We start from the raw sequence: 115,343 nt of genomic DNA, 5'->3' as shown, positions 1-115,343 counted from the left end.
CCATCAGCCTGAATGGCAGTGTCAGTAACCTGGCGAACGACGACAATGTGTCCGGCGCAACCTGGGCCAGTCCGGCCTGGACCGGCAGTGTCGAGGGAATGCAGGCGACCTCTCCCGTGCTTTCTGCCCCGGGCGAATTTGTCGTCACGCTGGATGTCACCACGACGAATGGCGAGGCCGCACAGGATACGTTTACCCTGACAGTCACCGCCGCCCCGGAACCCCCGCCGCCAGGCAGCAGCACAGATATCTGCTTCGATAATCCACAGGGCTTCGCCAATCCCCATATGTATTTCTGGAATCCGCAGCCAGCGGCTTCATTGGCAGACCTGCCTGGTTGGCCAGGCCAGCCGATGCGTGAGAGTGGAGATTATGTCTGTTACGACCTGGCTCCGCACCTGACCGCTGGGATGCCGGATACCCTCAATGTGATTTTCAGTGATGCCGGCGCGGGGCAAACCGCTGACCTGCTCTACGAGGGCCTACCGTGTTATGTGGCTGGTCAGTGGCAGGGCGGCGCTACCTGTGGTTTGCCGGATGCGGGATTGTATGAGCGTCCGTTACTGGCACAGCCGCTGAATTTCCCCATCAGTGGTAACGTCTCGACCGGCAACTACCGCTTTGAAGTGGCTTACCCGAATTTGCTGGGTATGTTTATGAGTCCGGTACTGGTGCTGGCGGACGGCATCAATGACCTGATCTACGTGGTCGACAAGCCCGGCAGCATTTTTGTTTTCCCGAACCGGGAAGATGTTGCGCCGGCCGAGGTCAATGTTCTGCTGGATATCAGCCCGCAGGTACGCAATTTCCACGAGCAGGGCCTGCTAAGCATGGCCTTTGATCCGGACTACGCCAACAACGGGTTTATCTACATATACTACATCGAGGGTGCGGACGATAACGAAGTCGCGGCCGATGGTGGATATGGTGATGCCGTACTCGAGCGCTGGACCGTAGATAACCCGGTTGCGCCGGGCAGTGTGGTGGGCAGCTCCCGTACGGAGGTGTTGCGTGTGCCCCAGCGTGGTCCCGACCACAAAGGCGGCATGATGCAGTTTCATCCCGAGGAAAACTATCTGTATCTCGCCATTGGTGACGGTGCCTACGGGCACAGTGCCACCATGTCATACCCGGAAGACCCGCGCACCAATAACGGTGCACAGGAAACCGACAATCTGCTCGGCACCATGATCCGCATTAAGCCGCTTGCCGACCCGGTGAATGGCCGCTATTACGAGATTCCCGCAGACAATCCCTTCGTGGGCGTGCCCGGTTTCCGCGAGGAAATCTGGTCCTATGGACACCGCAATCCGTGGCGCTGGAGCTTTGATACCGAAGCGCCCTATACGCTCTGGGAGACGGAAGTGGGGCAGGCCGGTTACGAAGAGGTCAACCTGATTGAGAAAGGCAAAAATTACGGTTGGCCAGTTTGTGAAGGCACCAACAACCGTGGTGACCTCGGTGGTGACCCGAGTAAAAACTGCAGCACTGACTTTGAACCGCCGCGGGATGGCTATGCGCACCCCACTGGTTTCTCGATTATCGGTGGCGTTGTTTACCGCGGTCAGGGGCTACCGGAACTGAGTGGCAGCTTTATTTTCGGTGACTATGTTACCAAGCGTATTTGGTCCATCGTCGACGGCGAGGCCAAGCAATTGGTGAGCGATGCCTTCCCGGAAAATATCGTCTCTTTCGGCACCGACCTTAGCGGTGAGGACCTGCTGGTTTCAACCTACGGCGTGGAGTATGGCGGCCAGTCGACCATCTACCGGATGGTGGACGATGCAGCCAACAGTGCGACCATCCCTGCGCTGCTGTCTGAAACCGGCCTGTTCGGCGACCTGCAAACCCTCGAGCCGGTCAGCGGCGTTATCGAGTACGCGGTGAATACGCAGGGCTGGTTCGATGGCGCCAACACTCGGCATTTTATTTCGGTACCCAATGACGAACAAATCCCGTTTGATCCGACGGCTGACTGGCTGATGCCGGTTGGTACGGTGCTGGTGAAGCACCTGAGTATCGAGAAGTCAGACAATGGAGCAGCACCATTTACCACTTCAGTGCTGTTCAAGCAGGACACGGGCAAATGGCAGGCAGCGAACTACCACTGGAACGCGTCCGGTACCGACGCTGACCTGATTACAGAATCATTCACAGTGATGGACGGCGGTGTGGTTGACCGCCAGCGCGCGGTGCAGTCTGCCGCCGACTGCGGGTCTTGCCACGTGGGTAGTGGCAGCCGCGAGCCGCTGGCGGTCCATACGCGACAGTTCAACCGTGACTTTGATTATGGTGGCGTACTCGCCAATCAGATTGATGTCTTCAGCAATATCCAACTGTTCAGCAGTGATGCCGGCGGCAGTGAAAACCTCGACCGCTTTGCACCGGTAAACGATGCCAGCGTGTCGCTGGGTGAGCGCGCCAAGTCGTACCTCGACACCAACTGCTCCCACTGCCATGCGAGCAGCTTTATGGATCTGCGTTACGACACGCCGCTGGCACAGATGAGTTTGCTGGGCGATGAAAACCCGGACGGGCTCGCGCGATTGAAACCCTTCGATCATGCCAGCAGCCTGATTTATATCTACCAGACCGGCGATAACAACCGCATGCCCAAGGGCACCCGATATACCAATCCGGATGCGGAAGTGTTGTTCCGTGAGTGGATTACCGCTGCGGGCGCCCAACAGAGTGGTATCAGTGTTACTGCCGCAGCGAATGAGCTGAATCCCGGCCAGCAACTGACAGTGTCGGTGCGTGCGCTTTATGACAATGGCTTTACCGCAACGCCATCGACGCAGCCCAGTGTCAGTAGTAGCAACCCTGCGGTTGTCACCATTGATGCGGTATCCAACGCTTCGGTAACGGTCAGTGCAGTGGGCGTCGGTGAATCTACCCTCACTGTACAACTGGATGGTTATACCGAGACGTTCGGCATTACCGTCAGCCAGATCGATACCAGCATCACCGGTATCGAGATTGCGCCCGACAATGTACCGCTCGGCGCCAGCCAGCAGTTGGTGGCCTATGCGGTGCGCGCCGATGGTAACCGCATCAATCTCTATGGTCAGGTCAGCTGGGCCGTCACCAGTGGGAGCGCCAGCGTCGACCAGAACGGCCTGGTGACCCGCGCAGCCGATGGCAATGTCGTCGTGCAGGCCACCATGGGTGAATTCTCCGCATCTATCACATTGGGCAATGCCTTCGACGGTATCGCACTGCGCTACGACAACCCGAACAACTGGGGTACCGTCAATGCGTATCTGTGGGTGACCATCGATGGTGTCGACCAGCCGCGTATGGACTGGCCTGGCGAGCTGATGTCCGGTCCGGATGCCGAGGGCTGGTGGCGCTACGATGTGCCGGAATCCATGCTGCACAACGGCCAGATCAATGTCATTTTCAATGACGGCAATGGCGGGCAGACCGGAGACCAGCGCGATATCGCCGAGTCTTCCAGTTTTACCGCCGGTGTGTGGGAGCCGTGGACACCGGAAGGGCAGCTCGGTGGCGATACCTCGCGCTTGTCCGTCATTGGTGGCAGCACCGCCAGCGGCGAACGGGATTTCGCGATTGGCAGTGTGGTGACTGTTACCGCAGATACGCCGCCGCTGGGGACCATCTTTGGTGGCTGGAGTGGTGATGCAGCCCCATATATTGTCGGTGATCCCACGCTGGCACAGGTTCAGCTGCTGATTCCGCGTCACGACCTCACCCTGACCGCGCTGTTCCCCGGAGAGGAAAACTCTTATCAGTCGGGGCTCGACTTCTACGCCGCGCAATGTGCCAGCTGTCACGGCGACCAGGGGCAGGGCGATGTCGGCCCGGCGCTGGCGGGTACCGGGGCTGGCTGGCAGCTGCCAGACCTGACCCAGTACATCGAGGACTTTATGCCGGTGGGCAACACTCAGAGCTGTGTCGGCAGTGAAGAGGGTGCCTGCGCGTTTGAGATCGCCCGCCTGATTGTCGATGAAGCCTGGCAAACCGGCATCTGTACCGATAGCAGTTGCGATGGCAGCACTCTGGATCAGCGCAACCTGCGCTTGCTCACGCGCGAGGAATACCTCAATACCGTGCGCGATGTGTTTGGTATCGCTTTTGACGAAACGCTCATGAATCCGGTTCCGGCAGATGGCCGCTTCCGTAACTTCGACAGTGCATCGTTCCTGACTGCCGGCAATGACCGGACCCTCGGTTATGAGTTGGTGGCAGAGGAAGTCGCGGATACGGCCGTCACGACACAGGGCTTCCTGTCACTGGGTGACAGCTGTGCCGATGTGGATTGCGTGGTCGATACGCTCGGCTTCCGCCTGTTCCGCCGTCCGCTATCGCTGAGCGAAATTGCCAATTACACACAGTTGTACAGCAATGACGACGACGGGCGCCTGTTGGTGCAGGCCATGCTGTTGTCGCCGCACTTTATGTATCGCTCGGAGCTCGGTGTACTCGACAGCGCAACCGGGGTGTACAAACTCGACAACTTCGAAATCGCGACGCTGCTCGCCTATACGTTCTGGGTCACTACGCCCGATGATGCACTGTTGCTGGCAGCAGGGGATGTGAATTTTGATATTGCCACACAGGTCGATCGGTTACTGGCAGACCCGCGTTCCGAGCGTGGCCTGCGACGCTTTATCGGCGGCTGGCTGATCAACAATCAGTATCCGTTCCCGGCCATCAGTGATCCAAACCTGATTGGCGCTTTCAAGGAAGAGAGTGTGCGTTTCGTGTTGGAAAACATTCGCACGAACTCTGCCTATAGCGAACTGCTCACCGCCAACTACACCTGGGCCGATGGCGATCTCGCCGCGCATTACGGTTTGGATACCAGTAGTGGCAGCAGCTGGCAGCAGCGCACGTTTGATGCCGAAGATCCCCGTGCCGGTACAGGCTTGCTCGGGCATGGCAGCTTCCTTGCGTCGCGCACCAGTACCGTCAACCCGGCGCCCATCAAGCGCGGTGTCTATGTGCGCGAAGTGCTGATGTGCCAGGAGTTCCCACCACCGGCCGCTGCGGATTTCAACGTGGTTTTCGAAGAAACCGACAGCAACCGTGAGGCGACGGCACGGCATACCAGTGATCCAGCCTGTGCCTCCTGTCACCAGTTTATCGACGGTGTGGGTTTCGGCTTCGAGCGCTTCGGCAGTGACGCCCTGTATCGAACCATCGAAACCATTGGCACCGGCGAGCAGCAAGCCATTGATGACAGTGGCAGCATCAAGAGCCTGTACACACCGGCCACGGTGCTGGATCCACTGAGTCCGTCTTATGACTTCTTCTCGGTTACCGAACTGTCGGGCCTGATCGCCGGCAGTGACCAGGGTGAAGCCTGCTTCGCCCGCCAGTTCTATCGTTATGTGGTAGGGCGTGAAGAAATCGCGAATGACGAGCTGATCATCCACGCAGTCAGCGAAGACTTACGCAGTGGAGGTGGCATGCGCGACATGCTGCGCACGCTCGCACTGTCTGACGCATTCACCACTCGGCGCTAACGGAGGAATAACAATGAAAAAGTTTCTGTTGCCGGAAGTGAAGGGGAGTACAAACCGCTCCCGCAGGAAGTTCCTGATCAATATGGCGCGTGCCGGACTATTACTGCCGGTTGCCGGCCAGATGTTGGGGCAGCAATTGCTGGCCCAGCCCGGAAGCGCGCAGCGCGTACTGTTCCTCTATTATCCTAACGGTGTCGTGCCCTATAACTGGTATCCAGAGCAGGGTGCAGGCAGCATCGGTGGCAGCCAGGAGTTGAGCTTCGGCCTCGGCCCCCTCAAAGACTGGCATAACAATCTCATTGTGCTGCAAAACCTCACACTGGATATCGGCCCGGGCGCCGGTGCGCACTACAACGATATGCGCGGCATCCTCACCGGCAATAATGAAATCAGCCGCGAGAGCGCCAGCATCGATCATTTGATTGCGGAGCAGCTCGGTAACGAGGGGGTGTTGAGTCTGGGCGTGCGCACCGGCAGTCGCTCGGACATCATGATCTCCAAACCCCGCGGTTACGATAGCAATGCGCGGCCGATCCCCAATAACGACCCGGCTGATGCTGCGCAAAAGCTGGCGGTGGGTATTGCCGGCGGCGGCAGTAGCGGTTCCCCGGAAAAGCAGGCCATGTACGATGCCATTCTGAATGACTTCGACAGCCTGGCCGATATCACGCTGGAAAGTGCGAAGCGTGACAAGCTTGTCCTGCACGAGAACGCCTTGCGTCGTTTGCGTGACTTGTCGGGTAATCAGGTGGGGGAATGCAGTTTCAACACCAATGTGATGAGCGATCCCTACTATGCCTCCAGCGGTCAGCTAACCCCAACGGAATGGCAAATGTTCCCGGATCTTGCGCGTGCCCAAATCGACAATGTCATCGGTGCCTTCTCCTGCGGGTTGCATCGGGTCGCGACGTTGCAGCTCTCCAAGGGGGATGAGAATGGCAACCTGGTGAACTACAGCTTCGACGAGTGCTGGGCCATGGCACAGGACGCGATCAACCAGGGTATCCAGCACGACCCGAACAGCGGTACGGTCGGTAGCATTACCCGCTGGTATAACGAGTTCGCCAGCCACAGTGCCTCGCATCGTCCTGGCGATGTACCGCACACCGCGCAGGTGCGCTGGTACCACTCGCTACTGGCCTACACCCTGCAGCAGCTAAACAGCAAAGGGCTTCTCGACGATACCCTGGTGGTGATGTTCTCCGAGGTGGGCGACGGCTCCAAACACGGCGGTGCTGCGGGTGCAGTAACGCTGGCGGGTGGCGCCGCCGGTAACCTGCAAATGGGTCGGGTGATCAACTGTGGCGACGGCGCGAACAATGGCAATCGTATTTATGGCACCCATAACCTGTTTGGCGATGTGGCGCGATATCTGGGGGTGACCAGCCTGCCGGAGAGCCACTGGAGTGGAGGGGTCGTGTGAGGCGTAACGACCATACCGGAGCATGCGGTAAGGGCGGTCGATTAGCCCTTTCCGCGTGGTCTCCCCAATAGCAATCGCAAAGGAACATGCATGTGGCAAAAACCCATGTGCCAAAAACCGTAGTCATTCAAACCGCTCTGTATCTTGTCGTTTTGCTTGCCCCCTTCCGGGCAATTGCCATGGATACGATTCGGATCGAAGTCTCACCACCACCCGGTTTTACCGAGGCCGATACGGTGAATGTGGTCGGCAGTTTCAATAACTGGTCTCTGGATGGTGACGAAGCCATTGTGCTCGAGCGACAGGGCGGTCGGCTCGTTGCCGATCTGCCCTTGCTCGATCACGTCATCTTCTATAGCTTTGTCAAAAATAGAGACTGGCGCCTGACGCCCGCTTCGAAGGATGGCAAGCGCCAGTGTTCTTATTTGGCGACGGCAGATCAATCCAGCAAAATAGAGCACCAGGTGCCCGGGTGGCTCACCGAAAAAGCGCAGGCCCCCGCCAAACCGAGTATCACAGGTACCGTCGAAGAGATTGCCGGGTTCCACTCCCCTCAGCTGAGTCGGGACATGAACATTTCGATCTATCTCCCGCCTTCATATGGGGAAGACCCTGCTCGGTCGTATCCCGTTCTGTATATGCTGGACGGGCAGAACCTCTTCGATCGAGCAGCATCCTATAGCGATGAGTGGCGTATTGATGAAACCCTTGAGGCCCGCGCAAATGCCGGTACTGGAGCAGAGGTGATCGTGGTTGCCGTGCCCAACAGTGAGAAGCGCTGGCAAGAATACAATCCCTGGGACTTTGTCGATCGCGAAGGAAACACACAAACGGGGCTAGGTGATCAGTACCTGCAATTTATTGTGACTTCACTCAAGCCCCATATCGACGCGAACTATCGGACGCGCCCCAACGACACCGCTTTGGCGGGTGCCTCACTGGGCGGCCTGATGGCCCTGTACGCCGCACTTAGTTATGACGAGACATTCAGCTACATTGCCGCGTTCTCGCCCGCCATGGCTATCGAGGACGAGAATCAACGCAACGTCCTTTTTGAGGCTGTGAAGCATGCCGACAAGTCGCACACCAAGATCTATGTCGACATTGGCAAGGTTGAGTACGATGGCTACGAGCGGATCGACCAGCTCAAAGCCCTTTTGCTGAGCTCTGTATCGTCTCCAGATGCCTTGTGGGTTCTTCGCGATGATCTTGGGCGCCATTGCGAGCTGGACTGGTCCCGACGATTCCCCGCCGCCCTGGCATGGTGGTTAGATAACGAAGCGAGCCAGTGAATTCCTGTTCTTCCGTGTCGTGAGAAAAGCAGTGCGCGCAGCGGACGTTTGTTCTCTGGCGTTTTCTTCGAGGAGTTAGTCGATTGATTGGGTTTGAAGCGATCAGCCACCTGGCTGTATTCGATCGACAAGAAGGAAAATAAAATCCTAATGAATAGATAAAATTTGAAACTTTGTTATATTGGGGTTCGCGCATTTTTCGATGATGCAATGTCATTAAATCAAATTAGATTGGCGCGAGTTTATCCAGGTGTTCATATAAACGCTAAGTGTGTCAGTTGCATATCCTGGCTCACATCTACTGTTCTGACATGGCGTATCTCAATAAGGAAAAATAATGAAGTTGAATAAAAAATTTCTAACGGCTTCTCTTGTCTCAAGTATTGTTTCGCTTTCGGTTGCTACATCTGCTTCTGCCAAGGCATCAGAGGCCGTTATGCTGGAAGGCAAAGGATGTGAGCTGGAGCAGGGGCTGAAATCAACCGCGAATGACCAGCCAACCAGTATTGAGATTAAAAACGAGTCAGATAGCTCAATCATTATCCGCTGGATTGACTATGAAGGTGTCCGTAGCGAGATGCCCTCTCTCATTATCCGCCTGGATCCGCAGGAGTCGACTTTTCATAATACGTTCGTTACTCACCCACATTTGATCACGGACGAAAATGGCAACTGTCTCACCATCTTCTTCCCGGCAGCAGAGCACGGCCTGGCACTGCTGAAGTAGCAGGTGCTTAAATTCGACGTTTCATAACGCTAATGTCTTGGACTTATTGTCTTAGGATCAATTGAGCGGGCCCGTTTTCAAGGAAAAGCGGGGTGCTCAAAAATATCACCACATTCCGTAAGCGCCCAGTTTAAAGCAGAAAGATTCCGCTTCGCTTGACTAAATTGCGCGGTATGTCGTGCCCAGGTCAGGCGTTGCCGTTTGACGTATTTCGGTTTTTCGAAAAGATAAGTATTGGGGGTGTTGGTGAGAGTAATAAAGCTACTGGTAGTTTACTTAGCGTTTTCTGCGGGGCCACTGCAGGCTTCATCCGAAGCAGCGTTCTTACCTGTTATTCAATTGTTCACTGCGATGTCGGAAATCGATCACCCAGGTATGCGGGCATCAGTGAGTGACAACTTTGAACTGTTGGAGCATGGAGAAGTCTGGGATATTGAGAAGCTGGTCTCGGTTGTCCAGTCGAGTCAGTATTCCGCTGAGAATTACTACAGCGTGATTTCGTCAGATATCCGCGGCGATGTGGCGCTTTTCAGTTTCTGGAACAAGGCAACTTTTTCATCTCCAGACCATACCTTGGGCGTGGCTTGGCTCGAGAGTGCCGTGGCCGTGCGGATCGACGGCGTTTGGCGTCTCCAACAACTGCATTCTACGCGGGTTGACCCGAAGAAGGTCCCGGACGACCTGCAGTTCATCAAAATTCAAAAGTCTTAACCTTAAACGATAGAAGCGTGGTATTTCATTGGTTGTGGCAGCGTTAAAGGATATGCATATGTGAGTGCATTGGTGAAGCGCACAAGCTTTAGCTGATTTTCGATCTGTCTGACAGGCGTGAATGTGGACATTTCTATTGTATGGAGTCTGAGTTAAACCCGATTTAGCAAGGATATCTGGTCATATTGATCGCTATCTGGGAGGGATGCTCAACATCGAAATTTATTGGATGATAATTATAGAGTTAGCGATATTTCGGATCCCTACTAGAAGTTGGGATGACGGAAAGATCGCGTTATTTCCCCGTTCGCGACGATTGATCGAATCTCATCAGGCCTTGACGCTACAGGGATTGCTGATCATTCCGATGCTAAAACGATCATTGGGATAGTGTGGCCGGAGGCATCAACTCGCTGCCGAGCAATTCACCTTTGAGAGTCAAAAGGAAAACACATGGAAAAATTGATCTTAGATGAAACAGTAAGGCTGGTTTCAATAAGTGGTGGGCGGTAATTTCTCTTGTGCCGCTAATTAATATTGTCTTTGTATGGATTTTTGCTTTTCAAAATGGCCTGGTTAGGAATCAGTGGCGTAAAAAGTTTGGCAGGCGGGGATCCTAAGAGCGTGGCTTCGCCACACAGAAACCTTTTTCAAAGGCGTTAGGATAAGAAAAAATAAATGCGCAGGCAGCTAATTCCACTAATTTTTTTGAGTTTTTCTACTTTCGCGGGCGCAGAAATATCTGCTCCATTTTTTTGGGGTGGCTATGAGGATGGAGCGGTAAAGTTTGAAAAGACGAGCATTCTTCTTTCTGTCAAGGGAGAGAATGAGGGTTATGTCCAGTTAGACACTGGTTCGGCTCTATCCTATGCGTACGGTGAAAATAAAGACAAATCACTTACGATTTTCTCAAGCGGTGGTGAGGGGTTTACTCATATTTTCAATCCTAAACCTGAGTTGTTGGCAGGAGAAATTGTTGGGACTTTGGGGGCCGATTTTTTTTCTAGTAAATGTCTATCAATAGATTTTCCTCGTGAGAAAGTTCTCATCACAGATTGTGAGAAAGAGCGCGTAGATCCAGATGTTGTTTGGATAGATGGGCGTCGTAGTAGATTTGGACACTTACTTATCGATGTAGAAGTGGGTGATCATGTGATCAATAACGTAATGTTTGATACGGGTGCGTCGATTTTTTCGCTCGTTGTCACAGAAAATGAATGGAAGAAAATTGTGATTGATGGGGCTATTGAAAACCCTACTCATAAAATCGTAGTTCCCTCCTGGGGAAAACTTTTAACAATGAGTGGTGCGAATCCAAAATTTCCGGTTTGCGTTGAGAGTATATGTGCGAGCAAGCCTGTATATATCCTGCCGAAAGAATTTGGGTTAGAAGATTATGGTATCTCAGGTACTATAGGTAACGCTTTGTTCTACGATAAGTACATGCTAGTAATGGACTTTAGGGAAAATAAAATTGGCCTGACCTCTTCGGGAAGTTTTCAGGCCCGCTAGCCTGGCAGGCGCTTGCGTGTGGCAAGCTGATCTGCGGCCACTTTTACGGACTGAAAGTTCCGTATAAAAAGTGATGCGCCGGTAAACGGTTTGTATGGGTCAATATATCACTCTGGCGACACACTCAGTGTTGGTATGTCCGATATTGCCTCTAGTATGCTATAAAGAATTCGATGTTTGTTTACCTTTCGGGGCTAATCGCAGCGGTGCATCTATGAAGAATGTCTACATCAAGATACTTGCTATCGTAGTTATTCCGGTGGCAGCGAACCTGTATGCCTTAACAAAGCTAGAGCCTATCCTTGCAGCAGTTGAAGATCAGGATGTCGCGCAAAGCTATCGCGTTTTCGCGGAACAAGTGGAGGCTGGAGCTCTGGACCATGCTGAAATCGGTCAGCGAATCTTGCGTATCGCGGATGGGGAGCAAAAGGTCGCTGAAGGGTTAGGGTTACTCCGTACCGGGGGGTATCTCTGGCTTTTGGGTGTGCTGCTCATGGCTGTCGCACAATCGGTACTCATTCTTTTGCTCATTAGAACGCAGAAGAGATTACAGCAGCGGGGTTCCGAATTTCATGCTGCGCCCGCTGAACATTCGTAGACACAATCGTCAGTTTCGTGATCGCGCCGGGATACCTCAAAAAGATTGCAGGTCCGTTTTCTCGTTATGCGCACCGACTGCTACTCACCCAAAGAAGTGCTAGCTTGCCGTAGTTATGCTTAATGCATCGCGCTGTGGACACGGGCTATGTCGAGAAAGGTTGCTAGGATAAGGCTGTCAACGCGGTATTTTATAAACATAGCCCGGCCAATCATTTCAAAAAGCATTCATATCTTCTTGTTTTTTCAAAACAATAATGTCGACTTTTCATTGAGTCAATTAAACTATTCGTCATATTTTTATTCTAAAGCCTATTGGATAAAATAAGTCATGAATAAATGTCCAGCATGTAATGAAATTCCAATTTCGCTGGCAAACTGGTGCAGGAGCGTCAATTCGATAAAGTGTACTTGCGCCAACTGTGGTGCATCATTGTCGGCAAATATAGCTACCTGGGCGGTGCTTGTACTGATTGTAATTGGTATGGTTGCGACGGTGCTGGTGTCGATTACGCAGTTTGGTCTGCATATCAAGTACGATCGCCTGATATTAATGGGGCTCGTGATTGTCCCCGTTATTATTGGTTCTGGTGCCGGCTACTTCTTGGGTGGGTACAACCAAAAGGCCTGATACGTTCTCGCTATCTGCTTTTGGATTTTCCAGAGGGTCATCGGTTTGCCAGCGTATCCCTCTGTCCGAGTTGCTGGCGGCAGGTATTGTGGAGCAATGTCTAGCATGGGTTTATTGGTACACAGGAGATATTTTGAGCAAGTTAATCAGTGTCATATTGGTGATGGCTGTACTGCAGGGCTGTACGAGCTCCACCCGGGCTGCACAGGACCGTTTTGATGCGGGGCAAGACGCGCAGCGCGCCCAAATAGAGCGGGAGCGTGGAAATGAGCCCATGGCGGGTGTCTACGAAGACAGTGCGGAAAGGAAGAAAGATAGCAAGTCTCTTTGGGTAACCTTGTTGGCCAAGATCTTTAATTGAAGTTGACGCTTGGTTGCCTGCTTTGGTGAATCCCACAAGGCTTGTACGGGTTCTGCGGTAACCTCGACCCGCTTTCGCTCTCACATGACGCGTTTTCCTCGGGCACCCCGGGGCTGTAGCAGCCATTGCACTATCATGCAGATGCCCTGGTGGGCGTGAGTCATTCGAGGTCTAGATCATCCAACTACGCGGGAGCCGGGCTATGCAGCTTGAGGGTTCATGTCACTGTGGTAGCGTAACGTTCAGCGTTTACTCCTCCTGTCCTGTTCCATTTAACCGATGCTACTGCTCAATCTGTCGGAAGACCGCGGGTGGTGGAGGCAATGCGATTAACCTGGGGGCTGACTTTCAGTCTCTGGAGGTTTGCGGGCAGGAAAACATCAGCGTTTACCAGGCAATGGTGCCCGGCGAGGGTTCTGGTAGCACGCATGAGAGCCCGGCGCGACGGCACTTCTGTCGCCATTGCGGCAGTGCGCTGTGGCTCTGGGATCCGCGTTGGCCGGAACTGGTGCACCCCTTCGCCTCGGCCATTGATAGTGACTTGCCCAAGGCACCGCAGCATACCCATATGATGCTGGGTTCAAAAGCGCCGTGGGTGGATGTGCATGCTGAACCGCATGATCAATGTTTCGAGAGGTACCCACAGGAGTCTCTCGCGGAATGGCACCGCCGGTTGGGTCTGGAGGACTTGGCGCCATAGGGTGGGCTTCCCTCCTCACACATCGGCGAACGCTACGATAGATCTGTTACTTAGCGAGCCCTCGAAACACGACATAGCCAGGGTCACTGAATGATGAAAGCGCTGCCCGAGACCGTCATTTCCTACAAATGCACACCAGAGTTTACCGAGGTAAATGTCCCCGCCGGGTTACTGAAGGATCACCATACCAAAGAAGGGGTCTGGGGAAGGATCGTGGTTCTGTCCGGAACGCTGATGTACACCATCCAGCAACCCGAGCCCGAAGTGGTTGAGTTGACGTCAGAAAGGTTTGGTGTCGTAGAGCCCCTGATAAAACATCACATCTCTCCTGTGGGGCCGGTGAAATTCTACGTTGAGTTCTACCGTTAACGCTTGACGGGTTCAGACGGCGGCGATGAGAGAGTAATCACGTCGCAGGTTCGGCGCGAGGCAATCGCGAGGACTAGCTAGGCTATAGTTGGTCGAGCCCATCGAAGTTCCACAGCTTCATTAATTTCCACTGTCCGCCGATAGCGCCGGGGAGATCCGCCATGGCTGATAGCCAGTGCCCTTTTAGTCACGCCGCCGGTGGTGGCACCAACAACCAGGACTGGTGGCCGAACCAGTTGCGGCTGGACATTCTGCGCCAGCATAGCGCCGAGTCGGATCCGATGGATCCGGACTTTCATTATGCCGAGGCATTCACCAGCCTCGACTACGAGGGACTGAAAAAAGATCTGCATGCCCTGATGACCGATTCGCAGGAATGGTGGCCGGCAGACTTCGGTCACTATGGACCGTTATTTATTCGTATGGCCTGGCACAGTGCGGGGACCTATCGAGTCCGCGACGGACGCGGTGGTAGCGCTACCGGAAGCCAGCGCTTCGCACCTCTGAACAGCTGGCCGGATAACGTCAACCTGGATAAAGCCCGGCGTCTGTTATGGCCCATCAAGCAAAAGTATGGGCGCAGTATTTCCTGGGCCGATCTGATGATCCTCGCGGGTAATGTGGCGCTGGAATCAATGGGGTTCAAAACCTTTGGGTTTGGCGGCGGTCGCGAGGATATCTGGGAGTCGGAGAAGGATGTCTATTGGGGCGATGAAAAAGCCTGGCTGACAGACAAGCGTTATACCGGCGACCGGGACCTGGAGAACCCGCTCGCGGCAGTGGAAATGGGGCTCATTTACGTCAATCCGGAGGGCCCTGATGGCAATCCGGATCCGGTTGCCGCGGCACGTGATATCCGTGAAACCTTTGGCCGGATGGCGATGGATGATGAGGAAACGGTCGCATTGATCGCCGGAGGTCATACGTTTGGGAAAACCCATGGTGCAGGTGACGCCGCGCTGGTGGGCCCTGAGCCGGAGGCGGCCGGGCTGGAAGAGCAGGGTCTCGGTTGGCGCAGTGGTTTTGGCACTGGCAAAGGAGATGACACCATCACCAGCGGTCTCGAGGTGATCTGGACCAGTACTCCAACCAAATGGAGTTCCAACTATTTCTGGAACCTGTTTGGCTATGAATGGGAATTGACCAAGAGTCCGGCCGGCGCCCACCAGTGGCAGCCGAAACATGGCGCCGGTGCCGAGTCAGTCCCGGATGCCCACGACCCCGACAAGCGTCATGCTCCGATGATGTTGACGACTGATATCGCCTTGCGGGCCGATGAAAATTACGAGCGAATCTCCCGTCGATTCTACGAAAACCCGGATGAGTTTGCCGATGCGTTTGCCCGCGCCTGGTTCAAACTGACCCATCGGGATATGGGGCCGCGCGCGCGCTATCTTGGGCCAGAAGTCCCGGCTGAGGTGCTGATCTGGCAGGATCCGGTGCCGCCGGTCGAGCATGCGTTGGTCGATGACAAAGATGTCGCCCTGTTGAAGGAAAAGATCCTTGAATCCGGTTTAACCACTGGGGAATTGGTGGGCGTTGCATGGGGCTCTGCATCTACCTTCCGCGGCTCTGACAAGCGAGGCGGTGCGAATGGTGCGCGCATCCGGCTGGCGCCGCAAAAAGACTGGGAGGTAAACCAGCCGCAGACGCTCGCCAAGGTGCTGACTGCGCTGGAAAGTATCCAGGCCGATTTTAATGGCAGTGAGACCGGCAGTAAGACGATATCGTTGGCGGATCTCATTGTACTGGGCGGCGCGGCGGCAATTGAAAAGGCCGCAAGCGATGCCGGACATCAGGTTAGTGTGCCATTTTCCCCGGGCCGCACCGACGCCGCCCCGGAAGAAACCGACGTGCGTTCGTTTGCGGATCTGGAGCCACTGGCGGATGGCTTCCGCAACTACCTGCTCGCCGGCGTGCAGGTGCCAGCCGAGCAATTACTGGTGGATAGGGCGCAACTGCTCACGCTCACCCCACCCGAACTGACCGTGTTGATCGGGGGTATGCGTATGCTCGATACCAATGTCGGCCAAACAGCCTTTGGGGTATTAACCGACCGCTCTGGTTGTCTCAGTAATGACTTCTTTGTGAATTTGCTGGACATGTCGACGGTCTGGCGTCAGGACGATTCCGCCAATGGTCTGTTCCAGGGTGTTGCGCGGGAAGGCGGCGAGCCGCGCTGGTCGGCAACCCGGGTTGATCTGGTTTTTGGGTCCAACGCTGAATTGCGCGCACTGGCCGAGGTGTATGCGAGCGCGGATGGCGAAGACAAGTTCCTGAGGGACTTTGTTGCGGCCTGGGTGAAAGTGATGGAGCTCGACCGGTTTGACTTGCACCGGTGAGGCGACATCTGGGTATGCAAAGCGGGGTTCAGGCCCCGCTTTTTTTGCGTCCAATTTCTGGTGGCGGCTGGTTCAGCGGAAAGCCGCTGTCCCTGATCTAGGCTGTGTGAACCACTGTGATTCGGCTTGGCAGGGAAGCAAGACAGGATATGAAAACTCTACTCGGCATGTTGTTGGTGGCACTGGCCGGCCTGGGCCAGGCCGCGGAAAGACCCAATATCCTCGCCATTATGGTGGATGATGTGGCGTCCCTTTCCCTCAGCGCCTATACACACGGGATGACCTACCGCACGCCGAATATTGATCGGATCGCCAAAGAGGGAGTGCTTTTCACGGATCATTATGCGCAGCCGAGCTGCACTGCCGGACGCGCTGCCTTCCTGATGGGTCAGTTACCTGTGCGTACCGGGCTGACGACCGTGGGGCAGCCCGGTAATCCACTGGGTATCAAGGAAGAAGACCCGACGCTGGCAGAATTCCTGAAAGAGCATGGCTATATGACGGCCCAGTTTGGAAAAAACCACCTGGGCGATCTGGATGAACATCTGCCAACCCGTCATGGCTTCGACGAATTCTATGGCAACCTGTATCACCTGAATGTATCGGAAGAGCCGGAGCAGGCGGACTATCCGAAGAGCCCGGAGTTCAGGAAAAGCTTTGCCCCGCGCGGTGTCATCGAATCATTCGCGGATGGACGTATTCGTGACACGGGGCCGTTAACCCGCAAGCGCATGGAGACATTTGATGAAGAAATTCTCGAGCGCAGCCTCAATTTTATGGACCGTGCCAAAAAAGCACAGAAGCCCTTCTTTATCTGGCATGCCACCAGTCGCATGCATGTCTATACCCACCTGAAACCCGAGAGCCGTCATCTGGCGACTGGAATCAGCTCGGAAGAAGACGTCTTTGGCAGCGGCCTGCTCGAACATGATGGCCACGTAGGTGCCTTGCTGGACAAGCTGGACCAGCTCGGCATTGCCGACAACACCATTGTGATTTACACCACGGACAATGGCCCGGAGCAGAGCTCATGGCCGGACGCGGGTACCACTGCCTTTCGTGGAGAAAAGATGACGACCTGGGAGGGCGGCCTGCGGGTACCTTTCCTGGTGCGCTGGACGTCACAGATACCACCGGGGCAGGTACGCAATGGCATCTCTTCCCATGAAGATGTCTTTCCCTCGATCGCGGCCGCCCTGGGGGAGGGCAACCTGCGGGAAAAGTACAAGAAGCGTTTCAAGGTATACATCGATGGGGAAAACAACTGGGACTACTGGACCGGCGAGAAGCAAGAATCGGCGCGCAAGCACCTTTTTTATTACTACGAAGACAAGTTGACTGCCCTGCGAGTAGGGCCGTGGAAAATGCACTTTGCCACCAAACCCTGCAATTGTTATTACGGGGATATGGTTTTCCATACCATGCCCAAGTTGTTCAACCTGCGCAAAGACCCGAAAGAGCACTATGACGGTATTACCGGGTTTCACCAGATCATGCGCAAGAGCTGGGTGATTCAGCCGGCCATCAAGATCCTTACGGAGCACGTAGCCACCTTCAAGGATTTCCCTCCGCGCCAGGAGTCTGCGTCATTGAATATTAACGAAGCGATTGAAAAGGCAAAGGCAGTCAGTAATGCGCGCTAGCCGCGTATCTTTTCGGCGTGGGTAGCGGCAAAACGGAGACCAGAGGTCTCCGTTTTTGTTGGGCCGGCAGTGCAGCGCTCAACAGCATCGCGCCTTCGGCGCACAGCAGCTACTGCGTGTAGTTGTAGGCGCCAGCTGAGCACTGGCACCGGCCGCCTCGACCTGCTTCTTCAAAGCTGCGGTGGCTTCGGCGGAGTGCGCCATTTTGTTCTCGCTGAAGCGTTCGGTGAGATAATCGCTCTGGCCGCGCAGCAGCATGGTGGTCTTTACCAGTTCCTCCAGCACATCGATCACCCGGTCGCGGAATGACGAATCCTTCAGCTTGCCGTGTTCATCAAATTCCTGCCACGCCTTGGCGATGGAGGATTGGTTGGGGATGGTAAACATACGCATCCAGCGTCCCAGAATCCGCATGTTGTTGACCGCATTAAACGACTGGGAGCCGCCGGAGATTTGCATGACGGCGAGGGTCTTGCCCTGGGTTGCGCGCACCGCGGACTGGTCCAGTGGTAACCAGTCGATCTGGTTTTTGAATACCGCGGACATATTCCCGTGTATTTCCGGGCTGATCCACACCTGACCGTCGCACCAGTCGGACCACTCACGCAGTTGGTGTACCTTGGGGTGGTCGGTACTTTCACCATCGAAGATCGGTAGCTCCGCCGGATCGAACAGGCGCACCTCTGCGCCAAAGTGGCCGAGTATTTCCGTGACCTCCTGGGCCAGCAGGCGGGTGTAGGAGTTTGCTCGCAGCGAGCCAAATAGCACCAGAATTTTGGGTGCGGCCTGTTCCGGGCGGACCTGGGCCAGGCGCAGCTGGATATGTTCGGGATGGTGGTTGGGTAACATCATTTTGGGCACCTGCCTGTTAGTGGACGAATCTGGCAACAAACTAAATTTCCAGAAAAGTCGAAATATAATGTCAAAAAAATACCGCGCAATGTTTGCGTCGTGCGGTTTAGCGGCAGCAGTCCTGCTCAACGCAGCATTCTTCCATCAGGTAGTTCACCAGCTGCGACAGCGCGGGGAAGCAGGCTTCACAGCGCAGTACCCGGCCCTCGCGCTCCTGCACCATCAGGCCGGCATTGACCAGACGGCTGATATGGTGCGACAGGGTCGAGCCGGGGATATCCAGCGCCTGCTGAATATCGCTGACCGCCAGCCCGTCGGGGCCGGCCTTGACCAGCTGGCGGTAGATGGCCAGCCGGGTGGTGTGACCCAGCTCGGCCAGTTTTTTCGCGGCATCTTGGTGTTCCATGAAGGCACCTTAGCCCAGCCTGCACATTCTGTAAACGATATTTCTAGATATTTCGAAATAAAGAGTGAATGACTGGTTTTGCGACCGGCGAATTCAAGGAGGGGATGTGGCGTGGGGGGGTGACGGCTATAGCTATAGACGACAGGGCACCAATAAAAACGGGGGCTATTGCCCCCGTTTTCGCGATACTCGGTAACTGTCTCAGTCCGCCTGGGTGTTGGTGAACTCGTTACACACCATCACGTCAACTTCCAGGTCACCAATCACGCGCTCTGCAGTGTTACCGCGCAGCAGGGAACCCGTAACACCCATCTGGTTGAGGGTACCCATTACCACCAGGTCTGCGTCCAGTTCTTTGGCGACCGCCGCCACTACATCGTTGGTGTAGCCCTGCTTTACGTGGATCTGGTGCGTCGGTACACCGGTTTTGTCGGCCAGCTTGGCCAGCGCACCGCGGTCCGGGTACAGCATGGAGTCCAGGTAGGCGTTGACCAGATGCAGCTCGGCATCGTAGTGGCCGGCAATGTAGCGCGCGCGCTCACTGATCTGGCGATTCAGCTGGCGATGTGCCTTGGTCTGGGCCTGGTAGTTGACGGTTGCCAGTACCACTTTGCGCCGCGCCTTGGCGCCCGGGCGAATCAGAACCACCGGACACTTGGCCTGCTTCAGTACCTGCCACTTGGATTCGGCGAAGGTAAAGCGGCGGCTGGTTTTGGCGTGCACCGGCAGGTAGATCATTTCTGCGTTGCAGCGCTTGGACTCCTGGATAATTGCATCCTGCCAGTCACTGGACCAGCACACGGTAATTTCACATTCGAGGCCGGCAGCAGCGATGGGTTCGCGGATCTGCTCGCGGAACCAGGATTCGTCGCGGAACAGGTGATCGTTCACCGCACGGGTATCCACGGCCTCGCCGTCTACGGCCACGAAGACCGCCAGGCGGGGTTTCGGGTCGCGCAGTTGTGAAGTGGCCAGGGCGCGCTCGAGCGCGACGTGCTGCTCGTCGTTAGGGTCGACGACGACGAAAATCGTGGTTTGCTGCTGCATGGGTTCTCCTCCGGTGCCAACGCTGATAGGACCGATTCTAAGGGGCCGTGTCTCGAAAGTTATGAATGAATGCCTCACGACCCGATGGTCGATTCTACCGCACTTTGTGTGCATTTCGCACGGGCGACAGGCATTGGGATGGTAAAAATGTGACGACGAAAGAGCGTATCGGAAAGGTGTGGCAGGGGGATGTCAGCGGCCCCGAAAAATGGGGCCGCTGGAAATGGGCGTATTACCGGTTGCCCAGCTTGAGGATGTGACCGCTCATGGGGGCGAGCTCCAGTTCTGCGCTGGCAGATCCGTCGCGCACCTTGAGGGTTGCGGTTACCGCACTGTCGAGTAGGTCAGACAGCGGGTAGTCGCCCTCGGACAGCTGCCAGTGCTCCACCAGCTCTGCGGGCAACAGCAGAGTGGTGTTGGCGTCGCCGCGGGAGAAGTTCGCCAGTACCAGCAGTTTTTCCGCGTCGTCCCAGCGAGCGAAGGCAAACTGGCTACCTGTGTAGGCGGGGCTGTTGGCCCGGTTGTACTCGTGCAGGTCACCGTAGTTGCCGCGCAGGGCGGGGCTGCTGGTGCTGATCTGGTTCAGGGTCTTGTAGAACGCACGCAACTCGCGCTGCGCATCGGTCAGCTGGCCGCCGTCGAATGCCGGCTTGCCATCGGCGCCTTTGTTGATCCACTGACGCACACTGGGTACGGACCAGTAATCAAAAATCGTGGTGCGACTGGCCTTACCAAAACCGGCATCTTTCGCACCGGGCTCGCCCAGCTCCTGTCCGAAGTACACCAGTGTTGGTGCCGCGGAGATCGCCGCAGAAACGATCATCGCGGGGCGGCCCATTGCGGCATTGCCGGCAAACTCAGGGCTGGCGATACGCTGCTCATCGTGGTTTTCCATAAAGCGCAGCATGTTCGGCGCGATGCCCTCCAGGCTCTCCTGGATTTCTACCAGGGCGTCCGCGCTGGCCTTGCCTTCCATCACCGCACGAATTGCGTCGTAGGTACCGACCTTGTCGTACAGGTAGTCCATCTTGCCCTTGAAGATGTAATCGCGGTAACGCTCGGGGGTGTAGATCTCGGCGAGCAGCAAGGTCTCCGGAGCGCGCATCTTGATCGCGGAATTCAGGTAGCTCCAGAACTCCACCGGTACCATGCCGGACATGTCATAGCGGAAACCGTCCACGCCCTGATCGAGCCAGTAGTAGGCGATATCGCGGAACTTGATCCAGGAATCCGGCACGTCCTTGTCTGACCAGAAGGCCGCGTGTGCACGATAGTCTTTCTGCGCGTAGTCATCGGGCAGTGCCGGGAAATCATGGCTGCCGTCCGGACGGACGCCGAAATTGATTTTGACGGTTTCATACCAGTCGTTGACATCCGGCTGCGCGGCGCGGGCACCGTTGCCGGTCCACTTGGCCGGGCTCTCGGCGAACTGTCCGTCAACCAGCGGGTGGGCTTCGCCATTTAATGGCTGATAGTCACCGCCCTCGGGCACCTTGAAGTCTTCGCCAATTACGTAATAGAAATTGTTGTCACGCGCATAAGTCACGGACGTATCGTCGTCAGCGCCAAAGTCGCGTACGCCCTCCGGCTTGTGTACCGACTGGTAAGCGCGGGCCACGTGGTTGGGAACAATATCGATCACCACTTTCAGACCGGCATCATGGCTGCGTTGGATCAGGTCACGAAACTCGTCCAGGCGCGCAGCCGGGTCATCGGCCAGGTCTGGGTTGACGCTGTAGTAGTCCTTGATGGCATAAGGGGAGCCGGCGCGTCCCTTGACCACATCCGGGTCGTCATCGCTGATACCGAATTCCTTATAGTCACGCACTACCGCGTGGTGCAGCGCACCGGTGTACCAGATATGGGTCGCGCCGAAGTCGCGAATCGCGGCAAGGGCTTCCGGGGTAAAGTCGCTGAACTTACCCACGCCATTTTCTTCGAGGGTGCCCCACGGCTTGTTGGTGTCGTTAGTGTTGCCGAACAGGCGGGTCATCACCTGGTAAATCACCGGCTTGTCGGTAATGGGCTGGGGTGCGACGGTGGCCATGGTTTCGACCGTGGCATCGGCCGCCGGTGTCACCGCCGGGTTATTGTTGGCTTCGGTATCGGTGGTATCACTGCCACAGCCGGCCATTGTGGCGAAGACAGTGGTGGCGATCAGTTTTTTCAAATGCTTCATAATTCCAGATTCTAATTGCGTTTGAATTTGGGTTTTGTGCGTAGTCGGTTTCAGTTGTTGACGGCAATCTTCAGAGGCGCCTGGCCCCAGTTCAATTTCACATGCAGCTGCTGGCTACGCTTGTCGAACCAGGCACCTGTAGCGGCCTGTTCGAACGCGCGCTCTTTGCTGATCAGTGCCAGTGGCTGTCCGTCGATCAGCACCTGCGCCGGTGCCTGGGTCCAGTTGTGGATGTTCAACTGCAAGGCGCGCTCGGTGGGCTCACCATCGTAGCCACCACCCTGCTGGCTCAGATCAAAGGTAATGCCTTTGTCACTGCGTTTTGCGTTGAAATGCAGGGTCCGATAGCGGTCGCGACCAAAGGCGTCGACGGTTTTACCATCGTCTTCGTAGACGTAGCCACTAGACGCCGGTGCGCTCTCGTGTGCGTAGTAATCGAGGGTCAGGTTCGCACTGGTGTAGTCGCGCGTCGCGGCAATGTCGTCGATGCTCGGGATGAAGGCGCCTGCGCGGACCAGTACCGGAATGGTTTCCAGGTCCACTTTCACCGTGGTCTGCTCGCCAGAGTGTTGCTCCTCGTTCCAGTAGTCGAACCAGACACCACCGGGCAGTTTCATCTCGACACTTCTGATGCCGGCACTGGTCACCGGTGCCACCAGGAAGTCGTTACCCCACAGGTAGGCGTCCTTGTAATCCATCAGTGCCGGGTTGCTTTCATCTTCGAAAAACAGGGGGCGCATCAGCGGCTGGCCGCGCTGGCTGTTTTCGAACGCGAGTGTGTAGTTATACGGCAGCAGGCGATAGCGCAGCTTGACGTACTCACGGGTGATGTCGCGGGTCTTGCGATCGTGGAACACCGGCTCGGAAGCAATGTGGTCCTGCGCGTGCGGACGGTATACGGGCTGGAAAACACCATACTGCAACCAGCGGATGTACAGCTCGCGGTCAAACTCTTCACCACCGGCAAAGCCGCCCAGGTCGGAGTGGATGTAGCCAAAGCCCAGCAGGCCCATCGACAGCGCCAGTTCCACCTGGGGTTGCAGGCCGCCCCACTCGCGGGACACATCACCGGTCCAGGGGATCATGCCGTAGCGTTGTGAACCGGGGAATCCGGCGCGCATCATGATAAACGGGCGGCGCTCGGGGTACTGTGCGGTTTGCTTCTCAAACAAAAGCTGTGCCCAGCGATGGCCATAGGCATTGTGGATTTCATCGGCCATGCCCACCGCGTGAACGGTATCGGACGGATGAACTTCCGGCTCACCCAGGTCACCCCACCAGCCGCCAACACCCTGCTGCAGCAGTTCGTCGTAAATACCCCAGAACCAGTCGCCAGCAGGTTTGGAAAAGACGTCGACCAGACCGGTATTGCCGAAATAAAAATCGAAACGCTTGGGGTCACCGGCGAGGTTTTTGGCCAGTGCGTTATTGGCAACGGCCTCATCCCAGCGCTCGGAGCTCGAGAGGATAAAGGGCTCGGTAATCAGGATGGTCTGAATGCCGCGCTCTTTCAGGTCCGCCATCATTTTGACCGGTTCGGGGAAGGTATTGCGGTCCCAGTCGAGGTTGCCCATGTGGCCCTTGATATCCGGGCCAAACCAGTAGAGGTCGAGCACGACTGCGTCGAGAGGGAAATCCTCCTCGGCAAACTTGTCGACCGTGGAACGTACTTCGGCTTCGCTGCGATAGCCGAAGCGCGAGGCAAAATTGCCCAGCGCCCAGCGCGGTGGCAATGGCTGGGTGCCGGTGACGGCGGTGTAATTTTCGATGAGCTGCGGATAGTTGTCGCCAGCGACGACAATATAGGAGGTGCGCCCGGCGACGGCCTCGAATTGCAGGATATCTTCATTGGTGGCACCGAGATCCAGCGTGCCTGTGGCGCTGTTATCGAACAGCAGGATGTATTTGTTGCTCGACATGACTGCCGGCAGGCTGAAATACATTTGCTCAGATTCAGTGGTGTAACCGTAGTGCGCGCGGTTATACAGCGGCAGGCGCTTGCCGCGGCGGTCCATGCCCAGTACACGCTCGCCACCACCCAGCAGTTTTTCTTCCGGGGCCAGATTAAAGCGGAAACCGCGCATGGTTTCGGTGGCAAAGAAGCCGGCCTCTTCCTGCAGCAGTGGTTTGCCGTCATGCAGGTAGGCAATGGAGAAGGGCGATTTATTGATGACGGCCGTCAGGTCGCCACTGGAGTAACGCAGCTCGTCGCTGGACTCCTGCAGCTGTCCTTCGGACTTCGCGTCGCTGGCAATGGCATAAGAGGGCAGCTGCTTGAGGTTGGGTCTCTGGTAGTGCACTTCGAGCGCCGCGTCGCCGCGCGGTGTGAGTGTCACTTCGGCATCACTCAGCTGCACGACGAGCGCATTGTCCTGCAGCTGGTGGCCGACGTAGTCGCGGGCGATCGCATCGGACATGCACAGCGCAGCGGTCAGCGCGGCGGTGACGGTGCGGGTAATGGCTCCGGCGGTTTTTCTGGCGCTGGTACGTTTGCGCAACAAATTACTCTGGGTCATCACTTACTCATTTTTCTGCGCCCCACTGTCGGGGGCGTTGGGTCTGTGTTCTTGCGGGCTTTTGGCCCTGGCCTCCACCGCGCACCGATGTATGGAGCGCAGCGGATTGCTGTTGGGTTTCGTTCAGTCGCTGAGTTCCAGCACCAGCACGCCGCGCGCCGGTATTTGCAGGTCGTCGAGCTGGTAGCGTTCGCCGGTCACGATATCGGTGCCGTGGGTGAAATCGCCGGTGGCCTCGGCAAAGTGCGCGGGCGGCAGCGCAAATGCTTCTTCGGCCTTGTTCATTGCGACCATCACGGATTTTTCGTCGTTATAGCGGAAGTACACATAGGTGTTTTCCAGTGGGGCGAAGTGCTTGACTTTGCCGGTGTGCAATGCCGGGTTGTCGCGGCGATAGTTGAACAGGGCTTTGACAAACTCCTGTGCCTGACGCTGTGCTGCGGGCAGGTTCTTGCCGTTGAAGGCGTTGACCTTGTCGCCGTTCCAGCCACCGGGGAAATCACTGCGCACAATACCATCGTCCCGGTGTCGCGGGCTTTCCATCAGGACTTCGTCGCCATAGAAAAACTGCGGGATACCGCGCATGGTCGCCACGTAGGCAATCGCCATGCGATACAGGTCGAGGTCGTCGTTCAGCTGGCTGAACAAGCGGCTGGTGTCGTGGTTGCCACCAAAAATCACCAGGCGCTGTGGGGTCGGGTACTGGAAGTCGTTGGCGAGGCCTTCATAGAGCGTGATCAGGCCACTGTCCCAGCTGTCGGCCCCGGTCAGACCTTCGCGCAGTGCGTAATGCAGTGGGAAATCCATCATGCTTTTCACACGGCCGCCGGTAGCGATGGCGTTTTCGTCACGCTGCCAGTGGGCGACCAGCGCGGCATTGCGGGTCCATTCTTCGCCGACGATGCTGAAGTTCGGATATTCCTTTTGGATGCGTGCAGCCCACTGCTGCAGGAAATCCTCGTCGGAGTATGCATAGGTGTCTGCACGAATGCCGCTGAGGCCTGCGTACTCAATCCACCACAGGGTGTTCTGGATCAGGTAGTTGGCCAGCAGTGGCTGCTCCTGATTCAGGTCGGGCATGGTGTCGACAAACCAGCCCTGCACGAAGCTCTGTTTGTCGATGTCGCTGGCGTTGGGGTCAACCGGCGTAAAACGGCTGTGGTTGGTGAGCATGTACTCACCGCGTTCGATGCCGTCGCCATTGAGCCAGTCCGCATCGGGCAGATCCTGCATCCACCAGTGGCCGCTGCCGATGTGATTGAGGACGACATCCTGGATTACACCGATACCTTTCTGGTCGGCCGCTTTCACAAACAGGCGGAAGTCTTCGTTGCTGCCGAAGCGCGCATCAATCGCGTAGTGGTCGGTCGCGGAATAGCCATGGTACGAGTAGGCCGGCTGGTTGTTTTCCAGCAGGGGGTTAGGCCATACCGCGGTGAAACCCATGTCGGCGATGTAGTCGAGGTGTTGCTGCATGCCGGCGATATCGCCCCCGTGTCGGCCGCCAGGTGCGCTGCGATCGGGGCCCTCCGCCAGTCCGTTCACCTGATCGTTACTGGTGTCGCCGTTGGCGAAGCGATCCGGGGTAATCAGGTAGATGGCATCGCTGCTATCGAAACCGGCGCGTTCGGCGGAGCCGGGCTGGCGCGCCTTGAGGGTGTAGGAGAATTCTGCCCTGGTGACTTCGCCATCGCGGAGGCTGACAAGCAGGTCGCCCGGGCGGGTATCGGCGGAGATCTTGAGGTTGACGAACAGGTAGTTGGGATTGTCCGTGGTCTCGGTGCCCAGCACGGTCACGCCGGGATAGCGCACGGACGGGGTGAGTCCGGCCAGGTTGTCTCCGTGCAGCATCAGCTGCAGATCCGGTTCCTGCATGCCAACCCACCAGAACGGGGGCTCTACCCGTTGCGGCTGCTCGGGTGTTGTTTCCATGCTCTGGGCGGCGAGTGCCCCCGGACAGGCCAGTGCGGCCAGTAATATCCACAGCGGTTTCATTCGTTATTGTCCTTTCTCTCATCAACGTCAGGCGCGGAGCGGGGTCTTTGCCTGTTACTCCTCATCACCCGACATTTTGCGCAATGGCAACACATTTTGACTCCCCCTCCGAGCGGGGGGAGGTTTGGCGTCAAATTCCTCCACCACCCCCCGGGGGAGGATGTGGGCCGGGCTGCCCATCCATACCGTTGCAGTATGCCGGAGCGAGTGGTCTGTGGTCCGGCGGCAATACCAAGGGAGCGGCGTTCTCCCGGGTCATGCAGTGCGGTATCGCTGACCCCGCGGGGGTGCCAAAAAAATAATGAAGCGATGAGAACCAACATGAACAGACTCATACTATTTGCGGGGCTGATGATCGTCAGCCTCGCTGCGCAGGCCGAATGGTTCCTGCGCGGAACCCACAACAACTGGCAGGCCGATCAAATGCAGGATGTCGGCAGCAATACCATGCTGGCGTCCGGCGTGGTGTTCACTTCTGCCGGCCAATTCAAGTTTGACCGCTGGGGTGACTGGAGTGAGAACTACGGTACCAACCAGCAGCAGAACGGCCCGGATATCAGCGTTGCAGCCGGTACCTGGGATATCGAGTTCTACACCGATACCAAGGATTACAGCATCCAGCCCGCCGGTGCTCCGGATGCGGATAACGATGGTGTGCCCGACAGCCAGGATCAGTGCCCCAATACCGCCGCCGGCGTGCAGGTTGATGCTAACGGCTGTGAGGTGATCGTGAGCCTGCAGCTGCATCTGCGCGGCACCCACAACGGCTGGGTTGCGGGCGATCTGCTGGGTGACATTGGTGGTGGCCTCTACAGCGCCTGTCGCAACTTTGCCAATGGCGATGGAAGCGGCGGTCCGCGCTTCAAGATTGACCCGAATGGTGGTTGGGGCGGCGACGAATTCCCGGCTGCCGACGTGTCCGCCAGTGGCTGGACCGAGGTTGTGGTCAACGGCACTAGCCTGAGCATTGTCAGTGTGACTTCGGATATGGCCGCCGATTGTGGCAGCACGCCACTGGATACGGACGGTGACGGTGTGCCGGATTCCTCGGACCAGTGCCCGAACACCCCGGCCGGTGCTGAGGTGGATGCAAACGGTTGTGAAGTCATTGCGGATAGCGATGGCGATGGCGTAGCCGATACTGTCGATCAGTGCCCGAACACGCCGGCCGGAGCGGAAGTGGACGCGAATGGCTGTGAAGTCGTGGTGGACACCGATGGCGATGGCGTGCCCGATGCGGACGACTTGTGCCCGAATACCCCTGCGGGCGCCACGGTAGACAGCAATGGCTGTGAAGTGGTGCCGGGCCTCGAGCTGCACCTGCGCGGCACCCATAACGGCTGGGTCGCTGGTGACCTGCTGACCCGGGTTGCGGGTACGAACAATTACGAAGCCTGCCGCAACTTTGACAGCGGCGATGGCAACGGCGGGCCGCGCTTCAAGGTGGACCCGGACGGTGCCTGGGGTGGTGATGAGTTCCCGACTGCTGACCAGGCGGCCAGTGGCTGGACCCATATCCTGGTAGACGGTGACAGCAGCGCGCTGATCAGTGTCACGACCGACCTGGGTGCAAACTGTGGTGCGGCGCCGGTCGACAGCGATGGCGATGGTGTGGCGGATGGCAGTGACCTCTGCCCGAACACGCCGGCCGGTGCCACTGTGGATGCCGATGGCTGTGAGGTGGTTACGCCACCGCTGAGCGATTTCCGTAACCGCAGCATGTACTTTGTGTTTGTGGACCGCTTCCACAATGGTGATACCAGCAATGACGGTGGCAACAACCCCGCCGGCACTTCCGCCAGCAAACAGGCCGGCGGCCTGTCCGAGTGGAAAAAGTACTGGGGTGGTGATATCCAGGGCCTGATCGACAAGCTGGATTACCTGCAGAACCTCGGCATTACTGCCATCTGGGTAACCCCGCTAAACGACAATATCGACAACACCGGCAGCGATGGTGCTTACCACGGTTACTGGGGTCGCGACTTCTACGAAGTGGATGAGCACCTGGGTGACTGGGCGCTGGTCGATCAGCTGGATGCCGAGATGGAAGCCCGCGGCATGAAGCTGGTGCTGGATATTGCCCTGAACCATTCCAACCAAGACGACCAGTATGAGTTCGGTTCCCTCTATAAAGAAGGCACCTTCATCACCGACTTCCTGCAGGACGACGGTACCTGGTACCACCGCAATGGCGCCATCGCCGACTGTGGCGACAGTGACCCGAGCACCCAGTGCTTCGGCGAGTGGGACGACCCCTGGGCCTACACCAACAAGACGTTGTTCAACCTCACCGACTTTAATCACGGTGTCAGCAGCAACAGCGTTGCCGACCAGTACCTGATCGATGCCGCCATCAAGTGGATGCAGCACGGTGTAGATGCCTTCCGTATCGACGCGATCAAGCATATCGAGCCGAGCTTTATCAAGCGCTTCAATGATGCGGTGCGTGCGGTTGATCCGGATGTGTACATCTTCGGTGAATGGTACGGTGCGGGCGCTAACGACCCGGTATCCATGGCGTTCCTGAACTCTGACAACGGCAAATCTGAGTTGTTGGACTTCAATCTGCGCGATGAGATTGAAGCGGCGATCGCCGGTGACAGCACCATGACCGAACTCAATACCCATATTGAGTCCCGTTCTGCCGCGATGGGCGGCAATGGGCGCGAAAGCTGGCAGCCGATCTTCCTCGACAACCACGACGCTACCCGTACCAGTGTGTTCCTGCAGACCTCCGGTGCTGTGGATAACGGCCGCACCGGTAAGGGCTTTAGCAAGGCGCTGGCGGATGCCCGCCAGAACCTGGGTATGGCACTGGTGATGACCCTGCCGGGTATCCCCACTATCTATTACGGTAGTGAGCAGAACTCCACCTGGTTCGATCCAAATGGTGACGGCCAGATCGGTCACGATCCGTATAACCGTGAAGCCATGCCGTCGTTCGGTGAAACCAGCGATGCGTTCCTGATGATCAAGGCACTGGCGGAACTGCGTGCGCAGAGCCCGGCTCTGGCGTCGGGCAGCTATAACGAGCGCTGGGTAAATGGCGACATTCTGGTGTTCGAGCGTACCTCGGGCTCGGATAGCGTGATGGTCGCGGTGAATCGCGGTGGCAGCACCTCGATCAATGTCAGTAACCTGGGACTGGCTGACGGCCAATACAGCAGCCTGACCAGTGGTGACGTGGTGAATGTGAGCGACGGTTCCGCAGTGCTGAACCTGGACGCTAACGAAGTCATCGTGCTGCACTGACAGTACCTTCGATAGGGTGACCGGTTAGATTCTTGCCGGTTGCCCGCCCTGGCTGCGCGTTCGCGCGGCCTTTAGCCCTCTCACCCCCCTACGGGGAGGAGGGCTCCCCCCACTGCCCCTGTCACAATCGGACCATAACCACAATTCCGACGAACAGATTCAGCGGTGACAGACATGTCCAATTCCGTTTCGCCGACAGCGGCGCAACCCAAACTCCCCTTCTGGCAGGTGTGGAATGTCAGCCTCGGTTTCCTCGGGGTGCAGTTTGGCTTTGCCCTGCAGAATGCCAATGCCAGCCGTATCCTCTCGGACCTGGGTGCCGACCTGCACGCGCTTTCCCTGTTCTGGATTGTTGCCCCGTTGATGGGCCTGATTGTGCAGCCTATTGTTGGCTCCGCGTCTGACCGGACCTGGAGCCGCTTTGGTCGTCGCAATCCCTATATCCTGTTCGGTGCCATTGCGGCGGCCCTCGGTATGGCATTTATGCCGAATGCGGGCCTGGTGGTCGCCTTTATCGCACCGATGATTTTCGGCGGCATCATGCTGGCGATGATGGATGCGGCATTCAATGTGACCATGCAGCCGTTCCGTGCACTGGTGTCCGACATGGTGCCCTCCGAGCAGCGCACGCTGGGCTATTCCATCCAGTCTCTGCTGATCAACATTGGCGCCGTGTTCGGTTCCATGCTGCCGTTTATCCTGACCAATGTGATTGGCCTGGAAAATACCGCCGACAAGGGCGAGGTGGCTCCGTCAGTCATCTGGGCTTTCTATATTGGTGCCACCGTACTGTTGGGTACGGTGCTGTGGACCGTATTCCGCACCAAGGAGTATGCGCCGGAGCAGTACAACGCCTACAAGGGTATCGACAGTGAAGAGCTGGCGCGCGAGCAGGCTGAGCGCAAGTCTCTGGGGCAGCGCCTGAAGGGCTTCTTCCAGCTGCTGTTCAGCATGCCGAAGACCATGCGCCAGCTGGCACTGGTGCAGTTTTTCTCCTGGTTTGCCCTGTTCATCATGTGGGTGTATACCACCCCGGCGATTACCCAGCACGTGTGGGGTGTCGAAGCCAAATGGTTTGACCCGCACTATCTCGAGTCAGTCGGTGAGATCCCGGCGCATATCGCCGCGGCCAAAGGTGCTGCCGGTGACTGGGTGGGCATTATCTTCGCCGCCTATTCCCTGTTTGCTGCGCTGTTCTCCATCGCGCTGACCCGTATCGCTTCCACCATCGGCCGCAAGGCAACCTATAGCCTGTCGCTGCTGCTGGGTGGCCTGGGCTATATGAGCTTCCTGCTGTTCCAGGGCGGCGAGGCGACTCAGGTCAATCTGCTGATTACCGAAGTGACCGTGCCCAGTGGTGCGCTCGGCCTGTTGATCCCGATGATCGGTGTGGGCATTGCCTGGGCTGCGATTCTGGCGATGCCTTACGCGATTCTGTCCGACACTTTGCCGGCCAGTAAGACCGGCGTCTATATGGGTATCTTCAACTTCACTATCGCGGCGCCGCAGATTGTCTCTGCGCTGGTAGCGGGCCAGATCCTCAGCAAGGTATTCGACAATCAGGCGATCTACATCATCGTACTGGCGGGTGTTTGCATGGTGCTGGGGGCGATTTCAGTGTTCTTTGTGCGCGAGCAGGCCGCAGAGCAGGATGAACTGGCTCCGGCAACCTGCTAATTGCCCGATACTGTAACGTTTGAGTGCAGTCGCTGAGTACAAACGGCTGCGCTCACGCAGGCCCGAGGCTGCCCCGGCTTTTGACAAGCCGGGGCAGCACTTTCTAGACTGGCCGATCGACGTAGTTCCCTGTCTTTCGAGCACAAGATTCCCATGCCTTTCTCTGAACTCCTGAATTCCATCGATGCCGGCCTGGCCGCGTTTGCCAATTTTGTCTGGGGTACCCCGCTGCTGGTACTGCTGGTGGGCGGCGGCCTGTTCCTGCTGGTGTCTTCCCGCGGGCGGCCCTATCTGCATCTGGGGCACAGCATCGCGCTGTTGCGCGGTAAGTACGACGATCCCAATGATCCGGGGCAGGTGCCGCATCGGCAGGCGCTGTCCACGGCCCTGTCCGGTACGCTTGGGCTGGGCAATGTGGCCGGGGTCGCGATCGCCATTAGTGTGGGCGGGCCCGGCGCGATTTTCTGGATGTGGGTCACTGCGCTGGTGGGGGTGGCCACCAAGTTTTACACCGCCACGCTGGCGGTGATGTACCGCGGGCGCGATGCGGAGGGGGAGCTGCAGGGCGGTCCCATGTACGTGATTCGCGAGGCGCTTGGCCGTCGCTGGATGCCACTGGCCTATCTGTTCGCGGTGGCGGGATTGTGCGGCATGTTGCCGGTATTCCAGTCCAACCAGACCGTGCAGTTGCTGCGGGACTCCTTCGCGGTGCCGATGGGCGTTGTGGGTGAGGGCGGTTCGCTGTGGTTCGATTTCGCCGTGGGCCTGGTGCTGGCGGTCGCTGCCACCGTGGTGATAGCCGGGCGTATCCAGCGTATCGGCCGTTTCGCCGAGCGCGTGGTGCCGGGCATGGTGTTGTTCTACCTGGCGTTGACCCTGTTTGTGATCGCGAGCCAGTGGCAACAGGTGCCGGCGGCTCTCGGACTTATTATTACGGATGCTTTCTCCGGCCAGGCGGTTGCGGGCGGAGCGCTGGGGGCGGTGATCGCTACCGGGATCAGCCGCGGGGCATTTTCCAATGAGGCGGGTATTGGTACCGAGTCGCTTGCCCACGGTGCTGCCAAAACCCAGGAGCCGGTCCGTGAGGGTGTGGTGGCGATGCTGGGTCCGGTAATCGATACGCTGGTCGTGTGTACCTGTACCGCATTGGTGATTCTGCTCACCGGGGTTTGGCAGGACGCCGGGGGTATCGAGGGCATTACCATGACCGCCAATGCGTTCTCGCAGGTGTTCGGGGTGTGGGGCCCGGTATTGCTGTTGCTGATGGTACTGCCGCTGGCATTCTCAACCATGGTGACCTTCTGGTATTACGGCTCCAAGTGCTTTGTGTTCCTGTTTGGGAGCCGTTTCCAGAACTGGTATACCGCGGCCTACATCGCGCTGATCGTGATTGGCGCGGTGGCGTCGCTGAATGCTGTTAACAGCATCATCATTGGCATGTACGCGGTAATGGCGATTCCCACTATGACCTCGACCCTGCTGCTGGCAGGAAAAGTGAATCGTGCTGCCCGGACGTATTTCTCCGCCCTGCAGCGGCAGAAGGCGGAAGCGGCAGACAAATTGGCCGGGGGCGAGCGCGCCTGATCCGGCAGATAGGCAACTGAAAGGATGATGTATGCAACGGGTTAAGTCTGCACTCGACAACCAATTCTCCCTGTCGCGCCTGGCCTGGGGCCTGTGGCGCCTGGACAGCTGGGATATGACCCCGCAGGAATGCCTGACACTCTCCGAGCAGGTGTTGGAGCTGGGGATTACCACGTTTGATCACGCGGATATCTACGGTGACTATCAGTGTGAGGCGCTGTTTGGTGAGGCGCTGGCCCTGGATCCCGGGTTCCGCGACAAAATCGAGCTGGTGTCCAAGTGTGGTATCAAACTGACCGGTAGTGGTAATGACTTTGCCATCAATCACTACGACAGCAGTGCCGCCCATGTGCGCAAGTCGGTGGAGTCGAGCCTGCAGAAGCTGCGCACTGACTACCTGGATTTGCTGTTGCTGCACCGTCCGGATCCGTTGATGGATGCGGATGAAATGGCGGCGACGCTGCAGGGATTGGTTGATGCGGGCAAGGTGCGGGCCGTAGGGGTCTCCAATTTCCTGCCGCACCAATACGCATTGCTGCAGTCGCGCCTGTCCGTACCTTTGGTCGTCAACCAGATTGAAGTGTCGCCATTGCACAATGCACCGCTGTTTGATGGCCAGCTGGACTTCTGCCAGCGCGAGCGGGTCGTGCCGATGGCATGGTCACCATTTGGTGGCGGCAGCCTGTTTACCGGTGGCGGCGAGACAGCATTGCGTGTGCGTGGCTGTCTCGAAACACTGGGGCAAAAGTATGATGCTGAGGCAGACCAGTTGGTGCTGGCCTGGCTGTTGCGCCATCCGAGCCAGATCGTCCCGGTGCTGGGGAGCGGTAATATTTCCCGGCTCGCTTCCGCCGCTGGCGCGCTGCAATTAGAGCTGGAGCTGGAAGACTGGTTTGTGCTGTTGAGGGCGGCGCGAGGGCGGGACGTCGACTGATGTTCTGTCGGCGCAGGCGGTGCTTTCAGGGTGCGGCGGCTAAAGATTAGCCTCCGCACGCATTCTCCGGAACCAGCTGGTAGTCTTGCTGCTCCAGATCAAACTCCTCAAGCGGTGCCAACTTGGCTGGAACGCGGTAGTTGCGCAATGCGCTGCCGTCACGCCAGTCCAGAATGTTCAAATCGGCGCCCTCGACTCCATGCAGCAGCGTGTTGGCCTGGGTGGCTGCCACGCTGATCAGGGTCCGGTAAGCCATGGACTCGCCCAGCTGCAGGAAGCGGAAGTCCCCGTCTGCATGTTCGATGCGCAGCCACGCGGGGCCAGTGCTGGCCTGTGGTGTACCGAGAACGAGCGGGCCCTGGTTGTCCTGCAGCAGCGGGGTCAGTGGGTGCGTTTTGGTTGGCTCCTCGGTGCCGACCCATACCCAGCCCGGCAGGCCGATGCGGCACAGATGCCATTCACTGAGCCATACCGTCTGTTCGCTGTCGATGCGGAACTCGCCGTAATCCCGTTCTCCAGCGGCGGTTTTACCCTGGCCGAAATTCAGCTCTGCAGAGGGGTTTGCCTGGCGAAAGCTCTGTAGCTGCTGTGTCATCTCGTAGCTGACTTGCCAGTGACGCTCCAGCCGCCACTGGATGGGGTAGTTGCCCCATTCGACAATGTATTCCTCGCTTTCGCGGATGGTCTCCGCTACACGCCAGAAGGACCCCTCGATCAGAATGCAGTTCTCGCCCTGTTGACCGTCGCTGGTTTCCAGTGGTGCCGGTGCGGCATTGACGGTGTGGCGACCGCGCCCCTCAATGATTTCGTACCAGGGGTAGCCGTGGCGCAGGGGCGGCGGGAAGGCCAGCGGTGGCCTGCCAGCGAGGAGACGGCGGAACAAAACCGACTTCTCGATTTCGCCGTCCGTGAGCGTGTATCCCTCTTCCTGGCTGATCTGGCCCCAGGCAAACGCCGCGCGGATTAATTGTTTTTCTCTGTCGGAAAAATTCATAGTTATTGGAATACATCAGGTGAAACGTGAACGATATCACTCGGGCCGCCCAAGCGCCACGGCCCCCGGGCGACCCGTCCGGCAAACTTCGGTAGACTCGGTAACCCTGTGATCACGGAACTGGAGTGGCAAGTGGAATTAGGAATGATCAGTCGGTCGCCGCTGAAGACACTGCGGTGGGGAGCCGCTGCGATAGTTTCGCTGTTGGCCGGGCCGGTAATGGGGCAGGGAGCTCCCGGCGGAGAGTCTTTTGCAGACCGGGTCGCGCCGTCGCCCGAGCAATGCTTTATCCACGGATGGGGCAATCCCCTGCAGTGCCATCAGGTCGCTGTGTCAGGCTCCGGCGGCGCAATGCTGGCGGTCGCGGTAGCGCCGTCGTTGGACGAGAGTGACGCGGCGCCTTTGTTTTTGCTGGCAGGCGGTCCGGGTCAGGCAGCAAGCGATCTGGCCCCGCTGTTGCCGGCATTGCGCGGGGTCAATCGCAAACGCGATATCGTGCTGGTGGATCGGCGTGGTGCCGGTCGCTCCGGAGCCTTCGATTGCGCGCTACAGGAAAATCTGACCACTCAGTTGTCCGAGCTGGTTGCCCAATTGGCCGACTGCTACGCGGACAACACGCCGCTCACGAAGACGCTGAACAGCCGTCAGACGGTAGAGGACCTGGAGGAAGTGCGCCAATTCCTCGGCTATCCGCGCATCGCCCTGTGGGGTGGTTCCTGGGGGAGCCGCACAGCGCTGCTGTACCAGCAATGGTACCCGCAATCGCTGACCGCGCTGGTGCTCGACGGGGTGGCACCGATCGATAGCAAAGTGTTTCTTACCGCGCGGGTGGCGGAGCAGGCGCTCGAGCAGCTGGAAGCGGATTGTGCCGCTGATCCGGCCTGTGCGCGTTTTACCGGCTGGCGAGCGCAGCTGGACCAGCTGCTGGCGGACTGGGATCGAATGCCCCCTGAGTTGACCGATCCCCTCAGTGGCGAGCCTGTTGTGGAGCAGATTGCTGCCTGGCAGGTGGCAAATACGGTGCGCACCGCTTTGTACAGTCCGTCGACTTCGGCCCAATTGCCATTTGCCATTGATCAGGCCGCACAAGGCAACTGGCTGCCACTGTCTGGCCTGTCTGGCCAGTTCCTGGATACGAGTGGAAGCATGTCGATGGGTTTGACGTTTTCGGTGGCTTGCGCGGAGGAAATGAACCGTATTTCTCCGGACGAGGTTGCTGAAGATAGCCGCGGAAGCTTCCTGGGTTCAGGGTTCTTTGACCTGTTCCGCAGCGGTTGTGATGTGTGGCCAGTGGAACCGAGGCCCTATGCGGTGCCCGAGCCGCGGGATCATCCGGTACTGCTGATCTCCGGAAGCGCGGATCCGATTACGCCGCCGGAATACGCAGAGCGGGACCTGGATTACCTCAGTAACCGCCAGCACCTGGTGGTGGCGAGTGGGGGGCATATCAACTCGGCGCGCGGCTGCATCCCCGAGCTGATCGAAGATTTCCTTAGTGCGCCATCAGAACCCGTCGATAGCGATTGCGTTGCCAAAATCCAGCGTCCGCCGTTTATGGCCGGGGCGTTCGGTCCCGATCTGACGGGCGCTGATGCTGCAACGATAGAGGAGCAGTCCGATGATTGAAGTTCAGGGGCTGCGCAAGCAGTTTGACGGGAAAGCCATTCTAAAAGACCTGAGTTTTCAGGTACCGGACGGCAAGATTACGGCATTGTTGGGCGCGAATGGCGCGGGCAAGACGACTTGCCTGCGTATCGTTACCGGTTTGCTTGGCGCGGATGCGGGGCGTGTTCGGGTCGGTGGGACCGACGTGGCTGCGAACCCTCTCGAGGTGCGTCGCCAGCTGGGTGTGGTCGGCGATCGCGAGGGGCTGTACGAGCGGCTATCGGTGGAAGAGTATCTCGCGCTCTTTGCGCGCATGCAGGGTTTGCACGGCAGTGCGCTGGACGATGCGTTGAATCGCGTGCGCACTCAGCTGGAGCTCGAGGATCTCTGGGAGCGGCGCACCCGCGGATTTTCCCAGGGGGAGCGGATGAAGGTGTCTCTGGCGCGCGCGCTGGTACATCAGCCCCGCCATCTGATTCTGGATGAGCCTACACGCGGCCTGGATGTGCTGGCCGCCCGTCTGTTGCGGCGAACACTACTGCGCCTGCGTAATGCGGGTACCACCATCCTGTTTTCCAGTCATGTGATGTCGGAGGTTCTGGAGTTGGCCGATCGGGTGCTGGTGATGTCCGATGGTCGACTGGTCGGTGCCGGGGCGCCGGCGGAATTAATGGAGCAGGCTGGTTGCGAAAACCTCGAGGACACCTTTGTCACCATGGCGTATGGCCGCGAAGCGTTGCAGGGAGCGTTAACATGATGAATCTGCCACAGTTGATGCGCGGCCCGATGGGGGCCTTGTTACGGAAGGAAATGCTGGAGGCCTGGCGAGATCGGCGCGCCCTATGGATGGCGATTTGCTTCTCCCTGCTGTTTCCCGCGATGCTCGCGGGCGGCAGCGTTTTTGCGGTCAAAAAAGCCACGGAAGAAACCTATCGCATGGCCGTGCTGGGCGATACCGGGGCGGCGGAGCTGGCCCGGCTGGTGGATAACCGTCAGGTGGCGGCCGAGTATGTGGAAGGTGGTTCGCCGGAGGAGTTGCTGGATTCGGGTTTTGACCTGGTGCTGCAAGTAGGCGATGACTTTGGCAGTGCATATCGCCAGCTCAATGTGCCTTACCTTTATCTGTATCTGAACGCCGCCTCCGATGGCGGCCGGCGAGCGCAACAGATTGTCGAGGGAGGGCTGCAGCAGTTGCAGGGGCAGGTCGTTCGCCAGCGTCTGGTCGCAAGAGGAGTGGCACCGCAGCTGATGGCGCCATGGAAGCTGGAAGTGCGTGACCTGAGCACGCCGAGTAGCCGCGGGGCGATGCTCCTGGCGATGGTGCCCGGACTGCTGATCCTGACCCTGTTCGTGGCAAGCCTCGCGACCTCTGTTGATACCTCCGCGGGCGAGCGTGAGCGGCTGAGCCTGGAGGTGTTGCTGATGCAGCCATTGCCCCGCTGGCAGGTTGTCCTGGCGAAAATGATCGCGGTGGCCAGCATGGGCTGGCTGGGTGCGGTGCTGGCGATTGCGGCCCTGGTTGCGCTGATGCCGCTGATGCCGCTGGCTGAGCTGGGTATTCGGCAGGCGACCAGTGTCAGCGGGGTCGTGGCGATGGCGCTGTTGTTGCTGCCTCTGGCGCTACTGGTTTCGATCGTCCAGATTCTGCTGGCGTTGCGTTCGCAGTCGTTCAAGGATGCACAGACACAATTGAGTATTTTGCAGATTGCGCCGGTGCTGGTATTGATGGCGCTGGATATGTCGCGCGTTGAATTGAATGACCCTGTTTGGCATCTGGTACCCCTGGTATCGCAACAGCAGTGGTTGAAAGCCCTGTTGATCGGTGAGGCGGTATCTCTGCCTCTGGTGCTGGCGGGATCGCTGGTGACGCTCGGGTTGTCGCTTTTGGCGGTACTGCTGGGAGCGAAGGCACTGCAGCGGGAAACCCTGCTGAGCGCCACCTGAATCGTTGAGTGAAGTTGGAATTTATATGATTGATGCCCGCGAAGGCGTGCTGACCATTGACCTCGAGGCTCTGGGCGAGAATTACCAGCGCATGTCTGCGCGTTTGACCGGTCGGGCGCGCTGCGGTGCCGTGGTCAAGGCCGATGCTTACGGGCTCGGTGTCGCACAGGTGGCGCCGGCGCTGTATCGCCGTGGTTGCCGAGACTTTTTTGTGGCGACGCAGGCCGAGGGTGAGTCATTGCGCCGGCTGCTACCGCCTGATGCGCGGGTACTGTTGTTCACCGGTGTCCGGGCCGGTCGCGAGCTGGACTGCATGCGCGCTCGACTGGTGCCCGTGCTGGTTTCGCTGGAACAGGTGAAGCGGTGGGCCCAGGCCTGTACCCGGGCCAATCTTCGTGCGCCGGCGGCACTGAAGCTGGATACGGGAATGACCCGTTTGGGGTTGTCACTTGAGGAGTTTGCGCAACTCCTGGCGGATCCGGCGCTGGTGCGTGCCGCGAATGTAGACCTGTTTATGAGCCATCTCGCATGTGCAGACGAGTCCCGGCATCCTTTGAATGCCCTGCAGTTGGCGGAGTTTGAGGCGGCTAGCCAGCGTCTGCGCGCGCTGTTGCCAGAAGTTCAGCTGAGCCTCGCCAACTCGTCAGGTATTTGTCTTGGCGAGCAGTATCATTTTGATGTCGTCAGGCCCGGAGCCTCCCTGTATGGCGTGAACCCGTTACCGGGTGAGCCAAATCCGATGTTGCCGGTTGTGCGAATGGCTCTGCCGGTAGTGCAGGTGCGTCGCGTCGACGCGGATCGCCCCGTGGGTTACGGGGCGACAGCAACCGCGACTGCCGGCAGCTGGTTGGCAGTGGCGCGCGGGGGTTATGCCGACGGTATACTGCGCTCGCAAAGTGGCAGCGGCAGCGGATGGGCCCTCGGCCGCAAGGTACCGATGGTGGGTCGGGTATCCATGGATTCCACGGTTTACGATATCAGTGCGTTGAGTGACGCAGAGCGAAATTTGCTGGAGAGCATTGAGGTGCTGAACGCCCAGTTGACCGTGGATGATGTCGCCGCCGGTGCGGGCACTATTGGTTATGAGATTCTCACCAGTCTCGGTGTGCGGTACTACCGCCGGTATCTGGGGAAATAGGGGTTTGGATATGTCATCAGGGCAGAGTGCGCTGAAGCCTCTGAGGCCAGTGCTGGAGTTGCTGGCAGATGGGCAGGTGCATTCGGGTGAATCCCTGGGTGAGGCGCTGGGAGTCAGCCGCGCAGCCGTTTGGAAGCAATTGCAGAAGCTCGCCGATATCGGACTTGAGCTGGAATCCGTGCGGGGCAAAGGGTATCGCCTTCCGGATGGTCTGGATCTGCTCGATCCTCGGGCTGTGCGCGAGGGACTGTCCCCGGGTGCGAGCGAGATTTTGGCCAGTCTTGAGATCCACGATCAGGTGGACTCTACCAATGCGCGTGTTCTTTCTTTGCTCGAGCAGGGAGAGGGGCACGCCCTGGCTATGTTCGCGGAACGCCAGACGGCGGGACGCGGACGGCGTGGCAGGCAGTGGCTGAGTCCATTCGGCAGCGGCATCAGCCTGTCCCTCGGCTGGCAGTTCAATGGCGGCGTACAGTTGCTTGAGGGGCTCAGCCTTGCGGTGGGGGTGTCCCTGGCGCGTGCATTGGGTCGATTTGATATCCCCGATGTCAGCCTCAAGTGGCCCAACGATATCTGGTGTCGCGGACGCAAGCTTGCCGGTGTGTTGCTGGAACTGAGTGGTGATCTGACCGACCGTTGTGCAGTGGTGCTGGGTGTCGGCTTGAACGTCGGGCTGCCGCGGTCTCAGGCTGCTCAGATTGATCAGCCCTGGATTGATCTTCGACAGGTTGCTCCAGGCGTGAGCCGCAATGATCTGGCCGCAGCCATGCTCAATGAATTGCTGCCGCTACTCCACGGGTATGCGGACCGGGGGTTCGCGGCGTATCGCGAGGACTGGCAGGCACTGGACCATTTCGCTGGGCGTACTGTGCGTCTGCAGTCATCGACGCAGGCATGGCAGGGAGTTGCCCGGGGTGTTGATCACACGGGTGCCCTGTTGCTGGAGGTGGAGGGAGAGCTGCAGGCCTATCACGGCGGAGAGATTTCATTGCGAGGAGAGTCGTGATACTGGAGTTTGATCTCGGCAATACCCGCGGAAAGTGGCGTATCGTCAAAGACGGCGTGGTCGTCGAGCGGGGATCTCTGGACCACAGCCGGCTGGGTACTGGGCAGGAGGTCCCTGCAATCTGGCGCACGCCAGAGCTGCAGCGGGTTCGCGCCGCGAATGTCGCCGGTGGTGAAGTGGCCGCAGCGCTGGAGCGCGAATTTGCATCGTCGGGACTGGCAATAGAGTACGCGCGGGTCGAGCCTCTCTGGTCCGGAGTTTCCTGTGCTTATCGAGATGTCTCGCGGCTCGGGGTGGATCGTTGGCTGGCGGTGCTGGCGGTGCATGCGCGAGATGTCGCGCCGGCGCTCGTGGTTGATGCCGGGAGCGCGGTCACGCTGGATTTGTTGGGCAGTGGCGGGCAGCATCTTGGCGGCTATATCGTGCCCGGTCTGGGATTGATGCGGCGAGCACTGTACCGGGATACCGATGCGGTTAAAGTTGCCGAGCCGGCAGAGGCGATATCCCTGGCCCCCGGTCGGCACACCGACGAAGCGGTGAATCATGGGCTGCCGCTAATGGTGCTGGGCGCTATCGAAATGGCGCTTGCCCAGCTGGTTGCCGCGGAAGACAAATCGGGTCGCGCGGGTATTCCCAAGGTTTGGTTTACCGGAGGAGATGCGCCGACACTATCGGCGCTGTATGGTGGCGTGCAGGAGCATGTCCCCGAATTGGTTTTGGATGGTCTGGCAATCAGTAATCCCTGAAGCCGGATCACATTGTGAAGAATTGGTGGTAAATAGAGCATATGCGCTGGATCGTATTGGCGTTACTGGTGGCAAATATTGCCGTGTTCGCCTGGTTTCAGACTGCAGGAAAGGCGGTCTCTGAGCGGCGCGCGGATGCGCCTGAGCGCGACACTGCTGGCGCCCGCCTGGAGTTGCTGGAAGAGGCCGGCCCGGATTTTGTGCGGCAGTCAGCCCCTGAGCCTGAATTGCCCGCTACGCCCGCTGAAAGTCGCGCGGAAGATTCGGCATCCCGGCTCAATGGCGACCCGGCGGTCGATCCGGTGGGTGGTGTCGGAGAGCGCATCTGCACGATACTGGGGCCGTTTGCCGAGGCGTATCAGGGAAATGACGTAGTCGAGCGGCTCGCTGCGCTCTCGGTGGAAGGGGATTTGCGTCAACTGGAGATGCCCGGGCGCATGCGCTACTGGGTATTCCTCGATCCACTGGGCTCATCCCGTGAGGCTTTCAACCGTTTGCGTGAACTGCAGGCCGCCGGCATCGACAGTTATGTGATCCCCAAGGGGTCACTGGAGAACGGGATTTCCTTTGGTATTTTCAATGAACCGGCGCGCGCCGAGAAGCTGCTCAATGAGCTGACTGCGAAGGGGGTTGCCGCGAAAAGTCGCGAAGAGCCGGAGATGCATCTGGAACGCTGGGTTGTGATTCCGCCTGGAGGGGCCGATGCCCTCGCTGAGGATTTCTGGGTGCGAATTGCCCGGGATTACCCGGACCTGGATCGGCGCCAGAACCTCTGTAGCGAGCTGGCGCCGGAATAGTACTGATTGAATAAAAAAGTCCTTTCGCAACGGTTGCTTGTCAGCAGAACATCCCCTAGAATCCCGCCCTCACTTACGGGGTACCACGTGTTGCCGTAAGTGCTGAGACAGGGCTGGCGTAGCTCAGTTGGTAGAGCAGCTGACTTGTAATCAGCCGGTCGGGGGTTCGACTCCTCTCGCCAGCTCCATTTTTGTCTCATGCGCTGTTGAGCTTTAGGAATCGCAGGTAAGTCTGTGAATTTAAAGAAAAAAGTGTTGACAGTGTGATGGCGTGTGTAGAGAATGCACACCGCTTTCAGCAGGGGTTCCCGAGTGGCCAAAGGGATCAGACTGTAAATCTGACGCGAAAGCTTCGGTGGTTCGAATCCACCCCCCTGCACCATTATTCAGGCTTCACTCGACTCGTTGAGTGGTTGCCGCCAGCGGAAGGTTGAATGGGCCCTGGCATTTAGGACCTTTATCCGGCCGTTCGGTACGAGGTGGTAATGCGGGCATAGTTCAATGGTAGAACCTCAGCCTTCCAAGCTGATGATGCGGGTTCGATTCCCGCTGCCCGCTCCAAGATCTGCTCTGGAGTGGATCGAGATTCCCGGCTTGCCGGGGTGTGACTCGCAAGGATTAACGGGTCGCTGCCAGTAAGTGCTGGCAATAAGCAGTAGCGTGCTCATGTAGCTCAGGGGTAGAGCACACCCTTGGTAAGGGTGAGGTCGGCGGTTCAAATCCGCCCATGAGCTCCATTTTTTTGATGGCCGCGGGGGCAGATGTCTCTGCGGTTATTTGTATCCGGGTATCGCGTTTTTTGTGGTGATTGGATACGCCGGTTCTTTAAATAGCTGTGCCAACGGGTGCATCTATTAATTGGAGGCTGCAATGGCAAAAGAAAAGTTTGAACGTTCCAAGCCCCACGTAAACGTGGGCACCATCGGTCACGTTGACCACGGTAAAACCACCCTGACCGCTGCTCTGACTCGCGTATGTGCTGAAGTTTGGGGCGGTGACGCGGTAGCGTTTGACGGTATCGACAACGCTCCGGAAGAGCGTGAGCGTGGTATTACCATTGCTACCTCCCACGTTGAATACGAGTCCCCGACCCGTCACTACGCGCACGTAGACTGCCCGGGACACGCTGACTACGTTAAGAACATGATCACCGGTGCTGCTCAGATGGACGGCGCTATCCTGGTATGTTCCGCAGCTGACGGCCCCATGCCGCAGACTCGCGAGCACATCCTGCTGTCTCGTCAGGTTGGTGTACCGTACATCGTGGTATTCCTGAACAAGGCTGACATGGTAGACGACGAAGAGCTGCTCGAGCTGGTAGAAATGGAAGTTCGCGAACTTCTCGACCAGTACGAGTTCCCGGGTGATGACACTCCGATCATCGTTGGTTCTGCTCTGATGGCCCTGAACGGCGAAGACGACAACGAAATGGGTACCACCGCTGTTAAGAAGCTGGTTGAGACCCTGGACGAGTACATTCCGGAGCCGGAGCGTGCGGTAGACCAGCCGTTCCTGATGCCGATTGAAGACGTATTCTCCATCTCCGGTCGTGGTACCGTTGTAACTGGTCGTGTTGAGCGTGGCGTGATCAATACTGGCGACGAGATCGAGATCGTTGGCATCAAGGAAACCACCACTACTACCTGTACTGGTGTTGAGATGTTCCGCAAGCTGCTCGACGAAGGTCGTGCTGGTGAGAACATTGGTGCGCTGCTGCGTGGTACCAAGCGTGACGAAGTTGAGCGTGGTCAGGTTCTGGCTAAGCCGGGCTCCATCACCCCGCACACCAAGTTCGAAGCGGAAGTGTACATCCTGTCCAAGGACGAAGGTGGTCGTCACACCCCGTTCTTCAAGGGCTACCGTCCGCAGTTCTACTTCCGTACCACTGACGTGACTGGCGCTTGTGAGCTGCCGGAAGGCACCGAGATGGTAATGCCGGGCGACAACATCCAGATGGCGGTTACTCTCATCGCGCCGATCGCGATGGAAGAAGGTCTGCGCTTCGCGATCCGCGAAGGTGGCCGTACCGTTGGTGCTGGCGTTGTAGCCAAGATCATCGAGTAATCGATGCTGAGTGTGTGGCGGGGCGGTCCCGCTGCGCACTTTTCAAATGCGGGGGAGAATGCTAATATCCGCCCCCGCATTTTTTGGTCTTTGGCGTTTAATTTCGCAATGACCAAGAATTGCTCCAGGCCAGTAGTTCAATTGGTAGAGCACCGGTCTCCAAAACCGGCTGTTGGGGGTTCGAGTCCCTCCTGGCCTGCCATTTTTCCAGCGCCCCGTCTTGATTGCCTGAGGGCGTTGCGGGTTGACCGTTAGGTCGGCGACCTGCTTTGTAATCGCTAAGGGCTTCTTTGTATGAATGCGAAAGTAGAGGCGAAAACGTTTCGTCTTGACGGCCTAAAGTGGTTGCTGGTCGTGCTGCTGGTAGGTGGCGCTATTGCCGGCAACTCCTACTACGCTGAATTCCCCCTCCTGTACCGCGTTCTGGCGATGGTTGCCATCTGTCTGGTGGCGCTGGTTGTCGCGGTCAATACCGCCAAGGGCGATGCGCTCTGGACTCTGTTGCGTGAAGCGCAGGCAGAGGTGCGGCGTGTAGTTTGGCCTACTCGCCAGGAGGCTACTCAGACTACCCTCATCGTGGTTGTATTTGTGTTGATCGTCGCCCTGATTCTGTGGGCGCTGGACTCAGCTCTGGGCTGGGTTGTATCCAAGTTTATTGGCTAAAGGTTGACGCATGTCTAAGCATTGGTACGTGGTACAGGCGTATTCCGGCTATGAAAAGCGCGTTGCGTCCTCTCTGAAAGAGCGTATTGAGCTCCATGAGATGGGGCATCTGTTTGGTGAGGTCTTGGTGCCTACCGAAGAGGTGGTGGAAATGCGCGCTGGCCAGAAGCGTAAGAGTGAGCGCAAGTTCTTCCCGGGTTATGTCCTGGTGGAGATGGAGCTCAATGATGACACCTGGCACTTGGTGAAAGAGACGCCGCGTGTGCTCGGCTTTATTGGCGGCAAGGCGGACAAGCCTGCACCAATCACCGATCGCGAAGCGCAGGCTATCCTGAATCGTATCGACGACTCTGTGGATAAGCCGAAGCCCAAGACGCTGTTTGAACCGGGTGAAATGGTTCGCGTCATTGATGGTCCGTTCAACGACTTCAATGGTGTTGTTGAAGAAGTGAATTACGAGAAGAGCCGCCTGCGTGTTGCAGTGCTGATCTTCGGTCGTTCCACTCCGGTGGAGCTGGAATTCGGTCAGGTCGAGAAGAGCTGACCCGCAATTGGATTGTTTGCCCTCTTTCGCTGTGCGCGGAAGGGGGTTTTCGCGTCCCTGAAATCTGCTGTCTGGCAATTTGGGGGCACCAGGGGAGCCTGGCATTGCGGTCTCTATTGTAAGGGGCTGGTTAGTGCGGGCGTTACCACCCAACTAGAGGAGAGCTGTAATGGCTAAGAAAGTAGAAGCTTACATTAAGCTGCAAGTGGCCGCTGGCCAAGCAAACCCGAGTCCGCCCGTTGGTCCTGCGCTGGGTCAGCACGGCGTGAACATCATGGAATTCTGTAAGGCGTTCAACGCCCAGACCCAGAGCCTGGAGCCGGGCGCTCCGGTGCCGGTAGTGATCTCCGTATACAACGATCGCTCCTTCACCTTCACCATGAAGACTCCGCCGGCTTCCTTCCTGCTGAAGAAAGCAGCGAAGATCAAGTCTGGTAGTGGCCGTCCTAACACTGAGAAAGTGGGCAAACTGACCCGCGCTCAGCTGGAAGAAATTGCCACCGCAAAGATGCCAGACCTGACTGCTTCTGATATGGACGCAGCGGTTCGCACTATCGCGGGTTCCGCGCGCAGTGCTGGTATTGAGACGGAGGGTGTGTAAGTGGCCAAACTGAGCAAGCGTCAGCGCGCTATCGCTGAAAAAGTTGAAGCAGGTAAGGCTTACGGTATCGAAGACGCCGTTTCTCTGCTGAAAGAACTGTCCAACGTCAAGTTCGCCGAGACTGTCGACGCCTCCATCAATCTGGGTATCGATCCGCGTAAATCCGACCAGGCTGTTCGCGGTGCGACCACTCTGCCGCACGGCACTGGTAAAGAAGTACGCGTTGCCGTATTCACCCAGGGTCCGAATGCTGACGCCGCTAAAGAAGCGGGCGCTGACCTGGTAGGTATGGACGAGCTGGCTGCTGACGTAAAAGCCGGCAAGATGGATTTCGACGTGGTGATCGCTTCTCCGGACGCGATGCGCGTTGTTGGCCAGCTGGGCCAGATCCTTGGTCCGCGCGGCCTGATGCCGAACCCGAAGACTGGCACTGTTACCCCGGACGTGGCGACTGCAGTCAAGAATGCCAAGGCTGGTCAGGTGCGTTTCCGCGCTGACAAGGGCGGCATCATTCACGGCGGCATCGGCAAGGTTGCTTTCGACGCAAGCGCGTTGAAAGAAAACCTGGAAGCGCTGGTTGCGGACCTGAAGAAAGCCAAGCCGGCTTCTGCCAAGGGCGTGTTCCTGAAAAAAATCACCCTGAGCACCACTATGGGCCCGGGTCTGGTGATCGATCAGGCTTCCCTCGACATCAAATAATTGAATGTCTGGCCGCGGTACCAGCTGCGGCCACTCTCTCATGCGCATTGCGGGTGAGGGGCAACAGAACTTTGGGGTCCGCTGGACTGTCTAGGCAGGAAAGCGGGCCGTCAAAGACCGTAGGTGTTTCGCAGGTTTGAGGTTTAGCTTGCGCGACTTAATCCGGATTCCGGCCAGGCTGGCCATCGGTGAATTCGAGCCTACGCAGACGGTGTCGCCCAAACCAGTATTTTTTACTGGATTTGAGCTTTATGCACCGGAACGGATCGGATGAGTTTCATCCGGTTTTTTTCAAATCCAGGAGTGACACTATGGCTATTGGACTCGAAGACAAGAAAGCGATTGTCGCAGATGTCCAGCAGGCTGCTGAAGGTGCTCTGTCAGCGGTGGTTGCGGATTCCCGCGGCGTAACCGTGAATGACATGACTGCCTTGCGCAAAGAGGCTCGCGAGAACGGCGTTTGGTTGAAAGTCGTCCGCAATACTCTGGCGCGTCGCGCTCTGGCCGGTACCGAATTCGAATGTCTCACCGAGACGTTCGTTGGTCCCAGCATTATTGCCTTTTCTAATGAACACCCGGGTGCCGGTGCGCGCATCCTCAAGGAGTTCGCCAAGGGTAATGACAAGCTGGAGCTGAAAGGTGCCGCCTTCGAAGGTGAGGTGACTGATATCGCTGTGTTGGCAAGCCTGCCGACCTACGACGAAGCAATCGCCAAGCTGATGAGCGTGCTGAAAGAAGCATCCGCTGGCAAGCTGGTCCGCACTATTGCGGCCGTTCGCGACCAGAAAGAGCAAGAAGCTGCTTAATCACTTCGTACATCGAAGTCGCAGTTTTCAAAACTTATTTGAGCAGTTGACTGCTCACACAAATCAGGTACTTACAAATGTCTCTGACTAAAGACGATATCATCAATGCGATCGCTGAAATGTCCGTAAAGGACGTTGCTGAGCTGATCGAAGCTATGGAAGAGAAGTTCGGTGTAACTGCTGCTGCCGCTGTTATGGCTGGCCCGGCTGGTGGTGAAGCTGCCGCTGAAGAGAAGACTGAATTTGACGTAATTCTGACTTCTGCTGGCGACAAGAAAGTAAACGTGATCAAGGTTGTTCGCGGTATCACCGGTCTTGGCCTGAAAGAAGCCAAGGGTCTGGTAGACGGCGCTCCGAGCCCGCTGAAAGAAGGCGTAAGCAAGGAAGAAGCCGAAGCAGCGAAGAAAGAGCTGGAAGAAGCTGGCGCTGTTGTAGAACTGAAGTAATTCGGTTTTACACACTCTCGCTGAAAGCCGGCAATGCCGCTTTCAGCGACAAGGCTGGTGGGTTATGCCCGCCGGCCTTTTTGCCGTTTGCGGCACTGGCGTTTTTCGCCACAGTCGCATTCGGTAGAGAGGGTTCTGTTCAGTGTAGGACACTGCATTGACCAGAGGCTTCTCGCCCGGGGAAATTGGGCTCAGAGTAAGATTATTTTTGGATGGTTAGGCCGGCTGGTTGTCGCGCTGGCAAATAATTTTACTCTGGCCCCGGTTTCCCGATTCGGGCAAACCAAGAAGTCTTGTCACTGATCAAGCTGGGGAATATGAATGGCTTACTCATACACTGAGAAAAAACGTATCCGAAAGGATTTTGGCAAGCTGCCAAAGGTCATGGATGTGCCTTTCCTGCTTGCGATACAGCTGGACTCGTATCGCAAATTTACCCAGGCCGATGCCCGGCCTGACGACAGACTGGATGTCGGATTGCAGGCGGCGTTTAAGTCCGTATTTCCGATTGTCAGCTATTCCGGCAATGCTGCACTGGAATTTGTAAGCTACACCCTGGGCAAGCCCGCATTCGACGTAAAAGAATGTACTCTGCGTGGCGTAACCTACGCCTGTCCGTTGCGTGTGCGCGTTCGCCTGATTATCTATGATAAGGAATCAGCGAATAAGTCCATCAAGGACATCAAGGAGCAGGAAGTGTACATGGGCGAAATTCCGCTCATGACCGAGAACGGTACCTTTGTGATCAATGGTACCGAGCGCGTGATCGTATCCCAGCTGCACCGTTCCCCGGGTGTATTCTTCGATCACGACAAGGGTAAGACCCACTCCTCCGGTAAACTACTGTATGCCGCGCGCGTGATCCCCTACCGTGGCTCCTGGCTGGACTTCGAGTTCGATCCGAAGGACCTGGTTTACGTCCGAATTGACCGTCGCCGGAAGCTGCCCGCGACCATTTTGCTGCGTGCGCTGGGCTACAGCTCCGAAGAAATGCTGGGCATGTTCTTCGATACCAGCACATTCGAACTGGGCGAAGAGTCGGCCAAACTGGAACTGATCCCGTCGCGTCTGCGCGGCGATGTTGCCTCCTTCGATATCAAGGATGGCAGCGGCAAGGTGATCGTTGAGGAAGGTCGACGCATTACGCCGCGTCATATCCGCCAGTTGGAAAAAGCTGGTGTGGAAACCCTCGAAGCGCCGCTGGAATACCTGTACGGCCGTGTTCTGGCGCACGACATCATTGATGAGTCCACCGGTGAAGTTGCCGTGGAAGCCAACGCTGAGATCACTGAAGAAGTGGTCGGCAAAATGCGTGCGCTTAACGTCAAGACGTTCCAGACGCTGTACACCAACGACCTCGACTGCGGTCCGTTTATTTCCGATACCCTGCGCGCGGACCCGTCCCGTACGCAGCTGGAAGCGCTGGTGGAAATCTACCGTATGATGCGCCCGGGCGAGCCGCCCACCAAGGAGTCTGCGGAAACCCTGTTTGAGAACCTGTTCTTCACCGACGAGCGCTACGACCTGTCAGCGGTTGGTCGCATGAAGTTCAACCGTCGCCTGGGTCGTGAAGACGAAACCGGTGAGGGTACCCTGAGCAAAGACGATATCGTTGAGGTACTCAAAACCCTGATCGATATCCGTAACGGCCGCGGCATGGTCGATGACATCGATCACCTGGGTAACCGTCGTGTGCGTTCCGTCGGCGAAATGGCTGAAAACCAGTTCCGCGTAGGCCTGGTGCGTGTAGAGCGCGCCGTAAAAGAACGTCTGTCCATGGCGGAGTCCGAGGGCCTGATGCCTCAGGACCTGATCAATGCCAAGCCGGTAGCGGCTGCGGTGAAAGAATTCTTTGGTTCTTCCCAGTTGTCCCAGTTTATGGACCAGAACAACCCGCTGTCGGAAGTGACACACAAGCGCCGTGTTTCTGCGCTTGGCCCGGGTGGTCTGACCCGTGAGCGTGCCGGTTTTGAGGTTCGCGACGTTCACCCGACCCACTACGGCCGCGTATGTCCGATTGAGACACCGGAAGGTCCGAACATTGGTCTGATCAACTCGCTGGCAACCTACGCGCGTGCCAACCATTACGGCTTCCTGGAAAGCCCGTATCGCAAGGTTGTTGACGGCAAGGTTACCGAAGAGATTGAATACCTGTCGGCGATCAACGAAGCCAACTACGTTATCGCCCAGGCTTCTGCTGCAGTGAATGAAGACGGCCGCTTTGCCGATGATCTGGTTAGCGCACGCTTCCAGAACGAATTTAGCCTGAAGCAGCCGGAAGACATCGAGTACCAGGACGTGTCCGCGCGTCAGGTGGTGTCCGTTGCGGCAGCGATGATTCCGTTCCTCGAGCACGATGATGCGAACCGCGCACTGATGGGCTCGAACATGCAGCGCCAGGCGGTGCCGACGCTGCGTGCCGACAAGCCGCTGGTCGGAACCGGTATGGAGCGTACTGTTGCGCGCGATTCCGGTGTGTGTGTTGTCGCCAAGCGTGGCGGCGTGATCGAGCGTGTCGATGCCAGCCGTGTTGTTGTGCGTGTCCACGATGACGAGGTGGAAGCCGGTGATGCCGGTGTGGATCTGTATGGTCTGACCAAATACACCCGTTCGAACCAGAACACCTGTATCAACCAGCGCCCGATCGTGAAGACTGGCGACGTGGTTGCTCGCGGTGACATCCTGGCAGACGGCCCGTCCGTTGACCTGGGTGAGCTGGCGCTGGGCCAGAACATGCGTATCGCATTCATGCCCTGGAACGGCTACAACTTCGAGGATTCCATCCTTATCTCTGAGCGCGTCGTGCAGGAAGATCGCTTCACGACCATCCACATTCAGGAACTGACCTGTATCGCCCGTGATACCAAACTGGGCAGCGAAGAGATTACTGCGGATATCCCCAACGTAGGTGAGTCTGCGCTGAATAAGCTGGATGAGTCCGGCATCGTTTATATCGGTGCGGAAGTCGGCGCTGGCGACATCCTGGTTGGCAAGGTGACGCCGAAAGGCGAGGCCCAGCTGACTCCGGAAGAGAAGCTGCTGCGTGCGATCTTCGGTGAGAAAGCCTCTGACGTGAAAGACACTTCCCTGCGTGCGCCGAGTGGCACTCGCGGTACCGTGATTGACGTACAGGTCTTTACTCGTGACGGTCTGCAGAAGGACCAGCGCTCTATCGATATCGAAAAGGCGCAGCTGGATGAAGTCCGCAAAGACCTGAACGAGGAATACCGTATTGTCGAAGGCGCGACCTTTGAGCGTCTGCAGGCGGCCCTGGAAGGTCAGACCGTCGCTGGCGGTAAAGGCGTCAAGAAGGGCGATGTGCTGTCTGCCGCTGTGCTTGCCGAACTGCCGCGTGAAGACTGGTTCAAACTGCGTCTCGCAGAAGAGAGCCTGAACGAACAGCTCGAAAAAGCCGAAGCTCAGCTGAATGAGCGACGCAAGCTGCTCGACGAGCAATTTGAAGACAAGAAGAAGAAACTGGAGTCCGGTGACGATCTGGCACCGGGTGTGCTGAAGATCGTCAAGGTTTACCTTGCGATCAAGCGTCGTATCCAGCCGGGTGACAAGATGGCCGGTCGCCACGGTAACAAGGGTGTGATCTCCGTGATCAAGCCGGTCGAGGATATGCCGTACGACGAGAATGGTGAGCCGGTCGATATCGTGCTTAACCCGCTGGGTGTTCCTTCTCGTATGAACGTCGGACAGGTTCTTGAAATGCACCTCGGTATGGCCGCCAAGGGCCTGGGTGTAAAGATCGACAAGATGGTCAAGGAGCAGCAGGAAGTCGCCAAGGTGCGTGAGTTCCTGGGAGAGGTATACAACTCCACGGGTGGCCGCAAAGAAGATCTGGACGAGCTGACCGACCAGGAAGTACAGGCCATGGCGCAGAACCTGCGCAAGGGTGTACCGATGGCGACGCCGGTATTCGACGGTGCCGACGAGAGCGAAATCAAGACATTGTTGCGCCTCGCCGACATCCCTGACTCGGGTCAGATCACCCTGCATGACGGCCGTACCGGTGATGCCTTCGAGCGTCCGGTCACCGTTGGTTACATGTATATGCTGAAGCTGAACCACCTGGTAGACGACAAGATGCACGCGCGTTCTACCGGTTCATACAGCCTGGTTACCCAGCAGCCGCTGGGTGGTAAGGCGCAGTTTGGTGGCCAGCGCTTCGGTGAGATGGAGGTGTGGGCACTGGAAGCATACGGTGCCGCCTACACCCTGCAGGAAATGCTCACGGTTAAATCCGATGACGTGGAAGGCCGGACCAAGATGTACAAGAACATCGTGGATTCCGACCACCGCATGGAGCCGGGTATGCCCGAATCCTTCAACGTACTGGTCAAGGAGATCCGTGCTCTCGGCATGAACTTCGAGCTCGAGCACGACTGAGACTGACTGAAGGCGCCTGTTCGCAGGCGAATGTGATTAGAGACCGGCGCCCGCGGGCGCCGGCTGGCCCGGACCGAAAGGGTCCGGGTCGGGTTGACACCCTCAACTGGAGGAATGGCCTTGAAAGATTTGTTAAACCTGGTGAAAGACCGGGAGCAGCTGGAAGAATTTGACGCGATCCGCATCGGCCTCGCGTCCCCGGACATGATCCGCTCCTGGTCCTACGGCGAAGTGAAAAAGCCGGAGACCATCAACTACCGTACCTTCAAGCCGGAGCGTGAAGGTCTGTTCTGCGCCAAGATCTTTGGCCCGGTCAAGGACTACGAGTGCCTGTGCGGTAAGTACAAGCGCATGAAGCACCGCGGCATTATCTGTGAGAAGTGCGGTGTGGAAGTGACCAAAGCCAAGGTGCGTCGTGAGCGCATGGGCCACATCGAGCTGGCTAGCCCGGTTGCACACATCTGGTTCCTGAAGTCACTGCCGTCCCGTATCGGTCTGCTGCTGGATATGACCCTGCGTGATATCGAGCGCGTACTGTACTTCGAATCTTATGTAGTGACCGATCCGGGTATGACTACCCTGGAGCGCGGCCAGCTGCTGAATGACGAGCAGTACTTCGAGGCGATGGAAGAGTTCGCCGATGAGTTCGAAGCCAAGATGGGCGCCGAGGCGATCCAGGAGCTGATGCGTGACATCGACCTGCCGTCTGAAGTACAGCGTCTGCGCGAAGAAATTCCCGCGACCAACTCGGAAACCAAGATCAAGAAACTGTCCAAGCGCCTGAAGCTGCTGGAAGCCTTCTACAAGTCCGGTAACAACCCGGAGTGGATGGTGATGGAAGCGCTGCCGGTTCTGCCGCCGGATCTGCGTCCGCTGGTACCGCTGGACGGTGGCCGCTTCGCGACCTCCGATCTGAACGACCTGTACCGCCGTGTAATCAACCGGAACAACCGTCTGAAGCGCCTGCTCGAGCTGAATGCGCCGGACATTATCGTGCGCAACGAAAAGCGCATGCTGCAGGAATCGGTTGACGCCCTGCTGGACAACGGCCGTCGCGGTCGCGCCATCACAGGTTCCAACAAGCGCCCGCTGAAGTCCCTGGCTGACATGATTAAGGGTAAGCAGGGTCGTTTCCGTCAGAACCTGCTCGGTAAGCGCGTTGACTACTCTGGCCGTTCCGTCATCGTGGTTGGCCCGACCCTGCGTCTGCACCAGTGTGGTCTGCCGAAGAAGATGGCCCTCGAGCTGTTCAAGCCGTTTATTTTCGGCAAGCTGGAAGCCCGTGGTCTGGCGACCACCATCAAGGCGGCCAAGAAGATGGTCGAGCGCGAAGAAGCGGTGGTGTGGGATATCCTCGACGAGGTCATCCGCGAGCACCCGGTACTGCTCAACCGCGCCCCGACCCTGCACCGTCTCGGTATCCAGGCATTTGAGCCGGTACTGATTGAAGGTAAGGCAATCCAGCTGCATCCGCTGGTTTGTGCGGCCTATAACGCTGACTTCGACGGTGACCAGATGGCGGTACACGTACCGCTGACCATTGAAGCGCAGCTGGAATCCCGCGCGCTGATGATGTCCACCAACAACATTTTGTCGCCAGCCAACGGTGAGCCGATCATCGTACCGTCCCAGGACGTTGTTCTGGGTCTGTACTGGATGACCCGTGAGCGCGTCAACGACAAGGGTGAAGGCATGGTCTTTGCCGACATCAAGGAAGTCAGCCGCGCGTTCTACGCCAAGCAGGTTGGTCTGCAGGCGAAGATCAAAGTGCGCGTGCGTGAAGTCATTATTGGCGAAGATCGCGAGAAGACCGAGCGCACCAGTCTGATCGACACCACTGTCGGCCGTGCACTGCTGTGGAATATCGTACCGGAAGGCCTGCCCTTCGAGCTGGTCAACCAGCCGATGAAGAAGAAGGCGATCTCCCGTGCGCTGAACCAGTGCTACCGTCTGGTGGGCCTGAAGGCGACCGTTATCTTCGCTGACCAGCTGATGTATACCGGTTTTGACTTCTCCACCAAGTCCGGTTCTTCCATTGGTGTGAACGACTTCCAGATCCCCGACGAGAAGGCTGAGCTGATCGCGGGTGCGGAAGCAGAAGTGAAAGAAATTGAAAGCCAGTTTGCTTCCGGTCTGGTAACCCAGGGCGAGAAGTACAACAAGGTGATCGACGTTTGGTCCCGCACCAACGACAAAGTGACCCAGGCGATGATGGCCGGTATCAAGAAAGAGCCGGTTGTGGATCGCGAGGGTAATGACACCGAACAGGACTCCTTCAACTCCGTGTACATGTATGCCGACTCCGGCGCACGGGGTAGTGAGGCGCAGATTCGTCAGCTGGCCGGTATGCGTGGACTGATGGCGCGTCCGGATGGTTCCATTATCGAAAACGCCATTACCGCAAACTTCCGTGAAGGTCTGACCGTACAGCAGTACTTCATCTCGACCCACGGTGCGCGTAAGGGTCTGGCGGATACCGCACTGAAGACGGCGAACTCCGGTTACCTGACGCGTCGTCTGGTAGACGTTGCGCAGGACGTGGTCATTACCGAGATTGATTGTGGCACCGACGAAGGCCTGACCATGGCACCGGTGATCGAGGGCGGTGACGTCATCGAGTCCCTTGGTGACCGTATCCTCGGTCGTGTAGTCGCACGTGACGTGATCAAGCCCGGTAGCGACGAGATCGCGGTTCCGGCAGGCACCATGATCGACGAAAAGTGGGTTGAGCGTATCGAGTCCATGGGTATCGATGAGGTGATGGTGCGGTCACCGATCAGCTGTGAGACCTCTCACGGTATCTGTTCGCAGTGTTACGGACGCGATCTTGCCCGTGGTCATCGTGCCAATCCGGGTGAATCAGTGGGCGTTGTTGCAGCCCAGTCCATTGGTGAGCCGGGTACCCAGCTGACCATGCGTACCTTCCACATCGGTGGTGCAGCGAGCCGTGCCTCTGCAGCGGACAGCATCCAGGTGAAGCTGGGCGGTACCATTCGCCTGCACAACCTGAAGACCGTGAAGACTGAAGCGGGCAACCTGGTTGCGGTATCCCGTTCCGGTGAGCTGGCGGTGGCTGACAGTGCCGGCCGCGAGCGCGAGCGTTATAAGCTGCCTTACGGTGCGCAGATCACAGTTGCTGAAGGTTCCGAGGTCGATGGTGGCCAGATTGTGGCCAAGTGGGATCCGCATACCCACCCGATCATCACTGAGGTAGCCGGTTGGGTGAAGCTGTCCGGTATGGAAGAAGGTCTGTCCATCCGTAAGCAGACTGACGAGCTGACCGGTGTATCTTCGATCGAAATCATCGATCCGGCCGAGCGTCCGGCGGCAGGTAAAGACCTGCGTCCGGCTGTGACCCTGGTTGACGAGAACGGTGAAGAACTGACCCTAGCTAACAGCAACGCGCCGGCGCACTACGCGCTGCCGCCGCGTGCAGTACTGAGCCTGTCAGAGGGTGACAAGGCCAACGTTGGTGACGTTATCGCACGTATTCCGCAGGAATCCGGTGGTACCAAGGACATCACCGGTGGTCTGCCGCGGGTTGCTGACCTGTTCGAAGCCCGTAAGCCGAAAGAGCCGTCCATCCTGGCGGAGATCTCCGGTACCGTTTCCTTCGGTAAGGAGACCAAGGGCAAGGTACGTCTGCAGATCACCCCGAACGACGGTAAGCCGCTGGCCAACGGCAAGGATCACTACGAAGTACTGATTCCGAAACACCGCCAGCTGACCGTGTTCGAAGGTGAGACCGTAGAGAAGGGCGAGGTCATCTCCGACGGCCCGTCCAACCCGCATGACATCCTGCGTCTGAAAGGCGTGGAAGAGCTGGCTCGTTACATCACCAACGAGATCCAGGAGGTTTACCGCCTCCAGGGTGTAGGCATTAACGACAAGCACATTGAAACTATCGTGCGTCAGATGCTGCGTAAGGTCGAGATCCTGGAAATGGGTGACTCCCAGTTCATTAAGGGTGACCAGGTGGAGTACCAGCGTGTGGTCGAAGAGAACGAGCGTCTGCGTGCCGAAAACAAGCAGCCGGCTCAGTTCGAGCGCCTGCTGCTGGGTATCACCAAGGCGTCGCTGGCGACCGAGTCCTTCCTGTCTGCCGCATCCTTCCAGGAGACTACCCGTGTCCTGACCGAGGCTGCAGTAACCGGCAAGGAAGACAACCTGCGTGGCCTGAAGGAAAACGTGGTTGTTGGTCGCCTGATCCCGGCGGGTACCGGTCTGGCGTACCACACCGAGCGCAAGCGCAAGCGCAGCCTGCAGATGTCCCAGGGCTTTGCCACTGAAGGGCCGTCGGCAGAGGAAGTCGAAGCAGCACTCACCGAGGCACTCAAGTCCTCTGGCGAGTGAGTTTGTCCGGCGGGGCGCTGTCCCGCCGGTCACAGAATTTCGGTCAGCAGCGAAAGTTAGTGCTTACTATCGCTGGTGATTGACTAGGGGCGCCGACGCTTATAGAATGCGGCCCCCGCATATGGGGTGCGTCCGTCTGGCTGTTATGCTGGCGGCCGTGCACTAACGACTGGGCCCTCACTCTATCTAGGTTGGGTGGGGGCGTTTTATTTTTGGAGTGATTTTTAATGGCAACGATCAACCAGTTGGTTCGTAAGCCGAGAAAACGCAAAGTCGAAAAAAGCGACGTTCCCGCTCTGCAGGCCTGCCCGCAGCGTCGTGGAGTTTGCACTCGTGTGTACACCACTACACCGAAGAAGCCGAACTCTGCACTGCGCAAGGTGTGCCGTGTGCGTCTCACCAATGGTTTCGAAGTTACTTCGTACATCGGCGGTGAAGGCCACAACCTGCAGGAGCACAGCGTGGTACTGATTCGCGGCGGTCGTGTTAAAGACCTGCCGGGTGTGCGCTACCACACTGTACGCGGTGCACTTGACTGTGCCGGCGTAAACGATCGTAAGCAGGGCCGTTCCAAGTACGGCGTTAAGCGCCCGAAAGGCTAAAACCCTGTAACGATTTGCGTTTCGGTTTCCAACCGGAGTAAGGCTGAGCTCGCCGAGTTGTAAGTGTTTACGGCGGCGTCTCAGAGCAACCCTGAAGAGAGGCAATTTGCAATGCCAAGAAGACGAGTAGTCGCCAAGCGCGAAGTACTGCCCGATCCCAAGTTCGGGAATGTCACACTGGCCAAGTTCATGAACCACGTCATGATCAGCGGCAAGAAGTCTGTGGCTGAGCGTATCGTATACGGTGCGCTGGATCTGGTTTCAGAAAAGCTGAACAAAGATCCGATTGAAATTTTCGAAGAGTCCCTGGAAAACATCGCCCCGATGGTGGAAGTTAAGTCCCGTCGTGTTGGTGGTGCTACTTACCAGGTGCCGGTAGAGGTGCGTCCTGCGCGCCGTAATGCTCTGGCAATGCGTTGGCTGGTAGAGTTCTCCCGTAAGCGCGGTGAGAAGTCCATGGCCCAGCGTCTGGCTAACGAAATGATTGACGCTGCCCAAGGTAAGGGCGGTGCGGTCAAGAAGCGTGAAGACGTGCACCGTATGGCGGAAGCCAACAAGGCGTTCTCTCACTACCGCTTCTAAGTCTGATGAATACCAACATCGGAAATTAATACCGAAAGGCAGCACGGAAAAATCCAAGCTGCCTTTTGCCGTTATATCGAGGATACAACTGTGGCACGTAAAACGCCTATCGACCGCTATCGCAATATCGGTATCTGCGCCCACGTAGATGCCGGTAAGACCACGACCACTGAGCGCGTACTGTTCTACACCGGTCTGTCCCACAAAATTGGTGAGGTGCACGAAGGCGCCGCGACCATGGACTGGATGGAGCAGGAGCAGGAGCGTGGTATTACCATTACTTCTGCAGCAACGACCTGTTTCTGGGCTGGTATGCAGCAGCAGTTCCCGCAGCACCGCGTCAACATTATTGATACCCCGGGACACGTTGACTTCACCATTGAAGTAGAGCGCTCCCTGCGTGTACTCGACGGTGCTGTTGTTGTTCTGTGTGGTTCCTCCGGCGTTCAGCCGCAGACCGAAACCGTATGGCGCCAGGCCAACAAGTACGAAGTACCGCGTATGGTCTTCGTCAACAAAATGGACCGCGCCGGTGCGGACTACCGCAACGTTGTCAGCCAGCTGAAAGAGCGTCTGAACGCAAACGCCGTTCCGCTGCAGATGACCATTGGCTCCGAAGACGAGTTCAAGGGTGTGGTTGACCTGGTGAAGATGAAGGCCATCATCTGGAACGAAGACGACCAGGGCATGACCTTCACTTACGAAGATATCCCCGCTGACCTGCAGGACGAATGTGCTGAAATGCACGAGTTCCTGGTTGAGGCTGCTGCCGAAGCTACTGAAGAGCTGATGGAAAAGTACCTCGAAGAAGGCGAGCTGACCGAAGAAGAAATCAAGGCAGCGATCCGTCAGCGTACCCTGGCGAACGAAATTGTTCCGGTTCTGGGCGGTTCTGCGTTCAAGAACAAGGGTGTACAGGCTGTACTGGACGCGGTAATCGAATACCTGCCGGCGCCGACCGAAGTTAAGGCGATCGAAGGTACTCTGCTGGATAAAGAAGAGACCGTAGAAACCCGTGAAGCCGACGACGATGCGCCGTTTGCTGCACTGGCGTTTAAAATCGCCACAGACCCCTTCGTTGGTACTCTGACCTTCTTCCGTGTGTACTCCGGTAAGCTGGAAAGCGGCACCGCGGTCTACAACTCCGTGAAGCAGAAAAAAGAGCGTGTCGGCCGTATGGTGCAGATGCACTCCAATGACCGTCAGGAAATCAAAGAAGTACTGGCTGGCGACATCGCCGCAGCAATCGGCCTGAAGGATGTCACCACTGGTGACACCCTGTGTTCCGAAGACGCCAAGATCGTTCTCGAGCGTATGGAATTCCCGGAGCCGGTAATTTCTGTTGCCGTTGAGCCGAAGTCCAAGCCGGATCAGGAAAAAATGGGTATCGCACTGGGCAAGCTGGCTCAGGAAGACCCGTCTTTCCGCGTTAAGACCGACGAAGAGACTGGCCAGACCATTATCTCCGGTATGGGTGAGCTGCACCTCGACATCATCGTCGACCGTATGAAGCGTGAGTTCAGCGTTGAGGCCAACATCGGTAAGCCGCAGGTTGCCTACCGCGAGACCATCCGCAACACCTCTGACATCGAAGGCAAGTTCGTACGTCAGTCCGGTGGTCGTGGTCAGTACGGTCATGTCTGGGTCAAGTTTGAGCCGGCAGAAGACGAGTCCCAGGAAGGCCTGGAATTCGTTAACGAAATCGTGGGTGGTGTGGTACCGAAGGAATACATTCCTGCGGTACAGAAAGGTATCGAAGAGCAGATGCAGAACGGTGTACTGGCGGGCTTCCCGCTGCTGGGCCTGAAAGCAACCCTGTACGACGGTTCCTACCACGATGTGGACTCCAACGAGATGGCGTTCAAGATCGCTGGCTCCATGGCAACCAAGCAGTTGGCTGAAAAGGGCGGTGCTGTTCTGCTCGAGCCGATGATGAAGGTTGAAGTTGTGACTCCAGAAGAGAACATGGGTGACGTGGTTGGCGACCTTAACCGTCGTCGCGGCCTGATCCAGGGTATGGATGAGAACGCGTCCGGTAAGGTTGTAAACGCGGAAGTGCCGCTGGCTGAAATGTTCGGCTACGCCACTGACCTGCGTTCTGCGACTCAGGGCCGTGCAACCTACACCATGGAATTCCTGAAGTACGCGGAAGCACCGAAAAACGTCGCCGATGAAATCATCGCGAAGACCAAGGCTTAATTACTAACTCTTTTTTGCTAGAGGACATTGAAAAATGGCAAAGGAAAAGTTTGAACGTTCCAAGCCCCACGTAAACGTGGGCACCATCGGTCACGTTGACCACGGTAAAACCACCCTGACCGCTGCTCTGACTCGCGTATGTGCTGAAGTTTGGGGCGGTGACGCGGTAGCGTTTGACGGTATCGACAACGCTCCGGAAGAGCGTGAGCGTGGTATTACCATTGCTACCTCCCACGTTGAATACGAGTCCCCGACCCGTCACTACGCGCACGTAGACTGCCCGGGACACGCTGACTACGTTAAGAACATGATCACCGGTGCTGCTCAGATGGACGGCGCTATCCTGGTATGTTCCGCAGCTGACGGCCCCATGCCGCAGACTCGCGAGCACATCCTGCTGTCTCGTCAGGTTGGTGTACCGTACATCGTGGTATTCCTGAACAAGGCTGACATGGTAGACGACGAAGAGCTGCTCGAGCTGGTAGAAATGGAAGTTCGCGAACTTCTCGACCAGTACGAGTTCCCGGGTGACGACACTCCGATCATCGTTGGTTCTGCTCTGATGGCCCTGAATGGCGACGACAGCAACGAAATGGGTACTACCGCTGTTAAGAAGCTGGTTGAGACCCTGGACGAGTACATTCCGGAGCCGGAGCGTGCGGTAGACCAGCCGTTCCTGATGCCGATCGAAGACGTATTCTCCATCTCCGGTCGTGGTACCGTTGTAACTGGTCGTGTTGAGCGTGGCGTGATCAATACTGGCGACGAGATCGAGATCGTTGGTATCAAGGAAACCACCACTACTACCTGTACTGGTGTTGAGATGTTCCGCAAGCTGCTCGACGAAGGTCGTGCTGGTGAGAACATTGGTGCGCTGCTGCGTGGTACCAAGCGTGACGAAGTTGAGCGTGGTCAGGTTCTGGCTAAGCCGGGCTCCATCACCCCGCACACCAAGTTCGAAGCGGAAGTGTACATCCTGTCCAAGGACGAAGGTGGTCGTCACACCCCGTTCTTCAAGGGCTACCGTCCGCAGTTCTACTTCCGTACCACTGACGTGACTGGCGCTTGTGAGCTGCCGGAAGGCACCGAGATGGTAATGCCGGGCGACAACATCCAGATGGCGGTTACTCTCATCGCGCCGATCGCGATGGAAGAAGGTCTGCGCTTCGCGATCCGCGAAGGTGGCCGTACCGTTGGTGCTGGCGTTGTAGCCAAGATCATCGAGTAATCTTTACTCTGGATCGCATCAAAAAAGCCGCAGCGGAAACGCTGCGGCTTTTTTTGTGCCCGCTCAAAATCTTCATTGGAGGACCTAAAACGTCCGTCGCTGTCAGCTGAATTCCGACAGTATTTTTCTATGTTTGGCGATAACTGGCGCACTTGCCGGAAAAATCTGCAAATAGCTGGTAATCAATGCTTCGTGCAGCGACTTGGCCAGTGTCGTATCCCCGAGTTCCCGCGCAATCTGTGCTTCCAGTTCGATCGTCTCCAAAACGATCGGGTTATGCGGCTCGAAGTGTTTCAGGTTGATGCGTCTTGACTCCCGTAATTGTTCGAGAGCGACGTCATACTGTTGCTGGTGAAAAGCGATACGCGCGAACTTCAAATGAATCGCAGCAACGCCGTAATCCTCTTCACCGAATTGCTGAATGGTGACGTTGCGGGTGCTTTGAAGGAGGGACATTCCCCGCTCAACATCGCCAGTACGCGCTAACACCTCGCCGAGATTGATATGAGTGAGGAATAGTGCAGCAGACTTCTCGGGATAAATCCCGGAAAGAGACGCGTGTGCGCGTTGTAAATCATTGCGCGCTTCCTCGAGTAAGCCCATTTCCAGATACGTAAAACCACGATGATTGAGAACGCCCGCGGTCGACCCTTCACTTTGCGCGGGGACGGATAGGAGTTGGCTCAACACTTTTACCGCTAGTTCATGGTGCCCAAGGCGTCGCACCAACCTGGCATATTGAATGGAAATGCTTCTCAGGGTCGCATTGTCTTTTGAGAAAATCTTGCTTCCCGTGGTGTAGGCAAATTCAAGATGCGTTTGTGCCTCGGTCCATCGGCTCAAACGCTTCAAGCACTTCGCCAGATAAAAGTGACTGTCTAATGTTTGTGGATGACTTGTACCCAGGGACTCAATTCGCGCATCCAGTGCGGCTCGAGCGAATACTGTCGCCGACTGGAAATCTGCCGCATCGAAATGTGCAACAGCAAGGCTGTGCAGTGTGGTTCGCCCCAGTTCGCCACCGTGATCGGGAAGCTGCTTCCATCGCGCGTCCGCCGCGGTAAGGAGTTTAATACCTGCTTGGGCATCCCCGAGATCGACCAGTAGCTGCCCCTGACGCATCAGGACAATCGGTTCGATATGCTTGTCAGGGTGTTGCTGCAGAATGTGCTGGGCTAGCTCCAGTGACTTGCGGGCATCTTCCAGTTGATCAGACTCACGGTAGTAGTGAGCAAGTTGCGCCAAATCCCCAGCGGTGCTTGCCGTCCTACGGTCGGCTAGTTGCTGTTCGATGACCATGGCTGACCGCTGCAGGTCAGCCGCGTCTATATATTTGCCTGTTTTATATTTGACGGTGGCGAGTGTCTTGAGCAGTTGCGCTTTGACCTGCGGTCTCTCGCCCAGGGAAGCTCTGGTCTTTTCTACCGATATATCGAGCAATTTGTCGACATTGACGGTTCTGCCCCGGGCATTTTCTGGCGAAGCGGCGGAGAACGTGTCGATGAGTAGCGCACTGACCCGCTCCGCCGTTTCTGACTGTTGTTGGGTTTCCAGTTGCGAGGCGATCAGGTTGTCGCGCTCCAGGCGTAACTTGTTGGACAGATTGATGCTTGCGGAGAGCCCGCCCGCAATAGAGATAAAAACGAAGGCTGACAGCGCGCAGGCAACGGGATAGCGTCGGATCAACTTTCCCGTACGGTAGACAAGGCTCGGTGGGGTGGCGTGTACCGGTTCATTTTGCAGGAATCGCTCAATATCCTGACGGAACTCACTCGCGGAGGCGTAGCGCCGGGTAGTTTCCCGTTCAAGTGCGCAGGAGAGGATATTGTCGATGTCTCCGCGCAGGCTACGCCAATCCGTCCACGTTATCCGCTGCTCGCGCGCCCTGCGACTGGCGAGCGGTACTGCACCTTCACAAATAGACCGAAAAGTCTGCTCTACCGTGGTGTTGCCCTGACCAAACGGGGGCGCGCCGGTGACCAGAGTGAAGAGCAGTAGGCCAAGCCCATAGATGTCAGTCGCGGTCGTGCTTGGCTCGCCCTGGATTTGCTCCGGACTGGCGTATGAGGGGGTGAGCCCTGCAAGACTTGTTTTGTGGTGGATATCTTCACTGTGCAGGATCTTACTGACCCCGAAGTCCAGTAGCTTTACCTGTCCGCTATCGGTCACCAGTACATTTTCAGGCTTGATGTCGCGATGAATGACCAGATGGCTGTGCGCGAATCCAATGCCGTCACAGACTTGCAGGAACAGCTGCAGCCGTTGGGTCAAATTGAGTTGGCGCTGCGCACAGAACTCAGTGATTGGCTGTCCATCAATGTATTCCATCACCAGATAGGGGCGCCGGTCCGCGGTAGACCCGCCGTCCATCAGCGTGGCGATATTCGGGTGCTGCAGCTGCGCCAGGATTTGTCGCTCGCGATGGAAATGTTTGAGTTCTTCTTCGCCCGTAAAGCTCGAGGCGATCTTGATAGCGACTTGCTGTCGATAAGTACCATCGTCCCGCCTGGCGAGAAAGACAATGCCCATACCGCCACGACCGATCTCGTGTTCTACGCGATAGGCGCCCAGTCTCTGCCCTGAGGCCAGGTTCTGGCTGAGGTCCTGCAGGTGTTGGCCAATGATGTTCGCCTGCTTTTCGGAGGGTGCGTCGGTATCACAGATGCTGAGGAGCCGCCGCACCTCCACAGCCGTTGCCGGATCAAGCCCGGGCTCAGCGAGCACGCTCTCTCGCTCCGCGGGGGCGAGTGGCTCGCATTGGTCAAACAGTTGTTTGACCTCCTTGAGATTCAACGGGGCTTCGTCAGGCATGGCTGTGCGTCAGGCGGTCGGTCAGAAATGAGCGGGCGAATTTCAACTCCCGCTCGACCGTAGCGAGGCTGAGGGAGAGCAGGTCGGCAATCTTTGCCTGAGTGCAGCCGGCCAGATAGTGCAGCTCGGCGATGGTCTCCAGGCGTTCACTGATCGTGGACATCTCGGTAAGAGTCTTGTCGATGGTGAGCAGGCCGAGATTCACATCGATATCTGCCAGCAGGTCGTCCATCCACACCGTCCGCAGTTGTTGCCCGTTGCGCTTTTGTGCCGATTTGGCCCTGGCGTGATCGATGAGCAGGTGGCGCATGGCTTTCGCGGCACAGCGAAAGATGTGGGCCTTGCCTTCATATCCACCGGGAGACTCGGAAAGACGAATAAAGGCTTCGTGCACGATCTCGGTCGTCTGCAAGGTCACATTGTCACTCTGCCCGCCAAGGATCCGGCGCGCGCAATGACGTAGCTCCTGATAGAGCTGCTCCGTCAGCTCGGGCATGGTTTCTGGTTGTGGCATTACGGTACGACCTCGGATTTGCGAGACAAAGGATATTACAAAAAACGACGCGCCATGAGGGGTTGGGACGGGTGAATACGTAATTAGTTATAGGTGGTCCTTTTTGTCCGGGTGGAGCACATGGGGTTGATTACAAAATGATCAAGGCGGGGCGTTGTTCTGTTTGGTAAAGCGCCCATTTCTGCTCTTTGTACTCCAGCCAAGTCAGGAGAGCCGTTGAGACAATCAGTCTGAAATCTTAACGCGCCAAAGCTCCTTTAAGTGACAAAAGTGAATAAATAGCGATTTTTTTGTTAAAAGTGTCACAAAATTGGCGTTAAATTGATCGCAAATATCTCTGATGATTTGTGTGTTTTTGTGTCCGGCGACCGTTCCATGCCGATAAGAGCACAGAGTGTTACCAATCCGATTTTTGGAGTGAAAGCAGATGAGTGAACTGCTGTTTTACCGCAACCCCGTTGCACTGAACCGGGAGCGTCATCGCAACCTCAGATTTTCTCCCAGCGACAAGTTTCGGTTCTCGAGCAATGTGAACTCAGTGCCTTTGACCGGTGTGGAGTTTTTTGAGGCGAGTCGTGACCTGCCCATCCTTTTTAGTCGCAATGATGCGGGGCAGTACTTCCCGCTCGTGCTGCTGTCACTGCGCAATGATCAGCATGCCTTGCTGAGCGAGGCTGGTGAGTGGCAGGGGAATTACGTTCCGGCATTTATTCGTCGCTATCCGTTTGCCATGACCGGTGACAACACGGTGTGTTTCGATGATAGCTCTGAGCACTTCTCCGAGGAGGAGGGGGAGCCGTTGTTCGACGAGCAAGGAGAAAACACGCCGACGCTGAACAACGTGCTCCAGTTTCTGAATAATTTCGACGAATCGCACCAGCGCACGCGGGAGTTTTGCGAGTCTGTTGCCTCCGCCGATCTGTATAAGCCCTTCAATATTCAGGTTCTGGCGGGCGATGGCCAGCCTGTGCGGCTTGAAGGTCTGCATGTCATTGATGAGGCGAAGCTGATTGAGGTTGATCAGGACCAGGTCAACAGTGGTTCAAGTCAGGCCAGCTGGCCTGGATTTATGCGCACCTGCACTCACTCGGGGCGTTACGCCAGCTCTCCCGCCGTCAGGCGCAAAGTAATGCTGCCGAAGAATCCCGGGAAAAAGCCCAGTCAGGTCGACTTAATTAGCCGGATCAAGAACCGATAACGCGGCGAAAAAAATAGCCCGGGTGGTTTTCCGTCCGGCCTCTAAGCAGCCATGTGCCCTGGAAGGCGCGGCTGCTTTGCTGCTTTTGAATCGAGCGCTTTTCACAAAGCGCCCAAAACAAAAACACATTATCAGTAAGAGTCATGCGTGTTACCTCCGCATCACTCGCTACGAAAATTAGCACTCAGCTGTCTTCAAGGACCGAGAGAATGAAGCCGTTCCGCCACCATATGCTTGCCCGTGCCATCCGCAACGCCTCCAGAGCCGTCGAGAGTGAGCCCAATGCGTTAGTGCAAAAGCACTTGGGTAAACAACTCGCACTGGGCACTTTGTTGTCAACTGGTGCAGCCAATCTATTGGCGGCAACACATAATATCGATGCGGTAGACGCTTTTACCGAGGTTGAAGATCTTGGTGGGAATGTCGAGAGAATTACGAGCAAGTACAAGAAAGGTTCTATCGGCGTCAATGTATTCAATGACTTCGTTGTAGGCGATTTCAATACGGTTAACCTCGAGCTGGATAGCGATATTGATCAGCTCGTGAACATTGTCCGCAACAGCCGTCCTGAAGTTCACGGTGTGCTGAACAGCTATCAGGATGGGACGCTGGGCGGCAATGTATTGTTTGCCAGCTCTTACGGTTTTCTGGTCGGTCCCTCGGGCATCATCAATGTCGGCCAGCTGTCGGTGCGGACGCCTTCGCAGGGAGATATCGACAGTTGGTTGGATACCGCTACCCCGGCATTTTCTGACGAGGGAATCACTGCCCTTTCTAACGACAGTTACAGTATCTCTACCAGTGGCCTGGTCACGATCGAAGGTAAGATCAATACCGCCAGTGGTATCGACATCTATGCCAATCAAGTTGATGTCAGCGCTGGCGCGGTGTTGACGGCTGGTAACGCCGTACAGGCTATCTATGTCGATACGGCGATGGTGAATGTGGGCGACTATAGCGCGCCCACTGCGCTGCAGGTCGAGGGTGGCACGATTGCAATCGTTGCCGAGGGAGGCGCAACCATTGGTGGTGATTTGCTGGCCGATGGCGGCATTACTATTAGTGCGGTGGGTGTTGCGGTCGAGAGTGGCGCGACTATCGATGCGCGGGACGATACTGTCGCTTCCGAGGCTGCGACCACGGCAATGTTCCTCGGTGATACGGTTTCGTTGGCCGGCGAAGTACTGGCCAGTGATATCAGCATTGGTGCGGATCAAGCTGTTACGGTGACCGGTAACCTGACTGCATTGGGTAGCATCGGTACTGAAGACGACGAAAATGCGGTCGTGGTCGGTACCATTGACGTTGATGCGCCGCAATTTAATGTGGATGGCGGTACTGACGCCCTGATTCTGGCGGCGACCATCGACGACGCGGCGGTGAGCTCTGCTGGCGCTGATGACATGCTCGTTGTCGGTCAGCTGGATGCCTACGATACGCTGGATATCACAGCCGGTTCGATCCAGGTGACAGCAGGCAACTCCGTTTCTGGCTCAGACGTCGCTTTGCATGCGAGTGAAATCCAGGTTAGCGGCAGTCTCACGGCGGATGCGGCGGCTGCGGACAGTAAAGGGCAGGTGCTGCTGGATGGTGATGCCGACTACAATGACCTGGGTAATATCTCTGCAACCCGTGTCAAAGTCGTCACCGCAAACGATTTTTACCTCACCAGCGATGCAAGCTCTGTCTCAAGCAGTAGCACCGATCTCGTTTGGGAGGAATCTACCGGGTTGATTGATCTGGACTTTGCGCTGGAACTGGAAGCGCAAAACCTCGAGACCACATCCGGTTTATCGCTCTCCGCAGAGGAGATTCTGCTGACCGCTGTCGATGGGCTCACGGTGGGAGATCAGTTGACGGCCAGTGGCGAAATCACCCTGAGCGGAAGCACCCTCGAGTTTGACTTTTCCCAGATCAGTGCTGATGTACTCTCGCTGGCTACCACAAACAACATGGTCTTTGCTGCCGCGGCCACTGACAGCGAATACGCGGCAGCCGGAGCGGATGACTTCAAGTTGATTGGTGCCGTTGACTTCGATGGTGAACTGAAGCTCTCCGCCGGCGCGATCTCGGTGACCAGTGGCACTACTGTAACCGCAGAGAATATCTCGTTGAATTCTGCCGATACACAAATCAGTGGCAGCGTCATTGCCGATGCTGGCGACAGCGATGCGGCAACACTGGGCTCCATTACGTTAGAGCAAAGTGCGCGCTATGCGGATCTGGGAAATCTCAGTTTCTCAGAACTGGCAGTGGTTACCGATGCGGCGATTGTACTTTCCGATAATGCTTCAGATAGCGCGGTTACCGGTGCCGCCGCGGAAGATATTATCTGGGTAGACAGCGGGGACTTTGACTTCGTCGGCTCCGACATCAGCTTTTCGGCAGGCACGCTGACGCTGACCACCGATACGTCGGTAACAGCGGATAATATTGCGCTGGCAGTGGATACCTTCGATACCAGTGGCACCCTTAATGCCACAGGTGAAATCCTGCTGCGCTCGTCTATTGATGACAGCCTCGACCTCAGTGGCCTCAATGCCGCCAAGCTCACATTGGACTCCGATGATCTGACCTGGACCAAATCGCTGGTGTATGGCGGTGATCTGGCATTGATTGCCGATACCATCACGATTGCGTCAGCGACCGATATTACGGCGGCCAATATAGAACTGGATGGAGACACCATCAAAGTTTCCGGCAGCCTCTCCACTGGCGGCGGTGATATCACCATCGATGGCCGGAAGATAACCCTGGAAGAAGGCAGCCACCTGGATGCCACCGGTGTGGCTGCCGATGGTGACGTCACCATTACGGCACGTGAGAAAAGTGAAGTTGGCTATGGCACCGCTAGCGCAAGCACCAGCATCACCCTTTCGGGAGAAATTGATGCGGCGAATATTACGGCCAAAGCCGAAAGCATTGCCATCAGCTCTATGTATGCGGAGCTGGGAACGACTCTCGGGGTCAAGTCTGTGGCGCAGCTGCTGGGCGTCGAGTTCAACTACATGGAAGCGTTGGCGGATGCCACCGTCACCGTAACTGCGACCGCAGATCTCAACGCGACCGATGACATCACGCTGGCTTCTGAATCCCACGCCATGAGTGAATCTCTGGCGGCCATGGTTGGGGGGGCGCCGGCTGGTGTAGGTATGGCAGGGATCTACAGCCATTCCGATGCGAGCAGCACTACAGAGATCCAGTCTGGCGCTGTGGTTCATGCCGGCCAGGATCTTAGCGTCACAGCGCATAATGAGGCGTATGTGGCCGCCTCGGCCTTTGTGATTCAGGCCCAGAATTCAAACAAGGCCGTTGTTGCGGCGTCCGTGGGCGAAGGCGACGTTAATGCGATCGCGCGTATCGAAAACGGCGCAGATCTGGATGCAGAGAATCTGGTGCTCTCCGCAGAGAACCTGAATCGATTTTATACCTCCGCCAGTGTTTACGGCTTGACGGGTACTCGCTACGGCATTGCGGTTGCCGTAGGTGACTTTGATACGAACGCAACCGCGGAGCTCGGGGCTGATATCGGCAGTGCAGGCGATCAGGTGGGCAACGTAACCGTTACTGCCCTGGATCGCACCGTAGAGCAGCGCGTGCACTCTGGAGTGAAGATCGGTGCAGGAAAGCTCCTGCGCATGTTCGGCTCCAAACTGATCAAAGGTGCCAACAAAGTACAGAGCGGCGCGTCGAACCTACTGACGCAATATCTGCCTGATAGTACTGAAGCGCCGGAAGACTCGGGCAAGCCCGGTGAGGTTGAGTGGAAGGGAGGCCTGGCGCTCTCGCTTAATCTGTCGGATCACGAAGCGTACGCCTATCTGGGGAACAATGTTTCTGGCGCGGACGAAGCGCCAAGTATTGATGCGAGTGGTAACGTACTGGTTGCTGCGGGCACGGACCTCGGTACTGACAATGACGCAATCATTGGCGGCGATGGTCGCGGTGCAGTGGGTGGAGACCAGGGCGGCTACCGCACGACTGCGCAGGCGAGTATTTCCTCTCCGAAGAAGCGCGGCAATGTGGTCGCAAATGCGGAGAAAAGTGCTGCGCTCGCTTTCAATTTTGCCATCAACGAAGGCGAGGCCGTCGCTGAGGTTGGTGACTATGTCACCATTAATGCGCAAAATCTTGGCGTAGTTGCAGAGCAGAAAATGCCGATCGTTTCCACCTACGATCGGTGGGACACCATGTCCGATATCAAGAATAAGTTCAGCAGCACTGGTGGGCTGGAAAGTAATATTCTGACAACCTTCGCCAACTCTGGTGCGAGTGCGGATAAGGAAGCCTACGGCGGCACCGTTAATGTGGTGTGGAATGATATCGACACCAAAGCCTGGATCGGCGACAACGCGACAGTGATTACTTCGGGCACTGGCAGCTGGAGCGCAGATCGCACTGTCGAAAGCACTAGCGGTACGCCGGGCATCCTCAACGATTTCGAGCCTTTTGAGACGGTAACTTATACCTTTGACTTTGATGAGTCAGTATCTGTTCGCGCGTTCAATTTGATTGAGAGCGCGAACGTCGCAGGTAATATCGGTAGCCTTGGCCTGATTCCGAACGCGAACGGAACCAACCAGGAAGGAAAATCCGTTGGTGGGTCTATCGTATTCGTACAGCAAAATGCGGATGCAGTGGCGGGCATCGGTGAGTCGACGGTTACTGCTGCCGGCGATATATCCATCACCGCAGAAACCGACGAGCGACACTTTGTTGTTACCCCATCTTCAGGGTGGGGTGCTGGTACCGGTTTTAATGGCGCGATCTCCGTACTGAATTCCGAAGCATTGACGCATGCCTCCCTGAGCAATCGTGCGTTTGTCACGGCCGATGATTTGGTGATCGTTGCCGATCATCAGATGGGTAACTGGGCGGCGGGCGGCGCGGTTAACTGGACGACCGGTGAGAGCGCCGTGGGAGTGGCCATTGCCGTCAACATTACCCAGGGTGACACCAAGGCGTTCATTGGCGATAACTCTGAAGAAGAAGAAAAGGTTTCGTTCAAAAACGATTCCCAGCCTGCACCAGACGCACCGTCGGCACCGGCACCTACCGAACGCGCCATTGTTGCGCGCAATGTCGATGTGCGGAGTAAATCTTCTGGTACCAATGGCAGCCTCGCCGCGGCCGGTGCGCTGTTGCAGGAGCACACCGATGAGCCGGGTATGTCCACCAAACTGAAGGGTTGGTTGGATAGCAAGACTGGTGGTCTGGCCAGTAAAATTTCCAGCAAACTGTCCGGCAAACATAGCGACGCCAGCAGTAGCAGCAGTAGTAGCAAAAGCTCGATTAATCAGGCATCCAGTGATGCTTCGAACGGCAGTTCTTCCGACAGCAGCGATAGCGTGGCTGAAGTGGACGCTGATGCGACCAGCTTTGCCGGCGCGGGTAGCGTGACAGTTTCTGTTACCAACCTGGATGCCAAATCCATCGTTGATGGTGCCAATATACGTGCGCACGATGGTGTTGGCGATGAAGTGAATCTCGACATCCAGGCGCTTGAAAAAATCGTGTCTGCTTCTGCTTCCGGCTCGGCTGCGGTCAACCTGTCGCAGTCACCTTCTACTCCAAACAGCAAGGCAATGGCGGGTGCGATTGCCTATCAGATTACCTTCAATGATGCCTTGGCATGGCTGGTGGATTCCACGGTGGAAGACGCTGGTGATGTCGCGGTACAGGCGCTGCATGGTGGCGATCTGACCTCCATTGGTTTGGCGCTCGCGATCGACAAGCCTTCCGAGGGCGGGAAGTCCACCTCTGCGGGCTTATCGGTGTCTGGCGCTATGGTGCGTGACGGCACCTCGGCACGGGTTGAAGGCTCATCAATCAGTTCCAGCGAGGGTGGTGATGAAAATCTGGAGGTCACCGCCTACAACAATACCGATGTCGGTGTGGGTGGCGGTACGCTTTACGCCGGAGGGCAGCAGGGTTTTGGTCTGGCGATTACCTATGCCGATATTGATGATCCAGCAGATCTGGTCGGCGATAGTAATCCGGATGGCAACAATATCTGGAGCAGCGCGTACAACGAAGACGTATACAGCGGCAAAGCGGTAGAAGCCGTTGTCACTGACTATTCCGGCACCAATAGCGAATTCAATGGTTTCCAGAATATCGATATCAGCGCGCGTGGCTTGCAGCGTATTGGCATCGGTGCAGCGGGTGTTGGCTACAACGATAACGCCGAAAACGCCTTTGGCTTTATGGGTAGCTTTGCCATTGGCTCTATCCGCAGCGATAGCAAAGCATTGCTGGAAAATGTGGATATCACCAGCGCGGATACCATTTCCGTTAACGTAGCGGGCAGCAAGAGCGGCAGCCTTGACAGTATCCTCGATGGGCTGGGTTCCAGCAGCGTCAATGACGATTACGACTTCTCTGGCGCAAGTGCCTTCGATAACACGGAAGTGCACACCAGTGATGACGGCACCGGCTCCGCCTATAACTATGGCACCGAAGGCGAGCGCATTATTGCGGTTGCCGGTGTGGTGCAGGTTGGCAAGAGCAACCTGGGGATTTCCTATGCCCACGCGGATGTGAGTACGGAAAAAACTGCGCAAATTCGCAACGCCAATATCAATGAGTCCGATACGGCCGCCAGCAGTGTCGATGTAAGTGCCCGTGACGAAGCTCTGCTATACACCGTTTCCATCGGTGTTGGTGTGGCCACCGGCAAGTACTCAGGTATTGGTTCGGTTGCGGTCAACAGCCTCAATAACACTGTGAAAGCCGAAATCGGCGATTGGAACGGTAGTAAAGCGGGCCTTATTCACGCCGAAGATGTGGCAGTCACCGCACAAAACGATATGGACGCAATTAATGTTGCGGGTGCAGTGGGTGTTTCCACCGGTAGTGGTGCGGCTGTCGGCCTGGCAGTTGCCCTGAATCTGGTGGGCGATAGCGGGCACGAAACCCGTGCGCGCATCGGTAATGTTGATCTGGAAGTTTCCGATGATATTACCGTGAAGGCGTCCAGCGGTTCCGACGGCGATGAAAACCTGCTGGTAGGTAACGCCATTGGGGTTGGTGCCTCTACCGGAGGTTCCGGCCTCGCATTCGCCGGTGCCATCGGTGTTACCGATGTCGACCAGACGGTACAGGCGGGGATCAAGAATGTCGGGGAAAACTCCGACGGCTCCGCGACCAATAGCGGCGGCACCATTCGCGTGCAGTCCACCGATTACACCGACAGTGTTTCCACCGCCTGGATGGGTGCAGGTTCTTCCAGCGGTTCTGCAGGCGGCATCGCTCTGGCGGTAAACCGTGTGGATTCCGATGTAACTGCAGAAATTCTTGGTGACGATAGCAGCGATACCAGCACGGTACTCGCAGCAAAACATGTTTACGTCGATGCCCTACGCGATAATTGGTTGCTCACCATCGATGCGGGCGTTGCCGCATCGAATCAGATATCGGTAGCCCCGTCGATTGGTACCGGTGTTGTCGACGGCAATGTGACGGCGCGTATCGCAGATAAGGCCGACATCGATGCCTACGGCAACGTTGGGGTTGAAGCGCAGGCGCATACCGAAAATCTGGTGGGTAGTGGTGCAGTTGGCGTTGGTTTGAATGGCGGCGCGGGTGCAATTGCCATTTCCACCGCGGCTGAATACGGCAAGACCCAGGCCTATATCGAAGATGCAACGGTTAAGGCCCTGGGCCTTGGCGGCGCCTTTAATATACTTGACGGTGAGCTCACCGGCATGACGGCATTGCCGGATCTTTCTGCCACTGACGAAGACTCTGATGGCAACTCCAACGCAGTCGGTAATTCCGACGTATCGATGGATGATCTCACCACCGCATTTGGCTCGCAGAATTTGAGCGAAGGCAATGAAGCGGTTACCGGTGTCGCAGTCAACGCCACTAGTTTTGTTAAACAGCAGGCGATCACCGTCGGTGGCTCCGGCAGTAAGAATATAGCGATTACCGCGAACGTCGCCACCAATGTGTTCGAGTCCAGTACGGACGCTTACATTAAGAACTCCACCATCAATAGTGGTGTATCCGGCACGGATACTGCGGACGTTGTCGTGCGTGGCTCCAGCCATGACTACGGGCTCGGAGTATCTGCCGGTGTAGCGATTTCTGGCGGTGGCTCTGGCATTGGTGGTTTCTCTACCAACCATATGGGTAAAGAAGCCAACGCAGAGATCGATAACAGCACGATCGATGCGGATGAGCTGGTACTGGAGGCAAATTCCACCCAGCTTGCGCAGGCGGTTTCCGCCGGTATTGCTGCGGGCGTGGGCGCCGAGAGTGGTCTCGGCGGTGCGGCCTCTGTAACCATCAACAAAATGATGGGCGGCACCAAGGCATGGCTGCACGACAGCACCATTACCGCCTCTGATGTGGTGGTCAACGCGGAACGTCGTCAGGATGTGAATTCCGCGGCCGGTTCTGCGGGTATTGGTACCACCGTGGGCGTCGGTTTTGGTCTTGCGGTTAACCTGGTGGGCGGCGACAGCACGGCACTGATCGGCAACGATCTGGATGACTCCGCTGATGACGACACCACCCTGATCAAGGCAGATAACGTAACCGTCGATGCCGACCGCCTGGAGAGTGTGAACAGCTACTCCCTCGGTGCCGGCCTCAGCACCGGCTTCGGTGTTGCGGCGATGATCAACGTCACCGAGTTCAAAGGCGAAACCCGTGCCGGTGTGCATGGGCTGCTGCACGACAACGGTACCAGCTCGAATACTGCCGACGATTACTTTACCACCCAGATTATTGGTAAGGACGGCACCTCCGATGCCACCACTGTCACTGTCAATGCGCAGGACATTCTCGATGTCGACCAGGAAACTCTGGGCATTGGTGCTGGTAGCAGTGTCGGTGTAGGTGCAGTGGCCAACGTGGTGCTCGGTCGCAGTCAGGTATATTCCGAAGTGGTCGGTTCCGATGTCGATGCCACTCTGCTGGATATTGATGCCACCGCGCAGCGCGAGGCGTGGATGATTTCTATGGCCGGCGGTGCCTCCACCAATGTGGGTGCTGCAGTAAGTATTGGTGTCGCACTGTTTGGCCAGGGGGATACCACCACCGAAGACGGCACCAATGCTGAAGATGAATTCGATCCGTCCCGTCAGACTGCCAACAATGTGCTGGCGGAAGACACTGCGGGTTATAACCCGCACCTGTCCACTGATGACATTGCCGCGATCGAGGAAGAGAGCGGCTCAACCATCGAGGCGTCTACTGCGCCGAGCACCAGCACCACGACCGAATCCGGTAATTCGCTGAAGATCGGCGGCGAGAGTGTGGTGGCCGCGCGTATTTCAGGCGGTGACATCGATGTGGATACGCTGGATGTCGACGCTCAGACCCTGCTGTTCACGTATCAGGGCCTGGGTGCAGTTTCCCTGGGCAGTGGTGCCATCTCTGGAGCTGTGGGTGTCACCCGTCTGTATGACATGACCATTGCCACTGTGGATACCGATCTCACCGCTACCAACGTGACCGTCGACGCACAGGTGATGGACGTATCCGACGATGACGCCGCAGGCGAAATGAAGTCCTGGGTGGTCAGTGGCGGCGGTACCGGTATTACCGTGAACTACAACGATGTACGCAGTGAACTGCGCACCGTAGCCGGAGTGTCTTCTGCGACCGGTGATGACGGTGGTGATATTTCGGTATCGGCCCGCGATACCACGGAACTGCGCGTGGGCGATCTGGATGCCGGCAAACCGTCCGACCCGACGGAAGGATCCCTGAGTGTCACTATCGGCGCTGGCGCCATTGGTGCTTCTATTGGCTTTGCGGAAAAGAACAGTGACGTGGATGCCTGGCTGGGTGAAACCGGCAAGGCCATCAGCGGTTACAGCACCGTCGAGCTGGAGGCCTACTCCGCGGGTCTGGTGAAAACCAGTGCCTTCGCGCTGGCCGGTGGTCTGCTCGCCGGTGTTCAGGGCGTGGTGACCGATGCCCGCGACAAATCCAATGTTAATGCCACTGTGCACGGCACCATTGATGCCGACGCTGTGGTCAATATCGATGCCCAGGCGACCCCGGAAGTCTTCTCCCGTGCCTACGGTGTCACTGTTGCTGCCGGTGGCGCCATGGGTGGTTCCTTCTCCTATGCCATCGCGGATACCAAGGCGGTCGCTGAGGCTGGAGACGGTACCTACTTCACTGGCAATGCGGATGTAAATATCCGCGCGGAAACCGGTGATGGTTCCAATGACGATTATGTCAGCGCCGATGCCAATGCATTTGCCGCATCCGGCGGCCTACTGGCCGGCGTGGCCGGTTCGGAAGCACTCGCAGAAAACAGCTCGCAAGCGGTTGCCAAAGTGGGCGACGGCGTGCGTATCCCGGACAATGACTTCGGCGTTTATGCGCGTAATACCGCGGTGCAGTACGCGGATGCGGATGGCTACTTCGTTGGTCTGTTTGCCGGTGGCTTTAACTGGTCTGCCGCAGAGTCCAGTACCTCCGCGCGCGTAGAGTACGGCAACAACCCGATCTCCAACGCGGTGTTACGCACCGGCGACTTTATCCTCGACGCCTACAACTACGACGAAAACCAGAGCTTCACCACCGCTGGCGGTGGCGGTTACTACGCGGGTTCCGCGGCGGTTTCCAACGCGAACAGCTATAACAACTCGAACTCCAACAAGTCAGCGAGTGTTGACATCGCAGACTGGGCTTCTGGTTATTCGGCGGTGCCGGTACTTGGAGGAGAGGTGAGGCTGTCGGCTGCGCACGAAAGCCAGTTCTTCGCTGGTACCGATTCCACCACTGTCTCTGTCGTGGGCGGCTCGGGTGCAGTATCCAACTCGGACATCGACAATGATGTCGAAGTCACTCTGGGCAACAACGTTAGCTTTGAAGCGCTGCAAATTGAAATCGAAGCTGACAATAGCGCGTTACAAATTCAGGATCCGGCGGAGTCGGGCTTCTCAACCAGTATTAATGCCGGTGCCGGTGGCGCTGCCAACGGTTCCGCAGGGCTGTCGAACCAGGATCTTACCGGTGTCGAAGCGGCAGTAACTATTGGCAATAACGCGGTACTGGCAATCAGTGATCTGGCATGGCTGGACAGCAGCTATGAACATGGTATTTCGATTGACGCCCATACCCGATTCTATGTCTATGATGCCGCGGTGTTGAAAGTGGGGGGCGCCCTGCAGGGGGCAGGCTCCGAATCCGACGTGGATGCGACCACCAAAAACACCGTCACCATTGGTGATGGTGTGGTGCTGTTCAACCCGATTGGTGAAATTGGTATCGGTACCTACACCACCGGTTCTGCAACGGCGCAGGCGGAGACCAGCGTGTGGGCAGTTGCGGGTGTGGCTGGTGGTGTATCCGATGTGAACGTCAACGTTACCAACACGGTGGATATCGGTCAGGACGTTTTCATCAACGCCCTCGACAATATCGGTATCTATGCCGGCCGTGGTTCCAGCTACCTGTATGAAAACCAGTTGGTCGCTGATGCGCGCACCAATGTGTATAACTGGACTGCGGTCCCGATTCCGGCGGGCAACGATGCCGACGCCGATATTAATGTCACCAACACCGTAATCTTCGGCGATGACATTGATTTGGGTAGTGACAGCCACGTTACCGTGGAAGCCAATGAGGGCTCTCTCTATGCCAATGCCGATGGTGTTGAGCGCAACCCCTATTTGGAACTCTTCTCCACAGAAACCACTTTCGGCTCAAACGACACCAGCAGCGATAACTCGCTGGTGTTTGAAGGTTCTGGCTCTGTGGTTGCGGGTCAGAATGCCTATCAGTGGGTGGATGTGGATGACTCGGGCAATATCACTTCTGACCTGGCCGGCTACGGTAGTGCAGGCCAATTAAGCGGAAAGTATTCCTCGCGCGCCAGCTTGCAGGCCTATATCGATGAATTACAGGCGCTGGTAGATGAGTACGAGGCCTGGACTGAGTCAGGCACCAGCAACGAAGGTGGCAAGACCGACGGTAACGAAGATACCGGTGATACCGGCAGTGGCGGTACCAGCACCGAAGTCGGTACCGGTAGCTCCGGTGAAAACCCGTATACCGACGAAATTGCCGAACTGAAAACCGAGATTGCCGCGCTTTCCGTTGTTCTCGACACGCTGTCCGAGCAGGAAAATAACGTGATTGCGGTGACGGACATCAGCGCGTCTGCGGGTAATGTCAGCCTGCTCGCCGACACCATTGATTTACAGGGCGGTAGCAATAACCGTCCTGAGTTTATTGCTCGTGGCGATGCCTACATCGATATCAATAATCGCGATGACCAGCACCTGCTGGTAGGTAACCTCTACATTGCCAACCAGACCGGCGGTAACGTGTATGTGACTGGTGGGGCCTCTTTAGATGAGGCTTATATTACTGAGGAAGACAGCAGTACCACTGGTGTCAGCTCCGGTATTCATATTGTCCATAACCCGGGCGGCACTAATTATCTGAATTCTGACGTCATCATCGATGGTGCGATCACCAATTTGCTGTCAACGGTCGATATTACCCTCGAAGAGGGGGACCTGTTACAGCAGGCTTCCATCGAGGCCAATACCATCAACCTGACGGTTGAAAATGGCAGCCTGGTGGTAAATGCGGGTAATAGCGATGTTTACTATGGCCGTGCGCCGTCATCACTGGTGAATTTTGTCGATAAATGGAAACCTGAGGATGCGGATGATTTCGTCCAGTACTGGATCAACCACCGCTATGAAGATGATATCGATGCAACCGGAATCGATGAGTTCAATAACTGGTTCTATGCCTGCGCCACCGCCAAAGATTGCTATATCGGCGGCGTTGAAGATAACGACGAAGATCCCTATTACGCCGGTGACTACGATACCGTGCGTGTTTTCTTTAACTGGGGATTCAGTGACTCTCAGGAGTACGACGGCGACGACCAGATTCGCCTTAAGTTTAAAAAGGATAGCGATAGTCGTGGCGGGAGAAACTGGCGTTTCCAGCCAGTAGAGGACAAGCAGGGCAACCTGATTCGGACGGCGAGCTACAATTCGGTGAAAAGCGATATTGGTTCACCGGGCAGCACCCTTGTTGGCGAAAAGGTAGTTATCAATGCACGCCGCGTAGATATCAATGGAACCATTGAAGTTGGCACTGACAACAACTGGTCGGTAAGTGTTGGTAGTGGTTTTGATTCTGCGATCGCGCAATACATCAGCCTCGCAGGTCTCTCCAGTGGGGATCAGATCGAGCTGCAGCCGGGGCAAACCCTGAAGGTCGATAATCCGGCTTACGTGAACGCCTATGTGACGCCATTTGAAGATCGCTATATCTATATCGATCCGCAGATATCCAAAGTTACCGGTGCGGAAAGCATCATGCTCACCTATGACGTCGCCAGCGGGCAGTTGCTGGTAGACGACGTGCCGGTTTCTGGTGGTGGCTACCTGTCGATCAATGCCAAGATTTCCTCTACCGGAGCGGATGGGAAGATTCTGGTTCGCGACGGTCTCGGCCAGATCGATATTGACAACGATTCCAATACTGAACTAGTGATTAATAGTCTGGATGCGGGTGACGATGCTGTGGGTATCGTGCGTATTACCGACTACAACTTCACCAAAAACATGAACGACGGTGGTAGCAGCAACGACTACTTCAGTCACTGGTATGTACACAGTCCTGGTGGACAGATTCAGGAATACGAAACGACTTCCTATGCGACAAGCTACGAAGATGGTGCGTTTGTTCGTACTTCTGGTGGTACCGGGACCACCTCCAGCACCACCTACAATCCGCTCGCCGGACAGTTGTATTACATCCGTGAAGACGCCTCCGTCAGTCGCTCTTACACCGACTTCCCGGATGGATACCTGGCCAAGTATCCGAATACCGTGGGCGAGTGGCAGGGCACAGGTGCAAACGGTGATCTGGAGTGGAATGTAGAAGCGAGCTACTACACTACTTGTGCCGCCAACCCGGATGTGTGTACCAACGGCACTGCGACCAATTACATTCGCCAGGAGTATGATGCGGACAGCATCAGCCGTTACTGGTGGGCTATTGGTTACAGCTACGACAGTTATTACGGCTCCAACTGGACCGATACGGATCCCAGTGTATACATCCCGTATTATCTCAACATGGAAACCCACACCTATGTGAAAGCGGATCACAGTATCGGCATTTCCTTTACCGGTGTGGGTACCGGCAGTATTGATATTGATTCGGCAGCAAACGTCAGTATCAACGGCAATATTTACAACCCGCTGGGCACTACCGACATCAATACCAATGGTGTTTTGGATGTTAGCACCGGTGCCGCGTTTGATGCGGAAACCCTACGCTTATATGCCGGTAAGGGTGATCTGGGAAGCCTGGATGACCCGCTGAATATCGCCACCAATACCGTGTCTCTGCATTCGAACAAGGGGTCTTTGTATTTCGATATCACCGGTAAGTCCGGCGCAGTACAGCTGGAAAAATTCCAAGGGCTGTACGATATCGTCGGTACTGTGGATAAAGGCCTGGAAGGTGTTGGCAACGGTATCCACATTCAAGGCGATACGCTCGATCTGGTGAGCTATTCGGGTAGCATCGGTTCTGCGGGCACCATCGGCACCGTATCGTCCTACGATTACATCAATGTAGACCTCAACGAAATCACCCTGGAGGCCGCTGACGACATCGTGATTTACCAGGCATCCGGCGACCTGGCGGTGAATACCATTACCGCCAGCGAAGATGTGGTAATTACCCTCGGTAATGGCAGCCTTACAAATGGCATCGGCCAGAATGAAAAGACCGATGAAGAGCTGGCCTATCTGCAGACTGTTTGGGATCGTCTCGGCCTGCAGGATGCAGACGCCGGCGAAATCGCAGTTACTGGCTATGAAAACCAGTTTACCAGCAAGTATCACACTTACTGGTTGATCAAGCAGCGTCTGAGCGATTCGTCTGAGGCTGGCTTTACTATCGACGGTGCCTTCGAAGACACCTTTATGTCCCGCTACGGCGTGTCAACAGTTGCTGAGGCAACTCAACTGGCGAAGGAAGAATACTTCGCGTTGGAAGACTGGTTCTCAGATCAGGTCGCTGCACCCGACGTTTACGCCAATGAGGAAGATGCGATTGGCGTAGAGCAGAAAGGTACCCTGGAGGGTTACGACTACGGCGACCTGCTGACCAGCAGTTATGACGCGGACTACGCGCTGGTGATTAATGAGGCCAGTTCCTGGTATGCAGACCTGGTCGAGGGCGCGCAATGGAGCCAGAGCCAGCTGGATATCAGTATTAACGCGGCGGCCCTGAATGCGGATGCGCAGGCAACGCTGACCAATCGTGAAGCCAACATCGTTGCGCCGAACCTCGACATTAATGTCAGTGGTGGCAGCGTGGGTGAAGATCTCGCGGATCTGGTGTTCGTTATCGATCGCGATAACCCAACAATTACCGACGCACAAAAAATTGCGCTGTTGGAAGCGGGCCCCGGTGATATCGAAACCAGCGAGAATGGTTCGCTGATTACCTTTAATGTTTCGCAAGTGGATCCTATCAAGATCGATACCACCGGCGTACTGAACATTGCCGCTACTGACGAAATTTATGCGGAGTCTGCTAGCGGCCTGACCTTGGGCAGTATTGTTTCTACCGATGGCGATGTACGTCTGGCGGTGAACGGTGCCATCGACGCGATCAGCGGTACCAACATTTCCGCAAACGACCTGTACCTGGCAAACACCCAGGGTGATATCGGTAGCGTAAGCAACCGCGTCCAGGTAGATCTGGCTGGCGTACTGCGCCAGGCAGGCGCAGCCAACAACTTGTACCTTACCCAGGTTGGTGGCGATTTGATTGCTGACGCGGTGAGCGCGGGCGGCATTGCAAGCCTGACCAGCAATGCGGATATCCTCGGCCTGGATGGCGAAAGCGTTGTTTCTGGCAGCGCGATTCAACTGGTCGCAGGAGATGACCTGGGTAGTAATACCCAGGCGCTGAACCTGCGTATGTCCGGTGGTGGCGATATGGATATTACTGCGGACAACGCCTGGCTGAATATCGCGGGTACTTCTGAGGCGCGCCTGGGCGCAAGCCTGAATGGTGTTCTCAGCATCGATGCCAGCGGTAATCTGGTCATTGACGGTGGTATCAGTGCGTCTGCCCTGGATCTCTACGCCGCGGGGGACATCCTCGACAGCGGTGCGGTAACTGTAACCGTCACCAATCTGGCAAAACTTTCCGCAGACAATATCGATGTCGATGCAGTGACCTTCGATATCGGCAGTGGTGACTTTGACGCGACCGCCGGCGCCATGACTTTGGGTGATATCACCACTGAAGGTGATCTCGATCTGCTGGCAACCGGCGCAATGCAGTTAAATGGCGATCTTGATATTGCCTATACCACCGCTTCTTCCGGTAGCGATGCGCGGCTGCTGGCGGATGCCCAGGGCATTACGATGGCTGCGGGCAAATTCATTCGCAGCGAAGACGATATCCAGCTCACTGCAGTCGATAGCCTTGATCTACAATCCTTGATCGCGGGTGGCGATATCAATCTCACCGCATTGAACCTGCTGGATACAACGCTGGGTGATATAGATGCGGTATATCTGCAGGCTGATAATGTCTACGTTGATGCGCGCGACGCGCTGAACCTGGTTGATGTTGCTGCATCAGGGGTTATCAATCTTGATAGTGAAACCCTGCAGGTTACCGGCGATCTGCTGACCGACGGTAATGTGGTGGTGGTCGCCGGCAGCGGCCTGGAAGTACAAGGCGATATCGGCAGCGCAGTGAGCAAAGTGACGTCGATTGACTTGCAGTCGGGTGTTGGCGACCTAACGCTGGGTGGCAGTGCCTATACCAGTGGTCAGTTCCTCGCTGATACGGCAGGTGACTTCTCCCTTTCTGCGATCAGTCTGATCGATGCCGGATCCATCGATGTGACGGCGCGCGGAATAGCAGCGAATGTAGCCAGCCAGATGACCTCAGGTGGCGCTGCGCGGTTCACCCTGCGCGGTAGTGACAGCACTTTCGGTCGCTTGGCGACCAGCACTAACCTGATTCTGGATAGTGACAGCGATATTACCTTTGCCAATGACGTGAATACAGGCAATAACCTGCGGTTGGAAACGCTTGGTGATGTATTTGTCAGTGATGGCGTGGCACTGGATATTGGTCGCAACCTCCGTGGCATTGCGACATCCGCACTACTTGCGCAAAGTTGGCAAATGGGAGTGTCCAGTCAGCTGCTGGTAGCCAACAACGCTGAACTTGACACTGATGGCCTGCAAGCTTTTGAAACGCTGTCGGTGACTGGAAATCTCACCCAGCGCGCTGGCGATGATATTACTTTCAATGCGAATACCGATGTCGGTGGTCATTTGCATCTGACCGGTGACGCTGGTCTTTACCTCGTTGGCGATTTGAGCGTCGGCACGGCATCCGCGTCTGACATGACCTTGCTGTTGGACGGCGCAGTTACGCAGTCTGCCGGTCAAGCAAGCATCGCCAGCGGTGCGTTCAATGTTGAAGCGTTAGCCTGGGGCGCGGCCACTAACAGTGTTTTGCGCAGCGGTGCTGGGTCATCGTTTGGATTGACCTCTGCAAGCACCTTTGGGTTGCTTACCAGTGGGGGTGACCTTTCTATTGCTAGCGCTGGTGAGATCGACTTCCTGAACGACGTTACCGTCGGTTCAAATGTTTCCGCTGCAAACCTGATGTTGAATGTCGATGGCGATGTCTCTCTTGCCGATGCGGCAACATTGCTGACTTACGGTAACTGGCAGGGTATTGGCGAAGCTTCGGCACGTGTCGGTAGTTTCACCGCCGGTAGTGGCAGCCTGGTCGATACCCGTGACGCGATGAATGTGATTGCGCAGCAGGGCATCGACTTCGCCCTGTTGGCTGTAACCAATAGCGCGCAGTTGAATGCAGGCGGCGATATCCAGTTTAGTGAAACGGCCGATTTTGGTAGCTCCCTGAGCATTACCGACGGTAATCACTTGAATCTAGTTGGTGATGTTACCGTTGGCTCCGCGGGCACTGCCCATACGAACCTCACTTTGCGCGGTGACGTTTCCCAGTCTGCCGCCCAGATCTTCGCGATCAGCGGTGATTTGTCTGTTTCCGCCAACAGCTGGAGCATGGGCGACACCGCCCTGCTGCAGAGCGGCGGTGCCATGCAGATCGATACCGTTGCCGGTATGGACCTGGCACAGTTGGATAGCGGCAGCACCCTGGCCCTGACCAGCGGCGCCGAGATCGCCCTGCGTGAAACCATGAATGCGGTCGACAGCATTACCCTGCAGGCAGCCGATGCGATCACCCTGAGTGATGCCGCACAACTGGTCAGCGGAAACAATCTTTCTGTAACCAGTGACAGCTTCACCATGGGTGCCGGCGCCAACCTGCAGGTGGCGAGTGACTTCGATGCGACCACCACCAACGGCCAGCACTACGCACTGGTAGACGTGGACGGCAATGCGGTGTTGACTGCCGGTGGCGATATCACCTTCAGCGAAGCCGCCAATATCGGTGCCGGCCTCACCATCGTCGATGGCGACAACCTGGCCATGACCGACCACGTTGCGGTTACAGGTAATGCGAACTTAACCCTGCGCGGTGACGTTACCCAATCTGCAGCTGAGACCTTCACCATCAGCGGTGATCTGAGCGCTTCCGCCAACAGCTGGAGCATGGGCGACACCGCCCTGCTGCAGAGCGGCGGTGCCATGCAGATCGATACCATTGCTGGTATGGACCTGGCACAAGCCGATAGCGGTAGCACCCTGGCTCTCACCAGCGGTGCCGAGATCGCCCTGCGTGAATCCATGAATGCCGTCGACAGCATTACTCTGCAAGCAACTGATGCGATCATCCTGAGCGATGCTGCACAGTTAGTGATTGGCAACAATCTGTCCGTAGACAGTGACAGCTTCACCATGGGTGCCGGCGCCAACCTGCAAGTGGCCGCTGACTTCGAGGCGACCACAACCAACGGCCAGCACTACGCGCTGGTGGATGTGGATGGCAATGCAGTTGTGACAGCCGGTGGTGACATCGCCTTCAGCGAAGCAGCCAACATTGGCGCCGGTTTGACCATCGTCGATGGCGACAACCTGGCCATGACTGACCACGTTGCGGTTACCGGCAATACAAACCTCACCCTGCGCGGTGACGTTACCCAGTCTGCCGGCCAGCAGTTCACTATCGGCAACGACCTGACGGCTTCCGCCAACAGCTGGAGCATGGGCGACACCGCCCTGCTGCAGAGCGGTGGTGCCATGCAGATCGATACCGTTACCGGTATGGATCTGGCGCAAGTCGATAGTGGCAGCATCTTGTCATTGACCAGCGGCGCCGAGATCGCACTGCGTGAATCCATGAATGCCGTCGACAGCGTTACCTTACAAGCAGTGGACGCCATCACCCTGAGTGACGCCGCACAGCTGGTCAGCGGAAACAATCTTTCTGTGACCAGTGACAGCTTCACCATGGGTACCAGTGCCAGCTTGAAAGTGGCTAGCGACTTCGACGCCACCACCACTACCGAACAGCGCTACACGCTGGTGGATGTGGATGGCAATGCAGTTCTGACTGCTGGTGGCGATATCGCCTTTAGCGAGGCCGCCAATATCGGTGCCGACCTGACCATCGCGGACGGCGACAACCTCGTTATGGCTGATGATGTAGCGGTTACCGGCAATGCGAATCTCACTTCGCGTGGTGACGTTTCCCAGTCTGCCGCCCAGATCTTCGCGATCAGCGGTGATTTGTCTGTTTCCGCCAACAGCTGGAGCATGGGCGACACTGCCCTGCTGCAGAGCGGCGGTGCCATGCAGATCGATACCGTAGCCGGTATGGACCTCGCGCAGCTGGATAGCGGCAGCACTCTGGTACTGGCGAGCGGGTCTGGAATCGCCTTGCGTGAAATGGTCGACGCGGGTGATTCAATAGAGATCGTTGCGGCCAATGATGTTGATCTTTATGCGGGCCAGACGATGTCGTCTCTCGGCGACTTCACACTGGATGCGTACCGTTTCACGATGGGCGATAACGCGACTCTGAATGTTGCCGGCAACACCATCATTCGCACTCGAGATAGCCAGCGCTTATTCGAGCTGGTCAGCGGTGGCAATGCCGAAATGACCGCAGGCGGAAACTGGCAGTTAGTCAGTGCCATGCGAGTCGGCGGCGATCTGCAACTGGAAAGTGGTGGCCAAACAACCTTCTCCGGAGACGGCGAGATTGATGGTAATGCACAGGTCGCCAGCGTTGGTGCGCTGCAGTTGGAGTCCGGGCGTCATCTGGCGATTGGCGGCGCTCTGGACGCATCGGCTGCCAGTTTGACCATGGGTGCAACGAGCCAACTGAATGTTGGTGCGGGTGCAGAAGTCCTCACCGAAGCGGGCATGGTTCTGGCTCAGGTACAACTGGGCGGTGATTCGGTGCTGGACAGTGGTGCTGGTGTCGCGTTCCTGGAGCGTGCTGAAGTCTCCGGTAGCTTGCAAGTTGACGCGGTGGCAGACGTGGTGCAGTTCGAAAACCAGCAGTTGGTCATCCATGGCGACTTGGCTGCGCGGGCTGATCGTTGGCAAATGCTCACTGATGCGCGCCTGCAAGTGCTGGGCAATAGTGACATCGCACTTGGTGGCGACGGCGCATTCCGCCGACTGAATGTGGGCGGTGACCTGGCGATTGAAAGTGGTGGCCAGGTAGCGCTGCTGCGCGATGTCTATACCGGTGGAGACTTTACGGTAACGGCAGCAGGTGAGCTGGACCTTGCCGACGACGCATTGGTGAAAGTAGGAGAAGCAGTTTCCTTTGATGCACTGAGCTGGACGATGGGTGCCGGCAGTCGACTGGAGGCCGAAGGTTCCGTTGCAATGCGCAGTACCGGTGACATGCTCCTGTCAGAGCTCACCAGTAACTGGGGCGGTGACGCGGCATTTGATCTGGTTTCTGGCGGTGCCATTTCCGGTCGCAGTGATGCGGATGTTCACCTGCGAGGTACTAGCGGTGGCCGTAGTTATCTCGAGGCAGCAACAGGCATCGGGGATCCTCTCGTCATGGACTTGCCTTGGTTCTCGGCAGTGACCGATGAAGGCAATATCAGCCTGATTCTTCTCAATGATGCCCACGCGGAATTGCTCTCGGCTCAGGCCGGTGAAGTGCGTATCCGCGCTCTGGGCGATATCGAAATTGAAGAACTGTTTGGCACTCCGTACTTGTGGATCGACGGGTTCCTGCTGGCGCGGGAGATGACCGTACCACAAGGAACTTTCATTGCCGAAGAAGGCATGCAGCTGGACCTGGTCAACCTGACGACCAGTGGTCCGCTGGTGGCTCAGGGACCGCAGATTGACATCAACGTTGATGCCCGGGGCAATGTGGAAACCTTTATGACCCTGACCGGTATTGACGGTGGTACAGCCGACTGGATTGGGGTCAATGTGGACAATACCCAGCGTCTAACGATTGACCGACTGCTCACTGACTTCGGTTCTATTGCCACTAGCGGCGATCTACGCCTGGAGAGCGCGGAGGTGCTTTCCGAGTTGGCCATGGAATCTGGCGGTTTGAGTTTGTCCCTGTCCAATGTGGATCTGGCTCCGCGGGATGTGACCGGTCAGCTGGTTACGCCTTATGGAGAGTTCTGGCTGGATACGGAGGACAACTTGTTGTTCACCAATGCACAGGTCACCCGCTATCGCAATCCGTTGGTGTTGACCTACGAAGGTAAGGAAGGTGAATACCTCGACGATGAGCTCGGCTTCTCCCGTCTGAGTGTGGAATACCAGCTCGAGAACGAGGTGAAGGGTGAGAAGGCCACGGGTACTGCAGCGGAGTACTACTGGGATCCGCGTTTGCTGGAGTACCTGATTGGGATTGGCCTGGACGGCATTCTGGTCGAGCCACTGGATGCGGATGAGTATAGCGAGATGGATGAGGGGCCGATCGATGGCATCTATGCGGAGATCTCGCTGGAAGATGGTCTCGCTTCGATAGATTAATATCGGAGCGGTTCATCGGTCACGATTATTGAAATAAGCAAAAGGGCACGACGAAATGTGCCCCGATGGTGAATCACTTGAGTAGTAAAAGTTGTGGGGGAGCGCTGCGCTCGCATATGGGTTCTATTGGCGCTGTAGTGGGGAGTGCCCTGTGGTTGGTTTCCGCCGCGTCGACGGTCTCTGCACAGGTTGATCCAGGTTTGCCGCCAGAGTTGATACTGGAGCTGCCGCGAATTGACCCCGGTGCAACGGATCGCGAACAGCGTCGCCGTGCGGAGCGACTCCAGCCCAGGTATGTGGAGCAGCCGGTTATTGATGAGGTTCAGGTGACCGGTGACCCGGCCGCCCTGGAAGGGCCGAAATTCGAGTTACGCAGTGTGCGGTTTACGCGTTCTGAATTGCTATCAGAGGGCGACCTGCGAGAAATCGTTACCCCTTTCCTGGGGCAGCAGGTATCACACAGCGACCTGTTGAAAATCGTTGAGGGCGTTAATCGGCACTATCGTCAGATGCATGTGTATACCGCCGTCGCTGTTTTGCCTGAGCAGGAAATACAAAATGGTGTCGTGATCGTTCGTTTGATCGAGGGCAAATTGGGTGAAATTCGTTTTGAAGGAAATGAATACACTTCGAACGAATACCTCGGTCGATGGATGTCCGCGCACCAGGGGCAGGAAACCGTTGATTTGCCCGCTTTGGAAGCCGATATCCTGGAGTTCAATCGGATTAATGACCAGCGCCTCAAAGCTGAATTGCGTCGAGGTGAGTCTTTCGGGCTGACCGATATCGTAGTCACCGTGGCCGAGCCTGAGCGGAGCTATTTCCAGGCATTTGCTGACAACTACGGTTTTGAGAGCTCGGGGGCGGAAGAGCTGGGTTTTATGTACCGGCACCAACATCTACTGAGCGACGGAGATCGCTCTATCGCCTATCTCGCCGCCAGTGAAGGAACCCGATCTCTCAGTTTGAGCTATAACGCGCCGGTCGGCGCAAGTCGCTGGCGGGTTGGCGGCAGTGGTTCAACGACACGCACGGATCTGATCGAAGGAGATTTTGCGATTTCCGGTGTTGAAGGTGAGTCGTTTCGCCTTGGCGTTGAATCCAGCTGGTTGGCATGGTCTGGCGAGCGCCTGTGGCTTTCATTGCTTGGGGGGGCAGGTTATACGCGCTCAGCGACTGATGTTGCGGGGGTGACCATTAGTGATGATGCGGTGCAGCAAATTCAGCTGGGCACTTCCCTGAACTGGATAGGACAGCAGTGGCAGATTTCGGGTCGGCAGATGATTTCCGGCATGGACTTCAATGACAAGTCCGATGAGGGCGGAGCACAGCAGCGCGCCAGTGAAGTTTTGTACAGTGGTGGCGTGAGTGCTTACTACCGATTCCGGGATAGCGGCTTTTATAGTATCGGCGCGGCAGAGTGGCAGTACACGGAGGGAGAGAGTCTGCCCGGATCCCTCTCCTTCGCGCTAGGTGGTCCCACCAGTGTGCGTGGTTATCACTCCAGTGAGGTCAGTGGTGACCGTGGTTGGTATGGGCAGCTGGAGCTCCATTACGATGCCTGGTACTGGTTGGATACTGCGATTGATGTCTTTGCCTTCTATGACTACGGCGATGTGAAGTCCCTGAATCCACAGGAAACCCTAGCCGCCGCAGGATTCGGAGTCAGTTTGTCCGGTCGCCGCTGGGCTTTAAACGCCACGGTCGCAGAAGCTCTTGACGTCGCCGTGCCGGAACAGGAGGAGCATGTCTTGTTTGCTCGCTTTAGCTATAGCTACTGATCCGCGTTGCTAGCCGTCCTCCTCAGCCGATAGGGGTAAGGCTGTTGGGTGTCGTGGTCCAGGTCCTATATAGAACCCCGAGGGTCTGATCGTCTTATATAGAAAGCAGTCGAGCAGGCCGTCAGGAGGGCGAGGCGGCCAAAGCGCTTCCTCGCCAATTTCACTTGTCCCATGTCGCCACTGCGCATCTATTAAGGCCAGTCCCGGCTGAGATCGGCTGACTGGCAATGCTCAAATAGTCGCGAAAAGGTTTGTTGGTCGAGCTTGATGAGTCCCTGATGGTCGCCAGCTTCCAGATGGACGCTGTCCTGATGTCGCAGGCTGCTGTCGAGGTAGGTGGGAATGCCGTATGCCTGTCCGATCGGTGGCAGGGCCCCTAGCTCGCAATCAGAGAACACGGTCTGGAGTTCGTCTTCCGGTACCATCTCCAGCTGGTTGCGACCGGATTCGTCGTGGAGTGCGCGCATATCGAGACTGGAGCTTGCCGGGATGACTGCGAGGACATAGCCCAGTTCATCCTTGAGGAGAATCGCTTTGGCAACGCTATCTTCCCGAACATTTGCCGCTCGTGCGGTCTCGCTGCTACGCGTAGTGTGTGCATGTTCAATAACCTGATATTTGACTGCTTGGTCGCTCAGGTAGTTGCTGACGGTGCGGGCAATGGTCATGGCGTTTACCTCGCTGGCAGAAGGGTCTTTACTTAGTGTAGTTTCGCGCCAGACGGGCGCCCCAAATCCATTCCTTATGTTGGTTGACATGTAGCCAGCGTGGCCGTAGAATTCGCGCTCCTTTTCGCCCGCCCTCGGGGCTGCGTAAAAGGGCGTTCTTTAGTTTTATTTAGTTGGAGTTTGATTCCATGCAGGGTCAACGCATCCGAATTCGCCTGAAGGCGTTCGATCACAAGCTGATTGACACGTCTACTCAGGAGATCGTCGAGACGGCCAAGCGCACTGGCGCCCAGGTACGTGGTCCTATCCCGCTGCCGACTCGCAAAGAGAAGTACACCGTGCTGATTTCTCCGCACGTCAACAAAGACGCGCGCGATCAGTACGAGATTCGTACTCACAAGCGTTTGCTGGACATTGTTGAGCCCACCGAGAAAACCGTAGATGCGCTGATGAAGCTCGATCTGGCGGCCGGTGTTGAGGTTCAGATCAGTCTCGGCTAACACTTTTTAATCAACTACCGAATCCCGGGCGAAAACGGTCCGGGTAGTGTAACGCTCTGAAATTGGGCGGCCGCAGTGGGTTAAAGCCCCGTGCACTGAGAGGTTAATACGATGACTATAGGTATTGTCGGCCGCAAGAGCGGCATGACTCGTGTATTCACTGAGGACGGCGCGTCCATTCCGGTTACCGTTATTGAGGTAGCTCCGAATCGCGTCACCCAGGTGAAAACTGTCGACACTGACGGCTACTCTGCTGTGCAGGTAGCAATTGGTGCTCGCAAGCCCTCCCGTATCTCCAAGCCCGAAGCGGGCCACTTCGCAAAGGCGAACGTTGACGCTGGTAGCGCTCTCTATGAGCTGCGTACCGACGGTTCCGACGAAGCTTTTGAAGTCGGTGCTGAGATTTCTGTTTCCCAGTTTGAGGCTGGTCAGAAAATCGACGTAACCGGCACCTCCAAAGGTAAAGGTTTCCAGGGCGGCGTTAAGCGCTGGAACTTCAGCATGCAAGATGCTACCCACGGTAACTCCCTGTCTCACCGCGCTCCCGGTTCTATCGGTCAGTGTCAGACCCCTGGTCGTGTATTCAAGGGTAAGAAAATGGCCGGTCACATGGGTGCTGAGCGTGTAACCACACAGAACCTCGAAGTAGTGCGTGTTGACGCTGAGCGCAACCTGCTGCTGGTTAAGGGTGCTGTTCCGGGTGCTCCGGGTGGCGACGTAATCGTTCGTCCGGCAGTGAAAGCCTGAGTCTGGGGGAAATAGATATGGAACTGAATATCGCAACTCCCGAAGGCGCTAAAGGCACTGTTGCTGTCTCTGAAGTGACTTTCGGTCGTGAGTTCAATCAGGACCTGGTACACCAAGCTGTTGTCGCCTACATGGCCGGCGCACGCCAGGGTACCAAGGCCCAGAAAAACCGTTCTGCTGTTTCTGGTGGTGGCAAAAAGCCATGGCGCCAGAAGGGCACTGGCCGCGCGCGTGCGGGCACCATCCGTAGCCCACTGTGGCGTTCCGGTGGTGTGACTTTCGCTGCTGAGCCGCGTGATCACAGCCTGAAGCTGAACAAGAAAATGTACCGTGCAGCGCTGCGTTGCATCCTGTCCGAGCTGGCTCGTCAGGAGCGTCTCGTAGTGGTTGAGTCTTTTGACGTCGACGCTCCGAAGACCAAGCAGCTGGTTAGCAAGCTGGCTCAGTTTGATCTCGCGGAAGCGCTGATCGTAACTGAAGAGGTGAGTGAGAATCTGTACCTCGCAGCTCGCAACCTGCACAAAATCGATGTTCGTGACGTGCAGGCCATTGACCCGGTTAGCCTGATCCGCTTTGAGAAGGTTGTGGTTACCGTTTCTGCACTCAAGAAAATTGACGAGGTGCTGGGATGAACCAAGAACGTCTCTACAAAGTACTGCTCGGTCCGGTAATTTCCGAGAAGGCTGCTGTGCTGGCAGATGCTGCCAACCAGGTAGTGTTCAAGGTTACCACTGACGCCACCAAAGCTGAGATCAAGGCTGCGGTCGAAAAGCTGTTCAACGTTTCTGTTGAGCAGGTTCGCACCGTGAACGTTAAAGGCAAAACCAAGCGCACCCGTCACGGTATGGGCCAGCGCAATGATTGGAAAAAAGCCTACGTTCGTCTGGCCGAAGGCAGCGACATCAACTTTGAAGCTGCTGAGTAAAGGGGAAAGTTACAATGGCAATTGTAAAGACTAAACCGACCTCTGCCGGCCGTCGCCACCTGGTCAAGGTTGTTAATGAGGACCTGCACAAGGGTGCTCCTTACGCGCCTTTGCTGGAGAGCAAGAGCAAGAGCGGTGGTCGTAACAACAACGGCCGTATTACCACTCGCCACATTGGTGGTGGTCACAAGCATCACTACCGCAAGGTAGATTTCAAGCGCAACAAGGACGGTATCCCGGCCAAGGTTGAGCGTTTGGAATACGATCCGAACCGTAGCGCACATATCGCTCTGGTTTGTTATGCCGACGGTGAGCGTCGCTACATTCTCGCCCCGAAAGGTCTGAAGGCTGGTGCAACTGTCCAGTCTGGCGATGCAGCGCCGATTAGTGTTGGTAATACCCTGCCGCTGCGCAATATCCCGGTTGGTTCCGTGATTCACGCCATCGAGCTGAAGCCTGGTAAAGGCGCTCAGCTGGCGCGTTCCGCTGGTACCTCCGTACAGCTGGTTGCTCGTGAAGGTCAGTACGCGACCATTCGCCTGCGTTCCGGTGAAATGCGCAAGGTTCTGACTGAGTGCCGCGCCACCCTGGGTGAAGTGAGCAACTCTGAGCACAGCCTGCGTAAGCTGGGTAAAGCTGGTGCCAAGCGTTGGCGCGGCGTTCGTCCTACCGTTCGCGGTGTGGCGATGAACCCGGTAGATCACCCGCACGGTGGTGGTGAAGGTCGTACCTCTGGTGGCCGTCACCCGGTTACTCCGTGGGGCGTACCTACCAAGGGTAAGAAAACGCGCAAGAACAAGCGCACCGATAAGATGATTGTACGTCGCCGCGGCAAGTAAGCCGTAGCACGTCTGAGCAGCTAGAGAGGAATCGACAGTGCCACGCTCATTAAAGAAAGGTCCCTTTATTGATCTGCATTTGATCAAGAAGGTGGAGGCAGCGGTTGCAGCAAATGACCGCCGGCCGATTAAAACCTGGTCCCGCCGTTCAATGGTTATGCCGGAGATGGTGGGCCTGACGATTGCCGTACATAACGGCCGTCAACACGTGCCCGTTTTGGTCAACGAAGAAATGGTTGGCCACAAACTGGGCGAGTTCGCAGCTACCCGCACTTACCGTGGTCATGCCGCGGACAAGAAAGCGAAGCGCTAAGCCGAGGTTATAACGATGGAAGTAGCAGCAAAATTACGCGGCGCTCGTCTGTCGGCGCAAAAGGCGCGACTGGTAGCTGATCAGGTTCGCGGCAAAGGCGTCGAAGAAGCCCTGGATATTCTGGCTTTCAGCCAGAAGAAAGGTGCGGCGATCGTCAAGAAGGTTTTGGAATCCGCTATCGCCAACGCTGAGCACAACGAAGGTGCTGACGTTGACGAACTGAAGGTATCCACCATCTTCGTAGATGAGGGTATGACCATGAAGCGCATTAAGCCCCGCGCTAAAGGTCGTGCTGATCGTATTCTGAAGCGTACTTGTCACATCACTGTGAAAGTGGCCGAGAAATAAGAGAGCAGGCGAGAAAACCATGGGACAAAAAGTACATCCTACCGGCATTCGTCTGGGTATCGTTAAAAAGCATACTTCTGTTTGGTATGCGGGCAGCGACGAGTACGCAGACAAGCTGTACACGGACCTGAAAGTTCGCGAATACATCCAGAAGAAGCTGTCTCACGCATCCGTGAGCCGCATCGAGATCGAGCGTCCGGCAAACACTGCACGTGTGATCATTCACACTGCGCGTCCGGGCATCGTGATTGGTAAGAAGGGCGAAGACGTTGAGCGTCTGCGCAACGAGGTTAGCGCCAAGATGGGCGTGCCTGTGCACATCGACATCGAAGAAGTGCGCAAGCCCGACCTGGACGCTGCTCTGGTAGCCCAGAACGTTGCTCAGCAGCTGGAGCGTCGTGTGATGTTCCGTCGCGCTATGAAGCGTGCGGTACAGAACGCAATGCGCCAGGGTGCCGAAGGTATCAAGATTCAGATCAGTGGTCGTCTCGGCGGTGCGGAAATCGCACGTACCGAGTGGTATCGCGAAGGTCGTGTGCCGCTGCACACCCTGCGTGCGAACATCGACTACGCCACTGCTGAAGCGATGACCACTTACGGCATCATCGGTATCAAGGTTTGGATCTTCAAAGGTGAAGTTATCGGAGATGAAATCCCCGAAGAGCAGCCCAAGAAGACCCGTAAGAAATCTTCTAAATAAGGGGTACGCAGATGCTACAACCGAAGCGTACAAAATTCCGTAAGGTACAGAAGGGGCGCAACCGCGGTCTTTCTCAGCGCGGCTCCAAGGTGAGCTTTGGCGAGTTTGGCCTGAAGGCTATCGGTCGCGGTCGCATTACTGCGCGCCAGATCGAAGCGGCTCGTCGCGCAATGACTCGTCACGTTAAGCGTGGCGGTAAGATCTGGATTCGTGTGTTTCCGGACAAGCCAATTACCAACAAGCCCCTCGAAGTACGTATGGGTAAAGGTAAAGGTGGCGTTGAATACTGGGTGGCTCAGATCCAACCGGGTAAAGTTCTCTATGAAATGGAGGGCGTTTCCGAGGATCTCGCACGTGAGGCATTTGAACTCGCTGCGGCCAAGCTGCCTGTAAAGACAACTTTCGTTAAGCGTTCGGTGATGTAATGAAGACTGCAGATCTACGCGAAAAGTCAGTTGAAGAGCTGAACCAGGAGCTTTTGTCTCAGCTGGAAGCGCAATTCAAGCTGCGTATGCAAAAGACAACCGGTCAGCTGAATCAGACTCATCTGCTGAAGCAGACTCGTCGCGACATTGCTCGCATTAAGACTGTGTTGACCGAGAAAGCAGGTAACTAATCATGGCAGAAGCAAAACTGAAGCGTACTCTGACCGGCAAGGTCGTGAGTGACAAGATGGATAAAACCATCACCGTTTTGATCGAGCGCCGTGTTAAGCACCCGATCTACGGCAAAATCCTGAGCAAGTCCACAAAGCTCAAGGCACATGATGAGAACAATGATTGCAACATCGGTGATGTTGTAACCATCGAGGAATCTCGTCCGTTGTCCAAGAGCAAGTCCTGGGCTTTGCAGAAAATTGTAGAGCGTGCTGCGAAGGTTTAACCCCTAGCGCATTGACTGCCGAATTGAAGAGTTTCGGAGAGGAACAATGATTCAAGCGGAATCCTACTTAGAAGTAGCTGACAACAGTGGGGCTCGCCGCGTCATGTGCATCAAGGTGCTGGGCGGCTCCCATCGTCGGTATGCTGGCGTGGGCGACATTATCAAGGTAACCGTTAAGGAAGCCATTCCCCGCGGTAAAGTAAAGAAGGGTCAGGTTATGAACGCTGTTGTCGTTCGCACCAAGAAGGGCGTTCGTCGTCCCGACGGTTCCCTGATCAAGTTTGACGATAACGCAGCGGTAATGCTGAACCAGCAGAATGCGCCGGTCGGCACCCGTATTTTTGGCCCGGTAACTCGCGAGCTGCGCGGTGAGAAGTTCATGAAGATCATCTCACTGGCTCCCGAAGTTATCTAAGCCTGGAGCGGAGAAAGAGTTATGCGCAAGATCAAGCGTGACGATGAAGTCATCGTTATCGCCGGTCGCGACAAAGGCAAGCGCGGCACCGTACGTAAGGTGCTGAACGATGGCCGACTGATCGTTTCCGGTGTGCAGATGATCAAAAAACACCAGAAGCCGAACCCCCAGCTGGGTGTTGCCGGTGGAATCGTAGAGAAAGAAGCCGCTATTCAGGTTTCCAACGTTGCGATTTTCAATCCGTCAACCCAAAAAGCTGACCGTGTAGGCTTCAAAGTACTGGAAGACGGCACTAAGATCCGCGTCTTCAAATCCAACGGCGAAGCCGTTGACGCTTAAGTAGATCAGGTAGATATCATGGCAAGGCTGAAAGAGCTCTATTCAAAAGACCTCGCGCCCAAGCTGAAAGAAGAGCTGGGGCTCGACAACGTGATGTCCGTGCCGCGGATCACCAAGATCACCGTCAACATGGGTGTCGGCGAAGCAATTGGTGATAAGAAGGTACTGGAGCATGCTGTCAACGATATGACAGCGATCACTGGTCAAAAACCGATCGTCACTAAGGCGCGCAAGTCAATTGCGGGCTTTAAGATTCGTGACGGTTGGCCGATCGGCTGCAAGGTGACTCTGCGCGGTGAGCGCATGTATGAGTTCCTGGAGCGTCTGGTCGACATCGCGATTCCGCGTATCCGTGACTTCCGTGGCATTAGCCCGAAGCAATTTGACGGTCGTGGAAACTTCTCGATGGGTGTGACTGAACAAATTATCTTCCCGGAAGTTGACTACGACAAAGTAGACAAGCTCCGTGGTCTGGATATTTGTATCACTACTTCAGCAGCTACCGACGACCAAGGTCGTGCTCTGCTGAAAGCATTTAACTTCCCTTTCAAGGGTTAAGAGGATTCCATGGCGAAGAAATCCATGATTGCGCGTGAGAACAAGCGCGCTCGAACCGCAGCTAAGTTCGCTGAAAAGCGTCAAGAGCTGAAGGCGATCATCGCCAGTTCCACTGTTTCCGATGAGGAAAAGTGGGAGGCTCAACTCAAGCTGCAGAAACTGCCGCGCGATGCAAGCCCGGTACGTCAGCAACGTCGCTGTCGTATTACTGGTCGCCCACACGCTGTCTACCGCAAGTTCGGCCTGTGCCGTAACAAACTGCGTGAAGCAGCCATGCGTGGTGATGTTCCCGGCCTGGTGAAGTCCAGCTGGTAATCCCGCTGGTTTAGGCAGATTTGAGGAGTCTCAATAAATGAGTATGCAAGATCCGTTGGCAGATATGCTGACCCGCATCCGCAACGCCCTGGGCCGCGGTAAGGCGTCAGTAACCCTGCCTTCTTCCAAGCTGAAGATCGCTGTAGCCAAAGTCCTGAAAGACGAAGGTTACGTGGTAGATTTCGCGGTAAACGAAGGCGCCAAGCCAGAACTGACCATTGACCTGAAATATTTCCAGGGCAAGCCGGTTATTGCTGAGCTGGACCGCGTTTCCCGTCCGGGCCTGCGTAACTACGCAGGTAAAAAAGCACTGCCGTCCGTACGTGGCGGTCTGGGTATCGCCATCGTCTCCACCTCCAAGGGTGTGATGACTGATCGCGCTGCACGCCAGGCCGGTATCGGTGGCGAAGTGCTCTGCACCGTATTCTAAGCGGGGGTTAGTATGTCTCGAGTAGCAAATAGTCCCGTCGCAATCCCCGCTGGCGTTACCGTTGACCTGAAGGGCCAGGACATCGCTGTAAAAGGCGGTAATGGCAACCTGAATATGGTTGTTCACGGCGACGTTGAAGTTAGCCAGGGTGAAAACGAGCTGAAGTTCGCAGCACGTAACGGTTCCAAGCAGGCGCGTGCGCTGGCTGGCACCACCCGTGCACTGGTCAACAACATGGTTGTTGGCGTGAGCCAGGGCTTCGAAAAGAAACTGCAGCTTCTTGGCGTTGGTTACCGTGCGAAAGCATCCGGTAAGACCGTCAACCTGACGCTGGGTTTCTCCCATCCGATCGATTACGCACTGCCAGAGGGTGTCACTGCTGAGACCCCGAGCCAGACCGAAATCGTTCTGAAGAGCAGCAACAAGCAGTTGCTGGGTCAGGTAGCCGCTGAGATCCGCGCGTTCCGTCCGCCGGAGCCCTACAAAGGTAAGGGTGTCCGTTATGCCGAGGAACGTGTGTATCGCAAAGAGGCTAAGAAGAAGTAATTAGGTAGGGCATAGAAATGAACGTTAAAAAAGCATCTCGCTTGCGTCGTGCACGTCGTGCCCGCGCCAAGATCCGCGAGTTGGGCGCTGTGCGCCTGACCGTGAACCGCACTCCGCGTCACATTTACGCGCAGATTCTGTCCGCTTCTGGCGACAAGGTGTTGGCTAGCGCCTCCACCCTGGACAAGGACCTGCGTTCCGGCAAAACCGGAAATGTTGATGCCGCGACTGCGGTTGGCACTTTGATCGCTGAGCGCGCCAAAGCGGCCGGTGTTGAATCAGTGGCTTTTGATCGCAGCGGTTTCCAGTACCACGGCCGCATCAAGGCCCTGGCTGACGCTGCTCGCGAAGCCGGTCTGAAATTCTAAGGGTTTGAGTTATGGCTAGAGAGAAAGAGAACGGCAACGACGAAGGCCTGATGGAAAAGCTGGTTCAGGTTAACCGCGTCGCCAAGACTGTTAAAGGTGGTCGTATCTTCGCCTTTACCGCACTGACTGTAGTAGGCGACGGCAATGGCCGTGTTGGCTTCGGTCGTGGTAAGGCTCGCGAAGTACCGGTCGCAATCCAGAAGGCAATGGAATCCGCGCGTCGCAATATGGTTCAGGTAGAACTGAACGGCGACACGATCCAGTACGCTACCAAGGGCCGCCACGGTGGTTCCCAGGTATTCATGCAGCCCGCTTCCCAGGGTACCGGTGTAATTGCCGGCGGTGCAATGCGCTCCGTTCTGGAAATGGCTGGCGTACACAACGTACTGGCTAAGTGCTACGGCTCCACCAACCCGGTGAACGTAGTACGCGCTACTTTCGATGCGCTGGCTCAGATGAGCAGCCCGGAAGACGTAGCGGCCAAGCGTGGTAAGTCTGTTGAAGAAATCCTGAACTGATTGCAGTTCGGACAAAAGTTAAAAGTGGGTTAAGACAATGGCTAAGAAGACCATTAAAGTCACCCAGACCAAAAGCATCAACGGGCGCCTGAAAAGTCATCAGGCGTGCGTTGCGGGTCTGGGCCTGCGTCGCATTGGTCACACTGTGGAAGTAGAAGATACTCCCTCTGTGCGCGGCATGATCAACAAAGTCAGCTACCTGGTTAAGGTTGAGGGGGAATAACATGCGTTTGAATGAGCTTTCTCCCAACCCCGGTCACAAGAGCAGCGGTAAGCGCGTTGGTCGTGGTATCGGTAGTGGTTTGGGCAAGACTGGTGGCCGTGGCCACAAAGGTCAGAAGTCCCGTTCCGGCGGCAGTGTTCGTCCGGGCTTCGAAGGTGGTCAGATGCCACTGCAGAAGCGCCTGCCCAAGTATGGTTTCACCGCACGTGTTACCCGCTTCACCGCGGAAGTACGTCTGGCGGAGCTGGCGAAGGTAGATGCCGACGTGATCGATTTGGCAGCGCTGAAGAATGCCGATATCATCGGCAACCACATTAAGCGCGCCAAGGTATTCCTGTCCGGTGAACTGACTAAAGCAGTTACCGTAAAAGGACTGGGCGTCACCAAGGGTGCTAAAGCAGCCATCGAAGCTGCTGGCGGTAAAGTAGAAGACTAAGAGGCCCCAATGGCACGACCAGGATCTGGCGTTAATACCCCGGGCAACAGCAAGGGATTGGGCGAGCTTTGGGCTCGCCTTCGTTTTCTGTTCCTGGCGATACTGGTGTATCGCCTGGGTACTCACATTCCGGTACCGGGGATTGACCCGGAGAAGCTGGCGAACCTGTTTAACCAGAACCAGGGTACGATCCTTGGCCTGTTTAATATGTTCTCCGGTGGCGCACTGGAGCGCATGAGTATCCTGGCGCTTGGCATCATGCCGTACATTTCCGCGTCCATCATTATGCAGTTGATGACCGCGGTGACCCCGTCTCTGGAAGCACTCAAGAAAGAGGGCGACGCCGGACGGCGCAAGATCAACCAGTACACCCGTTACCTGACGGTGCTGCTGGCGCTTGTTCAGGGTATCGGTATGACTTTCGGCCTGGCGGGCCAGAACCTGGCTTATTCCGCTGAGCCGGCGTTCGGTTTCTACTTTGTGGCCGTTGTGTCACTGGTTACCGGCGCCGTGTTCATGATGTGGCTTGGTGAGCAGATCACCGAGCGAGGCGTTGGCAATGGTATTTCCATGCTGATCTTCGCCGGTATCGTCGCCGGTCTGCCGAGTGCTGTCGGCCAGGCGTTTGAACAGGCGCGACAGGGTGAGCTGCATATTCTGCTGCTGCTCGCGATCGGCTTTGTTGCTCTCGCCGTCGTCTACTTTGTGGTGGTAATGGAGCGCGGTCAGCGCCGTATTACCATCAACCATGCTCGGCGTCAGGCCGGCCGTTACTCTGCAGCTCCGGCTGCGCAGGCGAGCCACCTGCCGTTGAAGGTGAATATGGCCGGTGTTATCCCGGTGATTTTCGCCAGTAGTATTTTGCTGTTCCCCGCGACACTGGCCCAATGGTTCGGTGAAGGGGGAGAGGGCATCGGCGCGCAGATCCTCCAGTGGATGGCTCTGCAGCTGGGCCCGGGTCAGCCGCTGAACATTATCCTGTTCGCCCTGCTGATCGGTTTCTTCTGCTTCTTCTATACGGCGTTGATGTTCAACCCGAACGAAGTAGCGGACAACTTGAAAAAGTCCGGTGCTTATGTGCCCGGTATCCGTCCTGGTGAGCAGACGGCGCGTTACATCGATAACGTTCTGACTCGCTTGACTCTGGTCGGTGCCGTCTACATCGCTCTGGTTTCCCTTCTGCCACAGTTCCTGGTAGTTGGGCTGAACATTCCCTTCTATCTGGGGGGTACTTCACTGCTGATCGTTGTGGTCGTGGTGATGGACTTCATGGCACAGGTTCAATCTCACCTGTTGTCGCACCAGTATGAAGGGATGATGAAGAAAGCGAATCTGCAAGGTTACGGGCGTCGCTAAGCGGCACCCGGTTGCAGGCAACAGAATTGAGGTAAGGTCATGAAAGTACGCGCTTCTGTTAAAAAGATCTGCCGTAACTGCAAAATTGTACGTCGTAAAGGTGTTCTGCGGGTTATCTGCAGCGCCGAGCCGCGTCACAAGCAGCGTCAGGGCTAATTGAATCAGCTGGTGCCGGGGGGCCTCCTCCCTGGCACTGGCACCGCAACTGGCCGCCCGGTCAATTGTGGGTAGCGGGGGCATTAGCCAGCCGCTACCACAGGGGGCGTTGACTGTCGTCCACAACTCTTCCCAAAGTTGATTGGGGAGGCTGTGGGCTATTGCAATTTGGTGTCTGAAAAGCTATTCTTGCGCGCCTTTTTGGTGGCGCCGTCGGTTTTTTAGTCGCTGTCAGCGCCGAATCTAGAGTAGAGCCACGCATTTAAGCATTATGTGGCTCCCAATACGTGGAGTACGCCTCTATGGCACGTATTGCTGGTGTCAATGTACCAGACCACAAGCACGCCGTGATCTCCCTGACCCATATCTTTGGTGTCGGTCGCACTACGGCTAAGTCTATTTTGGCAGCGCTTAATATCGCTGAATCCACCAAAATCCGTGATCTGTCTGAAGAGCAGCTGGAAGCCGTTCGCGGTGAAGTTGCAAAGCTCACCGTTGAAGGTGACTTGCGTCGTGAAGTGTCCATGAACATCAAGCGTTTGATGGACCTGGGTTGTTTCCGTGGCCTGCGCCACCGTCGCAGCCTGCCGCTTCGCGGTCAGCGCACCAAGACCAATGCCCGTACCCGTAAGGGTCCGCGCAAGCCGATTCGTAAGTAATCGGGCATTACGGTTAAACAATCCCGGGCCTAGGTCGGGGAATTGATACAGGATTTAGGATACAGGTATGGCTAAGCCAAAGACTACTGTTCGCAAGAAGGTCAAAAAGACCGTTGTCGACGGTATCGCCCACATCCACGCGTCGTTTAACAACACGATCGTGACGATCACTGATCGCCAGGGCAATACCCTCAGCTGGGCCACCGCAGGTGGTTCCGGTTTCCGTGGCTCTCGTAAGAGCACACCGTTTGCAGCCCAGGTTGCCGCCGAGCGCGCAGGTACTGCCGCTCAGGAATACGGCCTGAAAAACCTTGATGTCGAAGTTAAGGGCCCTGGCCCGGGTCGCGAATCTGCTGTTCGCGCTCTGAACAACTGCGGCTACAAGATCACCAACATCACCGACGTGACGCCGATTCCACACAATGGTTGTCGTCCGCCTAAAAAGCGTCGCGTGTAAGAGGGGGCTGACAAAATGGCACGTTATATTGGACCAAAATGTAAGCTTTCCCGTCGGGAAGGTACTGATCTGCAGCTGAAAAGCGGCGTTCGCGCACACGATTCCAAGTGTCGCGCTGAATCCAAGCCGGGACAGCACGGCGCTGGCCGTGGACGTCTGTCCGACTACGGCGTACAGCTGCGTGAGAAACAAAAAGTTCGTCGTATCTACGGCGTACTGGAAAAGCAGTTCCGCAACTACTATAAGGAAGCGGCACGCCTGAAGGGTGCAACTGGTGAAAACCTGCTGCAGCTCCTCGAGAAGCGCCTGGACAACGTGGTTTACCGCATGGGTTTCGGTTCTACCCGTTCCGAAGCGCGTCAGCTCGTATCCCACAAGGCGATCCTGGTAAATGGCGCGGTTGTAAACATCCCGTCTTATCAGGTCAAGGCTGGTGACGTGATCTCCATTCGTGAGAAAGCCAAGAAGCAGATGCGTATCCAAAGCTCCGTTGCACTCGCTGGACAGCGTGGTGACGTGGAGTGGGTAGACGTAAACGCGACCAAACTGGAAGGCACTTTCAAGCGCGTTCCTGATCGTGTGGACCTGCCGGCAGAGATCAACGAAAACCTTATCGTGGAACTCTACTCCAAGTAAGGCCCAGTCCACTTAAGGAATGCAACTGTAAACAGGTATGGCTATGCAGACTGCTGTCAACGAGTTTTTGACACCCAATCGTATTGATGTAACGGAGTACAACCAGAGTCACGCCAAAGTGGTTCTGGAACCCCTGGAGCGTGGCTTCGGCCACACTCTCGGTAACGCGCTGCGCCGCATCCTGCTGTCCTCCATGCCGGGCTGCGCCGTCACTGAAGTCGAGATCGATGGTGTTGAGCACGAGTACAGCGCCATTGAAGGTGTGCAGGAAGACGTTATCGAAATCCTGCTGAACCTGAAGGAAATTGCCGTGGTCATGCACGGCAAGGACCAGGCGGTATTGAGCCTGAGCAAGAAGGGCCCAGGTGCGGTTACCGCAGGTGACATCCAGGTCGATCACGATATCGAGATCGTTAACCCGGAGCACGTGATTGCCAATATCACTGGTGACGTAGAGCTCAGCCTGCGTCTTACCGTCGCGCGCGGTCGTGGCTATCAGCCCGCCGATGCACGTCGTGAAGACGAGGAAGAGACTCGCGCCATTGGCCGTCTGCAGCTGGATGCTTCATACAGCCCGGTTCGTCGCGTTAGTTACAGCGTCGAAGCGGCCCGTGTTGAGCAGCGCACCGACCTGGACAAGCTGGTTTTGGACCTGGAGACCAACGGTACTCTGGATCCGGAAGAAGCGATCCGTCGTGCAGCTACCATTCTGCAGGAGCAGCTGTCTGCGTTTGTAGACCTGGATCAGGGCAAGGAAGCACCGGCACAGAAGGAAGAGCCTGATGTGGATCCGGTATTGCTGCGCCCGGTAGATGATCTGGAGCTGACCGTACGTTCGGCCAACTGTCTGAAAGCGGAAAACATCTACTACATCGGTGACCTGATTCAGCGCACTGAAGTAGAACTGCTGAAGACTCCGAACCTGGGCAAGAAATCCCTGACCGAGATCAAGGATGTTCTGGCCTCGCGCGGTTTGTCCCTGGGCATGCGCCTGGAGAACTGGCCGCCGGCCAGCCTCAAGGGCGACAGCAAGCTGAGCCCCCTGTAAGCATTTGGTTAGCGCGGCCAAAGGTCGTGCTGAAGTAGATATAACCCGAGTGGTATTGCTTCGGCGATTACCGCTCTATAACGACGGGCTGACACAGCATTTGTCGTTAGCAGAAACGTCGTAAGGAATTGAGTCATGCGTCATCGCTATAGTGGCCGTAAATTCAGCCGTACAAGCGCTCACCGCAAGGCCATGTTCAAGAACATGACCGCCTCTCTGGTAGAGCATGAACTGATCAAAACTACACTGCCGAAAGCCAAGGAGCTGCGTCGCGTTGCGGAGCCGCTGATCACCCTGGCCAAGAAAGACAGTGTTGCCAACCGTCGTCTGGCTTTTGCCCGTATCCGTGACAAGGATGCCGTGCGCAAGCTGTTCGACGAGCTGGGTCCGCGTTATGAGGCGCGTCCTGGTGGCTACATTCGCATCCTGAAGTGCGGTTTCCGTGCCGGCGATAAGGCCCCGATGGCCTACGTCGAGCTGGTTGACCGTCCGCAGGTCGACGACGATGCCGTCGAGGTTGCCGAGGCGTAAGTCGAGGTTGCCATGCACAAAGAAGCCGGTCATTGACCGGCTTTTTTGTGTCCGATAGTTTGTTTTTTGTACAATGGCGTTCTCTATTGGTCGAGGTGCCCGAATGTCCTTTGATTCCGTCGATGCCCTGTTAAATAACCTTAACCCGCAGATAGTGGGGAGTCTCAAGCGCGCCGTCGAACTGGGCAAATGGCCCAATGGTCAGTCTCTCAGTGACGAGCAGAAAACCTTGTGTGTCGAGGCGATTGCCAGCTGGGAGGGGCGTCATCTCTCCGCAGAGGAGCGGGTTGGTTACGTGGCGCCCAAGCAGAAAAAGACACCTTGCGGCGATAAGGATGATGAGCAGACCCTGAACTGGGTGTAATGATCGTGACTGCCCAGACAGGTTAATGCCTTTACCTGTCCGTTAAAGCGCCGGAAACTGCAGGCAGAGTTCCGACAAGATAATAACGATGCGCTTCCTTTCTTACTTGCTGTTGCCCTTTGCCGCTGTCCTCGCGGTGTGGTTGGTTGCCGAGCACAATTTGCCCGACCCTGTCGACGATGCGTTGCGCGCAAGAGTCCAAGCCACTGCCACTCACTATGATGCGGAAATCCTGCGTGATGAATGGGGCATTCCTCATGTATTCGGTGTGACAGACGCGGACGCGGCTTTTGGTCTCGCATTTGCCCATGCCGAGGACGACTTTGCCACGATTCAGGATGTCATTCTGGCGACACGCGGACGATTGGCCACGCATAAGGGCTGGTCCGCGATCAAGACCGACTACCTCGTCCAGTGGATGGGGGTATGGGACACCGTCAACCAGGGCTATGACACTAAACTGTCGGAGCAGGGCAGGGCTATTGCCGAGGCCTATGCGGCCGGGATCAATCTGTATGCGGTGCAAAACCCGGACGCCGTCGCGCGCTACCTGCTACCGGTGACCGGTAAAGATCTCGTCGCTGGATTTACCTTTAAAACACCCATGTTTTACGGGTTTGATAAGGCGTTGGGGGCGCTGCTCAATAGCGAACAGCCGCTGGAAATGGCGCTGGAGGGCGATCGTGCACTCACTTGGCAGCCGCTCACCGGATTGCCCATCGGCAGTCAGGGAATTGCGGTGGCCCCGCACCGCTCGTCAGACGGTGTCACACGTCTGTTGGTGAATTCTCACCAGCCGCTGACCGGACCGGTTGCCTGGTACGAAGCGAGTATTCACTCCGAAGAGGGGTTGGATATGGCGGGCAGCACGTTTCCCGGTTCGCCGCTGATCATCCATGGTCACAATCGCGACATCGCCTGGGCCAATACGGTCAACAAGCCAGACCTGGTGGATATCTTCAAACTCACCGTTAACCCGGAAAATTCAGCACAATATTTGCTGGATGGTGAGTGGGTGGCGTTTGAGCACGCTACTGCATCCATGACCGTCAAACTCCTCGGTCCGCTGCACTGGACCGTCGACAAAGCGATCCTGCGTTCCGCGCATGGACCGGTCATGGAAACCGACCACGGACATTACGCGCTGCGCTGGGCGGGGATGCGAGAGTCGCGAACACTGGATTTTATGCACGCGCTAAACCGGGCGGCCAACCTCAATGAATTCGAGGCGGCGCTGCGTCTGCAGGCGATGCCGAGTATTAACTATGTCTACGCCGATCGGGCGGGGAACATTGCCCACTATTACAACGCTCAGTTTCCACAGCGAATCGAAGGCTGGGATTGGAAAAAGGTGTTACCCGGGGATCGCTCCGAATTGATTTGGCAGCGATATCGTTCATTCGAGCAAATGCCCAAGACAGTGAATCCGGTTTCCGGGCTGGTGTACAACGCGAACAACCCGCCGTTTCAGGCCACGGATGGCGATGATGATCCACGTCCGTCTCAGTTTCCGCTATCGATGGGGATTGAGTCGGTGGTTACCAACCGGGCGCTGCAGATCGAAGCGCTGTATGGCAGTCGTGCCAAAATTTCGCCCGAGCAATTTGAGGCGTTCAAATATGATGCCGACTACCATCCCGATTCCTTTCAGTTGGTGGGACTCAGAAGTTGGCTGAATCAGGCCGCAGAGCGTTTCACCGATACGCACTATGCGGCTGCACTGGATGACCTGGAGAGCTGGTCCGGAAGCTTTGATGCCGCCGATCCGATTGCGGCCCTGGCGTCGTTGACCCTCGCTCCATTCCAGTCTGCGAACTCTTCTGATGTTGCCAAGGCACAGGTGGACACAGCCTTTCGCGATGCCGTCGACAACCTGGTCGAGGCGCACGGGCAGTACCGTGTGCCTTTCGGAGAAGTGAACCGGCACGTCCGCGGGGACTTGAGCCTGCCGTTGAGCGGTGCGGCTGATACCCTTCGTGCGGTATACGGCGGCGAACTGAATGAGGAAGGTTTCTGGGAGAATCGTGCCGGCGATAGCTACATCATGTTTGTAAGCTGGCCGGAAGGTGGGCCGGTGGAGTCTCGCGCGGTGCATAACTTTGGCAGTGCCACACTCGACGCCAGCTCGCCGCACTACGCGGACCAGGCAACGCTTTTTGCCCAGCAGCGGGTGCGCGACGTCTACTTCGAGCGGGCAGAAATCGAGCAGCGGGCGGTGCGGCGCTATCGTCCGCAGGATCACGCCCGCTATTGAGTGGAAGGCACCGGATCGTTTTCGGGCTTACCCCAGCATGGGGCCGAGAAAACGTCCGGTGTGGGATGCGTCCACTTCAGCGACTTCTTCGGGGGTGCCGGTGGCAATAATCTGTCCACCACCGGAGCCGCCCTCGGGGCCAAGGTCCACAATCCAGTCTGCCGTTTTGATCACGTCCAGGTTGTGTTCGATCACCACGATGGTATTGCCGTGGTCCCGCAGTCGATGCAGCACATCCAGCAGTAGTTGAATGTCAGCAAAGTGCAGGCCGGTAGTCGGCTCATCGAGAATATATAGCGTCTGCCCGGTATCGCGTTTGGACAGCTCCCGTGACAGTTTGACACGCTGGGCTTCACCGCCGGACAGCGTCGTCGCAGCCTGGCCGAGCTTGATGTAAGACAGGCCCACGTCCCTCAGGGTTTGCAGTTTCTTGGCAATGGAGGGCACCGGGTCGAAGAATTCGCGTGCGTCTTCCACCGTCATTTCCAGCACTTCGTGGATGTTCTTGCCTTTGTAGTGGACCTCGAGTGTCTCGCGGTTATAGCGCTTGCCCTTACACGTATCGCAGGGCACGTAGATATCCGGGAGGAAGTGCATTTCCACCTTGATCACGCCATCGCCCTGACACGCCTCGCAGCGGCCACCTTTCACATTGAAGCTGAAGCGGCCGGGCTTGTAGCCACGGGAGCGCGCTTCCTGGGTGCCGGCAAACAGCTCGCGGATGGGTGTGAAGATGCCGGTATAAGTGGCGGGGTTGGAGCGCGGGGTTCGGCCGATCGGGCTCTGATCGATATCGACACACTTGTCGAAATGGTCGAGCCCCTCGATGTTCTTGTGTGGCGCCGCCTTCAGGGTGGTGGCCTTGTTGAGGGCGGTTGCCGCCAGCGGGTAGAGGGTGGCGTTGATCAGGGTGGATTTACCCGAACCGGAAACGCCGGTGATGCAGGTAAACAGGCCCACCGGAATCTCCAGGTCCACCGATTGCAGGTTGTTGCCGGTAGCGCCCTCGATACGTAATACGTAATCCGGATCGAAAACATAGCGCTCTTCCGGCACAGCGATTTTCTTGCTGCCGGACAGGTATTGTCCGGTGAGTGAGCGATCACAATGGGCAATTTCGTCAGAAGTCCCGGCGACGACAACCTCGCCGCCGTGTACGCCCGCACCAGGACCGATGTCGACGATAAAGTCCGCACTGCGGATTGCGTCTTCATCATGCTCCACCACGATCACCGTATTACCCAGGTCGCGCAAATGCGTGAGGGTATTCAGCAGGCGTTCGTTGTCGCGCTGATGCAGGCCAATCGAGGGTTCGTCGAGGATGTACATCACGCCCACGAGCCCGGCGCCGATCTGACTGGCCAGGCGAATTCGCTGGGCTTCCCCGCCGGAAAGGGTTTCGGCGCTGCGATTCAGTGTCAGGTAGTTCAGGCCTACATCGACCAGGAAGCGGAAGCGATCACGCAGCTCTTTGAGGATCTTGTCAGCAATCTCTTTCTGGGCCCCGGAAAATTGCAGTGTCTCCGCAAAGTAGTGATGGGCATCGCCGACCGGCAGGGCAGTAATCTGGGCCAGGGTTTGGTTGTCAACGAAGACATTGCGGGCCTCGCGGCGCAGGCGGGTGCCCGCACATTCCGGGCAGTTCTGGGTGCTGAGGTACTTGGCCAGCTCATCGCGCACAGACTGGGAGTCCGTATCCCGGTAGCGTCGCTCGAAATTCGGGATGATGCCCTCGAAGGTGTGCTGGCGAACGGTGACATCTCCGCGGTCATTGACGTAGCTGAAATCGATTTCCGTATCGCCACTGCCGTGCAGGATAACCTCGCGGTGGGCCTTGCGCAGTTTCTTCCAGGGCTTGTCGAGGTCGAAGCCATAGTGCTCCGCCAGCGAGTCGAGCATATGGTAGTAGTAGATATTGCGGCGATCCCAGCCGCGAATCGCTCCCTCCGATATGCTGCTCTCCGGGTCGAGGATTACCTTGTCCTCATCGAAGAACTGCCTGACGCCCAAGCCGTCACAGCTCGGGCAGGCACCGGCGGGGTTATTAAACGAAAACAGGCGCGGTTCGAGCTCGTTTAGTGAGTAGTCACACACTGGGCAGGCGTGGCGGGCCGAGAACAGGCGGTCCTCTTTATCCCCGTCCATAAAGCTGATCGACGCAATTCCGTCGGTCAGCTGCAGGGCGGTCTCAAAAGACTCTGCCAGGCGCAGCTGCAGGTCATCGCGCACCTTGAACCGGTCGACCACGACTTCGATCGTGTGCTTTTTACGCTTGTCGAGCTTTGGTGTGTCGTCCAGGTCACAGACCAGTCCGTCAATACGCGCACGGACGAAACCATCGCGTCGCAGCTGTTCAAACACATGCAGGTGTTCCCCTTTGCGGTCACGCACCACTGGTGCGAGCAGCATGATCTTGGTGCCTTCCGGTAGTGCCAGGACCTGGTCCACCATCTGGCTGACCGTCTGGGCCTGCAGTGGCTCACCGTGGTCGGGGCAGCGCGGTTCACCCACACGGGCAAACAGCAGGCGCAGGTAATCGTAGATCTCTGTGATGGTGCCCACGGTGGAGCGTGGATTGTGCGAGGTGGATTTCTGCTCGATCGAGATGGCTGGGGACAGCCCCTCCACGGTGTCCACATCGGGCTTTTCCATCATCGAGAGGAATTGCCGCGCGTAGGTCGACAGGGATTCCACATACCGCCGTTGTCCCTCGGCATAGAGGGTGTCGAAAGCCAGTGATGACTTGCCTGAGCCGGATAGCCCGGTAATGACAATCAGTTTGTCGCGGGGAATATCCAGGTCGATATTCTTCAGGTTGTGGGTGCGGGCACCCCGTACATAAATCGTGTCCACTGCGCTTCCTGAGGGTTGGGCTATCGAGTGAGCGGGAAACCGGCAAGTATAATCTGACAGGGATCTGTGCCAAAATCCCTTGAGAATCTACTCACAAGTAAATGGAAAGGATGTCCATGATTCCCGTTATTCTCTGCGGTGGTACCGGATCGCGTCTTTGGCCGCTTTCGCGCGAGGCGTTCCCCAAGCAATTCCTGCCTCTCGCCGGCAGCCACACCATGTTGCAGGCGACCGCCCTGCGTCTCCAGGGGCTCAATGGGGCTGAATCCCCGATTCTGGTATGTAACGAAGAGCACCGTTTTGCGGCGGCTGAGCAACTGCAGGAAGCGGGATGTGCGGCGCAGAAGATCATTTTGGAGCCCTGTGCGCGCAACACTGCCCCGGCCATCGCCCTTGCGGCGCTGTCCGCGCTGGAATCCGGAGAGGACCCGCTGCTGCTGGTTCTGCCTGCTGACCATGCCGTTACTGACGTGGCGGTTTTCCAGCGGACGGTGGAGTCTGCCCGGGAACTGGCTGAGCAGGGTAACCTGGTTACCTTCGGTATCGTGCCCACCAGCCCGGAAACCGGCTATGGCTATATTCGCCGCGGGGAGTCTCTCGGAGAGGGTGCCTGGAAGGTCGCCGAATTTGTAGAGAAGCCCAGTGCCGAAACGGCCTCTGCCTATCTGGAAAGTGGCGAATATGGATGGAACAGCGGGATGTTCCTGTTCAGGGCTTCGCGCTTTGTCGAGGAGCTGGGCCACCATCGCGCCGATATTTTCGATGCCTGCAAGGCCGCTTTCGCCGGTGCGGGTCGCGATCTCGATTTCACCCGGATCTGCGCCGATGCCTTTGCCGCCTGTCCCTCCGAGTCCGTGGATTACGCGGTAATGGAGCACACCGAGTCTGCGGCCGTGGTACCGATGGATGCGGGTTGGAGTGATGTGGGGTCCTGGTCCGCGCTTTGGGAGCTGGCCGAGAAAGACGGTGATGACAATCTGCTGCACGGCGATGTGCTGGCAGAGGATTCCGCCGGCTGCCTGGTGCGTGCGGATAGCCGATTGGTTGGGCTGCTGGGGGTGAGCGATCTGGTGGTGGTCGATACCGATGACGCAGTGTTAATCGCCGATAAGCGCCAGGTGCAGCAAGTCAAAAAGCTGGTTCAGCGGCTGAACGAATCAGAGCGCAGTGAGGCCCTGCGTCATCGCAAGGTCTATCGTCCCTGGGGGTATTACGATTCCATTGATGCCGGCGACCGTTTTCAGGTGAAGCGCATTGTGGTCAAACCCGGCAGGCAGTTGTCTTTGCAGATGCACCATCACCGCGCGGAACACTGGATTGTGGTACGCGGTACCGCAAAAGTGACCCGGGGCGAAGATGAGCTGCTGATCTCCGAGAATGAATCCACGTATATCCCGCTGGGTGTTGTCCATCGGCTGGAAAACCCCGGAACCATCCCCCTGGAGCTGATCGAGGTCCAGTCAGGGAGCTATCTTGGTGAGGATGACATCATCCGCTTTGAGGACAAATACGGACGTCGCTGAGCACCGCCGGTGAGCGGATCTTGGCCTCCCGCCCACGGGCGCGCACTGATACAATGCGCGCCCGTTTTGTTTCTGACCGGACCTAGTCATGGACTCCTCTGAACGTCGTGCCCTTGGCGGGCTGGCGGCCCTGTATATCTTCCGCATGCTCGGCCTGTTCATGGTGCTGCCGGTATTGTCCGTCTACGGGTCTGACTACCGTGACAGTACGCCGTTGCTGATCGGTGCAGCACTGGGCGCATACGGTTTGAGCCAGGCACTGCTGCAAATCCCGTTTGGTGCCCTGTCTGACCGAATCGGCCGGAAACCCGTGATCTATCTCGGTCTGTCACTGTTTGCACTGGGCAGTGTGGTGGCGGCACTGACAGACTCTGTGTACGGCTTGATCGTCGGGCGCGTTTTGCAGGGATGTGGTGCTATCGCGGCGGCCACCATGGCGCTGCTGGCCGATTTAACGCGCGACGAGAACCGGGGCAAGGCCATGGCGGCCATTGGCGCTGCGATTGGTCTGTCTTTTTTGCTGGCGGTTGTGCTCGGTCCGGTCCTCGCCAGTCAGGGAGGTTTGCCCGCCATTTTCTGGCTGACCGCCGGACTGGCGCTCACTGGCATGCTGTTGGTCTGGCGTCTGGTGCCGAGCCCGCAGGTTGTACCGGTGCCGAGGAATTATCGACTGGAACTGAAGTATCTGGTCCGCAGCAGTGAGACCTGGGTGTTGGTTTCCGGGGTATTCTTTTCGCATATGCTGCTGACCGCCCTGTTTGTCCCGCTGCCGCTGCTGCTGGTGGATCAGCTCGGTCTGGCGACGGCATCGCACTGGAAACTCTACGCGCCGTTGCTGTTCATCTCCTTTCTGATCATGCTGCCGTTGATGCGCTTGGCGGAGATCCGCCACCGGGTGCCTCAGGCCATGGCCTGCGCGTTGGTGGGGCTTGGCGCCGGCAGTCTGGCGTTGCTGGGGGGTGTCTCAGGCGTCGTACTGGTGTTGCTGCTGGGGGTGTTTTTTGTTGCCTTCAATTTGCTGGAGGCGTTGTTGCCGGCCCAATTGACCCGCACTGCAACGGCTCAGGCCCGGGGGGCTGCGACGGGAATGTATGCCACCCTGCAGTTTTTGGGCACCTTCTTTGGTGGCGTCGCAGGCGGTTACCTGTTCGGCCTTGGGCGCGCGCCTGCGGTGGCACTGCTCGGCTTTGGTGTACTGGTGGTGTGGGCGCTTATTTGGTGGCAACTGCGCAATACCGCGCCTGCCCCCGATGGGCGTAGCGCCCCGGAATAGCCCCGCGCTGAGGGTGCGACCTGCTGTGGCTCTCTGGTCAGGCTGGTGTTGTTGAACGCTGGATAAAAATACACTGTGCGGGCCTCGACCCTGCTATCATGCCGCGATGGCTTTTGCGATTCAGTGGCTGGCAGGTCTGGCCTCCAGGAGTGATCTCCCGGAAGGTGCCGCTATCGAGCGCGAACGGCTCCTTACAGGCAACGTAAAGTTAGTTACATAGAGATAGATTTCGGTAGAGAGGAGAGGCCAATGGCCAAGGGCATTAACAAAGTAATCCTGATCGGTAATCTGGGCGGAGACCCGGAAACCCGCTATATGCCAAGTGGCGGCGCAGTGACCAATGTGAACCTGGCTACCTCAGAGTCCTGGAAAGACAAGCAGTCCGGGCAGCAGCAGGAACGCACAGAGTGGCACCGTGTGGTCTTCTTCAATCGCCTCGCGGAAATCGCCGGTGAATACCTCCGTAAGGGCTCCAAGGTCTACGTTGAGGGCTCCCTGCGCACTCGCAAGTGGCAGGACAAAAACACCGGCCAGGATCGTTACACTACCGAGATTGTCGCCAGCGAAATGCAGATGCTGGACAGCCGTGGTGACCAGGCTGGCTTTGGCCAGGGAATGGGCGGTCAGAACCAGAATATGGGTGGCCAGGGCGGATACAACCAACAGCAGGGCGGCGGCTTCCAGCAGCAGGCGGACCCTTACGCCCAGGGCAATCAGGGACGCTCCGCGCCTTCATCCATGGCGCCGTCCAACCAGCAGCAGGCCCAGGCACCTTCAAACCAGCCGCCCGCGGGTGGATTTGATAACAGCTTTGACGACGACATTCCCTTCTGAGTGACGGCCCCGTCTTGGCTGAATTCCCCACCGGTTATCAGCCGGATTCGATCGCTCTGATCGGTGCCGGCAATCAGATCGACAGCCCGTTGCAGAAACGCCTGCAGCGGGTTGGTTTCCGCGTGCAGTTATTGAGCGGTGAAGAGCTCGCCGACTTGAGGCCGGGTTCCCTGGTGATCAATGCGGCGTGTTGTGCCGGCAGTGCCGGAATGGACAAGGCTCTGCAGGTTTGCCGCGAACTGGCGCGCCGTGACGATTACACCTTCCTGATCCATATCTCCTCTTACCGCGTGTTTGCGGGCGGTGCGCGCAAACGCTATGACGAGGAGGATATTCCCAATGCAACTTCCGCAAGCGGCCGGGCGTGGCTGGAGTGCGAGCAGGCACTGGCAGGGGTGGAGAATGTCTCTCTGCTGCGGTTCGGCTGGATGGTGGATCGCAGTGAGCGGGCGCTACTGGCCCGGGTTTTGGCCAAACTGTTAGCGCGAGAACCGATGGTTGCGGACGACCAGAGCTATGGCAGCCCGGTAACTGTGGCGGATTTGGTGCGGGTGACCGTTGCTGTCGCCCAGCAGCTGGCCAGTGGTGCTCCCGGCGCGGGTATCTATCACTATGGTGCCGCCGACAGTTGCACAGCACTCGAGTTTTCCCGCGAGGTGATCGAGCGCGCGCAATCCTTTTTTGAAGAGAATCTGGGCGGAGATCTGGCACCCCTGGCGCAGACATCGGGGAATCACAGTGCAGTGCTGGCCTGCGGCAAACTGCGCGATGTGTTTGGGATCCAGCAGCGTAGCTGGCGACAGGGCCTGACACGTCAGGTGGAGCTTTGGCTGGAAAAGCTGGAGGCTGGCCGGCAGTAACGCTGGCTGCAGCGGGACAATCAAAAAGGGGCGCAGAAGCGCCCCTTTTTTATGTCCGCGGTAGCGTGCTGTTACCGAACCTTGTCAAAGATCAGGCTGGCGTTGGTGCCGCCAAACCCAAAACTGTTGGAGACGATACGATTCAGCTCGGCTTCGCGCAATTCGGTAACCAGGTCGAGTCCCTCGGCTTGCTCGTCACGCTTCTCAACATTGGCAGAGGCAGTGATAAAGCCGTGCTGCATCATCAGCAGGCAGTAAATGGCTTCCTGCACGCCTGCGGCACCAAGAGAGTGTCCGGTCAGGGACTTGGTCGATGAGAACGCGGGTACGTTATCGCCAAAGACTTCACGCATTGCGCGCAGCTCTGCGACGTCGCCTACCGGCGTCGAGGTGCCGTGGGTGTTGATATAGTCCACAGCGCCTTCGAGACCTTTGCCGTCCATGCCGGCCAGGGCCTGCTGCATGCAACGCGCGGCGCCTTCACCGCTGGGGGCCACCATGTCGTATCCGTCGGAAGTGGCACCGTATCCGGTCAGTTCGGCATAGATCGTGGCGCCA

General features: G+C 57.0%; 87 protein-coding genes and 5 tRNA genes (2 of these 92 cut by a window edge). 79 read left to right on the top strand and 13 right to left on the bottom strand.

The annotated features are described in order from the left end of the window. The 13 genes from ACXAD0_RS18335 to ACXAD0_RS18275 form a co-directional block, all read left to right on the top strand. On the top strand, positions 1 to 5,492 hold the 3' portion of the coding sequence (locus ACXAD0_RS18335) for a starch-binding protein (RefSeq protein WP_475090246.1). It extends 724 nt beyond the left edge of the window; the window shows 5,492 of its 6,216 coding nt (coding positions 725–6,216); the start codon falls outside the window, past its left edge; it ends in the stop codon at positions 5,490 to 5,492. Between the two features lie 13 nt (positions 5,493 to 5,505). Further along, the gene (locus tag ACXAD0_RS18330) at positions 5,506 to 6,915 is read left to right on the top strand and encodes a DUF1552 domain-containing protein (RefSeq protein ID WP_475090245.1); all 1,410 of its coding nucleotides are present in this window, start codon (positions 5,506 to 5,508) and stop codon (positions 6,913 to 6,915) included. Between the two features lie 92 nt (positions 6,916 to 7,007). Next, positions 7,008 to 8,207: an alpha/beta hydrolase gene (locus ACXAD0_RS18325; protein ID WP_475090243.1), complete on the top strand. Its 1,200-nt coding sequence runs from the start codon at positions 7,008 to 7,010 to the stop codon at positions 8,205 to 8,207. A 337-nt stretch (positions 8,208 to 8,544) separates the two neighbouring features. Continuing rightward, a complete protein-coding gene (locus tag ACXAD0_RS18320; protein WP_475090242.1) occupies positions 8,545 to 8,934 on the top strand; it encodes a hypothetical protein in 390 nt (129 codons plus the stop codon). 246 nt (positions 8,935 to 9,180) lie between these two features. After that, positions 9,181 to 9,645 (top strand): hypothetical protein, encoded by a 465-nt coding sequence (locus tag ACXAD0_RS18315; protein WP_475090240.1) that lies wholly within the window; start codon positions 9,181 to 9,183, stop codon positions 9,643 to 9,645. A 678-nt stretch (positions 9,646 to 10,323) separates the two neighbouring features. After that, positions 10,324 to 11,157, top strand: coding sequence for a hypothetical protein (locus ACXAD0_RS18310; protein WP_475090239.1), 834 nt, complete (start codon positions 10,324 to 10,326; stop codon positions 11,155 to 11,157). Between the two features lie 214 nt (positions 11,158 to 11,371). After that, positions 11,372 to 11,755, top strand: a complete 384-nt coding sequence (locus tag ACXAD0_RS18305) for a hypothetical protein (RefSeq protein WP_475090238.1) — start codon at positions 11,372 to 11,374, stop codon at positions 11,753 to 11,755. Positions 11,756 to 12,214: 459 nt separating this feature from the next. Further along, the gene (locus ACXAD0_RS18300) at positions 12,215 to 12,385 is read left to right on the top strand and encodes a hypothetical protein (protein ID WP_475090236.1); all 171 of its coding nucleotides are present in this window, start codon (positions 12,215 to 12,217) and stop codon (positions 12,383 to 12,385) included. Between the two features lie 133 nt (positions 12,386 to 12,518). Further along, positions 12,519 to 12,746, top strand: a complete 228-nt coding sequence (locus ACXAD0_RS18295; RefSeq protein ID WP_475090234.1) for a hypothetical protein — start codon at positions 12,519 to 12,521, stop codon at positions 12,744 to 12,746. A 202-nt stretch (positions 12,747 to 12,948) separates the two neighbouring features. Further along, entirely contained in the window at positions 12,949 to 13,446 is a 498-nt protein-coding gene (locus ACXAD0_RS18290; RefSeq protein WP_475090232.1) for a GFA family protein, read from the top strand. A gap of 90 nt (positions 13,447 to 13,536) precedes the next feature. Beyond that, a complete protein-coding gene (locus ACXAD0_RS18285) occupies positions 13,537 to 13,815 on the top strand; it encodes a TehB-like domain-containing protein (protein ID WP_475090230.1) in 279 nt (92 codons plus the stop codon). 161 nt (positions 13,816 to 13,976) lie between these two features. After that, on the top strand, positions 13,977 to 16,157 hold the full coding sequence (katG, locus tag ACXAD0_RS18280; protein WP_475090228.1) for a catalase/peroxidase HPI: 2,181 nt from the start codon (positions 13,977 to 13,979) through the stop codon (positions 16,155 to 16,157). Between the two features lie 149 nt (positions 16,158 to 16,306). After that, positions 16,307 to 17,800, top strand: a complete 1,494-nt coding sequence (locus ACXAD0_RS18275; protein WP_475090226.1) for an arylsulfatase — start codon at positions 16,307 to 16,309, stop codon at positions 17,798 to 17,800. A 78-nt stretch (positions 17,801 to 17,878) separates the two neighbouring features. On the opposite strand, the gene arsH is transcribed toward ACXAD0_RS18275, so the two are convergent. The 6 genes from arsH to ACXAD0_RS18245 all read right to left on the bottom strand — a co-directional run bounded on the left by arsH (position 17,879) and on the right by ACXAD0_RS18245 (position 26,795). Then, positions 17,879 to 18,652 carry an arsenical resistance protein ArsH gene (arsH, locus tag ACXAD0_RS18270; protein WP_475090224.1) on the bottom strand — a complete coding sequence of 258 codons (774 nt, stop codon included), beginning with the start codon at positions 18,650 to 18,652 and terminating at the stop codon, positions 17,879 to 17,881. Between the two features lie 106 nt (positions 18,653 to 18,758). Continuing rightward, a complete protein-coding gene (locus ACXAD0_RS18265) occupies positions 18,759 to 19,058 on the bottom strand; it encodes an ArsR/SmtB family transcription factor (RefSeq protein WP_475090222.1) in 300 nt (99 codons plus the stop codon). A gap of 201 nt (positions 19,059 to 19,259) precedes the next feature. Then, a complete protein-coding gene (locus ACXAD0_RS18260) occupies positions 19,260 to 20,105 on the bottom strand; it encodes a universal stress protein (protein ID WP_475090220.1) in 846 nt (281 codons plus the stop codon). Positions 20,106 to 20,337: 232 nt separating this feature from the next. Continuing rightward, entirely contained in the window at positions 20,338 to 22,284 is a 1,947-nt protein-coding gene (locus tag ACXAD0_RS18255) for an alpha-amylase family protein (protein WP_475090218.1), read from the bottom strand. A gap of 50 nt (positions 22,285 to 22,334) precedes the next feature. Then, positions 22,335 to 24,800, bottom strand: a complete 2,466-nt coding sequence (locus ACXAD0_RS18250; RefSeq protein WP_475090216.1) for a glycoside hydrolase family 31 protein — start codon at positions 24,798 to 24,800, stop codon at positions 22,335 to 22,337. 123 nt (positions 24,801 to 24,923) lie between these two features. After that, entirely contained in the window at positions 24,924 to 26,795 is a 1,872-nt protein-coding gene (locus ACXAD0_RS18245) for a glycoside hydrolase family 13 protein (protein WP_475090214.1), read from the bottom strand. 321 nt (positions 26,796 to 27,116) lie between these two features. Between ACXAD0_RS18245 and ACXAD0_RS18240 the strand changes: the two genes are divergently transcribed. From ACXAD0_RS18240 to ACXAD0_RS18225, 4 genes are all read left to right on the top strand, one after another. Then, complete coding sequence (locus ACXAD0_RS18240; RefSeq protein ID WP_475090212.1) at positions 27,117 to 30,047, top strand: alpha-amylase family glycosyl hydrolase; 2,931 nt, start codon at positions 27,117 to 27,119, stop codon at positions 30,045 to 30,047. A gap of 174 nt (positions 30,048 to 30,221) precedes the next feature. Continuing rightward, a complete protein-coding gene (locus ACXAD0_RS18235) occupies positions 30,222 to 31,724 on the top strand; it encodes an MFS transporter (protein ID WP_475090210.1) in 1,503 nt (500 codons plus the stop codon). A gap of 153 nt (positions 31,725 to 31,877) precedes the next feature. Further along, complete coding sequence (locus tag ACXAD0_RS18230) at positions 31,878 to 33,308, top strand: alanine/glycine:cation symporter family protein (protein ID WP_475090208.1); 1,431 nt, start codon at positions 31,878 to 31,880, stop codon at positions 33,306 to 33,308. Positions 33,309 to 33,339: 31 nt separating this feature from the next. After that, positions 33,340 to 34,242, top strand: coding sequence for an aldo/keto reductase (locus ACXAD0_RS18225; RefSeq protein ID WP_475090207.1), 903 nt, complete (start codon positions 33,340 to 33,342; stop codon positions 34,240 to 34,242). A gap of 46 nt (positions 34,243 to 34,288) precedes the next feature. On the opposite strand, the gene ACXAD0_RS18220 is transcribed toward ACXAD0_RS18225, so the two are convergent. Then, the gene (locus ACXAD0_RS18220) at positions 34,289 to 35,236 is read right to left on the bottom strand and encodes a hypothetical protein (RefSeq protein ID WP_475090206.1); all 948 of its coding nucleotides are present in this window, start codon (positions 35,234 to 35,236) and stop codon (positions 34,289 to 34,291) included. A 132-nt stretch (positions 35,237 to 35,368) separates the two neighbouring features. On the opposite strand from ACXAD0_RS18220, the gene ACXAD0_RS18215 reads away from it, so the two are divergent. From ACXAD0_RS18215 to tuf (ACXAD0_RS18095), 25 genes are all read left to right on the top strand, one after another. Then, the gene (locus ACXAD0_RS18215; RefSeq protein ID WP_475090205.1) at positions 35,369 to 36,862 is read left to right on the top strand and encodes an alpha/beta hydrolase; all 1,494 of its coding nucleotides are present in this window, start codon (positions 35,369 to 35,371) and stop codon (positions 36,860 to 36,862) included. Beyond that, a complete protein-coding gene (locus ACXAD0_RS18210; protein ID WP_475090204.1) occupies positions 36,855 to 37,598 on the top strand; it encodes an ABC transporter ATP-binding protein in 744 nt (247 codons plus the stop codon). Before ACXAD0_RS18215 ends, ACXAD0_RS18210 begins: the two co-directional genes overlap by 8 nt. Continuing rightward, positions 37,595 to 38,785 carry an ABC transporter permease gene (locus ACXAD0_RS18205; protein WP_475090202.1) on the top strand — a complete coding sequence of 397 codons (1,191 nt, stop codon included), beginning with the start codon at positions 37,595 to 37,597 and terminating at the stop codon, positions 38,783 to 38,785. Before ACXAD0_RS18210 ends, ACXAD0_RS18205 begins: the two co-directional genes overlap by 4 nt. A gap of 25 nt (positions 38,786 to 38,810) precedes the next feature. Further along, positions 38,811 to 39,923: an alanine racemase gene (alr, locus tag ACXAD0_RS18200; protein WP_475090200.1), complete on the top strand. Its 1,113-nt coding sequence runs from the start codon at positions 38,811 to 38,813 to the stop codon at positions 39,921 to 39,923. A gap of 10 nt (positions 39,924 to 39,933) precedes the next feature. Further along, a complete protein-coding gene (gene birA / locus ACXAD0_RS18195; RefSeq protein ID WP_475090198.1) occupies positions 39,934 to 40,929 on the top strand; it encodes a bifunctional biotin--[acetyl-CoA-carboxylase] ligase/biotin operon repressor BirA in 996 nt (331 codons plus the stop codon). Next, positions 40,926 to 41,675: a type III pantothenate kinase gene (locus ACXAD0_RS18190; protein ID WP_475090196.1), complete on the top strand. Its 750-nt coding sequence runs from the start codon at positions 40,926 to 40,928 to the stop codon at positions 41,673 to 41,675. Before birA ends, ACXAD0_RS18190 begins: the two co-directional genes overlap by 4 nt. Before the next feature lie 41 nt (positions 41,676 to 41,716). Further along, positions 41,717 to 42,472 carry an SPOR domain-containing protein gene (locus ACXAD0_RS18185; protein WP_475090194.1) on the top strand — a complete coding sequence of 252 codons (756 nt, stop codon included), beginning with the start codon at positions 41,717 to 41,719 and terminating at the stop codon, positions 42,470 to 42,472. A gap of 112 nt (positions 42,473 to 42,584) precedes the next feature. Beyond that, positions 42,585 to 42,660, top strand: a tRNA-Thr gene (locus ACXAD0_RS18180). A 110-nt stretch (positions 42,661 to 42,770) separates the two neighbouring features. After that, positions 42,771 to 42,854, top strand: a tRNA-Tyr gene (locus ACXAD0_RS18175). Between the two features lie 105 nt (positions 42,855 to 42,959). Next, a tRNA-Gly gene (locus ACXAD0_RS18170) sits at positions 42,960 to 43,033 on the top strand. 101 nt (positions 43,034 to 43,134) lie between these two features. After that, positions 43,135 to 43,209, top strand: a tRNA-Thr gene (locus tag ACXAD0_RS18165). A gap of 133 nt (positions 43,210 to 43,342) precedes the next feature. Beyond that, a complete protein-coding gene (tuf, locus tag ACXAD0_RS18160; RefSeq protein ID WP_475090192.1) occupies positions 43,343 to 44,536 on the top strand; it encodes an elongation factor Tu in 1,194 nt (397 codons plus the stop codon). A gap of 126 nt (positions 44,537 to 44,662) precedes the next feature. Beyond that, positions 44,663 to 44,738 (top strand) — tRNA-Trp (locus ACXAD0_RS18155). A 92-nt stretch (positions 44,739 to 44,830) separates the two neighbouring features. After that, on the top strand, positions 44,831 to 45,199 hold the full coding sequence (secE, locus tag ACXAD0_RS18150) for a preprotein translocase subunit SecE (RefSeq protein ID WP_475090190.1): 369 nt from the start codon (positions 44,831 to 44,833) through the stop codon (positions 45,197 to 45,199). 10 nt (positions 45,200 to 45,209) lie between these two features. Beyond that, positions 45,210 to 45,743: a transcription termination/antitermination protein NusG gene (nusG, locus tag ACXAD0_RS18145; RefSeq protein ID WP_475090188.1), complete on the top strand. Its 534-nt coding sequence runs from the start codon at positions 45,210 to 45,212 to the stop codon at positions 45,741 to 45,743. A 169-nt stretch (positions 45,744 to 45,912) separates the two neighbouring features. Further along, positions 45,913 to 46,344, top strand: coding sequence for a 50S ribosomal protein L11 (rplK, locus tag ACXAD0_RS18140; RefSeq protein ID WP_475090186.1), 432 nt, complete (start codon positions 45,913 to 45,915; stop codon positions 46,342 to 46,344). Then, the gene (gene rplA, locus ACXAD0_RS18135; RefSeq protein WP_475090184.1) at positions 46,345 to 47,043 is read left to right on the top strand and encodes a 50S ribosomal protein L1; all 699 of its coding nucleotides are present in this window, start codon (positions 46,345 to 46,347) and stop codon (positions 47,041 to 47,043) included. It abuts the gene before it with no gap. 311 nt (positions 47,044 to 47,354) lie between these two features. Continuing rightward, positions 47,355 to 47,849, top strand: a complete 495-nt coding sequence (gene rplJ / locus ACXAD0_RS18130) for a 50S ribosomal protein L10 (protein WP_475090182.1) — start codon at positions 47,355 to 47,357, stop codon at positions 47,847 to 47,849. Between the two features lie 77 nt (positions 47,850 to 47,926). Next, a complete protein-coding gene (rplL, locus tag ACXAD0_RS18125) occupies positions 47,927 to 48,295 on the top strand; it encodes a 50S ribosomal protein L7/L12 (protein ID WP_475090180.1) in 369 nt (122 codons plus the stop codon). Positions 48,296 to 48,616: 321 nt separating this feature from the next. After that, positions 48,617 to 52,690: a DNA-directed RNA polymerase subunit beta gene (gene rpoB, locus ACXAD0_RS18120; RefSeq protein ID WP_475090178.1), complete on the top strand. Its 4,074-nt coding sequence runs from the start codon at positions 48,617 to 48,619 to the stop codon at positions 52,688 to 52,690. Positions 52,691 to 52,810: 120 nt separating this feature from the next. Continuing rightward, entirely contained in the window at positions 52,811 to 57,043 is a 4,233-nt protein-coding gene (rpoC, locus tag ACXAD0_RS18115) for a DNA-directed RNA polymerase subunit beta' (RefSeq protein ID WP_475090176.1), read from the top strand. 227 nt (positions 57,044 to 57,270) lie between these two features. Continuing rightward, on the top strand, positions 57,271 to 57,645 hold the full coding sequence (gene rpsL, locus ACXAD0_RS18110; RefSeq protein WP_475090174.1) for a 30S ribosomal protein S12: 375 nt from the start codon (positions 57,271 to 57,273) through the stop codon (positions 57,643 to 57,645). Positions 57,646 to 57,756: 111 nt separating this feature from the next. Beyond that, the gene (gene rpsG, locus ACXAD0_RS18105) at positions 57,757 to 58,227 is read left to right on the top strand and encodes a 30S ribosomal protein S7 (RefSeq protein WP_475090172.1); all 471 of its coding nucleotides are present in this window, start codon (positions 57,757 to 57,759) and stop codon (positions 58,225 to 58,227) included. A 90-nt stretch (positions 58,228 to 58,317) separates the two neighbouring features. After that, positions 58,318 to 60,426: an elongation factor G gene (gene fusA, locus ACXAD0_RS18100; RefSeq protein ID WP_475090170.1), complete on the top strand. Its 2,109-nt coding sequence runs from the start codon at positions 58,318 to 58,320 to the stop codon at positions 60,424 to 60,426. Positions 60,427 to 60,460: 34 nt separating this feature from the next. Beyond that, complete coding sequence (gene tuf, locus ACXAD0_RS18095) at positions 60,461 to 61,654, top strand: elongation factor Tu (RefSeq protein WP_475090168.1); 1,194 nt, start codon at positions 60,461 to 60,463, stop codon at positions 61,652 to 61,654. Between the two features lie 102 nt (positions 61,655 to 61,756). Here the strand turns inward: tuf (ACXAD0_RS18095) and ACXAD0_RS18090 are convergent, their stop codons facing one another. Together ACXAD0_RS18090 and ACXAD0_RS18085 are read right to left on the bottom strand one after the other, a co-directional pair. Beyond that, positions 61,757 to 64,465 (bottom strand): protein kinase domain-containing protein, encoded by a 2,709-nt coding sequence (locus tag ACXAD0_RS18090; protein ID WP_475090166.1) that lies wholly within the window; start codon positions 64,463 to 64,465, stop codon positions 61,757 to 61,759. Further along, positions 64,458 to 64,979 carry an ECF-type sigma factor gene (locus ACXAD0_RS18085; protein WP_475090164.1) on the bottom strand — a complete coding sequence of 174 codons (522 nt, stop codon included), beginning with the start codon at positions 64,977 to 64,979 and terminating at the stop codon, positions 64,458 to 64,460. Before ACXAD0_RS18085 ends, ACXAD0_RS18090 begins: the two co-directional genes overlap by 8 nt. 427 nt (positions 64,980 to 65,406) lie before the next feature. On the opposite strand from ACXAD0_RS18085, the gene ACXAD0_RS18080 reads away from it, so the two are divergent. Continuing rightward, positions 65,407 to 66,177 (top strand): SapC family protein, encoded by a 771-nt coding sequence (locus ACXAD0_RS18080; protein ID WP_475090163.1) that lies wholly within the window; start codon positions 65,407 to 65,409, stop codon positions 66,175 to 66,177. Here the strand turns inward: ACXAD0_RS18080 and ACXAD0_RS18075 are convergent. Beyond that, a complete protein-coding gene (locus ACXAD0_RS18075) occupies positions 66,164 to 66,322 on the bottom strand; it encodes a hypothetical protein (protein ID WP_475090161.1) in 159 nt (52 codons plus the stop codon). The genes ACXAD0_RS18080 and ACXAD0_RS18075 overlap by 14 nt on opposite strands. Before the next feature lie 64 nt (positions 66,323 to 66,386). On the opposite strand from ACXAD0_RS18075, the gene ACXAD0_RS18070 reads away from it, so the two are divergent. Both ACXAD0_RS18070 and ACXAD0_RS18065 read left to right on the top strand, forming a co-directional pair. Next, the gene (locus ACXAD0_RS18070; RefSeq protein ID WP_475090159.1) at positions 66,387 to 88,130 is read left to right on the top strand and encodes a leukotoxin LktA family filamentous adhesin; all 21,744 of its coding nucleotides are present in this window, start codon (positions 66,387 to 66,389) and stop codon (positions 88,128 to 88,130) included. Between the two features lie 77 nt (positions 88,131 to 88,207). After that, positions 88,208 to 89,911, top strand: coding sequence for a ShlB/FhaC/HecB family hemolysin secretion/activation protein (locus tag ACXAD0_RS18065; protein WP_475090158.1), 1,704 nt, complete (start codon positions 88,208 to 88,210; stop codon positions 89,909 to 89,911). Between the two features lie 191 nt (positions 89,912 to 90,102). Here ACXAD0_RS18065 and ACXAD0_RS18060 read toward each other — a convergent pair whose 3' ends face one another. Further along, positions 90,103 to 90,579, bottom strand: coding sequence for an aminoacyl-tRNA deacylase (locus tag ACXAD0_RS18060; protein ID WP_475090157.1), 477 nt, complete (start codon positions 90,577 to 90,579; stop codon positions 90,103 to 90,105). Between the two features lie 188 nt (positions 90,580 to 90,767). On the opposite strand from ACXAD0_RS18060, the gene rpsJ reads away from it, so the two are divergent. The 30 genes from rpsJ to ACXAD0_RS17910 all read left to right on the top strand — a co-directional run bounded on the left by rpsJ (position 90,768) and on the right by ACXAD0_RS17910 (position 107,442). Continuing rightward, the gene (rpsJ, locus tag ACXAD0_RS18055) at positions 90,768 to 91,079 is read left to right on the top strand and encodes a 30S ribosomal protein S10 (RefSeq protein ID WP_066967210.1); all 312 of its coding nucleotides are present in this window, start codon (positions 90,768 to 90,770) and stop codon (positions 91,077 to 91,079) included. A gap of 111 nt (positions 91,080 to 91,190) precedes the next feature. Continuing rightward, positions 91,191 to 91,826 carry a 50S ribosomal protein L3 gene (gene rplC / locus ACXAD0_RS18050; RefSeq protein ID WP_475090155.1) on the top strand — a complete coding sequence of 212 codons (636 nt, stop codon included), beginning with the start codon at positions 91,191 to 91,193 and terminating at the stop codon, positions 91,824 to 91,826. A gap of 17 nt (positions 91,827 to 91,843) precedes the next feature. Continuing rightward, positions 91,844 to 92,458 (top strand): 50S ribosomal protein L4, encoded by a 615-nt coding sequence (rplD, locus tag ACXAD0_RS18045; RefSeq protein ID WP_475090153.1) that lies wholly within the window; start codon positions 91,844 to 91,846, stop codon positions 92,456 to 92,458. Next, on the top strand, positions 92,455 to 92,751 hold the full coding sequence (rplW, locus tag ACXAD0_RS18040; RefSeq protein WP_475090152.1) for a 50S ribosomal protein L23: 297 nt from the start codon (positions 92,455 to 92,457) through the stop codon (positions 92,749 to 92,751). Before rplD ends, rplW begins: the two co-directional genes overlap by 4 nt. Positions 92,752 to 92,765: 14 nt before the next feature. Beyond that, entirely contained in the window at positions 92,766 to 93,590 is an 825-nt protein-coding gene (rplB, locus tag ACXAD0_RS18035; protein WP_475090151.1) for a 50S ribosomal protein L2, read from the top strand. A gap of 37 nt (positions 93,591 to 93,627) precedes the next feature. Next, the gene (rpsS, locus tag ACXAD0_RS18030; RefSeq protein ID WP_475090149.1) at positions 93,628 to 93,903 is read left to right on the top strand and encodes a 30S ribosomal protein S19; all 276 of its coding nucleotides are present in this window, start codon (positions 93,628 to 93,630) and stop codon (positions 93,901 to 93,903) included. A gap of 15 nt (positions 93,904 to 93,918) precedes the next feature. Next, positions 93,919 to 94,251, top strand: a complete 333-nt coding sequence (rplV, locus tag ACXAD0_RS18025; protein WP_193166396.1) for a 50S ribosomal protein L22 — start codon at positions 93,919 to 93,921, stop codon at positions 94,249 to 94,251. 19 nt (positions 94,252 to 94,270) lie between these two features. Continuing rightward, positions 94,271 to 94,951 (top strand): 30S ribosomal protein S3, encoded by a 681-nt coding sequence (gene rpsC, locus ACXAD0_RS18020; RefSeq protein ID WP_475090147.1) that lies wholly within the window; start codon positions 94,271 to 94,273, stop codon positions 94,949 to 94,951. An 11-nt stretch (positions 94,952 to 94,962) separates the two neighbouring features. Next, complete coding sequence (gene rplP, locus ACXAD0_RS18015; protein WP_073277504.1) at positions 94,963 to 95,376, top strand: 50S ribosomal protein L16; 414 nt, start codon at positions 94,963 to 94,965, stop codon at positions 95,374 to 95,376. Continuing rightward, positions 95,376 to 95,567 carry a 50S ribosomal protein L29 gene (rpmC, locus tag ACXAD0_RS18010; RefSeq protein ID WP_475090146.1) on the top strand — a complete coding sequence of 64 codons (192 nt, stop codon included), beginning with the start codon at positions 95,376 to 95,378 and terminating at the stop codon, positions 95,565 to 95,567. The genes rplP and rpmC overlap by 1 nt, the downstream gene beginning before the upstream one ends. Before the next feature lie 2 nt (positions 95,568 to 95,569). Then, positions 95,570 to 95,833 carry a 30S ribosomal protein S17 gene (rpsQ, locus tag ACXAD0_RS18005; RefSeq protein WP_475090144.1) on the top strand — a complete coding sequence of 88 codons (264 nt, stop codon included), beginning with the start codon at positions 95,570 to 95,572 and terminating at the stop codon, positions 95,831 to 95,833. A 46-nt stretch (positions 95,834 to 95,879) separates the two neighbouring features. Further along, positions 95,880 to 96,248: a 50S ribosomal protein L14 gene (gene rplN, locus ACXAD0_RS18000; protein ID WP_475090142.1), complete on the top strand. Its 369-nt coding sequence runs from the start codon at positions 95,880 to 95,882 to the stop codon at positions 96,246 to 96,248. 21 nt (positions 96,249 to 96,269) lie between these two features. Continuing rightward, a complete protein-coding gene (gene rplX / locus ACXAD0_RS17995) occupies positions 96,270 to 96,587 on the top strand; it encodes a 50S ribosomal protein L24 (protein ID WP_475090140.1) in 318 nt (105 codons plus the stop codon). Positions 96,588 to 96,605: 18 nt separating this feature from the next. Then, a complete protein-coding gene (gene rplE / locus ACXAD0_RS17990) occupies positions 96,606 to 97,145 on the top strand; it encodes a 50S ribosomal protein L5 (protein WP_475090139.1) in 540 nt (179 codons plus the stop codon). A gap of 9 nt (positions 97,146 to 97,154) precedes the next feature. Then, entirely contained in the window at positions 97,155 to 97,460 is a 306-nt protein-coding gene (rpsN, locus tag ACXAD0_RS17985) for a 30S ribosomal protein S14 (RefSeq protein WP_475090137.1), read from the top strand. Positions 97,461 to 97,497: 37 nt separating this feature from the next. Further along, positions 97,498 to 97,890 (top strand): 30S ribosomal protein S8, encoded by a 393-nt coding sequence (rpsH, locus tag ACXAD0_RS17980; RefSeq protein ID WP_475090136.1) that lies wholly within the window; start codon positions 97,498 to 97,500, stop codon positions 97,888 to 97,890. A gap of 12 nt (positions 97,891 to 97,902) precedes the next feature. Next, positions 97,903 to 98,436, top strand: a complete 534-nt coding sequence (rplF, locus tag ACXAD0_RS17975) for a 50S ribosomal protein L6 (RefSeq protein WP_475090135.1) — start codon at positions 97,903 to 97,905, stop codon at positions 98,434 to 98,436. 17 nt (positions 98,437 to 98,453) lie between these two features. Next, positions 98,454 to 98,804: a 50S ribosomal protein L18 gene (rplR, locus tag ACXAD0_RS17970; RefSeq protein WP_475090134.1), complete on the top strand. Its 351-nt coding sequence runs from the start codon at positions 98,454 to 98,456 to the stop codon at positions 98,802 to 98,804. Between the two features lie 11 nt (positions 98,805 to 98,815). Then, complete coding sequence (gene rpsE, locus ACXAD0_RS17965; RefSeq protein ID WP_475090132.1) at positions 98,816 to 99,322, top strand: 30S ribosomal protein S5; 507 nt, start codon at positions 98,816 to 98,818, stop codon at positions 99,320 to 99,322. Positions 99,323 to 99,359: 37 nt separating this feature from the next. Further along, positions 99,360 to 99,545 carry a 50S ribosomal protein L30 gene (gene rpmD / locus ACXAD0_RS17960; protein WP_475090130.1) on the top strand — a complete coding sequence of 62 codons (186 nt, stop codon included), beginning with the start codon at positions 99,360 to 99,362 and terminating at the stop codon, positions 99,543 to 99,545. A 1-nt stretch (position 99,546) separates the two neighbouring features. Beyond that, positions 99,547 to 99,981, top strand: coding sequence for a 50S ribosomal protein L15 (gene rplO / locus ACXAD0_RS17955; protein WP_475090128.1), 435 nt, complete (start codon positions 99,547 to 99,549; stop codon positions 99,979 to 99,981). A 9-nt stretch (positions 99,982 to 99,990) separates the two neighbouring features. Continuing rightward, entirely contained in the window at positions 99,991 to 101,337 is a 1,347-nt protein-coding gene (secY, locus tag ACXAD0_RS17950; RefSeq protein WP_475090126.1) for a preprotein translocase subunit SecY, read from the top strand. A 39-nt stretch (positions 101,338 to 101,376) separates the two neighbouring features. Continuing rightward, positions 101,377 to 101,493 carry a 50S ribosomal protein L36 gene (rpmJ, locus tag ACXAD0_RS17945; protein ID WP_010133825.1) on the top strand — a complete coding sequence of 39 codons (117 nt, stop codon included), beginning with the start codon at positions 101,377 to 101,379 and terminating at the stop codon, positions 101,491 to 101,493. A gap of 302 nt (positions 101,494 to 101,795) precedes the next feature. After that, the gene (rpsM, locus tag ACXAD0_RS17940) at positions 101,796 to 102,152 is read left to right on the top strand and encodes a 30S ribosomal protein S13 (RefSeq protein ID WP_475090125.1); all 357 of its coding nucleotides are present in this window, start codon (positions 101,796 to 101,798) and stop codon (positions 102,150 to 102,152) included. 67 nt (positions 102,153 to 102,219) lie between these two features. After that, positions 102,220 to 102,609: a 30S ribosomal protein S11 gene (gene rpsK, locus ACXAD0_RS17935; RefSeq protein ID WP_020411406.1), complete on the top strand. Its 390-nt coding sequence runs from the start codon at positions 102,220 to 102,222 to the stop codon at positions 102,607 to 102,609. 15 nt (positions 102,610 to 102,624) lie between these two features. Beyond that, the gene (rpsD, locus tag ACXAD0_RS17930; RefSeq protein ID WP_475090124.1) at positions 102,625 to 103,245 is read left to right on the top strand and encodes a 30S ribosomal protein S4; all 621 of its coding nucleotides are present in this window, start codon (positions 102,625 to 102,627) and stop codon (positions 103,243 to 103,245) included. A 43-nt stretch (positions 103,246 to 103,288) separates the two neighbouring features. Continuing rightward, on the top strand, positions 103,289 to 104,293 hold the full coding sequence (locus ACXAD0_RS17925) for a DNA-directed RNA polymerase subunit alpha (protein WP_475090123.1): 1,005 nt from the start codon (positions 103,289 to 103,291) through the stop codon (positions 104,291 to 104,293). A gap of 135 nt (positions 104,294 to 104,428) precedes the next feature. Beyond that, positions 104,429 to 104,824, top strand: coding sequence for a 50S ribosomal protein L17 (gene rplQ, locus ACXAD0_RS17920; protein WP_475090122.1), 396 nt, complete (start codon positions 104,429 to 104,431; stop codon positions 104,822 to 104,824). 103 nt (positions 104,825 to 104,927) lie between these two features. Beyond that, positions 104,928 to 105,188 carry a YeaC family protein gene (locus tag ACXAD0_RS17915; RefSeq protein ID WP_475090121.1) on the top strand — a complete coding sequence of 87 codons (261 nt, stop codon included), beginning with the start codon at positions 104,928 to 104,930 and terminating at the stop codon, positions 105,186 to 105,188. Between the two features lie 88 nt (positions 105,189 to 105,276). Further along, a complete protein-coding gene (locus ACXAD0_RS17910; protein WP_475090119.1) occupies positions 105,277 to 107,442 on the top strand; it encodes a penicillin acylase family protein in 2,166 nt (721 codons plus the stop codon). Positions 107,443 to 107,469: 27 nt separating this feature from the next. Here the strand turns inward: ACXAD0_RS17910 and uvrA are convergent, their stop codons facing one another. Further along, positions 107,470 to 110,295 (bottom strand): excinuclease ABC subunit UvrA, encoded by a 2,826-nt coding sequence (gene uvrA, locus ACXAD0_RS17905; protein WP_475090118.1) that lies wholly within the window; start codon positions 110,293 to 110,295, stop codon positions 107,470 to 107,472. Between the two features lie 116 nt (positions 110,296 to 110,411). On the opposite strand from uvrA, the gene ACXAD0_RS17900 reads away from it, so the two are divergent. The 4 genes from ACXAD0_RS17900 (at position 110,412) to ACXAD0_RS17885 (ending at position 114,785) form a co-directional block, all read left to right on the top strand. Next, a complete protein-coding gene (locus ACXAD0_RS17900; RefSeq protein ID WP_475090116.1) occupies positions 110,412 to 111,818 on the top strand; it encodes a mannose-1-phosphate guanylyltransferase/mannose-6-phosphate isomerase in 1,407 nt (468 codons plus the stop codon). Between the two features lie 88 nt (positions 111,819 to 111,906). After that, positions 111,907 to 113,091, top strand: coding sequence for an MFS transporter (locus tag ACXAD0_RS17895; protein ID WP_475090114.1), 1,185 nt, complete (start codon positions 111,907 to 111,909; stop codon positions 113,089 to 113,091). A gap of 249 nt (positions 113,092 to 113,340) precedes the next feature. Further along, a complete protein-coding gene (gene ssb, locus ACXAD0_RS17890) occupies positions 113,341 to 113,925 on the top strand; it encodes a single-stranded DNA-binding protein (RefSeq protein WP_475090112.1) in 585 nt (194 codons plus the stop codon). Between the two features lie 14 nt (positions 113,926 to 113,939). Beyond that, positions 113,940 to 114,785 carry a sugar nucleotide-binding protein gene (locus ACXAD0_RS17885; RefSeq protein ID WP_475090111.1) on the top strand — a complete coding sequence of 282 codons (846 nt, stop codon included), beginning with the start codon at positions 113,940 to 113,942 and terminating at the stop codon, positions 114,783 to 114,785. 71 nt (positions 114,786 to 114,856) lie between these two features. On the opposite strand, the gene fabB is transcribed toward ACXAD0_RS17885, so the two are convergent. Continuing rightward, a protein-coding gene (gene fabB, locus ACXAD0_RS17880; RefSeq protein WP_475090109.1) for a beta-ketoacyl-ACP synthase I crosses the window boundary here: on the bottom strand, positions 114,857 to 115,343 show its 3' portion. Its footprint extends 740 nt past the window's final position; the window shows 487 of its 1,227 coding nt (coding positions 741–1,227); its start codon lies beyond the right edge, outside the window; it ends in the stop codon at positions 114,857 to 114,859.

It is taken from the genome of Microbulbifer sp. ABF4_148 (assembly GCF_056158985.1).
Note: the sequence above shows the minus strand (reverse complement) of the source record. Positions and strands in the feature narration are given on the sequence as shown.

Coding starts and splice junctions, on each gene's coding strand:
- rpsK (WP_020411406.1), top strand. CDS start 102,220: ATGGCTAAGCCAAAGACTACTGTTCGCAAGAAGGTCAAAAAGACCGTT.
- rpoB (WP_475090178.1), top strand. CDS start 48,617: ATGGCTTACTCATACACTGAGAAAAAACGTATCCGAAAGGATTTTGGC.
- rpmJ (WP_010133825.1), top strand. CDS start 101,377: ATGAAAGTACGCGCTTCTGTTAAAAAGATCTGCCGTAACTGCAAAATT.
- rplR (WP_475090134.1), top strand. CDS start 98,454: ATGAACGTTAAAAAAGCATCTCGCTTGCGTCGTGCACGTCGTGCCCGC.
- rpmC (WP_475090146.1), top strand. CDS start 95,376: ATGAAGACTGCAGATCTACGCGAAAAGTCAGTTGAAGAGCTGAACCAG.
- rplP (WP_073277504.1), top strand. CDS start 94,963: ATGCTACAACCGAAGCGTACAAAATTCCGTAAGGTACAGAAGGGGCGC.
- ACXAD0_RS18245 (WP_475090214.1), bottom strand. CDS start 26,795: ATGAAACCGCTGTGGATATTACTGGCCGCACTGGCCTGTCCGGGGGCA.
- rpmD (WP_475090130.1), top strand. CDS start 99,360: ATGGCTAAGAAGACCATTAAAGTCACCCAGACCAAAAGCATCAACGGG.
- ACXAD0_RS18320 (WP_475090242.1), top strand. CDS start 8,545: ATGAAGTTGAATAAAAAATTTCTAACGGCTTCTCTTGTCTCAAGTATT.
- secE (WP_475090190.1), top strand. CDS start 44,831: ATGAATGCGAAAGTAGAGGCGAAAACGTTTCGTCTTGACGGCCTAAAG.
- ssb (WP_475090112.1), top strand. CDS start 113,341: ATGGCCAAGGGCATTAACAAAGTAATCCTGATCGGTAATCTGGGCGGA.
- rpsN (WP_475090137.1), top strand. CDS start 97,155: ATGGCGAAGAAATCCATGATTGCGCGTGAGAACAAGCGCGCTCGAACC.
- ACXAD0_RS17895 (WP_475090114.1), top strand. CDS start 111,907: ATGGACTCCTCTGAACGTCGTGCCCTTGGCGGGCTGGCGGCCCTGTAT.
- rplE (WP_475090139.1), top strand. CDS start 96,606: ATGGCAAGGCTGAAAGAGCTCTATTCAAAAGACCTCGCGCCCAAGCTG.
- rpsQ (WP_475090144.1), top strand. CDS start 95,570: ATGGCAGAAGCAAAACTGAAGCGTACTCTGACCGGCAAGGTCGTGAGT.
- ACXAD0_RS17915 (WP_475090121.1), top strand. CDS start 104,928: ATGTCCTTTGATTCCGTCGATGCCCTGTTAAATAACCTTAACCCGCAG.
- katG (WP_475090228.1), top strand. CDS start 13,977: ATGGCTGATAGCCAGTGCCCTTTTAGTCACGCCGCCGGTGGTGGCACC.
- rpsG (WP_475090172.1), top strand. CDS start 57,757: ATGCCAAGAAGACGAGTAGTCGCCAAGCGCGAAGTACTGCCCGATCCC.
- rpsD (WP_475090124.1), top strand. CDS start 102,625: ATGGCACGTTATATTGGACCAAAATGTAAGCTTTCCCGTCGGGAAGGT.
- ACXAD0_RS18210 (WP_475090204.1), top strand. CDS start 36,855: ATGATTGAAGTTCAGGGGCTGCGCAAGCAGTTTGACGGGAAAGCCATT.
- ACXAD0_RS18240 (WP_475090212.1), top strand. CDS start 27,117: ATGAACAGACTCATACTATTTGCGGGGCTGATGATCGTCAGCCTCGCT.
- rplB (WP_475090151.1), top strand. CDS start 92,766: ATGGCAATTGTAAAGACTAAACCGACCTCTGCCGGCCGTCGCCACCTG.
- ACXAD0_RS17910 (WP_475090119.1), top strand. CDS start 105,277: ATGCGCTTCCTTTCTTACTTGCTGTTGCCCTTTGCCGCTGTCCTCGCG.
- ACXAD0_RS18085 (WP_475090164.1), bottom strand. CDS start 64,979: ATGCCACAACCAGAAACCATGCCCGAGCTGACGGAGCAGCTCTATCAG.
- rpsC (WP_475090147.1), top strand. CDS start 94,271: ATGGGACAAAAAGTACATCCTACCGGCATTCGTCTGGGTATCGTTAAA.
- ACXAD0_RS18080 (WP_475090163.1), top strand. CDS start 65,407: ATGAGTGAACTGCTGTTTTACCGCAACCCCGTTGCACTGAACCGGGAG.
- ACXAD0_RS18260 (WP_475090220.1), bottom strand. CDS start 20,105: ATGCAGCAGCAAACCACGATTTTCGTCGTCGTCGACCCTAACGACGAG.
- ACXAD0_RS18265 (WP_475090222.1), bottom strand. CDS start 19,058: ATGGAACACCAAGATGCCGCGAAAAAACTGGCCGAGCTGGGTCACACC.
- rplV (WP_193166396.1), top strand. CDS start 93,919: ATGGAAGTAGCAGCAAAATTACGCGGCGCTCGTCTGTCGGCGCAAAAG.
- ACXAD0_RS18235 (WP_475090210.1), top strand. CDS start 30,222: ATGTCCAATTCCGTTTCGCCGACAGCGGCGCAACCCAAACTCCCCTTC.
- rpsJ (WP_066967210.1), top strand. CDS start 90,768: ATGCAGGGTCAACGCATCCGAATTCGCCTGAAGGCGTTCGATCACAAG.
- rpsM (WP_475090125.1), top strand. CDS start 101,796: ATGGCACGTATTGCTGGTGTCAATGTACCAGACCACAAGCACGCCGTG.
- rplL (WP_475090180.1), top strand. CDS start 47,927: ATGTCTCTGACTAAAGACGATATCATCAATGCGATCGCTGAAATGTCC.
- rplW (WP_475090152.1), top strand. CDS start 92,455: ATGAACCAAGAACGTCTCTACAAAGTACTGCTCGGTCCGGTAATTTCC.
- rpsE (WP_475090132.1), top strand. CDS start 98,816: ATGGCTAGAGAGAAAGAGAACGGCAACGACGAAGGCCTGATGGAAAAG.
- rplD (WP_475090153.1), top strand. CDS start 91,844: ATGGAACTGAATATCGCAACTCCCGAAGGCGCTAAAGGCACTGTTGCT.
- ACXAD0_RS18185 (WP_475090194.1), top strand. CDS start 41,717: ATGCGCTGGATCGTATTGGCGTTACTGGTGGCAAATATTGCCGTGTTC.
- ACXAD0_RS18255 (WP_475090218.1), bottom strand. CDS start 22,284: ATGAAGCATTTGAAAAAACTGATCGCCACCACTGTCTTCGCCACAATG.
- alr (WP_475090200.1), top strand. CDS start 38,811: ATGATTGATGCCCGCGAAGGCGTGCTGACCATTGACCTCGAGGCTCTG.
- rplF (WP_475090135.1), top strand. CDS start 97,903: ATGTCTCGAGTAGCAAATAGTCCCGTCGCAATCCCCGCTGGCGTTACC.
- ACXAD0_RS18060 (WP_475090157.1), bottom strand. CDS start 90,579: ATGACCATTGCCCGCACCGTCAGCAACTACCTGAGCGACCAAGCAGTC.
- rpsH (WP_475090136.1), top strand. CDS start 97,498: ATGAGTATGCAAGATCCGTTGGCAGATATGCTGACCCGCATCCGCAAC.
- ACXAD0_RS18090 (WP_475090166.1), bottom strand. CDS start 64,465: ATGCCTGACGAAGCCCCGTTGAATCTCAAGGAGGTCAAACAACTGTTT.
- arsH (WP_475090224.1), bottom strand. CDS start 18,652: ATGATGTTACCCAACCACCATCCCGAACATATCCAGCTGCGCCTGGCC.
- ACXAD0_RS18220 (WP_475090206.1), bottom strand. CDS start 35,236: ATGAATTTTTCCGACAGAGAAAAACAATTAATCCGCGCGGCGTTTGCC.
- tuf (WP_475090168.1), top strand. CDS start 60,461: ATGGCAAAGGAAAAGTTTGAACGTTCCAAGCCCCACGTAAACGTGGGC.
- ACXAD0_RS18070 (WP_475090159.1), top strand. CDS start 66,387: ATGAAGCCGTTCCGCCACCATATGCTTGCCCGTGCCATCCGCAACGCC.
- ACXAD0_RS18310 (WP_475090239.1), top strand. CDS start 10,324: ATGCGCAGGCAGCTAATTCCACTAATTTTTTTGAGTTTTTCTACTTTC.
- ACXAD0_RS18305 (WP_475090238.1), top strand. CDS start 11,372: ATGAAGAATGTCTACATCAAGATACTTGCTATCGTAGTTATTCCGGTG.
- ACXAD0_RS18230 (WP_475090208.1), top strand. CDS start 31,878: ATGCCTTTCTCTGAACTCCTGAATTCCATCGATGCCGGCCTGGCCGCG.
- rplX (WP_475090140.1), top strand. CDS start 96,270: ATGCGCAAGATCAAGCGTGACGATGAAGTCATCGTTATCGCCGGTCGC.
- nusG (WP_475090188.1), top strand. CDS start 45,210: ATGTCTAAGCATTGGTACGTGGTACAGGCGTATTCCGGCTATGAAAAG.
- ACXAD0_RS18075 (WP_475090161.1), bottom strand. CDS start 66,322: ATGACTCTTACTGATAATGTGTTTTTGTTTTGGGCGCTTTGTGAAAAG.
- rpsL (WP_475090174.1), top strand. CDS start 57,271: ATGGCAACGATCAACCAGTTGGTTCGTAAGCCGAGAAAACGCAAAGTC.
- birA (WP_475090198.1), top strand. CDS start 39,934: ATGTCATCAGGGCAGAGTGCGCTGAAGCCTCTGAGGCCAGTGCTGGAG.
- ACXAD0_RS17900 (WP_475090116.1), top strand. CDS start 110,412: ATGATTCCCGTTATTCTCTGCGGTGGTACCGGATCGCGTCTTTGGCCG.
- rplO (WP_475090128.1), top strand. CDS start 99,547: ATGCGTTTGAATGAGCTTTCTCCCAACCCCGGTCACAAGAGCAGCGGT.
- ACXAD0_RS18285 (WP_475090230.1), top strand. CDS start 13,537: ATGATGAAAGCGCTGCCCGAGACCGTCATTTCCTACAAATGCACACCA.
- ACXAD0_RS18225 (WP_475090207.1), top strand. CDS start 33,340: ATGCAACGGGTTAAGTCTGCACTCGACAACCAATTCTCCCTGTCGCGC.
- secY (WP_475090126.1), top strand. CDS start 99,991: ATGGCACGACCAGGATCTGGCGTTAATACCCCGGGCAACAGCAAGGGA.
- rplN (WP_475090142.1), top strand. CDS start 95,880: ATGATTCAAGCGGAATCCTACTTAGAAGTAGCTGACAACAGTGGGGCT.
- ACXAD0_RS18290 (WP_475090232.1), top strand. CDS start 12,949: ATGCAGCTTGAGGGTTCATGTCACTGTGGTAGCGTAACGTTCAGCGTT.
- ACXAD0_RS18250 (WP_475090216.1), bottom strand. CDS start 24,800: ATGACCCAGAGTAATTTGTTGCGCAAACGTACCAGCGCCAGAAAAACC.
- rplK (WP_475090186.1), top strand. CDS start 45,913: ATGGCTAAGAAAGTAGAAGCTTACATTAAGCTGCAAGTGGCCGCTGGC.
- rplJ (WP_475090182.1), top strand. CDS start 47,355: ATGGCTATTGGACTCGAAGACAAGAAAGCGATTGTCGCAGATGTCCAG.
- ACXAD0_RS18205 (WP_475090202.1), top strand. CDS start 37,595: ATGATGAATCTGCCACAGTTGATGCGCGGCCCGATGGGGGCCTTGTTA.
- ACXAD0_RS18330 (WP_475090245.1), top strand. CDS start 5,506: ATGAAAAAGTTTCTGTTGCCGGAAGTGAAGGGGAGTACAAACCGCTCC.
- ACXAD0_RS18275 (WP_475090226.1), top strand. CDS start 16,307: ATGAAAACTCTACTCGGCATGTTGTTGGTGGCACTGGCCGGCCTGGGC.
- ACXAD0_RS17925 (WP_475090123.1), top strand. CDS start 103,289: ATGCAGACTGCTGTCAACGAGTTTTTGACACCCAATCGTATTGATGTA.
- rplQ (WP_475090122.1), top strand. CDS start 104,429: ATGCGTCATCGCTATAGTGGCCGTAAATTCAGCCGTACAAGCGCTCAC.
- tuf (WP_475090192.1), top strand. CDS start 43,343: ATGGCAAAAGAAAAGTTTGAACGTTCCAAGCCCCACGTAAACGTGGGC.
- rplC (WP_475090155.1), top strand. CDS start 91,191: ATGACTATAGGTATTGTCGGCCGCAAGAGCGGCATGACTCGTGTATTC.